Source organism: Legionella nigrisilvae, from assembly GCF_977063395.2.
The window spans coordinates 1-115,343 of record NZ_CDRUGZ020000045.1 but is presented as its reverse complement, the minus strand read 5'-3'; the positions used below and the strand labels follow the sequence as shown (position 1 = coordinate 115,343).

The following is a 115,343-nucleotide window of genomic DNA, read 5'->3' as shown; positions in this document are numbered from 1 at the left end:
CACCAAGAGGTCATTCAGTTTTTCCTGTTGTGATGCGCTTAAATTTTTAATCAACATTCGCCATAAGCGAGACTCCATCCTGGAGCGAATTTCTGCAACAAAACGCTCAAGAACTGTAATACCTGGTAACAATATTTTGTTGGTCGATAGCCAACCCACTGCATGATCAAAAAGCACTCCAGGTCTGTCAGTACCAGTCCAGCATAGTGCACATAATATGCGACCAAGACGATAACGACTACCTTTTTCAGCAAATTCTATATAGCCATAACGCGCTCGAATTTCAACAGCATGACGCCAACGCTGCTCACTTTTCATGTACATTGATATGCAACTTTCAGGATCATTAACCTTGATTTGAATAGCAACTCGCTCAATTACCACACGAGGAATCTGATTCAAGTCGGAAATAAAAGCTCCAATAAATCGAACTGTTGTCAGCTGTAATGCATAACCTAACCTGCTGAAGTCACCACGCTTGTTTGCAATCCACTCCATATCCTGATCATCGAGGAAAAAAAGGCTATCTACGATATCTGGTGGTAGGTCAGTAGGATATTTAGCGTAATTGTCACATTGTACTGGGGAGAGAAAACTAACAGGCATGTTTATCCAAAATCAATAGGTGTTGTTGCTAAACTTAGAAGTTTTGCAACGGAATTTGAATGCCTTTATTTAAAGGTTTAAATTCGTTGCAAAAATCAGATGCAAAAGTCTATTGTTTTGCGATATGATTTGCAAATAAAATATTAGGGATTAGTTATGAAAATTGGGTATGCTCGCGTTTCAACCACGGATCAAAATTTAGAGTTGCAATTAGTTGCACTAAAAGAAGCTGGTTGTAAACGTATCTATCAGGAAAAAATTTCTGGTGCAAAAAGAGATCGTCCAGAATTACAACGATTACTTGATCAGCTTCGACCTGAAGATGTAGTCGTTGTTTGGAAATTGGATAGATTGGCGCGTTCAACCCAGCATTTATTAGAATTAATAGACTGCATAAGAACAACAGAGGCTTCCTTTTGTTCGCTTTCCGAGCCTTGGGCAGATACCACTTCTCATGCCGGTAAAATGATCATGACCGTATTCGCAGGTATTGCAGAATTTGAGCGTGACTTAATTCGTGAACGTACTGGTGCGGGTCGCGCAGCTGCAAAGCAACGTGGAGTTCGTTTTGGACGACCTGAAAAAATGAATAAAGAACAAAAGTCATTGGCCAAGCGGCTTTTGCAAGAAGATAAATCGGTAAGTGAGATTGCAAAAACGTTTAATGTCCATAAAGCAACAATTTATCGTTTACAACAAGAATAATTCACTACAGATCCCCAATCCTATGGTATTCTTAATATTAAGAATTATTTATTAATGATAACATCTGGTATGGTTTGAGTTAATTTTTATGGATAAAGAATGATCAATATAAAATATGGATTTGGAAAAGAAGTATTGTATTCATTTGATGATGCAATTAAAAAAGTTACTGAAGAACTGCAAAAAGAGGGATTTGGAGTTCTTACAAATATAGATGTGTCAGCAACTTTGAAAAAAAAATTAAATAAAGATATGCCTCCCTATCAAATTCTTGGTGCATGCAATCCGCAATTTGCCCATCATGCTTTAGAAAAGGAGCCATCTATAGGTTTGCTTCTACCATGTAATGTGGTTGTACGCCAGGATGATATAGGCAAAGTGCATATTGAATTTATGGATCCAAAATCAGTATTAGAATTGGTCGGCAATCCTGAGATCAATCTGGTCGCTGGAGAAGTAAGACAAAAACTGGAGAGAGTATTAAGCGCATTGTAATGCGCTCATCTACAGTTAAGATTTTAACATGCGAAGACCACTTGCAATAACAATAAGCTCACTTATTTCATGGGCTAAAACTGCTATTGGCAACGTAAAATAGCCAGTTACCGCCCCGACAATAAGAGAGCTAATAACAATTATAGATAGTCCTAAATTTTGTAAAATTATATTCCAGGTTCGATGACTAAACTCGATGAGATAAGGTAATTTTAATAAATTATCACCCATTAATGCTACATCCGCAGTTTCTAATGCAACATCGGTTCCAGCGGCGCCCATTGCAACTCCTACATGTGCTGCTGCAAGTGCTGGAGCATCATTTACTCCATCGCCAACCATCATTACCTTACCGTAACGTCTTTCCAGTTCCTCAATTTTTCGTGTCTTATCTTCTGGTGATAAATCAGAGAATACTTCATCTACACCTGCTTGAACTCCAATTGACGCGGCAGTTATCGAGTTATCTCCAGTGAGCATAACAACACGCTCAATACCCATCAATTTTAGGGACGATACCATCTGCCTTGCTGTAGATCTTAGAGGATCAGTAATTGCAATTAAACCGAGAATTTCCTTATCTGTTCCTACTAATACGACAGTCTTTCCAACGGTCTGTAATTTATTTATTTCTTGAATTACAGTTTCTACCAATAGACCCATATCAATAAATAATTTTGGATTGCCAATATAAAATTGTTCTCCATTTATAAAACCCTGAACCCCTGAACCAGTCAATGACTTAAAATGTTCAACAGGTTTATATGCAACACTTTCTGCCTTTGCTTGTTGTAAAATGGCATGTGCCAGTGGATGCTGGGAACGCGATTCAAGGGTGGCAGCTACATTTAATATTTGGTTCTGAGTATAATTATTTAACGAAATGATATCGGTGACCTTGGGTTGTCCTTGTGTTAAGGTTCCTGTTTTATCAAGCGCAATAACCTTTATTTGAACCAATTTTTCTAAATATATCCCACCCTTAAGTAATATTCCGTTTCGACTGGCTGTACCAAGAGCAGCTACAAGGGTAATTGGGATAGAAATTACTAAAGCACATGGTGCAGCTGCAACAATAAACACCGTTGCACGTAGCACCCATTCTTGCCAATGCAGCCCAAATAGAGGAGGTAGGGTAGCTATTAGTACCCCTGCTAAAAGAACGAATGGACTGTAGAGATTGCCAAAACGCTCTATAAATCGTTGACTGCGACCTTTTTTATCCTGTGCTTTTTCAACAAGAAAAATAATACGAGATAACGTGTTCTCAGCAAATTTTTTGGTAGCGCGAATAGTAAGAGTCCCCTCGCCGTTAATAGTTGCAGAAAATACTTTATTTCCCACAAATTTCTCAACAGGAATTGATTCACCCGTGATAGGCGCTTGGTTTACACTAGAATGTCCAGATATGACCTCTCCATCTGTAGCGATGCTTTCACCAGGACGAACAATAAACTCATCTCCAATTTGAATGTCTTCTAAAGGTATTAGGAACTCGCTATTATTACGTCGGACTAATGCGGATTTTGGGGCAAGTTCCATCAATACTCTGATAGCATGTCGCGCCCTTTCACCAGCATAACCCTCTGCTGCTTCAGAAATAGAATATAAAAAAACCAGTGTTGCCGATTCTGCCCATTGTCCCATCACACCAGCAACAATAGCAGCGGTAGACATCAAAAACTCAATACCGATTTCATGTTCTTTGAAAAATTCTTCTATAGCTTCCCGTGCGAAATAATATCCACCAATTAACACCGCGCCTATGTAAAACCCGTTAGCAATTATCCTTGGTAGTGTCAAATATGAGCCTACAAAACCAATAGTTAATAATATACCGGCTATTGCTGCCGTAATGACTTTAGGATTATGCCACAGTTTGGGCATTGGTTCTTTGTGAGAAGGACAAGTGGAGCAGCCCATTTATTTATACCCCTTATTCATAGTTTTCTTCAGAGCCGTAATGTTAAAGCGTCATTGTTACCTAAAAATAAAGGTTTTTAAAGAATTCATCATAGATATTGAATAAAACAATAAAACTATTTGTTCTATTATAGGTAATTTGAAAACTTAATTACTAATGATGAAAAAAATTGGTTATCTATCTGTATTCAATGAAAATACTTGAACAACTTCACAGTTTACAATCCTATAAAATGAAACATACCGAATTATAGATATTAAAAGACCAATATAGTCCTTAAGTCGGTTGGCTGTTCCATTGCTCCCCAAACCCGTTGTGCCACAATCCACTTCAATATCGATGGGAATTTTCTTTTTAGATACCCCAAGCCCTGATTTGGCCAATTGAATGGCTTTGTTCATTTTGTCAATCAATGATGCTTCATAAGAAGTTTTGTACTCACTAAGCGTATCAGGAAAAGGAGGGCAGGTAATTAAAATATGAAGCTGTGCCTCGTTTTTAGAAGCTAATTTTAACGCCAGCTGTAAGGCTTCTGTTTCGTTCTTAATTCCATGGCTAACGAATAAAATGTTATGAAATCGGTGCATTACTTATTCCTCCTTGAAAGGGCTGGAGCAATGTTTCAAAATCGTATTTGAACCGCAATTGCTCCTTGCTTTTTACATGTATTGGCCGCCATTGACATCCAGATTAGCTCCAGTGATAAAACTCGATGCAGGGGATGCCAAAAAAGCAACGGCCTCTGCAACATCTTGCGGAAGTCCCAAGCGCCCTACCGGTATGACTGAAATTATAGTATTTAAAACGTCTTCTCGCATTTTGCGAATCATGGGCGTTTCAATATAGCCTGGCGAAATAGTATTCACCGTAATGCCTTTGCTGGCTACTTCAAGCGCCAGGCTTTTGGTAAAGCCAAACAATGCGGCCTTGGTTGCTGCGTAATTGCATTGCCCAAACTGACCCTTACGTCCATTAATTGAGGAAATAGAGATAATACGTCCATACCCTTTCTCAAGCATGGCAGGTAGTGTATTTCGCGTCATGTTAAATACACTGGTGAGGTTCGCATTCACTACACTTTTCCATTGCTCTGGCGACATCTTTTTTAAACTGGAATCCTGAGTCACACCTGCATTGTTAACCAATACGTCAATACGACCGTAGCGTTCCATAACCAGTGATACCAGCTGTTCACAATCATTAAACCGCGCAATATCCGCATACAGTATATCAATTTCAAATCCTGCTTGTTGTTGCTCTTTTTGCCATTGAATTGCTTCTTCATGATTGCCGTTTTTGAAGTAGCAGGCAATCACAGAATAGTCTGTTGCTAATCGTTGACAAATAGCGCTACCAATACCTCCTGTACCACCAGTAACAATTGCTATCTTTTTCTCCATGATTATTCTCCTTAATTAAATTGGTTTGTCCCTATAGAAAAATACTTTGTTATCGTTTGATTGAGGCCATTTTTAACATTAAAAATCCAGTGAGTCCTGATATAAACGAACCAAGCACTACGCCCATTTTAACCATGGGCATTAAGCTTGAATCATTGTTTTGGTAAGCCAAAGAACCAATAAACAAACTCATGGTAAAGCCAACGCCGCAAATAAGTGCAATGCCATAAACTTGAGCAAGATTCACCTTATCTGTCTTAAGAAGTTTTTTGAACTTAACAAAATAGCCCAAAGATAAGAAAATACCCAATTGTTTTCCAAGAAACAATCCTAGCCCAACGCCTAAAACCACTGGGTGGGTAAATATTGAGAAATCAAGCCCTATAAAAGTGATCCCTGCATTAGCAAAGGCAAACAAGGGAAGAATGAAAAAGACAACCCAATGATGCAAACCGTCTTCTAGGCGCGTCAGCATCGATTCCTTGCCTACATCAGGGATGGTCATGGCAATCACAATCCCGGCAAGGGTTGCATGAACGCCAGATTTTAATACGGCGATCCACAGAGCTACCCCAAAAAGCATGAATACTGAAATGCGGCGACATTTAAAATAATTTAAGCCAATCAAAATCAGGGTAAACAATAATGCCAGTGAAAAAGAAAAAAGCGATAACTTTGCAGTATAAAACAGCGCAATAATAACAATGGCTGCCATATCATCAAAAATGGCGATGGCAGTGAGTAAAATTTTGAGTGAAAAAGGTACACGTGAGCCTAAAAGAGAGACGATTCCTAGAGTAAATGCAATATCGGTAGCGGTAGGGATTGCCCATCCTTTTAGATAGACTGGATTATGAGCATTAAAGAAAGCAAAGATTAAAGCGGGAAAGAGCAAGCCACTTAATGCCGTAAGGGCTGGAGCCAGTAGATTGGTTTTATTACTCAAAATTCCCCGATTGATTTCCCGTTTAATTTCAAGGCCAATCAATAAGAAATATACAGCCATTAATCCATCATTGATCCATAGAATTAGCGGTTTTTTTATGGAAAGATTCCCAACAGAAACACTGCCATTAATATGCAAAAAATGCTCATAACCAATACGATAAGGGGAATTGGCAACGATTATCGCAAGCACTGCAGCAATAAATAATAGGATACCACCAAGAGTTTCCAGGTTATAAAAGGAATCCGATTTATTCATCAATTGATTGTATAAGTGACTAAAAACCAAGTGTACTTGGTGTTGTCGTTCGATACAATTCTGCAGAACATTTTCTTTAATCAGGATTCTGGTGATGCATGGTCATTCATATCCTCCGGAATTTTCATGATTTTTTATAAATAGAGTTCTGTGTTTTTCATAGCAACCAATCGATTGCCTCCTGTCCAAATAAAAAAATTTTATATTGGTGTTGCGTATTTATTTGTCAATGCTATGCTCATAAGGTAAATCATACGATTTACGTTTTTTGATGGGCAACAACACCGTGAGTGAACATAAAATATTGGGTCAATATGGGAATTGAATCAGTTAAAATGTTTAACCAATTGGCTGAAGATTATGATGGTTGGTTTGATAGTCATCCAGGTGTTTTTCAATCGGAACTTGAAGCCTTAAAGAAAGTCACCCCTCAATCAGGAGAAGGACTTGAGGTGGGCGTTGGTTCTGGACGATTTGCTGCCGCATTGGGTATAAAAACAGGCATCGATCCTTCTGTTCAATTAAGTCATTTCGCTAAATTAAGAGGTATTGATGTATTCGAAGGGGTTGCTGAATCATTGCCTTTCCAGGAACAGCAATTTGATTTTGTCTTATTCAATACGGCGTTATGTTATGTTGACTTGCCGTTAGTAGCACTTCTCGAAGCAAAACGAGTCTTAAAACCTAATGGGAAGATTATCATAGGCATGATTGATAAACATTCGATGCTTGGACAGCAGTACGAAGCCACAAAACAAGACAACCCATTTTCTCAATATGCTCACTTTTATTCAGTATCCGAGATTCTTGAATTGCTTCATGAAATTCATTTTACAGAAGAGGCAATTAATCAAACACTATTTGCTCCTATTGATACCATCATAACAGCAGAAGAGAGCAAACCAGGTTATGGAGAAGGCGGGTTCATTGCACTATCCGCCGGCATGTCTCCCTTTTCTTATTGAAGGTTTATTAGCAAGTCTTGCATCGACCAATCAGCAGATTGAGCGTGAAGACCCACTAAAAAAGTATTGAATCGCTTTGTAAAGACGCTACGCGGCTTGTTTTTCTTGTATTATCGCAACATCCCCTTGGACACACTATACTTTTTAATAGGATTTGAACAAAGAACAGAGGACTAATGAATTATTCTTTTCGTTTTCTTGTTGCAGAAGCATCTTTTCCTGCTCGCATTATTATCCGAAATCAATTAATGCAGCTTGGACAACACGTGGATATCGTTCCCTCAATTGAAGACACTCTGATGCAAATTACATCTAAAAGCTATGATATGCTTTTAATTGATAGCTACTTGTACTATTCACAAGGTGACTATGATTGGACTGCATTGATAAAAAAACACCACCCATTTACTACAGCTCCAGTGATTGCACTAATCTGCGAACATCCACCGATAAAAAATGAAATGGGAAGCCCTCACTTGTGTAGTTTTAGAAAACCATTCAGTGAAGAAAAAGCGATAATAATTATCCATTATCTGGAAAGCACATTAAGCTAAATTGAAAACCCCAAAGATAAATTGATACATTAATGTCCCCACGGTATCCGATGGTCATTAAAGAAGCCCTGCATCTTGAAAATCCACGCGCAACCATGCCAAATGGAGTTGATTTAAGTGACCCGGAAGGAACTTTTAAACCTAACGCTCTCCATTAAGTAATTCAATAAAACCAGTGGATTACCTATTTCCAAACGCGCACCCGGTTTCGTCCTTCGGACTTAGCCAAATACAATGCCTTGTCTGCATGTTCAATAGACTCCTCTATCGGTTTATTAGGCTCAAGCAGCGCCAGACCAAAAGAGGCAGTTACTTGAATCAAGTGCTCCTTGCCATCATCGATGGTAATGGCCTCAAGCACTTTCCGAAGACGTTCACTCATTGCGAACCCCATATCCAAATCGGTAAATGGCAAACACAGTAAAAATTCTTCACCACCATAACGAAAAACTTTATCATAGGCCCTTAGATTCTCAATAAACAGACGAACAGCTGTTGCCAAAACACGATCTCCCATCTGATGGCCGTGCCGATCATTAATCTCTTTAAAGTAATCTAAATCCACCATAACCAAGCAACAACTTTGCCCTTGGCGCTTAATAATTTCTTGTTGCTCTCGCAAAGTCGACAGCATCGTCACGCGAGACAGTGCCCCAGTCAACGCATCTCGGCTGTGAATCAGATATTCCAACTCATTTTAAGAGCGGAGAGCTCAAGTCGCATCTGCTCCAAGGCATTGGCAAAATGATTGTAGTCAATAGGGGCTATCCCTTCTGGCATACTTGCCTTTTGTAATAACTGCGCGGTTAATTGATGCATGCGTTGGTGTGACACGCCTATATTAATGATTCCAGGATGTTCTTGAATTTCTTTTGGGATGCCACTGTAATACCATTGCCCAAATCGGCAACGCGTATGAGCGTCAGGCTGCAAATCGTTGTTATCTCCAGGCAGTCGGCAAATCAAGGTTCTAATCAATGAATTGTGCCATTGTTGATGATTATAAATTGCTTGCTCTAGTTGTGAAATAATTTGCTGCAGTTCGTTTTGAGTAACACTAGTAAATGCTGCCATGACCTATCCCTTGTTTCCTTGTCACTAATACTCAGGTGAAATAAGAGTATTTCACCCATCACAGCCCAACTCAATGGAAAGGCGTATAAAACTTAAAATTATTTCTTCCTGTGGATTTCACTTGATATAAAGCGGCATCCGCATGTTGAATCAACGTATCCAAATCAGAACCATCTTGAGGATAAAGGCTCACACCGATACTCAACGAAATCGAAATGGTCTGTTCTTTTATAAGAATAGGCTGTTGGATAGCATGAAACAAATGATTAATCACGGTATGTACCTCTTCCTCATGAACAATATCTGAAAGAATAATTAAGAATTCGTCCCCACCTTGTCGTCCCACAATATCTGAAGAGCGCACCGATGCTGTTAGACGTGATGCAACCTCTATTAATAACAAATCACCGGCATCATGGCCAAACGTACCGTTAATCTTCTTAAAGTAATCCAAGTCCATAAACAGCACGGCGATACTGCATTGATGGCGCTTTGCATACGCCATAAATAATAGAAACGATTGCTCCAATTGCTTGCGGTTTGCCAATCCTGTCAATGCATCATGGTAGGCCATCCTAACCAACTCATGTTCAGCCTTTTTTTGAGCATCAATATTTTGAATTTGAGCAATAAAATACAGCGGGGCACTATGTGCATCCCTAATTAACGAACCACTCAATAAAATCCAAACGATGGCGCCATTTTTACAAATATAACGTTTTTCCATTTGGTAGGAGCTTATTGTGCCGTTCAATAATTGGCGCACATAATTTAAATCGGTTTGCAAATCATCAGGATAGGTTATCCGCTGAAAATCGATTTGTAATAGTTCTTCTTCTGTGTAACCTGTTATTTGGCACAGCGATTTATTCACCTTAAGCCAGCGTCCTTCCAATGAAACTAAAGCCATACCGATGTCTGCATAATCAAAAGCCGCACGAAATCGTTTTTCGCTTTCTTCAAAAGTTTCATTAACCCGATGAAGCGCTCGTGTTCGCTCATGAACTTTTTTCTCTAGCTTAAGATTTAAAGACTCTAAATACTCGGTTTGCGGCCAAAGAGCGAAACAAAGATTGACATCAGCAACTATTTTGCATTAAAATTTGAAATAATATGAAAAACCGTAAAACGTAGGTTTATAACGCCATGAAAATTACATCTTAAGTACGCCCATCTAATAGGGCGAATAGAGGAAATCATTGTTGATTTTCTATTTTTTATTGTCCTAAAAGACATGCTTAAGAGTAAATCATGCACCATAAACCGATTCAATTTAAAGACCTAGGTCTTATCTATTCGCATAAAATCTGTTTTCAAAACTTCAGTGGTGAAATCCATTTTGGTGAGCGTATTGCACTGATTGGCAGAAATGGCTCGGGAAAATCTACCTTACTTAAAATGCTTGCTGGTTTTTGTTCAGCCTCTGCTGGCGAAATTCAAATGCCACAGGATGTTCGTTTTGGTTACTTACCCCAATTGATTGAAGAATGTCCTGATTTAAGTGGTGGTCAACGATTAAACCAGGCGTTAACCAAAATATTGTCTGAAGATCCGAATGTTTTGTTGTTAGATGAACCCACAAATCATCTGGACAGACGCAATCGTCGTTCTTTAATGCGGATGCTCGAGCATTATCCGGGGACGTTGGTCATTGCTTCTCATGATACGGAGCTCATCAATACCGTCGCAGATACTCTATGGCATATTGATTTGGGTAGGCTCACTCTATTTAGAGGGGCTTATTTTGAGTATCAGCAGATGCTTGAAAACAAGAAAGCATCGATTGAACAGGAATTATCACGGATTGCACGTGAGAAGAAAGAATCACATCTTGCTCTAATGAGAGAACAAGAACGTAATAAACGTTCTCGTGTTTCAGGTGAAAAAAAGATAGCCCAACGCAAATGGCCAACGATTCGGTCTCATACAAAGCTCGCCAATGCAATGACAACAGGAAATAAACGATTAAGTCAGATTAATCATAAAAAAGAACACTTGCTTGAAGAGCTTTCTTCTCTAAACCTTCCGCAAACGATTAAGCCCAAATTTAAATTAAACGGTCTTGACCACCATAAGCCCTTAATCAGGATTCAAGACACTTCTATTGCCTATGAATCAGGAGCTGTGATTCTGGAAGACATTCATTTTCACTTAAATGGCTGCGAACGAGTGGCATTGTATGGGGACAACGCATCAGGGAAGTCCACCTTTGCCAAAGCGATTTTGGAGGATAGTCACATTAAGAGAACAGGTGAGTGGACTCTTCCTCAGTACAATACAGTTGGGTATCTCGATCAGCATTATCAACATCTGGATTGTGACGAAACAGTTCTGGATTTGATGAAAAGTCAGATGCCCCATGCTTCTCATGCTGAACTTCGTGCCCATTTAAATGACTTTTTATTTCGCAAAAATGAAGAGGTAGAAATAAAGGTCAAAGATCTTTCTGGTGGTGAAAAGGCAAGGCTTTCTTTAGCCTTGATTGCTGCCAATCCGCCTAAACTACTTGTTTTAGATGAGGTAACCAACAATGTAGATCTGGAAACACGCGATCATATCATCGGAGTATTACGTGAATTTCCAGGTGCGATACTGGTTATTTCTCACGATCATGATTTTTTAGAATCCATTCACATTGAAACCAGGTATCACATTCATCAAGGGAAGATACATCATTTCAATGGGGAACAAGCAGAGGGTGTTCATCATGACTAGTCGTTTGCCTAACCACATAAGCTCTTTTATGTGGCATTTTTTAAAACCGTATCGTCGCATGGTTTTTTTATTTATCCTGCTTGCTTTAATGGCTGGATTTTGGGGACCGTTTAATAGTTTATTGATTAAGTCCTTCATTAATACCTTAGTGGCAAAGACAAATACAGACCTCTCCGCTTTGTATTGGATCGCTGGATTATTGGTATTGAACTTTATTATCTTTGACAATATCACCTGGCGAACAATCGGGTACTTGAACTATAAATACGAAGCGGTGATTAAAAACCAAATTATTAGCCAAATGTTTGAGTATGTGTTGGGAAGTAGTACGCAATTTTTTCAGGATAACCTATCAGGGCGAATTGCCACACAAATTACGACTCTTGCTGATAATCTTGAGATTATTTTGCATCGCGTATCTGTCGATTTTCTACGTGGTGCTTCATTGTTGCTGGTTTCCTTTATTACAGCCTATTTTGTTAATGTCCTGTTCTTTTATATTTTATTCTTATGGTTCATTGCCTTTGCCTCATTTAGTATTTGGATGTCGGCGCGATTGGTTCAGTTATCGGATGACCATGCAAATTCTGAATCGCAGCTTTCTGGGCAATTAGTAGATAGCCTGGCGAATCAATCCAATATTCGTATTTTTTCACGTAAAGGCTTTGAAGTAGAGCGTATGAATACTTTTTTTCGCTCGGTACAACGGGCTTTCCAAAGAAAAGAGCTGTTTATTGTTTTGTTATGCTGCGCCCAAGGTGGAATGATTGCGGTAATGATGGGTTTGGCATCGATTACCTTAATTCACTTGTATGGCAAGGGACTGGTGAGCATTGGTGATTTTGCTTTGATTCTTGGGCTTTCCATGGAATTGGGGCATATGATGTGGTACACCATGTACCAAGTGGACCAATTTAACCAAGCCTTAGGCAAGGCAAGACAAAGTTTAAATGCATTGGTCATCCCCCATGAGATACAGGATAAAAAAAATGCATCCCAATTAATTGTTACGCAAGGGCAAATTGAATTTTCAAAGGTAAAATTTCATTACCAAGGTGGTTACTCCTTGTTCCAGAATAAGTCGGTAACCATTGAAGCAGGTCAAAAAGTGGGGTTAGTGGGCTATTCAGGCAGCGGCAAGTCCACTTTTGTTAATTTGATTTTGCGACTTTATGAGGTAGTGGATGGACAAATTCTAATCGATGATCAAAACCTATCTGAAGTGACTCAAGAGAGTTTAAGACAAGCCATTGCTATGATTCCTCAAGACCCTACACTTTTTCATCGAAGCTTAATGGATAATATTCGTTATGGTAGGACAAAAGCCTCGGATGAGGAAGTCATTTTAGCCTCCAAGAAGGCTCATGCGCATGAGTTTATCAGTCTTTTGCCAGAAGGCTATGAGACATTGGTCGGTGAGCGTGGTGTGAAGCTTTCAGGCGGGCAACGCCAGCGTATTGCCATTGCTCGTGCGATTTTAAAAAATGCACCCATTTTAATGTTGGACGAAGCCACGTCCCAGCTGGACTCCATTACAGAATCCAACATTCAAGACAGTCTTTGGGAGTTGATGCAGGGAAAAACAACCCTGGTCGTTGCGCATCGCTTATCGACTCTGCTGCATATGGACCGAATTTTAGTATTTGATAAAGGCCATATTGTTGAAGATGGCACACATACTGAACTGTTGAATCTTGGTGGTTTGTATAAAACCCTGTGGGACGCGCAAGTAGGTGGATTCTTGCCTGATGAGCGAAAAGAAGAATCTGAAGAGTCAGTTAATAACGGGGTATTAGATGAGTAAATTACATACAGAATTTTCGGAAGTGAATCATTTGCTTAATGACTTACTGTCCGGCTTGCAATCAATTTTAAAGGAACATTTGCTGGGCGTTTACGTGTATGGTTCATTCGTCTGGGGTGATTTTGATGAAACAACCAGCGACATTGATGTTCTTGTGGCATTAAACCAAGAAATGACATCAGAAGAATTCGCGGCTTTAGATTATTTGCATACCAATCTGGTTCAGCATTTTCCAGATTGGTATGACCGAATTGAAGTAGCTTATGCATCGTATAGAATGTTACAACATTTTAAGACAGAGCAAGGTCAAATTGCTGTCATTAGCCCAGGAGAACCGTTTCACCTCAAACAGGCGGGAACTGACTGGCTTATTAATTATTATTTATTGCAAACAAATAGCCTCATTCTATATGGTCCATCAGCAAAGTCGATTGTTGCTCCTGTATCAAGCAGTGAGTTTATAGAGCATGTCAAAAAGCAGAGCATTGAATGGCAAGATTGGGTTATTCATACCAGAAATTCTTTAGGGTACCAATATTATGCTGTATTAACACTGTGCAGGGCTTTGTACGTGCTCCACCATCAGGAACAAGGCTCTAAGTTAAAAGCTGGAGTGTGGGCTAAAAATCAATTCCCAAAATGGCGAGCTTTAATTCAACGAGCATTAACTAAAGCGGAACTAGATCATGCAAGCGATATCTTGACCGAAGAAACCTATCAAGAAGTCACCGCATTTGTGGATGAAATGGTTCAGCATATTCAAGAGAGAGAATAGATGATGGAAGTCAACCAACAACAACGGCTTATCGAAGTAGTTTCTTATGATGCTAATTGGCCTATGCAATTTGAACAGGAAGCAGAGCGAATTAAAAAAGCATTAGGTAGTAATTGCATTGAAATTCATCATATCGGTTCCACTTCAGTACCTGGTTTGGCTGCAAAACCAATCATCGATATGATTCCAGTTGTTTTGGAACTAAGCAAAGTAGATAGTGCCAATGCTGCCATGAAAGCCCTGGGCTATGAAGCAAAAGGAGAATACGGAATTCCATTTCGCCGCTATTTTCAAAAGGGAGATAACCAAAGAACTCATCATGCTCATATTTTTGAGTTTGGAAACCCAGAAATCGAGCGCCATTTAAAATTTAGGGACTGGATGAGAGCAAATCCAGAAGATAGAGTAGCCTATGCTCGTTTAAAACAAGAGTTAGCACATCAACATCCCTATGACATTACTGCCTATTGCGTGGGTAAAGAGGATTTTATCGCAGCTATTGATAGAAAAGCAGGATTTAATGGATTAAGAGTGGTTAAGGCATTAACACCTCGTGAATGGGATAAAGTACGCCATTTTAGACAATTCTATTTTTTTGATAAGGCAGGGCTTTCTGATCCATATACTTGGACTTTTGAGCATGAAGCTCATGTTCATTTTGTTTTATCTCAAGGAAGCGACATCATTGGTTATGCCCATCTGCAATTATGGCCTCACAAAAGAGCAGCTTTGCGCATCATTGTGATTGATGAGGAAAAAAGAAACCACCAATATGGTGGCCAATTCTTGGCGTTATGTGAAAAGTGGCTAAAAACACAAGGCTATCAAAGCTTGCACGTGGAGTCTTCACCGGATGCGCTAAGATTTTATAGAAATAATGATTACATCGACATGCCATTTGATGATCCAGATGGCTATGAAGGTGATGCGAGAGATACTGCAGTAGGGAAAATACTATGATTCAAATCGAAAAAATAACGGGAGATTTAGCTCAATCCTTATGTCGAACCATTACAAAGGATTTGCCAGAATACTTTGGTTTGCCAGAAGCGAACGAGCACTACGCAATAGGTGTGACCACACGCACTAATTTTGCGGCAAAAGATGGGGATAATACGTTTGGCCTTGTTTCAATTGATTTTCCCTATCCTGATAATGCTAATATTTACTGGATGGCTGTAAAACGTGATTATCATCGTCAAGGTGTAGGAAAGCAATTAATCAAAACGGCTTGCCATTTTGCTGCAACACAAGGTGCTAAAACTATAACCGTTGAAACCCTAAGCCCCTCTGAATTGGAAGAGAATTACCTTAAAACCTACCGATTCTATCAGTCCGTTGGTTTTAACCCTCTTTTGGATTTAAAACCAGCAGGATATGAGTGGAATATGGTGTACATGATGAAACAGCTTGAAGCTTTAGCAGAAAACCAATCGTCAATTGCCATTAAGCCACTAGAATTATGCGATATCCCCGTTTTGGTCGATGCGTTTCAAAAAGCAAATTGGCAAAAACCTTACGTTTTGTTTGAAGGGTACTATCAAGAACAAGAACAGTCTGAGCGAGTCGTTTGGGTGGCCTATGTTCAAGACCAAATCGCGGGCTATGTTACTCTAAAATGGACCTCACACTATAAACCTTTTTCTCATAAAGGAATCCCAGAAATTATGGACTTAAATGTATTGCCTGCTTTCCGCAAGCGTGGAATAGGCAGTGCTTTGCTCACTATTGCTGAAGAAAATGCAGCCAGTCAGTGTGATGTTGTAGGAATTGGTGTTGGATTATATGGTGGTCCTGATGGCGGATATGGACAAGCTCAACGACTTTATGCTAACCGAGGTTATATTCCTGATGGTTTAGGGGTAACTTATCATTATAAACCAACCATTCCTGGGGAAACATATCCCTTGGATGATGATTTAATTTTGTGGTTTACCAAAAAAGTAACCAAACATTTGCATGTAGAAAGAGATACTGTAACTAAAAAAACAACTGATAGCTGCGATGTATATGTACCAAACACAAAATATAAATTGGAGTTCAATGCCAAAGATTCATTTAAAATTATCGATCAAAAGTTGTTTGAGTTTAATAAATTGTGTGTCTCTGCAACACAACAACCGGAATTAATTGATATAAACGTTACGATTAAAAACGGTGATGAGGTAATAGCGGGTATTTGTTCGGAGGTTTATACATGGAATATCCTGTACATCAGTGTCTTTTTTGTTGAGGAAAAATATCGGAACCAAGGTTTGGGTACCCTTTTACTCAATAAAGTTGAGGAGAAAGCAAAAGAATTAGGAGTCAGTTTAATTCACCTCGATACCTTTGATTTTCAAGCAAAAGATTTTTATCTCAAACATGGTTATGAAGAGTTTGGGGTTCTGGATGACTGTCCAAAAGGTCATCAGCGTTATTATATGAAGAAGGTGCTATGAGTTTTATTAAAAAAGGAATATACCGTCATTATAAAGGCAATCTGTATGAAGTGATTGATATTGCCAGGCATTCGGAAAGCTTAGAAGATATGGTGGTTTACAGAGCGCTTTACGGCGATTTTGAACTATGGGTTCGACCTCTCAAAATGTTCCTTGAAAACATTGAGATAAATGGTGAGCTCCAAAAAAGATTTGAATTACATGAATAAATTAGAACAAGCAAATCGTTTTATCTTTACTGGCACCCCAGGCAGTGGAAAAACTTCTGTTATTTTGGCATTGAAAAGATTAGGGTATGTAGTGATTCCTGAGTCTGCAACAGATGTCATTGCAGAGGAACAGGCAAAGGGAATTATGCGTCCATGGGAAGAGACTGATTTTGTAGATAAGATTGTTTTAACACAAAAATTAAGGCAATTGAATGCTCAAGGTGCGTTGCAATTTTATGACCGATCGCCATTTTGTGCTTATGCATTGGGGCGTTATTCCGCTCATTGGCATAAAAATGATTTTACACCCTCACCTATCTTATTAGCTGAAGTTGACCACTGCCTAAAAGCTAGTATTTATCAACGCAAAGTATTCTTTTTTGAGAACTTGGGGTTTATTGAACCAACTTCAGCTCGCAAAATCAGTTATGAAGACGCCCTTATTTTTGAGCAAATTCACATAGATGTATATAAAGAGTTTGGTTTTGAAATCATGCTCATGCCTAAAAAAACGATTACAGAGCGCTGTGAATTTGTTCTTGAAACGTTAGGCATAAAAAAATAAATATCAATTTTATGAAAAAACCGCTTGACCCTATTGTTACTATATATCTTACCTTTGTTCTTAAGGAGGTAATACTATGACTCAATGGTTCGTAAAAGACTTAAGCAAATTAACTGGTGTTTCGGTGCAAACATTGCATCATTATGATCGCATTGGTTTACTTAAACCTTCATTACGACAGTCCAATGGGTATCGTATTTACTCCGAGAAGGATTTATTGAAATTACAACAGATTATTGCTTTAAAGTTTTTTGGTTTTGAGCTATCACAAATCAAAACCTTGCTCTCTGAAGAACGTCACGCGCTAAACCATTTTGAAGCCCAAGCTCAAGTGTTAGAACAAAAAGCATTGGCATGTACTTCCGGAGCTAAAACCTTAAGAAGCATTATAGACTCTGTTGATGTCAATCAATCCATTCCATGGGAAACCATTATACAACTGATTGAGGTATATAAAATGGCAGAGCATCTTGAACATGATTGGGTTAAGGAAATATTTACTCCTGATGAGCTCAAACAATACGTAGCATTTGAAAAGGAAATGAAAACAAATAACAAGGCTGAGTTTGAAAAACAATGGCATCAACTTTTAGATGAATTGAAACAAAGTATGAAACACGATCCTGATTCCACTATAGGTATCCAAACAGGGAAAAACTACATGGAATGGGTTAATAGCGTATACGGTAAAAAATATGCCCATCTGAGAACCAAAAAATGGGAAAAAGGATTTGGAGAAGGAAAAGGTCTTGATGAAATTGGTTTAACACCAGAGATTATGACATGGTTAGAGAAGGCTTTAGACGCTTATTGGAAGCATAGGCTTTATGGTATTCTTGAACAAGTAGGCAAAACGCCAGACTCCAACATATTAACGCTTTGGAATAAGGCATTAGATGATATGTATGGCGAAGAAACTTCACGAAAATATGCTGTTTGTGATATTGCTTTGAAGGATGAAAAGGTCAGTCCAGAAGCAAAGACTTGGCTCAAAAGTATCGTAGATGCTTACAACATGTAAAAAAATAGCTATAAATTTTGGATCGGTCTTGTTTTTACCGATCCAATCTCAACGGAATCCATTTTAGGTTCTTCTTTCCGTCTAGAAAACGGCTAATCTAAACATCCGACAATGTTAAAAATTTGTAAAAAAATACTGATTGAGAATAAATTTTACGGCATAGGGTATAATTAACTTACTTGTTTTTATTATGATCAATTGTATGTCTTATGCAAAAATGGCGGAATTACTTTTGCTGGATGTCATGTCTAAAGCACAAATTCCAGGAATTTCTATTGCCTTTATAAGCAGTGATGGAATCATATCTACTCAAGAAAAAGGGCTTACAGATGGTTGCGGCCTTTTTGCAATACCTGTTGATCCACTCAAATATCCCTTTCATAAGTTGGGATTAGGAACTAAAGATGCTGTAGTTCTATTTGACGACACACTTTATTATGTGAATCAAACAACACAAAGCGTTCATCAAATACAGTTAAATGAAAGTAATCAATCCTCATATCAAAAGTTACGAGAAAGTTGTACTGATACTTATAAATTGGCCAATTCTCAAGAATCTGAATTAATAACTACTCTAACAGGCCTTGCACCACCTACAAAAGTGCAACCAGAAACCGTTTTTGGAGCAGCCTCGCTAAGCAAACCCGTATTTGCCTATTTAGTACAAAAATTGATGCAGTCCAATGCGGCGAATCAAGCAAAGCGCGGGACAGGTAAATTTAATTTGGATAAATTCAACCTGAGTCAATTTGATTTAGATACTCCTCTTTTTCATATTCTACCATTAGAAGAATTTGAGATAGATGGAATGAAATTTGATATGTCTGACAAATCTGCTGTTGTCTGTGCTAAAGCACTCACTGCAAGGATGGTGTTATCACATACAACAGGCCTTGCTCATGGTGAAATGAAGTTTCAGTTCATTCCTAACCCTAAAGAAAAAGATTCTAAAGAAAAAATGCATGGATACTCAAATGTTGGTATCGTGTACTTACAACAAGTGATTGAAAAATTGACTGAAGCAAATCTAGAAACATTGGCCAAAAACCATGTATTTGATCGTTGTGACATGACTCATAGCACTTATGAGCCATTAAAGGCCTATCACTCGCTTTTGCATGCTGAAAAAGAACCCTTGTTTGATGAAATGAAACCTGGTCAGATTGTCATACTAAAAGAAGATGAGCAACTAACAGCATATTGGTTAGATAATGGAAAAATAGTCAATCGCTCCTTTCCGGAAAGAGTAGTTTCAAGCATTCTTGAACAGTTACCTGATAAAGGTAAACTTTCAAACAATCCGGAGCTGATTGGAGCTGTAGTCTCACAATATGGATGTAAAGAACCCAAACCATGTGCCGCCAATACACTAAGAACTACGGCATCAGATTATGCACAGTTTGTCAAACATCTAAGCCATGACAGCTCGATTGAAAATCCTTTTATTCCGCATGCCTTCATGACGCACGATAGAGGTTTGGCGGGAGCAATTGGAATTGCTAGAGACAAGATACGCGATTCCATTTTAAGCCATGTTGCATGGGGTTTAGGTTGGGGGTTACAAACCAATGAAAAAGAAGAGGTTGTTACCGCCTATCATTCGGGTGACATGAATGATTGCAGAGCGTGGGTTGCAATCAATTTAAAGGATAAGAGTGCCATGGTATTTTTCGCTAATTCACATAATGGACATATTCTTGCGGAACAAATTGTCCCTTCGACAATTCAAATAGAACTGGCTTCGAACTATTTTTTTCCAAAATGGGGTTTTGCTAGAACTATTGATGAGCTAGGGGGTAAAACTAATAATTGGGGCATCAATCCACTTCCAAGACCCAATCCATCTAAAGAACGGACAAGTTCTTTAAGTGAATTGCAAAAAAGAACTAGTATCCCAAGTATTGCCACAGCAATTATTTCTGACCGCGGAGTTGTTACTACAGAAGAGGTAGGTGTGACTAATGTCAGCAAACCTGAAGAAGTTACTAGTTCGACTGTTTTTGAAGCCGCTTCATTGAGTAAACCTGTATTTGCTTATATTGTATTGAAACTAGCGCAAAAAGATCTCATTGATTTAGACAAACCACTCCATGAATACGGCGATTTTGGTCCTCCACAGATGCGAACTGATAAAAATTATAAAAAATTAACTGCCCGTATGATCCTATCCCATCAAGCAGGCTTACCTAACGAATTTTCATCACCAGAATCTCTAAAGTATGTCTCTGAAGTAGGAAAACAATTTGATTATTCAGGAGTAGCTTATCAATTTCTAGGTGAAATTGTGGAACACATTACTGCAAAATCACTGGAAGCTTTAGCTCAAGAAGAGTTTGCTAAGATAGGTATGACTGATAGTAGTTTCATGCCACCAACGGGTTGCAGTCTTATTAAACTGCCAGATGAAGAGGAAGAACCAACTCCTGAACGCATTAAAAAATTATTAAAAGATACTTTAGATGTACATGGTCAATTAAGTATTATCCTACAAAAGGATAAATTATTTGTTGCTGAAAGGGCAGTAGACGGCAGCGTACAAATGACTGAAAAAAATTCCAACCAACTTGAAGAAAAAAGCCTACAAGAAATCAAAGCTCGCTTTGCTCAAATACCACCATTTTTTTGGTCAAAGCCAATACCTGTTGAAGCAAGGGAGTTACCCCTTGTGACTACAATTATTGGTCATCCTCCAGAACATGCTGCAACAATAGCAATTGGCCATGATCAAGATGGCTCAGTAAATCGTAAGCAAAAATTTTATATGGTTCACCCGGCAGGATCCTTGTATACAACGACTTCTGACTATGCAAAATTTCTAAAAGCCTGTATTAACGATCCCTATATTAGATGGGAAATGTTTAAACCGGTTGTTTCATCGTTGAAAGATAAAGATACTAAAGCAATGAAGCAAGGAGTCTCTACTGATACTTTAGATCAAATCTCTTGGGGTCTAGGAATTGGGATTCAGAAAAATACCGATGGAACCCGTATCGCTTTTCATTGGGGTGATAATGGAACTGGACGCAATTTAGCAGCGATCAACCTTACTACTGATGAAGCAGTTGTTTGTCTCACTAATAGCGAGAATGGACCCGCTGTTTTTCGAGAAATTGCAGAGCCTATCGTTGGTGATCTAAGTGCTATTGGGCAATGGTTATCAATACGAGAAGAATTGCCTCTTGATATGCGTTTAAAAGAAAATCCCACCCAAGAAATGAACCCACGTTTACAAGAGCAGACACAAATTAAAACGACAGGCGTTGCTACTAAAGGGCAACAAGAGGTAGAGCAAAAGCATTTTGACTTAGGGCTGTTCTAAGCACCGCAGCGTTTTGTACAAACCACCACAATTCAATAGTTCAGCATACGTTTAATTTGTCGATCATTAAGTAGGAGCTCTGGGGTTTGCACCCAGAGCCCCTATAAGATGTCTTAACTAAATAAAACTTCAACAAATTTATTTTCTTTCAAAACTATTTCAAGGCTACTATTTTTATAGTAGTATCTACTAAAAATATAGTAGATTATGTTTTACTTAGTTTCTGGAGAAAAAATGTCAATAAAAAGAGGGGAAAACACTTTTGCTCATGATCGCCTCCTTACAGAGGTAGAGCTTGAATTAATGAATATTATTTGGAGCCTTAATAAAGTAACCATTAAAGATATTGTTTCACATTTGCCCAAAGAAAGACCTTTAGCTTATACCACTGTGGCAACTGTAGTAAAAGTACTTGAACAAAAAGGATTTTTGGGATGCCAAAAAAATACTTATGCCCATGTTTTTCTCCCAATTGTTACCAAGGCTGAGTACGAAAGCACGTGCATTGAGCATATGGTCACTAATGTTTTTGATGGTGAACCTGTAGCACTGGTGCAAAGACTCTTGATGGCCAAAAAGCTACAACATGATGACATTCAAGCAATTGAGGAAGCACTAAAACAATTAGTAACCTCTGAACAAAAAATAGAGGCATGATTATGTTATTCCTGGAAATTTTATTGAGCATTCATTGCTTGCTTTTAGTCAGTTCATGGTTTATTGGCGGTCGTTGGCTCTCAAATCAGCCATCATTTAAACTCAAATTGGCTCGCTTTTTATTAATTAGCTGTGTGATTTCTCCATTAATGGTTCATTGTATTAAAACCAATCAAAAATTGGAGCGGCATCACTATGCATCCATTGATGCTTTGCAAGAGTATGTGAATCAACCTATTTTAAAGTCTAAACACTCCCAAGAGACTCCTGAATCAGCAACCTCTTTTTCAATAAGCAATACGAGTTATTTTCATATTTTTTATATCGTATTTTGTTTGCTCGTCTTATTTCGCAGTTATAAAGTATTGTTGAGTTTGGGCAGTTTAAGAGCACTATTAGCTGAAGCAATTCCATATCGAACTTCCGGTAAATTGGTCATTAAAGTTTCTCGACGTTGTCATATTCCTTTCTCCGTCGTTTTATTTAACAAAGCTTATATCGTATTACCCGTATCCCTATTTTCTTCCTCCAAAAATGTGAAGATTGCCATTGCTCATGAGGGCCAACATCATCGTAATGGTGATTGTCTATGGGCCTATTTTATTGAAGCCCTGCGCATTCTTTTCTGGGGTAATCCAGGTGTTATTCGATGGGGTCGTATTTTAAGCGAATTACAAGAATGTTCATGTGATGAAGTATTGGTTGGCCAGCCAAAAATTTCGGCACATGACTATGGCAGCTGTCTGTTTCATGTAGTGCAGACAGTGTCTCAATGTTCTCTGTCATCAGACCTAGAAATTGCATGCACGGTAGGTATGGCCTTGGGCAAAGACAATGAAGACTGTACTTTTATCATCAGGAGAATTTCAATGTTATCAGCTTATCCACTTAAACCATCTAAATCATTATGGTTAGCAGTTGGATTTATGGGGGTTTCTATTTTGGCACCAATCTGTGTCGCCTATTCAGCAGTCGGTTCATTGACCGGTTCTAAGGCACAAGAAATCGATACCTCTCATTTAGATCCTAAAATGCAACAAATTGCCGCGCAAGAAATTAAAATGGCGGTAAAAAACTATCATGCAAAATCGGGGGTTATTGCAATCGTCAATGCACAAACTGGTAATCTCATTGCCTTTGCTGAGTCCGGTAATGATGAAAATCAGAATAGCTGGAAATCACGTGTTTTTTCACCTGGCTCTACGATAAAACCGTTTATTGCGGCGGCAGCAATTGATGCTGGGAATAGTTCTGAAACCAAAAAATATGATTGTCGCTCACCTTACTCCGTAGAAGGTAAAACATTTACAGATTACTATGTAAGTCAAGGCCCTACTTCATTGACCCAAGCGGTTGCAAGATCAAGTAATGTATGCATGATTAAAGTCGCCCAAGAAACTGGACTACCTGTAATTCGTAAAAAACTCACTGAATTTGGTTTTGATATTAATACTTGGTGGCAAGCAAATCAAAGTGATGACTTGCAACTTGCAATGGTTTCTCTTGGGGAGAATATACCGGTCACAATTGATTCATTAACAAAATCCTACGCCATTCTTGCAAACTTTGGACGTCCATTCAAAGGAGAAGAGGCTCCTATCATTTCAGCAGCAACAACCAATTCAATAAATCATATCCTCGAGAACGTTGTTATAAATGGCACAGGAAAACTTGCTGCGATTCCTGGTGTTCATGTCGCGGGTAAAACAGGAACTGTTACAGAAAATATTAATGTTGCAGAAGGCGAGCATATTGCCTTGTTTGCAGGTTTTGTACCGGTTGATGCGCCACGTTATGCCATGGTGGTTGTAATAGAAGACGGTCATTCAAGAAAAAATGGTAAGACTTTAACCTCCGGTGGAGAATTGGCTGCTCCAGTATTTCGTAAGGTTGCTCTAAATAGCCTAAGTAATACCACGCTATAAATCACCTGTGGGTACAGCAGTGTAGCTCGTACCCATATCGATATAAATTCACATGATGTTGGAGTTGTTATGAAGAAACTAAGCGTACTTCTATGGTTGACACTATTTTATTGCGGAACTATTTGGGCCCAAAGTACTTGCTTTTTGGTACAGGAAAATCAAACTGTGCTAAAGCACGAGGGTAAAGATTGCAATAAGCGTTTTGCGCCAGAATCAACCTTTAAAATTGCTTTGAGTCTTATGGGTTTTGATTCAGGAATATTAAAAGACACACTCAATCCGGAATGGCCGTACAAAAAAGAATATGAACTTTATCTTAATGTTTGGAAATATCCTCATAATCCACGTACCTGGATAAGAGATTCCTGTGTTTGGTATTCACAAGTTCTAACACAACAATTAGGTATGACTCGATTTAAGAATTATGTTGATGCATTTCACTATGGCAATCAGGATATTTCCGGCGACAAAGGTCAGAATAATGGATTAACCCATTCCTGGCTATCAAGCTCGCTTGCCATCTCACCAAGTGAGCAAATTCAGTTTCTGCAAAAAATAGTCAATAAAAAACTATCCGTGAATCCCAAAGCTTTCACTATGACTAAAGACATTCTATATATTCAAGAATTAGCGGGTGGTTGGAAACTGTATGGAAAAACAGGGAATGGTCGACAGTTAACAAAAGACAAAAGCCAAAAACTATCACTACAACACGGATGGTTCATCGGCTGGATTGAGAAAGATGGTCGTGTGATTACCTTTACGAAACACATTGCAGATAGTAAAAAACATGTAACCTTCGCCAGTTTCAGAGCGAAAAATGAGACCCTGAATCAATTATTTTACTTAATTAATGAATTGGAAAAATAATACATGAAATCCAACATTTCTTTATTAATAGCACAAGCTCTATTCCTATTTTGCTATCAAGCTTTTGGTTACGCCAGTGAAATAGCAATTACTTTTGATGATTTACCTGCTTCAATCGAAGAATCTATAGAGGAACAAGCTCAAATAAATCAGCAAATAGTAAATGCGCTTATCAAATATAGAGTACCTGCAATTGGATTTGTGAATGAAGGGAAACTCTACCGCACTAATGAAACTCAAGAAAAAATAAATCTCCTAAAATTATGGGTGGATAACGGATTTGATTTGGGAAATCATACTTATTCGCATCTGTCCTTAAGTAGCATCACAACCAAGCAATTTAAAGCCGAAGTGACTAATGGCTCTAAAATATCCAAACAATTAATGCAAAGTGCAGGTAGAGAGTACCGTTACTTTAGGCACCCCTACCTTGATACAGGTGAAACATTCAAGATTCGCTCTCAATTTGAGTCGTTTTTAAAACATGAAGGATACCTAGTTGCTCCAGTTACTATAGACACTGACGATTGGAAATTTAACCAACAATTACATGAGTTTCCTCAAAATAAAGACAAAATCATTCAAAGTTACTTGAAACATACACGTGCTAAATTTGCCTTTTATGAAAGCGCATCTAAACAAATGTTTGGTAGAAATATTAATCAGATTTGGCTACTTCATGCCAATCTTGTTAATTCATTAGCCATTGAATCACTCTTAACTATAGCCCAAGAATACGGTTATCATTTTATCAGCCTAGATGATGCACTACAGGATAAAGCCTATCTATCCGCTGATTCTTACTATGCCCATTTTGGGGTTTCTTGGCTTTATAGATGGGATTTTACCCGCGGGAAAGTGGTTGATTGGTCTCAGGATCCAGAGCCTGATAACAATCCATTTATCTCAACTAAGACCATTAAATTTTATGATAAAGATCGCAAACGACTTATTCCAGTTAAAATTTATGTGAGTAATGAATCACAGGGGAAAGCAAATGCTGGTATTATTAAACTACCCGTTGCCATCATTAATCATGGATACACTGTACGCGATACTGAATATTCATTCTTAGCCAATGCACTTGCTGCAAACGGTTATTTTGTTGTAAGCATCCAGCATGATCTAAAATCAGATCCCCCATTAGCTCAAACTGGCAATTTATTTGAGCGACGCAAACCCTTATGGGAACGAGGAAGTACCAATATACTTTACGTAATCAAAGAGCTTAGCCGGATCAACCCCAGTTTAAACTTGTCTAAAGTGACATTAATTGGTCATTCGAATGGTGGTGATATTGCCATGTTGTTTGCAAGAAACCATCCTCAATTTGTGAAAAAAATTATATCATTGGATAGCTTGCGCATGCCTTTTCCACGTACCGGGCTAACACCTATTTTATCGCTGCGTGGAAATGATACTAAGGCAGATGAAGGCGTACTGCCTTCTCAAGAGTCGTTAAAACAATTAGCCATAACAATTATTCCACTACCTGAAGCCAAACATATTGATTTATGTGACCGTGGGCCTGAGGTAATTCAGAAACAAATGAATGCTCTTATTTTAAAGTCTTTGCGAGGCTAGTTTATGAAAAAAATGTTCACCTTGTTCATTTTAATATCTTCCTTAAGCCTTATGGCAGCAGCCAGCATATCGACGAAGATACAAAGTAATCCGCTAGAGGAAAAATACACGAATACATTTAGCTTACATCATACGTTAACCAAAGAGTTTCCTTCAAAGATCAATGGAATCAAATATAACTTATATATTAGTCTCCCCAAAGAATATGATTCTAACAAAAAAGACTATCCAACTATTTACTTATTAGATGCTGATTACAGCTTTGCATTAGCCAAACAAATTAGTGAGCATTTATCTGACCGAAATAGAATCAACGACTCCATTATTGTTGGGATAGCTTATGCAAATCCTAATGAGTATAAGAAAAATAGAACCAGAGATTACACACCAAGTTATGTTGGATCAGGAGGATATGGAGCTGAATATCAAAAATACTCGGGTGGTGCCGAATCATTTTATCGATTTATTCATTCAGAACTTATTCCATATCTTCACCAGACATATAGAGTTAATAAAACCGCTACTTTTGTCGGTCATTCTTACGGTGGATTATTTGGGGTATATTTATTAGTCCACCATCCTGGAATATTTAATCGTTACATTATCGTTAGCCCCTCTCTCTGGTATGATAATCATTTGGTGCTAAAAGCAGCTCAAAAAAAGCAAAATTTTAATCTTGAAGAAAATACTCGTGTTTGCTTTATTATCGGCGACCAAGAAAATAAAGGCGATTACCAAATGATAGATGATTTAAAGTTATTGAATGAAACCATCATGAGCAAGCCTCACAGGAATTTAAGCACTGCTTTTAATGTTCTAAATAATATGGATCATGATACTGTTTTTCCAGGAGCTTTAAGTTTAGGACTTCTAGAGTCTTCATCTGACTTCAAAAAGAATCGACTCTGAACTCAATCAATAAGTCTGTATACAAAGGATAAACGATTATGCTTGCTAAGTGTTCTGTTTTTATTGCTACAAGTCTTAATGGTTTTATTGCAAGAGATGATGGTTCTATTGATTGGCTAACCAAAGCAAATGAGCTTGTGCCATCTGGTGAGGATGGTGGTTATAAAGAGTTCATATCTACGGTCGATGGACTCATTATGGGTAGGCATTCTTTTGAGAAAGTATTATCATTTAATCCTTGGCCTTATGGTGAGCTTCCAGTTGTAGTGATGAGCAGCAAACCCATAAAAATTCCTGTTCATTTAAAACATGTTTCAACCTCCTCCGAAACACCTATTGAGCTCGTGAAGCGCTTAACTGATGAAGGGTTTAAACATCTTTATATTGATGGCGGTATAACTGTCCAGAATTTTATAGCCGCGCATTTAATACATGAATTAACAATAACCATTGCACCAGTGTTGCTCGGCTCTGGGCGTTCGTTATTTGGACCTTTGGCACAAGACATCGAACTGGAGCATATTGAAACTAAATGTATTGGCGGTGGCTTTGTTCAATTGAAATATCGAACTAATCCCTCAATCAAGAAAAGAAATAAAAACAACGTCTACCTTATTTATGATGAAATTTCTGAGTGGTTTGATAGTCACCGCAATAAAGAGCTCAAAATGGAGCAATTTTATTTGGAACTACTACAAAATCAGATTCCATCCAAAGGAACTATTTTAGATGTTGGCTGTGGCACGGGCGAACCCATAGCCCAATTTTTAATGAAACAAGGGTATAAAGTAACAGGCATTGATGCAAGTAAAAAAATGATTGAGCAATGCAAAAAAAGATTCCCAAATGCAAAATGGCTACTTGCTGATATGAGGGCTTTAGATTTGCAAGAGAAATTCGATGCAGTCATTGCCTGGCATAGTTTCTTTCACTTACCTCATGACGATCAACGAAAAACATTAAAATCCCTTGCCTCTTTAGTGGAGCAAAATGGTTTATTAATATTTACTTCCGGACCGGAGTATGGAGAAGTTTGGGGTGATAATGGAGGATATGATTTATATCATGCCTCCCTTTCTTCCGAAGAATATACTCAAATCCTTCTAGAGTGCCATTTTAAAATCCTTGTACATAACGTTAGGGGCCCAGAGTGTGGAGAAGCAACGGTTTGGGTTGCTCAAAAAAATCGACTTTGTCCAGGATAAAATGGAAAGAAACTTATCAAAGCGTCTTCAAATCTCATGCTCAATAATAAAAGGACATCTATATTGTATTCCAGGCCACTAATTTTACATCATACAGACGCTACTGGTAAAATCAGAAACCAAAACTTCATCTTCTAACACAATGACTATTGAACAGAATGAATTAGAGATCAAAAATAATGTCCACCAAAATGTCGGATGGGGACAACCTATTCCACTTTCTCCAATCTTAGCCCCTGACTGTCCTTATCCAGTTGAGGCACTTCCCCCAATTGTAAGAAAAGCCGTAATCGACTATCAACAATATGGACAGCAACCCCTGCCTTTGATTGCATGCAGCGCCTTGGCTAATATGTCACTATCATGCCAATCACTTGCTAATGTGGCGCGAGACAACTATTTAATTAGTCCAGTATCACTTTATTTTTTAATTGCCAGCGGCTCTGGCACCCGAAAAACTGCTGCAGATAATGTTTTTTCGAAAGCAGCGCGTCACTGGGAGACATTGATTCGTAAAAGGCGCGAGCCTGAAGTGTTATCAGCACTAACGCAACATCAAGTATGGCAAATGGAAAAAGATAGTTTATTCTCTCAAATCAAACGTGCAACTTATACGGGGGAAGATTCTGATTATGCCAAAGAAATGCTTGATGAATTAATTCATCAAGAGCCGGAAATTCCTTTGCAACCCACTCTTTATTTTGAAGATGCGACCCAAGAGGCACTGGCCATTCATTTGGCTCAAGGTTGGCCTTCCGCTTCCCTTTGGTCTGATGAGGCAGGCATCATCTTAGGTAGCCATAGCATGCAAGGTAATCCGACTCGTTTTGTAGCTTTGCTTAATCGTTTGTGGGACGGTAAGACATTCACCGCGCATCGTAAAACAACGCAAGGATTTACCATTGAAAATCGGCGCTTAACACTTAACTTGATGATGCAACCGCTTATCTTACAACAACTTACCAAGCAAGCTTCGGGTATCAGTCGACAAAGCGGTTTTTTAGCTCGTTGTCTCATGGCTTATCCTGCCAATAGTATGGGAAATCGATTTTACCAAGAACCGCCTGCTTCTTTGCATTCTCTAACCTATTATGACCAACGCGTCACTGCCTGCTTAAATCAGTCAGAACAATTAAGCCATCAAGGTTGTATTCAACTTCCATTGTTGAAAATGAGTATGGCCGCAAAACAACAATGGATTTTATTTTTTAATGCGGTAGAAGCAGGGTTAAAACCTCAAGGCCAGTGGGTCGATATCGTTGATTTCGCATCAAAAGCGGCTGAAAATACAGCGCGGCTTGCAGCACTTTTTCATCTCTTTGAAGGACGCGATGGGGATATTAGTGTAGAGCATACCGAAAATGCTATTGAAATAATTAATTGGCATTTGCAAGAAGCACGGCGAATTATGCCTACCGAAACCGTTTCTTTGCAGTTTTCCGATGCCCTAAAACTTATGGGCTGGTTTATTGAAAAGAATATTAGTTCAACAACGTTACGAACCATTCAACAATTAAGTCCGTTGCGAGATAAAATAAAACGCGACCATGCAGTTGAATTATTAGTGGAACACAATCAAATACGCATTGTAAAATCAGGTTCAAAAACGATGGTGGAAGTGAACCCTCGTGCATTCAAAGTATAAGTTCAACTTGATACATTAACCATAGTACACCAATTAACAGGAGAAATTTGTGCCCTTTGACATGCTAAAAGAATGGTTGAACAAGGAAAAAGAACGAGGGATTGAGGATCCTTTCTGTGCTGTTTTAAGCACTTGTAGCAGCTTAGGTGATCCTCATAGTCGAGTGGTGGCCATTCGCGAAATTGAAACCGAGAGTCTATTATTTTTTACTCAACAAAAAACACGCAAGGTTGCTGAATTATTAAATAACCCTAAATCCTGTTTAAATTTTTTATTTGCAATGCAGAGCCGACAAGTTATTTTAGAAGGAACAGCAATACCCATTTCCCAAGAAGAAAATGAAGCTTTTTGGAGAACTCTTCCTCGTGAACGCCAATTAAGATTTTCTGCTTATGCCCCTACTTCAGGTCTTGTCATTAAAGATTTAGGCCAATTGGAAACAAGGAAAAAAGAATTGAGTGATCAATTTGCAAGCCTTTCTATCCCTATGAGTGAGGATTATTTTGGCTTCCGCTTCATCCCAAAAACATGGATTTTTTACACAGTCGGCTCCATTTCTTTTTCTGAGGTAATTCGTTATACGAAGATAAGCAACTCTTGGAAAACAGAATTAATTTCCCCATAGGTGATATCATGTACATGCTTTGTTTTTGTGTTCCAGAAACACATTTAGAAATTGTTAAAAATGCTATTTTTGATACAGGGGCAGGAAGTGTGGATCATTATCAGCATTGTGCGTGGCAAACATTAGGCGAGGGGCAGTTTATGCCATTACCTGGCAGCCATGCTTTTATTGGAACAATCAATCAACTTGAGAGAGTGCCTGAATATAAAGTAGAAATTATCTGTACTGAAGAGCAAATCAAAGCTGCTGTTGCAGCCTTAAAGAAAGCTCATCCCTATGAATCACCCTCTTATCAAGCGTTTCGGGTTGAGATGATATAAACAATGATGAACGATTACTTACTAAAAAACTTCTATTTCTCTTTAGGTCTTTTTACAATTCGCTAGACTAGCCCCAAACCTGAGGTTTAACTATTGTTAAGAAATTTCCAACAGTAAACTTGAAAATGCTTTGCAATTGAAAAACCAAGGTTTTGATAGATACGAAGCGCGCTATTATTTTGTGTCGCAACAGTCCGATAACAGTTTTGGTAGTTTTTATCTGAAAAATAATTTAAGCTATAGGGAAGTAAGATCTTTCCAATACCCTGTCCTCTATAATGAGGTGAAACACCAAGTGTTCTGACTTCGCCACACCTACTACGTACATGATCGGTTAAAGTTGGGGTACGGCCCCGATCCTGGTAAAAAGTTATCAAATCTCAGTTTAATTAACCATGTCAGTATTAATATTAATAAAAATATTTTTTTCTCTCATCGGCGGTGGTAAGAATCTGCATTTTTCCATCACTTGCTTATAGTTTTTTCCTCATTAAATAATTAATAAACTTTACGCCGTTTATAGAGACAGTTTGTTCTTTTTCAGTGACATATCCTTTGAATTCCAAGAATTTCTTTGCCGTGATGCTCACATCCGCATATAGCTCTTTCATCCCTAACTCAATAGCTTTTTGTTCTAATGCTTTGAGAAGAGCAAGACCAACACCTCTTGCTTGATAATCTTTATTAACATATCCACGGTCAATATGTCCATTTTTCTCTAAATCAGCAAAGCCAACAATCACGTTTGTTTGTTCTTCTACAGCCACAAGAGTATAATTTCTTTCTAAAGACTCTCTCCATTTTTCCAAATCAGCTTCCTTCGGAGCCCATGTATTTAGCTGCACTTCATCATAATCTTTAGAGTTAATAGAATGAACTGCATCATGAAATAGTTTATAAATTTCTACTTCATCTCCAACAATAAAATTCCTAATTCTAAACGCCATTTTTGAATAACTCCCCATAACTACTAGTAATTACATCAATTTTTGTCATTTTTTAAAAATACATATTTATTATTGTAATGACATTTTGTTACTTCTTTTATGAAACATTAATTCAGTAACAAAAACGAGGGTTTATCTCCTTCGCATTTGATTCTCTCAGTAATTTTTTGAATTATATGTTCCATTTTTTCTGGAGAAATTACATGCGATAGAAGCCGTTTTTGCTGTGTTAATTCCATTAAATTATACCTTAATTACATTGCGATTTTTATTCTTCATTTCCCCACCTTTTAGCAGGAAGGAATCCAATATTTTTACATTCCATAAGGTTCTATAAACTATCAACTCTTATTGGTAAATCTCAATTTCTTGTACTGCATAATGCTATTTATTTTTCATACGATAGAATTTGCACATAACACCATGGCCATACCCATCTTTGTAATATTCCATACCACACTTTTCCATAACACGTTGTGACGCAATATGACCTTCTGGTGCAAAAGCAATAATATATTCTGAGTCGATATTTGTACTAGCCCATTTCAATAGTGCTTCCAAGGCCTCTGAAGCATATCCTTTCCCCCAAAATTTTTTATGCAACAGATAACCTACTTCTATTTCTCCGGTTTCAATTGGACCAAATCCACAACGTCCTATGAACTCTTTTAAAGAATTATCAAAAATAACAAAACAAGGAAGTCCTTTTTCTTTATAAAAACTAACGAATTCTTTTATTCTTTTCGCAGTTTGATCTGTGTCTTGGACTCCATCAGGAAAAAATTTCCTTACTTCTGGATCAGAATTAAGTTCAGCAACCTCTTTTAAATCATCTTCGTTAATTAAACGCAAAATCATTCGAGCTGTTTCAATCTTAGTTGACATGCTATTGACCATATAAATTTTAAGTTACATTCTGTTATCAGATAACTTTCATGTTCTATTAATGAATAGTATTTTCTTTTCTCAATACAATTATTAAGATGAATATATTTTTATTGTAACCTAAATAATTTATGTTTTTTCTCACTCATAATCCTGATATCAATAATTTTTCTTAGTTTATCAATGTCCCTTTTGATGGATACTCAATATTTAGCTGATCGCGCATCACCTCTGAGAGGTTTCCATATATCGCTACATTTGCTACATCTTATTGATGAAAGATCTATATTGCCTTGTAAGTTGCCTGTGTAAAAGGATTATATCACTATCCCTGCATCAAGATACCCCACAAATATGTAGCAATAACCATGCTACATAGACACTACTATTTGCTACATATTGCAACCAAAAATAAAATGCACGTGCTATTTCATTTTTTATCATTTTCCTTTTTTATATAAGAATATTTTAAATTAGGAACTCTTTACAAAAAATGGCGGCGTACAAAAATAAGCAACACCAGATAACTCAGACCACTCCTCATGACATCCTCTTTTGTATATTTCGGGATGTGTTTTTTCAGCATTTGAAATGTAGCATGGCGTAGCAATATAGTAGCAATTTTTTGCTACAAATAATTGATCGAATTTGTAACAGAAAAAATGCATTACTCTATGATTTCATAGATAATTTCATCTGGATGGTTTGAATGATTTGATGATCGTGTAGCAATGTAGCAGAATACCTGGAAATGACTGAATGAACCTTACTGAAATAATACTAATGGCAAATATAATCTCCTGCCCCGCTATCTAGGTTAGCCTTATTAAGGCGCAAGGATCTTTTAGATTTATTGATAACTTTTGATCGATAATTCTACTTAATATAAAATCAGCACAGGGTTTTACAAGCACATTAATATCATCCCAATATTCATCTTCCAAACCAATGCATATGTGTTTCGCTCTGTTCATCACGGGCTGATACATTTTAGGTAGACGATCAATCACCCAATCTGCTGCTATAGGTTTCGATCGAATCTCATTAGTTTCTAATGTACTCCAAATCCGTGCATAGGTTAGTAATACATTTCGAGTGTCCTGTTCAAGTTCCGCTGAAAGTCTATCAAGATCATGAAGCATCGCGTTTATAAAGTCGCTATATGGGACCGGGTCTAATAGTTGCTTAGGGCTTTCCCCCATCAATGTATGACTCTTCAATAAGACCTGCGTGATAATCAGCGCAAGATCCGGCATTGCACGATCAGACCATGGTTCAAAATTTCCCATTTCAAATGATGAGCGAAGCCATTCGCCATATTGGAAATCAAAAAGGGGTGGATAAATCCAAGGATTAATTGCGACCCTTTCCACAAGGGTCATTTCTATAGGTGGCTTCGTACTTTTCATGTAAATGCCTGATATTTGGAGTAGATGGTTAGTCAACTCCATCTTTTCTTTTGACGTTGTGGTACGATTTGTTACAACAAATAAATCAATGTCACTGTATTTTTGCAAACCACCTATAAGATAAGAACCATAAAGATAACTCCCAAAAGCTCTGCGCCTAAAATCTTTGTTAGTACCTCAAGACATTCATTGAGTTGTTGCTTTACATCACTGTTGTTTTCCATCATTAACACTCAGCCATTTTTTAAAATCCTTTAACAATGCTTCTGCTTGAGCAATACAAGTTATTACTGCACTCTCAGGAATAATATCGCCAGAATAATCTGCAATATTGCGTTGTTTACGCATAGCATCCAATATAATCACTGTTTTTTTATCAATACCTAAAGTCTGAGGCAATAACTGAATCATCGTTTGATGATGTCCTGGTTTAGAAGTCAAGGTTCGATATCCATGAGATTGAAGTGCTGCATTTGCTATTTGCATAATTGCTTTATAGGCAGCATCAAAGCGATTCTCCGCGCTAACCAAGTCAATTTTTGAATCCACAATATTACGTTCAGCAGCATGCAAAAGCCGATTTATGGTATCTGGGTGAGGTGGTATTTTTTCCAGGCTGATGCCAATTAAATTATCCAAGGTCATGTTCAGCTCCCATAATAAATAGCTTGGGATTATTTAAAACCTCCTGAATGAAAAGATCTTGTTTTTGTAAAGATGACTTCCATTGTTCCCTGGAATATATTTTGGGGTTAATTTCTCTCCCTAAACTCGCTTGGGCAGCATAAAGAGCTGCAACTGCTTCTGTAAAATCAACCTCACCAATAATAAGCACATCAATATCACTTCCAAGGTTTTCGGTTCCTTTGGCCACCGAGCCAAAAACAAAAGCTACTTCAATTTTTTCAGCTAATGGAGTTAAAAAATCAAACAACACATCCACCAAACCAGACGTTTTCTTTAAAATGCTTGAAAGCTCCGTATAAATAGGAAAATTTCGATTTGCTTGGTAATAAACTTGATTACCGCTCTGCTCGCGCAGAAGTACTTTGGATTTAGCAAGTTTGGATAGTTCTCGATGAAGTGTACCCGCTGTGGTATTCGTTAACCGCGCAATCTCTCGGACATGATAACGCTCATCAGGATGCAGCAATAAAAGTGCCAGCACACGCCGCCGATATTCAGAAAACAATATTGAAGTATCAAACATGATTTTTATGTTGAAGCCAACTAAGCTTCAATCATAGCCTAAAAAGCTACACCATTCAATCAGATAAATAAGAAAACCATAAAAAGAAATATCCGTTATAAATCAACTATCCACTGTATCAGTTTAACACGCAACCAATGACCTCAATGATCTTGTAGATATCGAAACTTAAGGGCTCAGTCTTGAGAAAGCATGAAATGGTATTTCCCAATTACGTAATTGTCTTATTGGAAATAAAATGGGGCCTTGAAATTAAAGTTCTTTTCAAAAATCAATAAACACCTACTTCTATTACCATGGCTTCATATTAAAAGGAGATGGGTTAAAAATTTCTTGTTCCCCATCCTCAGATGTATTATGTATCTCCTCATTAGCTTCTTGTTTGGAGAGTTGATTTTTATTAGACGGTCTTGGTTCTCTTGAAAGTGGACTTGCAGTAAGGCCTTGCTCTTTCGTTACCTCATCTCTTTCTTGTGCTTTCGGACTGGGTACGGGCACTAAATTATTTGCTAGCTGTTGAATAAATGCATCGTATAAAGCTAATGTGGGCATGGTAATGCGAAGAGAACATATGCTTCCCTCCTCATCTTGAAGGATTTGTATGCAATCATCAGAAAGATGATTTTCTTCTTTAAATTCATTGAATTCTTTTATAATCGCTTCCATGAATTTTTTTAATTCTTCTCTTTGTTCTTCAGTTAATTTACTAGGTTCACATTGTAATTTAATTGAAAGAGTCATTGATACGCGATCACTATCAACCAGCAATAATCCTTTGGCGATCAATTCCGCAATTATTTCTGGGTCAAAACCAGACTCTAAATCAAGTTCTTCTGAACCAAACACGCCTACCAATTCATCTTCAGACCCAACTGCTTTGCCAGGTTTAGTTAGGAATTTAACTTCACCAGGACTCGCTTTTTCCTCAGATGTCTTCTTATCAGAGGTGGCACTATCACCTCCGCTACCACCTGCGCCATGTCCGGAACAAAGGCGCTTAGGTGCGATTTCTTTAAAACAAGTCCCGCAGCGTACTTTTGCACCTTCCTCAGCAGCCTCTTTTTTTTCTGCTTCCTTTCTAAATTGTTGTAAAGCTAATGCTATAGAGGAGGTTTTGGGTTCATCTGCCGTTATGGATTCAAGGACAGGCTGATGTTGTTCTTTGTCTTTTTTCATGAGAATACTCCAGTGCAAGTTCATAATGGTTTCATCCGAATAAAGATTTACTTATCTGTTATTATACCGAGTTAAAAAAACCCAATTGTATATATAATGTACATTAATTGGGTTGCTCGTTTCTTCGACTTAAAACATCGAGTACATAATCCCAAATTTTACCTGCTACATTAATTCCTTTCCCATCAGATGGATTGAGATGTAATTCAATGTAAGGGAAGCTATTATTTTCAATAATTCCAAATTGTTGCTTATGCCATGGAAGAGAAATGTCCTGACAAATAAAATCAAGACCTGTAAGCGGTATATTGAGTATTTTATGTACTTTTTCCAATAACAGTTTATTCTCAGGATGTATCAGGTCGATAACAGTACTGATTTTTGCACCACTACTCATAGTAACTTTTTTGGCAATAAAGATTTGTTGTCCTTTGTTTATTACCGTATTAAGAGCAACTCCTTGGGCTGCCAAAATTTTCATTAAGTTGCTATTTCGAGTAATTTTGTAGGGATATTCACCATGTCCTTCTTTCCACGTAACTTTATTTTTTTTATCAATTAACTCTTGAAGTGTAGTTACACCATCGCCAACAATGCTCTCAGGTTGTCGTCTCACACAAGCGATTAATGAATCATTAATAATTAATGACCGATAAACATCACCAGGAATGTGTTTTTCAACCAGCACGCGAAAATCAACCTGCTTTACTATTTTTATCGCTTCTTTTAATTCATTTGGAGTTTGAATAGTACATGAAGTATGAATACTTAGAGATTCAGATAGTGGCTTAACCACAAGAGGAAATCCCAATGAGATACCATAGTTGTAGGCGTTTTTGCTGGAAATAAAAACCCTCCCTAAGGGGCAGGGAATTTGGCTATCTAATAATTTTTTCTTGAGGCTCCATTTATTATCATATTTAGTATCCTCATCAAAGCGTGTATTTTTTTGAGAAATAAGAGAGATTGGAGTCTGTATGAAATAATATTTTTTCCTATTGTAGACCAACTTAAAATACAGAGTATGCAAGTTAGATTCCTTAAAATTATACAGCTCTAGCCCTCTTTTTTGTGCTTCATCCCAAAATGCAAGGACACTGTTATTGAATTGTTTCCTATCAATGGTCTGAGTCTTGGTATATAGTTTTATTTTTTGGAAAATATTAATGACCAACTGATTTAATAGGTTATTGAATCGTAAAAAATCCTGCTCTGATAGGAGAAAGAGTTTAGATAAAAGATAGATAAATGGATTGAATATAAAATAATGGAATAAATTAAAAAATTTTCTTCGAAAATGAGAACGTTTTTCGGGATAGCAATGCTCACAATGTTTATTGTCCATATACGCTGTGGGAACAGGTTTTAATGATTTGCAAATGTCACGTGAAGATTTGATTTCTTTATGTTCATCAAAATTTTTAACATAAGCGCTCATAATTTATCTCCACAGATTCGCCCATTAGCTATCATTATATCGAGTTAAAACAGATCAATTGTATATAAAATGTACGGATGCGCCGTGTGTTTGCTTACCTACTGATATCTATGTAACACTGAACTTAAAAATCAATTCAGACTAAATTTGTTTAGAGAGTTTTCTTATTTAAAGAGGCTTAGACAGAACGAATGAAAGATAAATCAATATTGCTTGTAGAAGATAACGTTAAGTTAGCAAATTACCTCAAAGAAAGCTTACAAGAAGCAGGTTATGATGTTTCTATTGAAAAACGTGGTGATAGATCGGTCTATCGCATCATTCGTGAGCAACCTTGCCTAGTAATATTAGATATAATGCTTCCTGGCATGAATGGAGATCAAATATGCCATACCATTAGAGATGAGTATTTGGGGAAAATACTCATGCTAACAGCAATTAATGATATTGAAAGTGAAGTATCCTCTTTAAATTTAGGAGCAGATGACTACTTAACTAAACCTGTTGCAGACGAGGTTTTGAAAGCAAGAATAGAGGCATTGTTACGTCGACCCAATTTAGTTAATAATCAAAATCAATTTCACTTTGGCAATTTTTCTATCAATTTTAGTACTAAGAGTGTTCAGCTCTTTGATGAAGAAATTTCAATAAGTACCAGTGATTTTGAAATGCTTGCTTTGTTGGTTAAGAACCATGATAGGTTGCTGAGTCGAGATAGCATTATGTATGCTCTTTCTGGGCATGAATATGATGGGGTTGATAGAGGTATCGATTTAAAAATATCACGTTTAAGAAAGGCATTGAATGATAATAATAAAAAGCCCTATCGTATAAAAACAATTCATAAAAAAGGATATATATTTGTATCAGCGGCTTGGGAATAAATATAGATCTCAGCCACCAATCTTATGTAAGACTTATCAAAAATAGTGAAAAATTCTTTTGCCTCGACCTTGGGATTTTTCGTCCAGTTATGAAAGCTTCACCCAATATATCGCAAATCTATAATCATTTACCCTCGACAAAAGTATCATTTTAGAACGCTTGTACAATATATATACATATGAGCCGAGTGTTTTTGATAAAATCAACCTATTATTTTAAGTAATAGTCGAGATGAGCCATGAAAGACGCTGCAATAGAAATCTTAATATATAAACCAGATCCAGATCATCCACTGCCTGAAAATCAGAGGGGTGTGGTGATAAATCCTCACTTAAAACAACGGTTCAAGCAATTTGTTCCAATTGGCGTCTATTTAGAAGGCCCTGATTTGAAGTATTATTTTTTCGATCAGTGTGATAAATCCCCAAAAATCTATAGTAGTTTGGATGAACTCAAACGAGACTTACCGGAAGAACTAGACAATATATTTGAGAAAAACCCAAAATTATTTATTATGGGCCATGCTGGTGGTGGCGAATATGGTATGGGTAATTGCCATGGCCCAAGTGAGCAGTTATATGATGATAATTTTGATAATTTATTACATGGTTTTAAACGAGCATTGCCCGCACATCATGGTGAAGTTTTTGTGACTTTAGAAGGTTGTAATACAGACAATCAACTTAATGCTGCAGCAAACTCACAGGAAAAAACATTTTTAGAAAGAGTGTCAGTGAAACATCCAGAAATCACGTTTGGTGGAACTGGACCATGGGATGCGCAAGATGTACAGACCGGCTTCCGATCCCTTTCGCCGGCATCCCCTATCACATCGATGGCAGGAAATATTTGGAAGGCTGGAAACAGTGTTATTTTTCATCATGGTGAATATCAAGTTGCCGTTCGAAAATCTTTATTTGCCTCAACACAAACAGCTAAAGAATTAAAAGTTAACACCCTAGAATATGCCCGTGCAATTCTAGGTAAAGACGAAGCCGATGAACTGATAGCAAAAATCGCTTTAAATCGAGATATTCTAAGCATTCAAGATTTAAAGAAAATTGATAGTTTTCCAGAATTGCGATTTGAAGGAGAAGATGTTGCAAAGTTTGTTGAACAGGAAAACCAAATATTAGGTAAAGAACAAGAAAATTATTTAAACCGTGTCCGTGATATCTTAGGTCGGGCGGATCCTATAGAACAACTGACACATAGAGATGTACTAGAACTTCTCTTAGGTTTAAAAGAACCTTCTGTATTTAAAGGTCATGAAGACTTGCTCGAGTCAATTCTAGCTAATAAAGCTTTGTTAAACCTGGCAATGGTAAGTTGTGGAAAAGTCCTTATTGGTGGCCCAAGTAATGATGGCGTCATTGCTTTATTATTAAAACATGGCGCTGATATTAATAGTACTGATAAAAAAAGCATGACGGCTTTGCACTATGCGGTACAGAATTTTTATAATTATAGAAAAGAGCCCTTACATCTCATTAAAAAGTTAATAGAGTGTGGTGCTAGTCTTGAAGTGCGAAATGAAAAAGGACAGACTCCTATCGAGACAGCGCAAGAACATAGCAAAGATGGACGAGTGACTGCTAGTGATAAGCTTCTCGCATCTTTGAAATCTAGCAATTCGCCACCAACTCCCTTAGAACTAAAACAATCTGTTAGACAAATATTTCAGATGAGTCAACACAAGGCTGATGAACTACTTTCATTACCTATTGCGAAACGTGAATATAGCAAATGTAGTGAAGGCACTCTTTATATTCCTGGAGATGTAGTGGAAAAATTGCATGGAATCTTGCAATCTGCAAAGGGGAATAATGAACTATTATCGGCGTTTGAATCAGAGCTTAGTATGGTTATCAGTGCTCTTGAAAAAGGTATTGGAACTGGAGAAGTGGTTGATGGCGAGGAAGATGAATTCATCCCTAAACGTTTTGAAAATGCAAAACTCCAGTTAACAGCGGTTATGGACGCACTGGTTGAGATGAAACAAGAGATCGATACTTCAAAAGATGCTAAAGTTGGGGCCAACTTCCAAAACTAAAATCTTAATCGCTAAGAATATCTTGGAAGTACTATGGTGAATCGAGCACCTTTTAATATCGGTGATTGTGTAGCCATGACCTTTCCTCCGTGGAGATTAACAACTTTTTTAACAATAGCTAATCCTAACCCAATATGTTTATCTCCAATTCCGGAGTTTTCGGCAATTGTATATTCAGAAAAAATGTCATCCGCACCATCATCCGGCAAGCCTGAGCCATCATCGTCTACGTGAATTAAAATATGACTATTATCCAGCGAAATGGTTAAAGAAATAGTGTGCTCTGCAAATTTCATAGCATTTGTAATCAAATTGGTAACAGCATGTTTTAAATTATTTTCATCTATGTATGCTTTCAAAGAATTTAACTCATTAGTATGAAATGTAATTTCAAATGTCGATGAAGAATAAGACTCTAATAGCTTTCTTAACCATACTATTATATCGGTCTCAGACTGTTTTAATTTCAATTCGTTTGAATGCATTTTTGAGTAAATCAAAAAAGTGCTGACGAGGCGATTCATATCTGCAATATCTTCTTGTATGCTGTTTAGCTGTTTATTGAGTAATACATCTTCAGCATTTTTCCTTTTGATACTATCCGTCGCCATTTGTATGGTTGACAAAGGGGTCCTAATTTCATGCGCGACAAACCGGCACAATTGTTTATGTGATTCAATCAGTTCTTTTAATTGCTCACCCATGTGGATGATATTTACATACAGCCCATACAAAATAGAGGTGGTACCTATTTTCCGATGAAAATCAAAGTTCCCTTGACTGAAATTTTTAGTTATCTGATACACCTTTTTCATATTTCTAACAAAAAGCAATGAAAAAAAGGCAATAAGACAAAGGGATAAAAAAAAGAAAGTCCCTATAAAATAATACATAACATCACTGATTCTTGCCATAACGGGCAGATAGCTTAGTGGGCCAATTTTGAGTATTCCACCACTAAAACTATAATAGAGAATAACAATTTGTGACGAGTTTTTATTGGTTTCAAATACTAAACGCTTTGTTGATAAAGAATTAATTATATTACCTGGTAAGTGTTTACTTTTAGTTTTATAAACATGAAGAGGAAAACCATATATTTTTTCTAACTGTAATAGTTCATTACTCCATGTATTTTTTGATTTTGATAATAAATGTTGAACGATTTGTATTAAAACAGGATTCATATAATTAAAAATAATTTCGCCAGGATCTGAAAAATTGTAAGCTAATGCATACGGGGTATTACCAATTTTTTTATACGCAGTATGTTCTACAATTACCTCGTTTAGAAATTGATAGGTTGTACCTGATAAAAAAATGATTTCACCATTATTTAATTGATTATTCTGCTTCAGGGTGAGTTTTAGACTGTCGATTACTATAAGATGAATAAGATTATCTGTTTTTTTCTTTATTATTGCATCCCAGTTTGATTTCGGATTATTAATTAACTCTTTTTCTAAACTAATTAAAAGTCCTTGTGACATCGTTTGTCCTGCATTAACAATTATCTTTGTCTCAACTGACTTTAAATATTTAAAAAATGCCAAAACAAGAATTAAAAAAATCACGAAGAACGCAGTCAAAATTTTAATATAAATATTAAATTTCATTACTATGCACTCTAAATAAGAATAATAGATGCCTTTTCACAAGAAATACTCTGGATTATCTTTGATAATTTCAATATCTAATTCTGGCATAATTATCCTACGTTTTGTCACTCTTTATAACTCTTGTAATTAGCCTATTTAAGGCATTCAAATTATCGATATTCGTTATGGCCTCATCAAATAATGATAAAGTCTCTGGATCGTGTGTTTCTAAATACTTGAATGCTTTTTTTGGACCTTGATAACGCAATTCTTTGAATACAAAATAATCCTCTAGAATTGTGAAGATTGACCAAATATGGCGATATTTCCCTTCTAAATCTCTAGTATACGCCCTTGCCAGCATTTTTTGATACCACACTCTACGTGCTGTAATTTCATCAGGAGGGAGGGACTCAGGCAATATTAAAAAAGCAGAGAGTTTTTTTAATAACTCTGTGCCAAAATAAGCTTTTTCAACAACAACGATGCCATCTGACATACATAAATGTTCATCAGAAATTGAATCAAAAGCATTCTCTGGATAAACAAAAATATCATGATAAACTTGATGTGCTTCATCAAAGCGTGCAATTCGTTGCTTATCTCCTTTTTCCCTAATCCCTGCAACATCATAATCACTGGTTACTGTGAAGTCTCCTCGTGCGCGCGAGCCATATAAAATAATTGTATGGCAATGATGTAAAGATATTAATTCATCAACAATGAATTGCAGAACAGCATCATTTTCTAATGATATTTTCTTTTGTGTCATTTCCTTACCTTCTTACTTTGTAACCATAATACCAACGGCTCCCTGTGGTGGAACTGGTTTGAACCGTATGATCTACTCCTGCTGGAATCAATACTTCTTCTCCAATAGCAGGTTTTAACGTTTTATTGCCCATGGTTAAAATCCTTCCAAATTTGACCTGGGGGATCTTCCCAAAGCTCAAAACTAAAGCCACGAGAGCGCCAATTGCTCTCAATTATTGTTGTATCCAGCATTTAGGCTCATTATTTAAAATCATTCTTTAAATTTTACACCACTGGAGAGCATCAACACCACAACCAATGACTTCAATGATCTTGTGTCGAGACTGAAGGCCTCTCTTTATTTAAATTTGACTTTTAGGGACTTTGAATAAGACAGACAGGTATCGCACTAATTCCATGTTGGCTTTATCTTCAATAGAAGGTGCCGCGATTTTTATCTTGAGTTCCCCTCCAACAGCACCTACTACTTGATTGCATTTGGCGCCGGGTTGAATAAGCAAACTAAGAATTAATCCATTATCCTTTTGTTTATACCCCGGATATAGGTAAATCATCTTGCTGTTCCATTATTTTATCCTGCTTTTACTATTCTATTGAGACTCGCTTTTTTATGTATAATATTCTCTGGGTAACTATTTAAAGGGAAGTTTTTTATGTTAAGTAAGACTTATATTTTTCTCGTCATTTTTTATGCATTTTAACTTCCAAAAATGAATAATCTACTACCACTTTTCAAATGGGGAACCGATTACCTGGTTTCTAATGGCTACTCAATAGAGCGCTCGCCAGAAATTGTATTGTCAACACCGTGGTCTCATGTGATCCGATTTGCAACATCAACAGAGAATTTTTATTTAAAACAAACACCACCATCTTTTTTTCTATCTAATGAGCCCAAAATCATTCGAGTATTGTCATCCCAATTCCATGCCAATGTGCCCGATATAATTGAAATTAATGAGGATTTACATTGTTTTCTAATGAGGGATGCGGGTATTTCTTTGCGTCAAACGCTTAAAACCAACTTCAAGCCAGAGCTATTATGCCAAGCAATAAAACAATATGCCACAATTCAACGCAGATCTGAAGAGTGTATCGCTACGTTTCTCAAACTTGGTGTACCCGATTGGCGATTAAATCAATTACCCTTTCTTTATGATCACATCTTAAAGCAAACTACTTTTTTAAAAGCAGAGGGACTCACCGATAAAGAATTACAAACACTACACGCCCTAAGCCCGAAATTTTCAGCACAGTGCAAATTATTAGCAAGCTTTAAGATTCCTGAAACCATTGGTTATCACGATTTTCATGATAAAAATGTTCTTCTTGATCCAATTACTAAAAGAATGACTTTTGTTGATTGGGGCGAGACCGCTATCCTTCATCCATTTTTTTCGTTACAGACCTGTTTAGAACAATCGATTACTCACCATGGAGTAACAGAAGGTGATTCAACCTACCTGAAATTTCAAGATGCTTGCTTCGAAAATTGGCTAGGATTAGCGACAGAAAAACAACTGTTAAATGCATTCATTGTTGCCAAACAGATCCGGCTATTTTGGAATATACTCGCATCTAACCAGTTTATGCTCAGTGTGGATCGCCAGGCCTACAAGGCCTATTATCCCAATCAACCTAGTCCGATAGCAGGTGGTTTTAAAGCACTTCTTGAAGGCATCCATTAGTCCCAAAAATTAAGTTACTATTAGAAATAATCATAATAAGCAGCTTATTAGTTCTATAAGTATTCATGATATACTACTGGCATAATTTGGCAGCAGTATCTTGTCCCGAACTGAACGTTTGTTTGATTTAATTCAATTATTACGACGTCACCGATTACCCGTGAGTGGCAAAAAACTTTCAGAAGAATTAGGCGTAAGCCTACGCACTCTGTACCGAGATATAATAACCTTACAATCCTTAGGCGCGCCCATTGAAGGTGAGCCCGGTGTTGGTTATGTGCTTAAATCTGGTTTTATGTTGCCTCCTTTGATGTTTTCAGATGATGAAATTGAGGCAATGGTGCTAGGGTCAAGTTGGGTTGCACAACGAGCGGATACTCAACTTAAAATCGCAGCTCAAAATGTGCTTGCAAAAATTTCAGCAGTCCTTCCTACTGAATTAAAACACCAACTAGAAACTTCAGGACTCTTAGTTCCCCCAGGAAAATGTGCCGAAAGTAAAGATAGTGATCTTATTCTCATTCGCAAAGCGATACGTTTAGAACGAAAAATCGAATTAGAATATCAAGATCTCCAAAACAATCATTCGACACGAATACTCTGGCCTATCGCGCTCGGCTTTTTTGATGAAGTGCATCTCATGGTGGGTTGGTGTGAACTAAGGCAGGACTTCCGTCACTTCAGAACCGATAGAATTATTCAATTATCCATTAAAGAACAAAAATATTCCGAACGCCGACAATCCCTTTTAAAGAAGTGGCGCACCCTACATAACATTCCCCAATCCTATTGAATGATGCTGACAAAAACTGTCATCCGTATGTTTTATATTCTCCAATGAATTTAGCGAAATAAAAAACAGGAAAAATCATGACATTCGACCCCAATTTAGTTCTATTTTATGTGAGCAATATAGAAAACAGTACTCATTTTTACTCAGAATTGCTCAATGCTCAGCCTATCCACACTGAGCCTGATTACGCCATGTTTTTATTAAAATCCGGTTTGCGATTGGGATTATGGTCTCAAAATTCTGCGTTACCTGCACCAACTGCATTAGGTGGCGGTAGCGAACTCGCTATTTTGGTTCCCGATGAGCAAGCCGTTGATGAACTTTTTAGAAATTATCAAACTAAGAATTTTAAAATGATACAAGAACCAACACCGATGGATTTTGGTTATACGTTTGTAACCTGCGACCCAGATGGTCATCGAATTCGCTTTTTTTCAAAGAACGGATCATGAACCAAAACTGGCTGGCTGTCGCCTGCGCGTCCCACGTGCAAATTGGAGTGGAAGGAGGGTTTATGCAAGTTTGCTACGGTAAACTTGCACCTCTAAAGAGAATAAAAGCGGACGATTGCATCATTTATTACTCGCCGACGCTGCACTTTAAAGGCATTGAAAAACTGCAAGCATTTACGGCAATTAGAATCGTTCTACCAGGTGAGCCCTATCAAGTGGATATGGGTAATGGTTTTCATCCATTTCGACGAAATGTACTTTGGGCCAATAAAAAGATTGATGTTTCGATACACACGCTTATTGAATCGCTCGAATTGACAAAAAATACCAAGAATTGGGGATACCCATTTCGTTTTGGCCTATTAAAAATCAGTGAAGCGGATAAACGCATCATTGCCAATGCCATGCAGGCTTATATTAATTAAAAACTTCTACTTTGGAGCCTTATATGACTGTTATTATACCCCAATTGACCCAGATTCAAGAATTTAAAGTAACTGGAATGAGTGTAAGAACAAAAAATGAAGAGGATTTTAATCCCAAAACTGCACGAATACCTCATCTTTGGGAGCAATTTCTTGATTCAAAAATCAAAACACAACAAGATAGCCCCGTTTATGGCGTGTATCACCATTATGAGTCCGACTCATCAGGGTACTATACAGTTACTGCTGGGATAGGAATTGTGAATGAATCCAAAGCTACGCACTTGGATAGAGTCACTATAAACGCGGGCAACTATCTGGTTTTTAAAGCAATTGGGCCTAATCCCTCAGCAATCATTAATGCCTGGCAAACTATTTGGAGCTATTTTAATGAAAAGCCAAAATACGAAAGAATCTACCTCACTGATTTTGAGCTCTATAAAACGCCTCATGAAAGTGCAGTATACATAGGCATAAAATAACTAACATAAGATATTAACTATGACAACAACTCTAAATAAAACCGAAATGATGGAGTCACTCAAAACACTTAGAAGCGAGCTCGAGTTACTTAAAAAGCCTTATTCGCAGCCAAAAACAATCTATTATAAAACGGGGCCGGGAGATTATGCAGAGCATGACCAATTTATAGGTGTAAGCGTCCCTGAATTAAGAAAAGTCGCCAAACGTTATCAAACCGTATTACCCTTTTCTTTGTTACAAGAGTTGTTGTATTCATCTATTAATGAAGAACGCTTATTAGCGCTATTAATGTTAGTAACTCATTATCAAAAAGGAGATATAGACCTCAAGCAAACGATTTTTCAATTTTATTTAACTCATATCAATCAGATTAATAACTGGAATTTGGTTGACGCTTCAGCCCATTGGATTGTTGGGGCGCATTTATTAGATAAGGACAAAACACTCCTCTTCACCCTTGCAGAAAGCACTAACCTTTGGGAAAAACGTATCGCCATTGTCGCCACTTGGTATTTTATTCGAAATAATCATTTTGATTGCACTCTTAAACTTGCAGAAAAACTGCTATGCGACGATCATGATTTAATTCATAAGGCCGTAGGCTGGATGTTACGAGAAGTAGGAAAACGTAACCAAGCTATCCTCATCGAATTTTTAGATAGCCATGCTTATCGAATGCCAAGAACCATGCTGCGCTACGCCATTGAACGATTGATGCCAATAACGCGAAAAAGTTATTTATTAGCTAAGCCAATCGAATGCATTTAGAATCATGGTTGTTCATGAAATAAAGCAATTAGTTCTTTACTGGAAGAACATCCTAAGGACTCCATCAATTTAGCAATCATTCCTTCAACTGTTCTGTAAGAAACATGAGTTTCACGCGCAATTTCTTTAGCTGTTTTTCCTTGTGCCAACAACTTCAGGTATATGGCTTGTTGTTCAGTTAGCTCAACTTTCGTGTGAAATTCCTTATGGTATAAAGTAAAATCTTTTTTCTCCAAAATTGATGTTAGGTTTTTTTGGGGTAACATTTCTTCATTCCCCACCACAGCCGTCACAATACAACGTGTATGCTCCTCTAATTTCCCATCATCACCATGCATAGTGAGTGTAGCAACCTCTTTATATAAATTATCTCGCTCATCATGTAGTTGCTCAAAAAAATCGCTCAAACTTGGTATAGGCAATAAACTTGTAGTATTGCGTGCAGTACGATCGATTTGGACCGGAGTACTCACATCCAAAAATACAGTCATTTCATCGTGCAATAACTGACGATTTTTTAATGACAAAACAACGCTGGAATCCGTTGTCACAATGATATGCTCTTGGGTGCAAAGGGAAGTTAATATATCAAACTGACATTCATAAAAAGCATCACTCCCAGGGCCTCCAAGTATTTCCCACACATGTCGTCCAACATGGAACTCTAACCCCAAATCCGCATCGACAAATCGCCACCCTAATGATTGAGACACAGACTTTGCTAATAATCCTTTACCCGCACCATGATGACCAACAATAAAAATTCGTTGAGGTTGATTCATTCTTACTATCTCCTAAAACTAAATGATGTAATAATTATACAAATAGACCATAAGATGCATCAATACGTAGAACTACGTGAGTATTGAGTATAGGATTATTATTCTAATCTAACAGAAAAATTAATTTTGGGAAAAATAGCAGTATTTTTTTCTTCCAAGCATTCACTTGAGAGTACACTGATTGATAAGATAACAAGCAAAACATTGCTAACAATTTCTATGAGTAAATATTCTATGCCCAACTATCTGCATCTCGCCCTGAAATCCGAACGACTTCAGTTAATCCCTATTTCACTAAACTATGCCGAAGAGTTGTGCAAAGAATTTACCGCTGAAATTACAGAACATATGTGGCCAAGTGCTCCGAAAACTCAAGAAGAAATTAACCAGCATATTTCTGAACAACAAATCAAAATGCAGGAAGGCACTGAAATCGCATTAGTCATTTTAAACGAAGAAAACCAAGCTTTTTTAGGATATGCCTGCCTGCACCAAGCGAATACGAAAACACCCGAATTAGGTATTTGGTTAAAGAAAAGTGCTCATGGATTTCACTATGGTTTTGAAACAATTAATTTATTAAAAACATGGGCTGAAACTAATCTTGTTTATGATTATCTAAAATATCCAGTTGTAAGACATAATATCCCAAGTCGCAAACTTGCCGAAAAAATGGGTGGCATCATTCAAGATGAATACATCAAAACAAGTGAATCAGGCAAGTTGCTTGATGAAGTAGAATATCGATTTTATGGTGTACCAATGACAAATACACAACCCATGAATATTACTGAAAGCTTAGTGCGCGAGCTCATTGCTCAGCAATTTCCACAGTGGAGTCATCTGCCTATTCAAGCTGTAAACAATAGCGGTTGGGACAATAGAACCTTTCACCTAGGTACAGAAATGCTCATTCGTATGCCAAGCAGCGCCGAATACGCAGGACAAGTGGAAAAAGAGCAAGCATGGTTACCCCAATTGGCCCCACATCTTCCTCTTCCGATACCCGCACCGCTTGCGATGGGAAAACCCAGTACCCTGTATCCTTGGAAGTGGTCCATTAATCATTGGCTTCCTGGAGAAACAGCAGCGGTTACTCCCATTAATGATTTACCTGAATTTGCACATGATTTAGCTCTATTTCTTAAAGCGCTCCAGAGCATCAATTCAATAGGCGGTCCTCTTGCTGGGCCCCAGAGTTTTTATCGTGGTGGTGATTTAGCAGTTTATGATTCAGAGACACACAAAGCCATCGAAAATTTGAAGGACAATATAGATTTTCATTCTGCAACACAAGTTTGGGAAAAAGCACTCTCCACCTCATGGCAAAATCCACCAGTATGGGTCCATGGTGATGTGAGTGTTGGCAATTTATTGCTTTCTCAAGGAAAATTAAGTGCGGTTATCGATTTTGGCCAACTCGCAATCGGCGATCCTGCTTGCGATCTTGCTATTGCCTGGACACTATTTGAAGGAAAAAGTCGGAGCATTTTTTTAGAAACACTAGAACTTGACTCAAAGACTTGGGAACGAGGACGTGCCTGGGCTTTATGGAAATCAATGATGTACCTTGTGAATCAACAAACAGAGATGAATTTTGAAGCAAAAAGAGCATTGCGCACAATTCATGAAGTGATCGAGGATCATAGGAAACTATCATGAAGAATCCTCACATAGAATGGGCACTTAGTGCCTTAAACAATTTAGGATTTCAAATTGAACCCACCAAGCCCGAAATAATTCTCGATACAGCTTGGTCAGAAGTGTGTCGCTTTCAAACGAACTTTGGATTGGTTTATTTGAAGAAGGTTCCTTCTGCATTGTCATTAGAAACCAACGTCATTCAGCTATTGCAGCAACAATTCAATGCTCCTGTTCCGCAAATCTTGGCTCATAATCAGGAACTAAACTGTTTTTTAATGCAAGATGCTGGCATTCCTTTACATGATGTCTTTAAACAGGAATTTAGACCTAACCTTTTAATTGATGCCATTCATCATTACACAAAGCTGCAGATAGACTCAGCAGATAAAATAAACCTCCTTCTTGATTTAGGCGTCCCTGATTGGCGCCTGCAACAATTGCCAAGACTTTATAACCAATTAATGAATGAAGAAGAGTTATTAATTGGCGATGGATTAACTCAAAAAGAATTAAAACAATTAAAAAATTTAGAGAGTAAATTACAAATTCTTTGTGACCAATTAGCCAGTTTCAAAGTGCCTGATACTTTTGGCCATGCCGATTTTCATGATAAAAATATCTTAGTGAATCTCAATACTCATCAAACCACGCTGATTGATTTAGGGGAAGTTGTTATTACTCATCCTTTTTTCTCATTCGTTAATTGTTTGTATCGTGCAACAGAACATTTAAAACTACCAAGCAGTCAATATAAGAAATTACAGGAGGATTGTTTTAAAAACTGGCTCTCGATAGAGTCCTCTGCGCATTTGCTTGAGATCATTGCAATTATTGAACAATGTTGGGCTATACATGCGGTGTTGGGCGAGTATCGCCTAATTAAAAGCATCGACCCCATCGCATCAATAACACTGTGTCGACAAGGCCGATTTGCTGGAAAATTAAGAGCTTGGATAGAACAATAAAGCGCTATTATTGACGGACCAACCGGATATTTTCTCTACCAAAAGGACTATTTTCTGTGGAGCGATAGGGGTTAATATCCAATCCTCCTCGCCGAGTATAACGTCCATAGATTGATAATATTTCCGGTTTGCAACAGTTCATAATATCCACAAAAATCCGTTCAATACATTGTTCATGAAACTCGTTATGATTTCTAAAGGAAACAAGGTATTTTAATAAGCCTTCTTGATTAATCTTTTTTCCTTTATACGCAATTTGTATGCTTCCCCAATCGGGTTGATTAGTCACCAAGCAATTTGATTTTAATAGGTTAGAATACAATCTTTCTTCCACTAACTCGTTTTGAACACTAAGAAATGATGGCTCAACCAAATAGACAGAGCATTCAACATCGAGATGGTCAATGCACTCACCTTTCGGTATTTGTGATACAGCGTAGTGTTTTGCTTGTTCCAAAAGATAAATTTTAACTGAAACTGGAGCTTCTATACGTGCTTCTAAATCATTTTTTATTGTATTTTCTAACTCACTAATACTTTTTATTTTGGTATTATTGAATGAATTAAAATAAAGTTTTAATGACTTGGATTCGATGAGTTTGGGCGAGTTACAATCATAAAAAATTTCACCAATCCCAACCATCGGTTTACCTTTTTCGTTGAGCCAAGAGACTTCATAATGATTCCAGCAGTCAAAACCCACAAAAGGAGGATGGGGGCAGGATCAATGCCAATTTCTTGTCGCTTACCTGCTCTGGGAATAGGATAGAGTCGATTGGGATTATAGGTGGAATCATAGTCTGATTTTTTACCTAACTCTGATTCATTAACGGATTGATATTTTTTTAATACAGCATCGCTCATAGTATTTAACTCCAATATTTCAATAATTTTTGCACTACTTTGCCAATTGATTGGCTGGTTTATTTCCAGTTGACTGGCAATATACGTTAACAAAGAGGCTGCTTCATTTATTTTATTAGCCTTTTCACTCAATTCGCGGGCTTGAAGGCTCATTGATGCGGCCAGATTAAAGTTTGGATTCGCAAGGATTTCTTTAATAGTAGATAAAGAGAATCCAAGGAATTTTAAGGTGATAATTTGTTGTAAAATAAGTAAATCAGTTTCAGAATACAAACGATAGCCAGAATCAGAGCGCTTTGTTGGTTTTAACAAACCTACTTCATCATAGTATTGCAATGACCGAATTGAAAGAGAGGTCATTTGGCTGATTTCTTTAATTTGATAATATTTCATAAGCATCATCTCCTTAATTGATGATTCTAAGCTATCACGCAACGTGAGGGTCAATAGTCATTTTATTCAAGAGAATAAAAAAATTGTTTGTTTCATGTTAAGATGTGCCGCTTCATAGTTATATTTACTGCATAGTGGTTATTATGAGCCCAAATACTATTCAATTAAATCAAAATCATGGGGGACCACTCCACTACCTCGGAAATAGGTACCTCACTCTTCCAGATTTAACAGGACATATGTCCCCTGATACCAGCTGGTTGAATGAACATTTCTCTGTATTATTGGCGAATAATAAAGGCCAAAAATACAAGAAAGCTATTGAGCCTTTTTCAGGTTCTGCTTCTTGGAGCTTGGCTGCAATGGAGGTTGGCCTTGCAGAAGAATATATTGTCAATGACAGCAATAAAGTTCTGATTAATATACTTCAATTAATTAGAGACAATCCTACGCTTGTTAAAACCTCTTATGCTGCGTTAATAGAAAAATATGATGTTTCCCTATCGAAGAAAGATTTTTTCCTTAAAGTGATTGAGAATTACAACCAGACAACTGATGAGGAAAAACCATTATTGCTCCCCTTTATCATCAATCATTCATGGGGAGGAATTCTTTTTTATGATAAAGAACTGAATATTATCTATCGCGAAGGTGAATTATTTGAAGGAAAAAACGCCAATCGATTTCTTGAACATGCAAATTTGTCGTTGGAAATGTTCTTGTGTGAGATTGACCGAGTATCTAACCTTCTTAATGTAAATCAAGTTTCATTCAGAAGTGGTGATTTTATGGACGTGATTTCGATCGCGACACCTGGTGATTTTGTGGCGCTGAATCCTCCTTATCCAGAGAATGAGCACTCAACGTTTGAAAAAGCTGGGATGTATACTGAACTTTATTCACCTGAAAAACTGCACCAAAATTTGGTTCACATCGTTCACTATCTTGAAAGCCAAGGTATTCATTATTACATGACTTATGGGTTTTATAATCCCAAATTCAGAAACTACGTCTTAGCTAATAAGAACCAGCAACCAATTAATTACTTTCGTGTTCTCGGTTATAAGCATTGTGCTTTTGGAATAGGCCTTGATCAGATGTACTTTACTTCCCAGTTTTCAATTCCCAAAAGGATAAACATATTCAAAGCAGAAGAGGTTTTAGGGAACCAAGATTTAACACCTGAAGAAGCACTAGAACAATTTAAACGACTTTCAAAAAAATGTTTTGCTGTTATTTACCGAGCCTTTATTAAGCCTGGGCTTGAGATGGAGTATCAAAAGGCCTGGCATCAGGTCGCTTCCTATTTTGTGCAATATCGCGGAGCGTTAGGTTCTTGCCTGCATAAAACTAACGATGGTATGTGGCTTGCCTATTCTCGTTGGCCAGATAAAGCGACTCGAGATGCTTCTTGGCCAGGCGACAATGCACCATCTGAGATGTTACCTGATGACATTAAAAAAGCGCTTATAACCATTCAAGAGAGTATTGATCAAACGCAAAAACTACCCGAAATTACTATGGAAGTTATCGATGATTTATTGTATTCAAACTAATTTTAGAAGATATAACTCATGAATCAAGCCGCAAATTACCAACTAGAGCTTGTTATAGACCCCAAGCTACTAGAACAGCAAGATAAAATTATTCGTGATGGGATAGTAAATTTTAATGCTCCTTTTACGGGAACCAAACCAGAGCGTTACTCAATCTATGTGAAAGATAACGAAGGTACTATTATTGGCGGTGCTATTGTATATGCTCATAAAAGCTCAATATACGTTGATGTCCTCTGGGTTAATGAAGAATACCGTGGTCTTGGTATTGGTGCTGAGATATTACGCAACGTTGAAGTCGAAGCAATTAAACGAGGGATTCCAGCATCAACATTAGATACTTTTTCTTTTCAGGCAGAAGGGTTTTATTTAAAACAAGGCTATCAGCATTTAGGAACAATTAACAAATACCTAGAAGGACATGATCGGATCTATTTGAGAAAACAATTGAAGAAAGAGTAAAGGCATATCCCCCATAAAAGAAATATACCTTGAAAAAGAACAGAACAAACGAAGCATCTATTTTCCGAAGTTGATCTTTTATTGGAACTGATCGTAAAAATTCATAAATGAATTAGAAAGGAAAGGGAGGTAGCTGACTCTTATCTCTAAGCCAGAATGGATGATGCCATTCTTCATAGATAGAAACTGGCATATTGCTTTGCTTAAATTCATCAAAAGATAAGCCGCAAAGAATCCATTTAAGGAATTCCCCGCAAGTTTCTGGACTTATTAAGTGACCGGACTGATAAGCCTCATCAAACATTTTATGCAAATGAAATGAAGTTGTTTCTCTTAAAATTTTTTGAATTCTTGTATCCACTTCCCCTGGAATAACACAAAACACACCGATATTTTTCTCGGCTAACTCTTTTCTCACAATAGCCGTTACTTCATCCAAACCTGCTTTACTGGCACAGTATGTTGAACTTTCTTTAAGTTTCAAAGTGGCTGCCCTTGATGTAACAAATAAAATCCGAGACTTCTCAGGCATCCCTACCGCGAGAAGTGCTGTTAGTTTCATGGGAGCTAATAAATTAACCTGGAACACTGCGTCAATACTGTCACAATCATATTCAGTTAACGGACGTGGAGGGCTTTTCATTCCTGCATTATGAACTAAAAGATGAAGCGGTATATCAGATTCATTAATAATTTTTGCAACCTGTTCAATATCACTATTGCGGGTAAAATCCGATTGAATGGGAACAAAACGAGGAAATAGCGCTTTAGTATTCATCATGAAGCATTCCTTGAAACTTAAGTTAATTTCGTGCGATATGGTAATCAAAGTTGAATAAAGTTAACAGTTTATTCTTAATTCACGTGTTACTAATTGAGTTAATTCTGTAATACTCGCCTTGACTTGAATAATAGTAGGCAAAACCTGAAGAACCTGTTCAACACCAATATTCTGCTGCTCGCTATCAGAGCTAAAAGAACGCTCTATATTATACACCAGCCAATTGATCCAATTACCAAGAACACCATAAAAGGCGGCCTCTAAATGATCCTGATTTATAGTTAATCCAGATGATGCATATATTTTTAGCATTTTTATAAATAAAGATTTATGAAAAAATGGGGTAGTAATTCCACTCCAATCAAGAGCACAATTGACTATTTCATAGGTAGGATTAAGTTTTCGCGCAGACTCCCAATCGATGAGAAATGGAGTATCATTTTTATCCCATAAAACATTTTTTTGATCCAGATCGCCATGGGTTACTACACTACTACTTTGTAAAATAGGTATTACTTTTTGATAGAGCTCATTAAGCTCAATTATAATTCGTTGATTACTTTTTAATTGCTCTTTAAACACCAAATTTTGGCTTGCTGACTGGTCTATTAACACACTAATTTTTTCATTGGTATGAATATCAAATTCTTGAGTGCTTAGTTCAGGGACATTAAGATTAATACAATGAATTTTTGCCAAAAAGGCAGCTATTTTAAGTGCATGCACCTCAGATATAGCGTCTTTATTTAATGCTTTTGCTGCTATCCAAGGATAAACAAGAAAAGCTTCATCTTCCGAAAGGATTAAATAATTATTTTCTATTTTTAGAGCATGGATTGCAGGTATCGTATGCTTGGAAAATAGGAAGGCTATCTCTTCTGTCAATTCATATTGGGATTTAACTTCTTCAGTCAATTGGATCCTGCTATTGAGTTGTTTTACAGCAAACTGCGAGCCATTGCACTCCAGATACCACATTTTATGTAAAAGACCGCCATAGACTCTTTGAGGCAAGTCACAAGGTTGGTTTATCTTTAATTTTTTACAGATTGTTTCTAGCTGACTTCTATTCACTATGAACCGCCTTAAGAATGCCTTGTGTTTCTAACTCTTCATTAAAAAATTTAACAAAAAATGTTTTGCTTAACTTGGGATTTTTTTTATTGATTCTCGTAAATTCTGCTGTAAAACCGCATTTCTTATAAAATTCTGGCGCTTGAAATGCACTAGTCACTAAATTGATATTATTAAAGCCCTGACCTTTGAAATGATGTTCTAGAGCAAGCAATAACTGCTTACCATACCCTTTACCACGATAAGCGCTATCTACCCAAATATCATCCACATAAATTTCAGAAAATGCTGTATAGGCATTAATCACCCCAAAAACTTCTCCTTGGGCAGAAGAAATAGTCACTGAAAAACATCGATAATTGACGTCGATACCATGCTGAGCCTCATAGGCAACAAATCCCTTTGTCATTCGGTTTTCTGTTGTCTCATCAAGCTCATCAACAAATTGGATTTGATATTCTTTCTTGCTTTCTAAAGGTTCCCCTACATTCTGTACATTACTATCAAAACGAAAAATAACTCGCTGAGGCTGATGTGGATCATAATTGACTGTTTTAATTTCTTCCTGGAAATTACCCATTGTAATTTTTGCAATAGTTTTGCGCCAAAAGTTAAGCGCTGGCTTATTTTCCGGAATCACAGAAATTTCCCATAAGCCTGGATGCATGTTCCAAAGTTCAGAGGAAACCAAAAAACCTAAACCTTTGCCTTGAAACTTTGCAGTAATGAAAAACTCGCCCATATTCCACATAGTATCTGGGTAAATTCCTTCTTGATTTAATAGGGCAAAACCTGCTAATTCATTACCTACTTTAATCAGAAAGGCTTTTCTTGTCGGCTCTTCAAAGTATTTTTTAAAATCGAAGCTTTCATAAAGGCCATCGGGAGGCAAAGCCCAATCCTCTGAAATAAAACCGCAGTCACGAGAGAGTTCATATACATAAAATCGTGCCATATTTTGGATGATAGGATAATCATCTAATGTTGCTGTCTCAATTTTTAAAGCAGATTGTAATTCTTTGATGTTCACAGCACTTTCCTTAAATACAGTTTTGCCATATGACCTTCATTCTGATAACCAAGCGATTTGTAAAAATCATGAGAGCCCTCTTTGGCTCGCCTAAGTCCCGATGTCAAATCAATGATACAGGGACTAAACTGCCTGGCAAATTCCTCAACAGTAATCATAAGCTTTTTACCTATTCCTTGATTACGATATCCTTGGTCGACCACAAGGCCTTCAATATGAAATCTTGTTGTTTCTGAAACAAAAAGATAGCTCTTAGACCAAGCAATCCAACCAACAACTTTTCCAGCAATTTCCGCAAGAAGAACACCGTAATGCAGTTCATTAGTAAATAGCTCAAGTCTTCTTTGCAACTCATCAGGCGATTGCGGATAGCCCAATTGCTCCATTAAAGGGTGAAGATGTTGAGCATCATCAATTACTGCTTTGCGGATAATCAATTCAACAGACATTTTAGGACTCCAGATTCACTCTATCCCCGGATAGATTAGGAGATGAAATCACCAAAAAAGAAACCAAATTTCCGGAACTGTTTTTCACTTTATGAGCTGCCCATGCTTTAATAGTTATTCCTTCCTGTTCCTGCAACACCTGTTCATAATTTTCAAACTCAATAACCAATTGTCCTTGTAAACAATAAAAAAATTGTTCTGTTTTCTGATGATAATGCTTTATCTCACAACTTCCAGCAGGCATCGTTTCATAAATAACACTAAACTGCCCCTCATTTTTTAACCACCATCCATCGCAACCTTGTCCCCATTTAAAATGGAGTGCATTGTTTATTGAGACAGCCTCTTCTCTCACTACAGATTCTAATACATGCGATTTTAGGCTTTGACTTAAGCCGGAGACTGAATCACCATTTAAGAGCCCGATGTCTGTTGTTTCTTGAAATTCTTTACGCAAAAAATAAAAAATAGAATTTTTTTGAAATCCATGCCGCTCAAATTCAAGTTTGAACCCTAATTTTTTATAAAATTCTATTGCCTCCCAATCCATAGTGTTAACTGTTGCAAAAGCGCAGCCTTTCTCACTACCATACTTCAATGCCTTTTGCATGAGTTTTGTTCCCCATCCTTGATGTCTGATGGATTCACTCACCCAAAGATTATCGACATGAAGACCTCCATAGAGTGTTCCGCCACTACAACCACCCACAATGCTATTGTCTGCATCACGAATAAAGCATGCAAAGAAATCTAAAGATTCGAAGCCTCTTTGTTGTTTGGCATACGCCTTAATCCCATTTGTTAATATTTGAACATCATCAGGGTTTGGATTTTCTAAAAACGATAACTTTAAAGTCATTTAATTTATCCCACTGTAGGAGACCAGGCACCATGCTCCACATAACTTGCCTCATCACTGCCTGACCAAGGTGGCATAGTAACGCAAATAAACACTAAATCTGCTGCATCACTTCGATATTGAAAATGTGTTCCCAAGGGAATATCGATGCTGACTCCAGGTGTTAAAGGCGTAATACTCTCTTCATCGTTCAATTTACGCCAAATTGCACCGTCACCAGAAAGGACATGCCAAAATTCAGATACAGTTTTATGACGAACTGCTTTGGAAATTGTTCCTGCTTTCAAAGTACAGTGAGCCATTCCACCTAAATGATTATTCATCAGCAATCGAACTTCAGCACCTGCTGGAGAGATATGTTGATACTCTTTGGGTATTTCTTGTGTATTCATTTATGCCTCTATTAAAACAATGTTCTCATCAGTAGTGGTTATTTCTTTTTTTAAATTTGAATTGTAACGCAAGCATTATCTGCATCTAAAGTAACCACTTTGCCAATTGGAAGAATGCAATTTTGCTTACCGTGCCCATAGGGAAACTCTTTAATGCAAGGTACTTTTAATTTTGAAGCCCATTCATTGATTACATCTTCTACCGTACCATCATGCTGATGCGAGTTCTTACTTTTACAGTGTTCAAATGTACCAAAAATAACGCCAGAAACTTCATCAAAAATTCCTGCTAAATCTAGTTGGGAGAGCATGCCATCAATATTATAGGGCTCGACACCAACGTCTTCTACCAACAAAATACTTTCTTTAAAACTAGGCAGATAAGGTGTGCCCATTAAATTAGTCATCAGAGTTAAATTTCCACCAAGTAAAGGGCCTCGACTAACACCTGCATGAACCTTTATTCCTTTGGAAATTATGTATTCTTGGCCTAATAAAGAAGAAAGTAATGTTTTTTTAACCTGGGTACTCAAATGAATAGTCAAAGTAAATCCTGTATAACTTACTAAGCCACTGTTTTTAAATAGGCCTAATTGCAACGCGGTGGTATCACTAAACCCGAATAATTGTTTTGGGTTTCTCTTAATTAATTCATAGTCTAAAAAAGGTAAAATACGTTGTGAACCTTGTCCGCCTCGGGTTGCAATAATTGCTTTCACTTCAGAATCTTTAAAGAAATCCATCACATCATTGGCACGTTCACTGTCTTTTCCCGCTAAAAATCGTTCTGATGCAAACATATGCTTTGCATACTTTACCTTAAATCCATTCAACTTTAATAAATGAACTCCCGCTTCTATATCCTGTTCCATAATAGGGCTCGACGGTGAAATAAGCCCTACGATATCTCCTTTTTGCAGTGGTGCTGGACATAGAATCTTCATTTATTACCTCAATTATTTTCTGCATTCAAAAACAATACTTTCGTCTTTTTCATCAGGTGGCGCGTTTCGGTCAAATCCTTTAACCATCCGTACATTGCTAAAACCAACCTCAGTAAGCAAATTGTGCAAGAAAGAAGAGTTTTGATAAATGCGAATTTTATATTCCTCTACCTCTGTTTGAATCACACGGTTGTTTTCAATCAACTCGTATTTGCCGATAGAGTAACAAACCTCTTCATTGAGCATGGCTAATTGACTTAATACGATGAGAGTTCCATCTTCTTTGGGCCATCTTGAGCCTCTCCATATACCTAATTCATTAGGAACTGCATAGCGTGTTTCTACTTCAAATACAAAAAGTCCTTTATCTTCTAGGTGCTCATAAATGATTTTTAAGGCTTTTTGGATATCCGCCTTTTCAGTAATGAGACAAAATGAACCACTGGGTATAAAAATCAAAGAGTACTTCTCAGATTGATTTAAATCTTCAATAAAACCATACCAGACTTTTGGATTAAGATTTTTGCTCCTTGCTTTTGCATGCAGTCGCTCAAGCATCGGTTGACTTGCATCAAAGCCCTGAACATCAAATCCTTCTTCAGCCAAAGGCAATAAAAATCGACCCGTACCACACATAGGCTCTAAAATGGTGCCTTTAGCCTCTACAGCATAGCTTCGGTAAAAAGAGTACGCATCTTGTGGCACATTGGGTTTACTTAAATCATATACTTCAGTACACAGGCTCTGATAGGTATCTAGTTTTTTCATGGGTTCCTCTTTAAAATCCAATACCATTAAATATTCATCATAGAAGGTATCATTAATTTTAAGTGCTTTAGGTTCAGTACCATAAATTCGAAACCCTTGCTTTTGATAAAAAGCGCGGGCCACAAAATTGCTCGTAACACAGGTTAAGTGCAATTGAGTAACGCAGGTTTTTGCATGTTGTATCAGGGTCTGAATTAATGCTGTTGCAATACCTTTCCCTCTGTATTCAAGACGAGTATACATACCCCAAAGTACACCACGGTGTTTGGTTTTAAGTGAATTAAGCTTATAGAATCCAGCACAAGACACTAATAAATCATCAACAAAGGCACCTAATACGTATCCTTTACTTAATCCATTTTGAAAATCAGTATCGGACATTAACGCTTCCTCGTCATAAGAAGAGCCAAAGCTTTCTGGTGAGTTGGCCAGAGCCTCTAAACGTATTTCTTTCCATATATTCCAATCCGCATCAAACAATTGTCTAATCTTCACAATATTATCTCCATGACGGTGACAGGATGTCCTTTAAATTCATCCATGCCAATCGTGCGCCAACCAAGACGACTGTAATATTCTGGAATGGTAGGATCAAAAGCAAAAAGATAAAGATTTTTAAACCCTAATGTTTGGGCTTCTTCTTTTACTCGAAGAATAAGCTGTCTTGCAATACCTTGTTTTTGATGGCCTGGCGCTACCACTAACGAGCCTAGCCAGGGAGTTAGTTCAGGACGGATCCCATCATTCACGCGTAAAGAGCACATCCCAACAGGTTTATCTTCATCAAAAGCAACAACAGTGAGCGGTAACTGCTCGATGTTTAAATGATTTCGTAAATTTTCTTCTACACGCGAAGTGGGCACATCAGGAACCCAAATTTTTCCTAATACTTCATGCCAAATCTTAGCAAGCTCTGGAATGCAATCGGAGTGATGTTTTAGATAGGCTATCGTTATCATCTTAATACCTGTAAAAATGAATTATTCCTCTTGGCAAGGCGTGCCTTGATGAAACACCATTTGCCAACGGTTGTGTTTGTATTGCCAGAGCGAAGAACGTAAGGAACTTTTTGAGGCAACAGTAACCTTATAAGTTGCCAACATGACTTCGGGCGACACCTCTAATACTGAAAAGTCATTAACCATATAACTTCGTGACTCTTCTTCTGGAAGAGAATCAAGTAGGTCGTTCTTATTGTAAATTGAACCAGAGGCCCCATACTCGATAAATTTATCAGCAATCAGTAGCTTCAGTTGGGTAATCGATTTTCTCGTTTTCGGATTTAAAAGAGAAGTCTCTAGCTCATAAATCAGTTGGTGTTCTTGTTTCATAGCGATATCCTCATCAAATATCTGGGCTTGTGTTATTCACCATCGAGAAACAGAGCCAGTCCAAAAAAACAAAACGCGGTTTTGAGTAATGCTCTTTACTTAATTTTTGAATTGCTTATTGAGGTAAATAACGCATTAAGTCAACTTTCTTGAGATCGCAATCGATCTAGATGATGAATAATCAATGAATTCACCACTTGTTTATTAAAATCAGGACAAAAACGTGGATAATCACGTTCAAGACCATAAGACCATTTTTCCAAACGTTCATGATCATATTCGATCATGTCTTCAAACAAGTAATCTTCTCCATAAGTTTCTTCACAATGAAGGCCAACTCCTCCATCATAAAGTTCTCCTGAAGGCATGCGCAATGCAATGTGCCAGCACTCTTCATGGGATTTCATCATCACAAAAACAATATGCACTTTATCCTGAAAGCGGTCATTCCAAGCATCAAAAAATAATTTAGCAAACGCGCCACAAGGACCATAATTAATCCTTGGTGTTTCTTCATGAAATCCCAGCAATTGATTTATATCGTTTTTTAAATCATTTAAAACTGTAATTTCTTCTGCATTCACTCATAACTCCCGTAGTATTAAGCTACTTTTTTGATTAAGACACTTTATGTTTAAGCTGAATTTATTGTACCAGATAAATTTCAATTCGTTCTTTACCTTTACCCACATTCGACCTTTTTAACGTAATATAACCCACTTCAGCGGTTGATTTTACATGTGTTCCACCACAAGAAACCTTAGAAAATCCTTCGATTTCCCAATAACGCATTTGACTCTTCTCATCAGAAAATCCAGTGTGAATAAGCATATCTTTTGCAATAATTTGATTGTATTCAAACAAAAGAGAGTCAAAGATATCCGAAATATTGTGCTGATAGCTAAAATCAATTCTAGCCTTATGCTCAGCAATATGAGCACCTATTTTTTCAACGGGCAGCATTCTTTGGACAAGCTCTAAGATTAATTCAGCAGCAAAATGAAGGCGCATCAATTTATAACGACGAACAAAGTCAATTTCCATAAGGACAACATCGCCTTTAGAAAGTCCATGCTCCGCAGGTAATGTATAATAAATCAAGTGATCTTCTATTTCAGAATGAGTGACTATCAGGCCGTTCACGCGGACTGTATCACTTTCCTGACCACCGGAAAACGAAAAACCAATAGTCTCTGCAAAAAGTAGTCGATTCTCATTGACTGACACCACTTTAGTCATTAATTGGCGTTGATAGGGATTATCCCAGAATATTTTTTGCATGACTTACTCTCTAATCTTTACCACCATCCCATTTGTTAGCTGTTTCAATGTTTCAGGAGATAATGAAAACACTGCATTGGGCGTTCCTGCTGCAGCCCAAAGAACTTCATGGCATAACAAATCTTCATCAATAAGAACCGTATCAATAACGTTTTTATGGCCAACGGGAGGAACTCCACCAATCGCAAAACCAGTGATTTCTCGTGTAAAATCTGCATCAGCTTTCCCAATAGGTTCATTGATGAGACTAACAATCAAGCTCTCATTCACACGATTAACACCACTTGCTAATACTAATACTGGCTTGTTGGTTTTTTCTGTGCAAAATAGTAATGACTTCACAATTTGAGCAACACCACATCTTAAAGTATCAGCAGCATCTTTTGCCGTGCGAGTGCTCGAATCAAGTTCTTTGACCTCACACGATATCCCTTTTTGAGATAAAAAATCTTGTATGATTTGCGCGCGTTTACTTAACTTTTTCTCTTTATTCATCGCTTATCACCATCCCATCATCGCCACAAAGAACACTTTCTAGTGAGCTCTGTCACTACGTCCCAATCCCCAAACAAGACAATGCCATAATAAATCAGATCGTTCTCTTTAACCTGTGCCGTTCTTTCAATTTGCTCTTGATAGGACCCAACAGTCATCGTATCGGTAAAATCATTAAAGAGAACATTTTTTGCTAAAGCATTCTGGCGTAATGTTCTAATTTTGTTGGAATTCTCACAAAGAATTATAAAAGGGATTTCTGAAATATACGGGTGAGAGCCTCCGTCTGCATCTCGATAATCGGTTAAACGCAGTTCTTCTGTACCAATCACAGCGCCTAAACCAATACACATATGAGCAAGTGCATTCATTACTTTGCCAGGCTCGATACGTTTGTTAAGCACTGCAACCAGTTTGTTTTTAAAAGGGTGTTCAACCATACAATCCTCCACAATCTACTTCACAATTCGTGCGTTATAACGCATAATAAACCAGTATATACTTGTGCGCTAAAACGCACAAGCTTTTTTTAATAAGGGACATAATGCAAGAAATTTCAAACCGCATTGCAAAAATACTAAAATCATTAAGACAAGATCGAGGTTGGAGCTTAGATAAAACAGCGCTTGAAACGGGCGTTTCTAAAGCGATGCTTGGGCAAATTGAACGCGAAGAGTCAAGCCCAACGATTTCTACCCTATGGAAAATTGCGAGCGGCTTTCAAACCTCCTTTTCATCGTTTATTGAAGACAGTCTGGATGATTCAACCAATCCTATTTATAGAACAGGGCATGCTGAAACTTTGCATCCAGATGATGAAAAAATACGAGTACTTCCTCTGTTTCCTTTTGATGAACAGCTACATTTTGAATTGTTTGTTATTGAGTTATTGCCCGGATGCGAACATCTTTCACCTCCTCATAAACATGGAGTCATTGAGCATGTCATTGTTGTGGATGGAACCATTGAAATTTTGTTAGGTAGGTTCTGGAAATCACTTTCCAAAGGAGAAGGACTGCGTTTTAATGCCAATCAACCGCATGGCTACCGAAATCCAACCAATGAGCTATCGCGCATCCATGATATTATTCATTACCCACCTCAATAGGAGTTCCCTTAATCGGTTATGGCACATAAAACAAAGGGGTTAATGCCATAGTTTTTAAGTCATGAAGCCATTCATCCCCTGGCTTTCCTCCTGGAGCTGTTTCTTCAAACCAGTTGTATTTACACCAGAGGTAGATATCTAAGCTTTTCATTTGCGAAAAATGATTCACTTCTTTTAATTCTTCTGAGCTCAATGGCCGGATTTGCCTATATCCTTCTATAAACCATTCAAACAGTGGTTGCCAGAGAGGCCATGGTTTATTGCATAAGTCCAAAAAAGGTTTGGCAATATCGGCAAGATACCAATGATATACTGGCTCATCAAAATCAATCAGATGAACGCTCTCACCATCATAAAGCACATTTCCAGGACGATGGTCCCCATGGGTTAGGCCAAAATTAGATGAGTCGATTGAAAAAGTTTTGAAGCGTGTCGTAATCGTTTCATATAAATCCTGAATCAAGGACTCTTCTTGACGCGCATAATCCAAAGTCTCACGCCACAAATCTTCCCAAGTTAAAAAGTGATGTTTCTCTGCAACATAACTTTGCGAGGCTTGATGCAATAGCCCTAGAGCCCTTCCCCATGTTAGATAAGCTTTTTTATCTGAATAATCAAAATGCATGATTTGCCCTGGTACCTCCCGGCAAACATGAACAAAAAATTCCAAATCCTCTTGGTGCACAGTTTCAACATCATTTCCTTCTTGAGATACCACCGGTTCACAAATAGGCGTACCACACAAAAATAAATACTTCTGAAAATCAATGGCACTCAAAAGTTCGCGAGCTTTTCGTATTTTTTCATGCGTCATGCGTAGGTAAAATCCTTGTCCATTAGATTCAAATCGATAAACACAGTTAATTTGATTATTGATAAGCTTAAGATGGGTAGGGTTTTTTACCCATTTTTGCGCCGCATGGTTCGCTGTTGTATCCGTAATTTTTTTTAACGTGATCTCCCAAATCATGCTTGAATACCTTTGTTGTTTAGATAATCAGCCCTGGATAATCGATAAAGCACATGTCGTCTCAAGGGACTATTAGGCTCCAATTTGGGATGGTCAAAATCATCCTTGGTATTGTGATGTAAACCAATTTTTTCCATAACACGTCTTGAAGCTAGATTATTCACTGTTGTAAATGAAACTACTTCGGGAATATTTAAAGAGGTAAAGGCATAATGCAAAACTGCTTTTGCTCCTTCCGTAGCATAACCCTGATTCCAATGTGTTGAGGAAAGTCTCCAGCCGATTTCAACAGAGGGAGTAAAGTCCGCTTCAAAAGAAGGGGTCATTAACCCTAAAAATCCTATCATTTCCCCTGTACTTTTCAGTTCAACAGCATACAAAGAAAATCCCTTCTCTTTATAATGTGCAATAATCCGCTCAATGCCTGCTTTTGTAGCACTCTTACTCCCTATTCCTGGTAAAAATTGGCATACTTTTTTGTCTTGATCAATAAGTGCCATAGGATCAAGATCAGCTTCCTGCCATGTTCGTAAAATCAGACGGGGAGTTTCAAGAATATTCATGGGACCCTCTATAAGTAAGCATGTTTATCATGAGTAGGTAATTGGGATCTTCACTGTATTGCGTGGGAACAAAACCAGCCTTTTGATAGCACGCTATGGCTTGTTCGTTTCCAATTTGAGGATCAACGACAACGGCTTTAAATCTGTAGAGTTGTTTTGCAATAAAATGCCTTATAATTTGTCTACCCAACCCTACTCCACGACACGATGGCTCTGCAATAAAAAGGTCGATACCAGCCAATTGTTCAGGTGTAGCCTTGTCAAACAAGGAAGCATTATGTCCTGAAATTCCTTCGGGTAAATGGTCGGCAAGACAGTAATATTGAATAAAACCAATTGGTTTTTGATCCAAATAAATAATAAAACTCGGGACTGGATCCATGCCTTCAATGCGGGGTAAGTACTTTGCCCTAATATCTTCCAAAGAAAACTGTTGATTTCGTGCATACCCTTGTTTCACTGTAGGCTCTGCAAACCATTGGGTCATTAAGTTCAAATCTTTTTGACTCAATGGTTTAAATTCCAGATTCTGATTTTTACTCCCATAAACTAAGGAAGTCCAATCCAAAATACAACGCGCTGACTCCTCTGCTGAAAGGAGGCTCACATCTAGAGTCATTTCATACGGCTCTTTGCTAAAATAAACGTCTTCTTCAAACAATCTTTTTGTAATAAGCGCCTCATCTTGTGTTTTAAAATAGCCTTTTCTATCTGAGTCTTTTAAGCGTTTAACAAGCTCTGCACCATTACAAATCAGTCGGATAGGAACAAACACAGCTCCCCGTTTTTGAGCAACGGTTTGTACTTGATTAAAAAATTCCTGATGCCAAGAATTATTCGCTAAGAGCTCATAGGTAATAACAAAGCTCGCTTCTTTAGAGCAAACCGCAGTCATCGTATCAAAAATCACATCACGAGCTTTGTTAAGCGCTGCCCATCCTTTATCATCAAGAGACCAAAATACTTGAGCATCGTTACCTAAAAGTTTTAGAACCGGATCGATCCAAGCATGGTGATGCGCTAATCGAAACTGAGGGGCCAGCGTTGTAATTGCCTCGCCTATGGTTTTTTTACCGGTACCTGCAATACCCATCAAGAGTATTATCATATTCGTCGGCATCATTTATTAAAATCCTGTCACAATACTTTACTCTTCTTTATGTTTAAGCACACGCATCAAGTGCGCCACATCATATGGGCTACGGAGTTCAATGAATTTCACTTTTGGATATTGGTTCTTTAAGACATTTAATAAAGGGTTAATCCGTTGTTCATAGTTCCACATATAACTTAATAGCGACCATCGGACCGTTTCATTGCAACCAGCGGCTCTATCATCAATTTCTGAAGCCTTATAAAACAAGCGCTTAAATACCCGCCAATAACATAGCCACTTGGGTAAATTAAAGTACAAGCACATATCGGCTTCGCGATAACGTATCTCAAATGATTTGCTGGAATTACCATCAATAATCCAGCAAGGCTTAGCAGCTAATTCTTTTTGGAGTGACAAAAAATTCTCATATTCTCGTGGCACCCAATCGGCAATAAAAAAATATTTATCTAAATGGAACAATGGAATATTTAGACTCTTTTGCAACATAACAGAAAAAGTGGACTTGCCACTTCCTGGTCTACCAATAATCATGATACGTTGTAACTTTATCATTTCATTCAGAGTTTAATTTACAGTTTTCTTTTCTTATAGATGCAAATGATTGTTGTATTCATCCGCTACACTATCTAAAACGTTAAGTAGTCTGTTCTTCACTTAACTGTTTAAGTACAGTTTTTATCGTGGCATGAGAAAAACCTCGACCACTTAAGAAACGAGCCAATTTTGTATTTATTGCCTCATCTGTCTCATTCTTAAATCCACGCATTTTTTTCCGAGCTTCATCCAGGGCGCGAACATCTTCCAGTTCAATATGTTCTAAGACTTGCTCAATCACTTCTTCTTTAACGCCCTTCTGTTTTAATATTTCTTGAATAAAACGGTTTCCTTTATGGATATAACGGGCACTTAATGATTCAGCCAAACGATTATCATTAATTAAATGTAATTCCCGAAGGCGAGCTAGGGTTGCATGAATCTGAGCATCTAACTCGGGCACATGCGAAAAATCCCTCTCCAATTGCCTTATGAGTTCTATTTCACTGCAATAATGATTCGAAAGATATTTTATTGCTGCATCGATGAGTGTATTCATACTAAAGTTCTACTATAAACCACAATTTTATTTTTGCTTTTGCCAAGACAGCCTGATTTATTTAGAATACCATTATAACAGGAAAATATTGAGTCTTTTATGCCAAAAGAAGGAAAGGCCAGAGTCTTAAGTGAAGCGGAGTTTAAGCGACTGCTTATTGTTGCCAAAGATGGGCAATTCGCTATAAGAAATAGCGCCCTTGTGTATTGTTCTTTTGGTCTTGGATTGCGAGTGAAAGAAATCGCCTCTCTCACTATTGCAGATGTAGCCGATTACAACTATCAATTACTTGAAGAGATTTGTTTGAAGCGCTCAATGACCAAAGGTGAAAAGCAACGTTACGCTTATCTTGCCAATGAAAAAATCCGCAAAGCACTCCAAGCACATCTCGATACCCTAAAACATGTTGCACGAGACAAACCCTTATTTCAGACCCAACGTAAAAGTCGCTTTACACCCAATAGTTTGCAAAAATGGTTCAAGTCACTTTATGATAAAGCAGGAATCATTGGGGCAAGCTCCCATTCTGGTCGACGTACTTTCATTACCCGATTAATTGAACAAGGCGCGGATATTAAAGCAGTCTCACGTCTTGCAGGTCATGCTAACATTGTGACTACCGCAATTTATGTTGAAGACAATCCTGATCGCCTAAAACGCATTGCTAATTTGGCTATTTTCTAAATGACGCTCTGGTTTATTACTTTACCCTGGTTACACTATTTGGATTTTACCTACAAAGAAGTCTACCATGAGGCACGCTTTGAGAAAGACAAACGCTATTATGTGCTTCGTCTAGAGAAAGATTTACTGGATGATTGGACAATCACCGCCATTAATGGAAGAATAAAATCTAAGTTGGGACAAAGAAGAACATTAGCTTTTTCAACGTACACAAATGCGTTTGCTCAATTCTTAAGCATGATAAAAATCCGTTATCAGCATAATTATCGACTTAAAACTTTGTATAGTGAAAATATTTTTTCCCTTCACAATATGCTGTTTCTTTTAATATCACAAAAATATACTAATAAAACCAATACCAAAAGGAAGAAAAAACCAAGGTCCGAATTGAGTCAAAATAATTGCTCCACGACTGTTCACAACAACTTATCTCATACAACAGCATTCCAACTTGACTTACTTTTTAATTTCTAAAAGAAAAGTGGTTATTAAATAATCAGATCGATTTAAGCACGCTTTAATAGTGATTAGAAAGAAGATGATCTTTTGCCACACTTTACCATTCGACGTAGTCCAATCGTCTCTTGAAAGTAAAATTTGGAGGTCGTTTTTTTCCGGTATACCAGTAAAATTATAACTACAGGCTCAAGGCAAACAACTTCCAATTTTTCCACATAGTTATCCACTAATTTTGTGAATAAAAAATAGCCCTACCCTTCCACCTTAAGATGGGCCATTAACCAATCTGCTTCCTCTAAAGAGTCAAAACTTATCACCACCCTACCTTTTCCTCCATCATTAAAATGCATGTTAACTTTTGATGAAAGTTTTTTCGACAATTGTGCCATCCAATCTTTCGTTTTTTGTTCAAATTGATGATTTAGAAAAAACTCCTGTTTATCTTCTGGCCTATTTAAGCGCTGAACCAATTTTTCAGTTTCCCTAACAGATAAAGACTTACTAGTAATTATTTTTGCTGTTTCTACTTGTTGTACATTCGACAAACTTAATAAAGCTCTAGCATGTCCCATTTCTAATAATCCCGTTTTTAACATTTCTTTTACTTCATCTGTGAGAGTAAGCAATCTAAGAAGATTAGTAACCGTTGTTCGAGATCTACCTAAAGTTTCAGCAACTTCACCATGCGTCATGTAACACTCTTCTATTAATCGCTGTATAGCTTGCGCTTCTTCCAATGGGTTTAAATCTTCTCTTTGAATATTTTCAATTAAAGATACTGCCATCCCATTTGCTTTATTGTATTTTCTAATGATTGCAGGGATTTTTTCTAATCCAACTATTTTAGCTGCGCGCCAACGCCGTTCACCTGCAATAATTTGATATTCATTCCTATTATGATCTATTTCTTTGACAAGAATAGGCTGTATAATCCCATGCTGCCGAATTGATGAAGCCAATTCTTCTAGTGAAGCATCGCTAAAAAACTTTCTAGCCTGATTTTGATCTGGATAAATTTTTGATAAACACAGATCAATTGCTTCCAAGGACTGGAGCTCATTCTTTAGATTGATTGGTTCAAAGGCCGGAAATTTCATATTAAACCGCCTCCATTTTAATTGGCTTCTCTAAATAATGTTGCTTTAATTTTTCTTGGGCTTCTAGAACAAATTTCTGCATGTTTTTAACATGCTCTTGGTTATCTCCAGCTTTAGTATATCCTGATAGTTTTTCCCAATGATTGAGTTCTGCCTGTAAAGCGAATAATTTCTTTTCCCACTCAGCTTCATCATTAGATGCTTTTTCTTGAGAAACTTCTGGCTTAGGTTCTTCCTTAAATTTATAATCGTGTTTTAAGGCGCTAATAAAATATGGGATAGGATAAAAACCTGTCCGCTCTTTTTTTGCATATTTCTTGGTATAGTTAATCTTCTCTTGAATATACTCTTCTGAGTAGTTATTTATAATATTTTCTAATATTGACTCATTTAATATGCCAAAAGTTGATTTTATTTCTTTATGTATCTGCTCATTTTCACGATCAATACAGCTGACTTCTGATATTATTGTATTTTTTTTGTTCTTAACTAGAACCTCAAATCCAGTAATTTTTCTACCAACTCTTATTGGATCCAAGCTAACAGCAAAATTAGCTCGATCATTAACCTCTTCTAATGAGGGCGAAATGACATTTCTTGTAAGTTCCCGCATACTTGGATATTTATCTTCAGGAACTCCTAAAATTTTTCTAAATGTATCTAATGAAATAATTTTATTTTTTTGTAAGTTAATAAACCGTGTACTATTTTCATAAAGAGCATGACCATATTTCGATTCAAATTCAGATTGCAGATCAACGTCGATTGTACCGTATATAGATGGATTAACTAGTAAATCAAGCATGATTTTATGAAAAGAAAAATTGATGGTATTATCTTGATAGAACGTAGGCGCACCATGTAAAACTCGTAAATTTAAAAACGAGATATCTGTAGGTACCTTATCTTTCAATAAATTCCATTCTATTTTTAATGATGCCAACCCATCAATGGACTCTTTTAGATATTGGGTATTATTACTATTAAACTTGACTGCTTTTAACAGCTTAGAAAAAGGCATATTACATTCGACAGCGACCGAATTTTGATGGTTATTTATGCGACCATCTCCTTTTATTGCTTCATACAAAAGCACATTGACAATTTTCCGTTGCAATACACTCATTAAAGAGTATGCATGAATAATTGTTACATGTTTACGTATTGTTTTTTCAGCGAACATTACCCATTCCGTTTGGCCTTTTTTCTTATTTTTTCCTCATCATTCTACTCAAAATAGCAGCGCGTATTATGGCAGTTTGAGGGCCTCTTATATCAGGATATTCCTTTACAACTTCATTTCTCATATCAGAAAAAAAACATCGTTGCTTAAATGTCATATAAATTTTATCAAATACGAAATTTTCACTATTCCCTTCTGCATTGAGTACCATTTCTTTGTAATCAGGATTTTCCTTTAACATTATGATGGCTTCGTTTACCCAATCAGTTTTCTTTTTTAAATTATATTTTTCAGAATTTAACAGAATTTCTCTGAGTGACTCTTTAATTTCTTTATTAATAGTAAATGTAATAATTTTCTTATCGTCTTCATTATTATTGAGTTTCAGCTTATTCATTTTAATCACACTTCCTGAGCAATTAGAGGAATTATTTTTTTAAAGCACTCCTCAACTGACTTACCATTATTCCATTGGACATTATTGCTTAACATATTCATTTGCTCGACGATGCTCTCGTGTAGAATGTTGCTTGAAACTAAGGCATCAAAGATAATTTTGGCAATATTGGGTTTTACCTTACCTAAACTAACATTTAATTGTTTACGTCCTCTTATTTCTTTTTTTGTAACTAACGAAAATTCAAGTTCTTTTTTTAGCTTTACAATTGCATCAAAGGATAGATTTTCTATGGCTGCCTTTAAGAGAACTTGTTGATGTTCTGCGTTTTCAACTGAAATAATTAATTCAATTAATTTTACATTCTCTATTTTTCCTTCAGCAATCGCCTGCTTTATCTCTGGACTAGCTTGCAAAATCAGAATATATCTTCGAGATTGTGTTATAGACATTCCCGTTAAATCACTTAATACTTTTGATGTTATTTTCTCGCTATCACTTTTTTCTTTATTTTCGTTTAAATACTCTTTAACAATAGCCTCAATACTCGCAACTCTTTCAGCCAGAGATAAGTCTACACGCTCATTATTCTCAATCCACTGTAGAACTCTTAACTTTGAACCAACAGGTCGTTGACTTGCAATTCTTGCTATAATTTCCTTTTTACCGGCAATCGCTGAGGCCAAGGTTCTACGTTCACCAGCGATTAAACGACATTTGTTCCCAAATCTGTATACAAATATGGGGTTAATTAACTGATCATCTAGTATAGTTTTTGCTAATGACTCAAGCGATTTCCAATCATTTTTCTTTTTTGTATATTCAGGATCAGAGGGATCTATTCCATTTATTGCATCATGAAGTGTTAGTGCTAGTTCACGATTGTTTTCCGGATCAAGTTCTATTTTATCTAAGGACAATACTTCTATTGACAGTTCCCCAGCATAATCATTGGCAATTGCCAGTGTTCTTGATATGGCATCCTTTGTCTCTCCAGTTTTAACTGAATTCAGTTTGAATTTACTAACCATAGGAAGCCTCCTTTTCTTCTATTTTGTTGTATACATTATGAAATACCCTGTCATATACATAAGAGCACCATTTCTCACTTTCAATTCTAGCGAGATGTGTTTGTGGTAAGTTAAATACACAATTAGGTTTTGCATCCTCTACTACCAATTCTGAATAAATGGTTCTTTGGGCTATAGGAGGTAATAACCATTCTTCTGATTTTTCTATTGAACGCAAATCATTAAGGAACTTAGTATGTACTGCTGTTTTACGAACTTGGTTAGGTAAAATTCCCGCTATTTTAATAGTATCGTCTTTCACTCTTCTAAGTTGCTCTTGTGAAATTGCTTGGATCATGCCTATGGTTCCATTAATACCATATTGTTCAAGTTCAGTTGGCAATAGTCCATGAGTTGCTGCTCGCAACCCTGCCATTGTTAGTGGGCCAAACTGTGGATTCGTATCAATAATAACAAATTGGTAATCACTGTGGGTTGATAGCATTTCGGTAAATTCTTTAAGACGATTTATAACCTTTTCTTTTACATCAACTTTTAGAACACGTTGTGCATCTTCCAATAATGAAGCAAAAGAAGGAAAACAATGTAAATTGTCAACCCATGTTGGATATGGATAAATAGATTTACCTATGAATATATCTGCAATACTACTAACTCCATCCCAATGAGGATCATCTTCTGGTAAGTTGTTTGGATCCCACTCTGGATGTGCTTTAGGCATGTAACCAGTTGGGTGAGCTGGATCTCTTGTAGTCGGAATTAAGCTAGATGAAGAGTTGCCTTGTGGGTCTAAATCGATAAAGGCCCCTTTCATGTTTTTACATTTAGCTAGATATTGTGCAAGAGTGAGAGCAATAGTTGATTTGCCAATCCCTCCTTTGTTTCCGGCTGTTGTAATTACTTTCATCCATCCCCCTTTGCAATAAGGTGCTTTGTACTATTTTTTTAGACTAACTTTATTGAAACAAATTTGCAAGCGGTAATTTGTACTATTCATCTTAATTCTAAAAAAAGGAAAATATATATCTTTTTTCTTCTATTCATAAGTTCATCAAATAAAAACATCATAACCATATGATTTTAAATGATTTATATAAGAGCTATTGTGTATTTATTTGGGATTGATAGTGTAGGTTTATGAGTTTTTGTGTGTAGTAATATGGGGATTAATGGGACTTAAAATTTCATGTGTGGCTTTATGGGAGGTCATGGTGTAGGTATATGGTAATGGTGTAGCTTTATGGGGTGTTTTTAGCTTTTATCCACATTTTCTAATGTCGGAAACTTCTGACAGATACTGGATTTTTACTCTAGTACCTTTAAAATTTTGATTAGTATCTCGCATTGTGAATTTTTGTAAAATAATTATTCCAGCGTTTTGTGCGCGTTTATACTAACCGCCCAACTATCAAATAGATGTGTTTATCTTGAAGACAGAGTAATATTGCAAAAGTTACATTAAATTATACTTTTTGCATTTTTACGAGTAAGTTATTGACTTATTTTGATAATATCCTAAATTCGAGAATGGATATAAGATAATGTTATTTTCATGTTTTAGATATCATTTTTAATTGTAATAAATTACTTTCTATAAATAGAGCATCTCATTATCTGATGAATGACGGCTCCTTTAGTAAGCTAAATGTCAAAAATAAAAGAACTGTTTTCCCATCTGCGCCAGTGTATATGATTAATTCATATTTAGAATATTGATTGTTAAGCAATATATGTTGGTAATATTAGTCTTCGTATAGAGTTATCTGTTTTATCTATCTTTACCCATGGCGAAGAATATATTGTTTGGCTGAGATTTGTGTTTTTGATTAAGTGGACAAATCTTTTTTATAGCTATGCGCTTATTATCAAGATAAATGGTTGTGTCGTTTGTTATTTTTCAATAACCTATTTAACAATAGTCCTATATCTCTCAGGGCATTATATTAAATCTTTTATTTTGATGGAATAGATGGATTTCTCTACTAAATTTATTCTCCTAATTTAATCAGGCTTTTTAATGTTGAAGCAATGGCTATTACATTAATCCTAGAAAAAGCAGTTCAATCGTAACGTGAGGCTTTAGTGTGCTAAATTTTAAAGGGTTTGTGATGCTCTTAATTGTCTTTGATATTTTTTTGTTTTGGGCCGTTTGAATTTTATTAAATTTAATCCTGGATCTGTTTTAATGGCACTTTAAATTTCACGGGACCACTGTTATGGATTATCGATTTAATAAATTGTCCCCGGGGGATAATATCGTTAACTCATTGATTATAAATAATAAAAATATAATTAATTCTTTAATTAACGGTTGTGGAATGGTGTAGATTTATGAGAAAGAAAATTCTAGAGTAAATTGAAGAAGATTAACAAGAAAGGATTCTAACTTAATCGGAAAAACATAAATCTCAATAACTTAAGTGATTAAATATAAAATTTGGGAGGAAAAAACTTGAAGAATCATTTATTATACAGGGCGACATCCATGTTAATTATTTTTTCTTAACAGCAATACATTATAATTAAAGGTCTGAAATATTGGCAACTTATCATGGGTGATGCAATTGTGGCTGTAACGTAGAGGAATTACTATATGACTATTATTGATGCAAGACCTACCTGTTTTTATCATCCGATAAAAGTCATTTTTTTAGATGATAACAGAGCATTTTTGGATGCGTTAGATTTAGAATTTGGCCAAAAGTTTAATATACTAACACTTACAAGCTCAGATATGGCTTTTCATCTTATTGATAACGATTGTCAAGATATCACCCAATCAATTTTCAAATTAATGAATGATGTGAATTTAGATACTACTAATGATCGAGTTATTGGCTTTGATGTTAGTAACATGTTAAATCAGCTTTATCATAAAGCAAGGTTTGAGAATGCACCATTGTTAGTTGTGGACTATCAAATGCCCGGTATTAACGGAATTGAATTTTGCAAAAAAATTAAAGAGAAAAAAATCTTTAAAATTATGCTAACGGCTGAAGCAGATAAAGATACTGCGATAAAAGCTTTCAATCACGGTTTAATTGATAAATTTATACTCAAGACAAGTGAAAATCTATATCCAGAAATTACATTAGCTGTGGATGACCTAACTCAGCGCTATTTCAGAGAGTTAACAAAAAATATAGTTAATGCGTATGAAAACTCCATTAATAATTTATTTGATAATGAATTATATCAAAAATTATTTGCTAGTGTTCTAATACAAGCACAGGCTGTTGAGTATTATCTAGTTGATAACTCAGGTAGTTTTTTATTTCTTGACAAAGACGCCAAACCTACATGGCTTATCCTTAGACACGTAAAAGAGCTGTCAGATCAATTAGATTTAATGCGGGGATATGAGCTACCCGAACAGACCATGGCCGCTGTTACAAAAAAAGAGAAAATATTATTCTTGTTATCAGAAAAAGAATATAAAAAACCAATAGCTGAGTGGATTAACTATTTATTTGATGCGCAAAAGCTAGATAACAATTACTACTACAGTATTACCAAAGATCATTTAACTGATTCTATAGATTGGGGAAGGGTGGTTTCATATTCCTCATATCTAGCAGAGAGATAATTTGTCACAATTATTCATTAAAAAGAGATAAAAAATAATTTTCAATCTTTGAAGTTTGCTCACGTATAGCGCTCATAGAATATAAAAATTTTTCCATCTGCTTTTGGTTAATATCGACGGTATCCATTGACTGTGAAATTGTATTCATGAAACTCGAAGCAGATTTTGTCATGCTGTTGATGATAACAATTGAGTTTAAAAAATCGTGTTTTAATTTATCTTTATCCGTAGAGTTCATGTTGAATTCCCGTGTGCAAATTGAAAAGGTGGCTCTTTACCAACAATTGTTTTAATCCATGGCACTTGGCGAAATCGATCTCGCGAATGGCCAGTGGCAAGATGAACGTCAATAAACCCCTTATCAAAAAGGAGTTTTGCGCAATCCTCGCCTCTAACATTGTTTCCTAGATCTGAGTCAATATAAATAAGAGTATTCTTACAATAATTATTTATTTCATTTACGAACTCATCAAATGACGAATAGGTTGAAATACTTTGTCCAGCCTCTTCAGCCGCAAAGATCCAAGTCATTCGCATCATTTCATCATCATCAATAAAAACCACCGTATTTATAAGTTCTTTCTCTGGAGTCTCAATAATTTTAATATAAGGTACATAAGATTTTGGTATGATTTTAACGCCAATATTTTCACATCGATTTCGTATAGCAATATCTTCAAAGCAACTGGTAACTAAAATAGCTTTACCATTTAAATTAAGCTCTTCAATCACATCTAAACCATTTTTAATATCAGCGAGCAACTCATAATCCACTAAATATAATATTGGAGTTTTTGGATCAACTTTATACTGAACTAAGTCGATCGCGTTATAAAAATGAAACATTTTAACGTGTGAAATATTTGAAAACCGTTCATTCCATGCGTCATGGATGGATATATCGTCATCTAATACGACAATATTAGTACCATACCTAATATTCATTGAGTCACAGAACCAACTAGGGGGGTTAGACCTAATTAGAGTGATATGAATTTTTGTCCCAACTTTTTCTTCAGAGTGAATATGCATTGAACCATTGATCTGCTCTAAATATTGTTTAGCATAAGATAAACCAAAACCAGCACCAGTTTTCTTATTAAAGCTAAATCCTTGCTCTGTAACCTTTGGCAAGATATCGGGAGGAATGCCGCAGCCATTATCTTCAATAATAATTTCGACATGCGTAGTATTGCATGTTAGAGAGATAATAATAGAGCCATTAGAATTAACTGCCTCAATACCATTATTAATGAGATTAGATAGAACGCGCTTAAAAGAATCAGGGTGTATCTTAGAAAAACAATTATATGAGTGGTCGGACCCAAGTAAGTTGATTTGGATTTTGGTTGCGTAATATTCATATCTTTTTTCTGCAACGATATTATCTAAAACTACAAATATTAATTCTGGAGAATTATTCATATATATTTCACTACTTTTACAGTCAAGCAAATTATTTTTAGATTGTAAGAGTAGGTTATTAGCAATATCATTGATTCTTTTAGCTGCATTTCTGATCATAATGCGTTTATTTTCAGGAATCGATGTTACATCTGATAGTGCGGTGTTTATTGCCGCTAATGGTGATCGGATATCGTGAGCAACAAGCTCAGCAATATTTTTTCTTACCTCGTAATAGGCTTTTTCTTTCTGTAAATTGATTATTTCTCGATGTTCATCAATAAATTTATTAGCAATTTGTCTATATTCATTAATTTCAACTTTTGCAAAATCAACAGCATTATTACTTTGATGTGATGAAATAAAATCAAGCAAGTATTCGGTATTGTTTGCTATTTTTTTTCTCATAGAAAGGAATAGAAATAAGAAATTAAAAAGAAATATTCCAAGTACGATCAATAAAATTAACAAAAGCCCATAGGACACTGGCAAAGTATAGATAGAATTATATTGCTTACTTGCAACCACCGAGCCCAATATCTTTTCATCATTTTTAATTAATGTTATACCGGAAATTTGCCCATTATCTTTTTTGCATAGAAGGTAATTATTTTTGCTGTTTTCTTCGCAAGTACCTACATCTTCAATTTTATTTTTTAAAGGAACAAATTTTATTGAGTCTAGTTTGCGTTCATTACCTAAATTGTATAGGACTAAATCAAGAGCATCCTTATTATTAAGAAGCTGATATCTACCAATTTCATCAGTGGTAAATGAGTCATTAATAATTAAATTTCTGGAAAAGACACTCATCTGATTATGAAAATAATCTTTTGCAAGCATGAGTATAAATCCAAAAATAATAAATTGGATTAGAGCAGAATATGCCATTTTCTTGATAAAAATTGCTTTGATTGAAGAGCTTTTATTTTTCATAAGCATATCCATTGCTATTAACTGATAAAATAACGTAATTGGTCGATCGATAAAATTGACCATTATTTAAATAAGCCCCGGTAATGCCAATATAATCAGTACTTAATATGCTGTTTGTATTGACGATACCGGTTCTATTCAATGCTTTCAAAATAATCTTCATCGAATCATAAGTGTATGCTGCCAATACAGTGGGTTTTTCATGGAATTTTTGAATATAAATATTTTCAAATTTAGTTAAAGCATCATAGGGCTGTATAAAATCTAAATTGCGGATAAAATGAGAGTGAATTACTTTATCATTTAGTCGCATAAAAAATGTTTGACTAACTGAAGAACCAAAGTTTTCTGTGCCAATAAAAACAGTGCTATGGTTATTCATAATATTGGCAATTTTTGCTGATGCTATTGCACCTGACAATAAAAAAACATATTGATATTTTCGTTCATTCAAAAAAATGCTCAATTTTCCCTCTATATCGCTGTCATTTTCTAGAAAATCAAATGTAGAATATTGTACGTGTTCCTTTTTTAGAATGCTGGAATACACTTCCTTATACTTTAGCATCTCATCACGGTTAATTTCCGTTATAAGCAACACGTTGTTTATATTTTTATAGCGCTCATGTAAGTAGCTCATCATTTTTTCAGCTTGGTAATTATAGCTTGGCATAAAGATAAAAATATTCTTAGGTAATTGATCAGAGTTGGTGGTGCTAGCGTAGGAAGTAAAAATAGGAATGGTGTCATTTTTCTGTTCTTTTACAGCTAATAACAAGTCTGATAGATATTCAAACCCAATAATTGCAGAGCAAGAGTCATTTACCATTTGATTATAAATATGCATTGGCTCCAATGGTCTGTTATTATAAAAATAACTCTTAATCACAACTTTGTTAGAGAGATCATTTTCTTCTTTGGCAAGATATGCTGCATTTAAAAAAGACTGACCATATGATTTTAAATTTTCTACAATCCTACCGGTCAAACATATTTTAATTTTAGATTGTGCGTGAACAACAGGGGATATTAGTATAGAAAACAATAAGATGATTGCCTTAGAGCTATTTAATAAATTCATTTAAAAGCTCACTAAAACGATCATTCTCTTCTAGATGTGGGTAGTGAGACGATTTATTGAAAGTTATAATTTCATGAATGTTCGACAATGCTATTTGGTGTCCGTTCATGACAAAATCGTGAAAACCATTTATCCATAATTTACGTATTTTAAGCTCATTAATATTAACAGAAAAATTGGCTTCTTTTGAATAAAGATCTTTTCTTACACTGATAAACGTGTTCATATCCAATGGTAGATTGATCTTTTTCTGTGCATTTTGAACCAAATTATAATATTCTAAATTGGCCCAATATAAATAAGGTCTGTCTTTATTTTCTTGGAAAACTGGAGTTAATTGTTCTGATAGTTCCCAGATTTTATTAAGGTCAAGATTATTAATTTCATTTAATATTTTGTTATATAACTCTAAATTACTTTTTTTCAGATAGGATAGGTCTAGCATTAAATTATTCAAACGAGGTGTTAGTATTGATTGAGCGGTAGAAACAAAAACACCAGGGATGGTCGACTCATAATTTTTGTAGTAATCAAAAAGAAGTTTTGCACCATAACTATGTCCAATCAAAGCATGGATGTTAAGATTAAAATGGTCATCAAGGTATAGAATTATTTTTTGCAAATCATTTATATTATCTTGCTGTAATACTAACTTTTTAATTTTATTAGATTTACCGCAATTTCGTTGATCATACAGAATAATATTGCACTGGAGAGAATTAAATAAATTATGATGATCAATAAGATACTCTATGGTTCCACAATTGAGACCAGGGCCACCATGAATGAAAAGAGCATAAGGTAGACTCGAGCTTTTAGTAAATCTGATTATATAAAATTCTTGATGTGGCAAAATATCTTTTTTGTAAGCTTTCATTAGTAATTATTTTCTCGAAATATTCTGCGGATCCATACAATTGGGGCTGCAAATTTAATGGCGGTATTTTTTATTTCTTTTTTCACTAATGTAGTTTTTTCATTTAAACAAACTAAGTCATAGCGAGCTGGTTCTTGTCCATGCCTTAAGATCCTGACAAATACTTCATCATTGTCCGCAATAATAATACAATCTTTGCCAATGGCACTCTCAATGTTGTTGACTATTATACCGCCAACATAATTCCCAGGGTATAAGAGAGGGATCATGCCATCATCTTTTATAACGGTGTCAATAGAGTGTTGTAGTTCTCTGAATAGTAGTAATTCTTTAGCTATGTGGCTTTCGTCACCCTCTTGGATATCTAAATCTTTTGTGATTTTTGTGGCATTTTTACCAATGCCATGCATTAACCATGATTCTGTGCAATAAATATTTAACTCTTTAGCTCGTTTAACGATTTTTACAGCCCCCTGCTGGGATAAACCTCCTCCCCATGCTAATTCCCATCCTTTTAATGATTGAGCAGTAAAATTAGAATCGCGACAAAAATCTTCTCGTGTAAAAGACAGGAGATGCTCGCGTATGAATCTTATTCTCTTGCCCCGAGACTCGGGGGATGAAACATTGTCTATTACAGGATTGCTCATATTTAAATAATTCAGTCAGGTGCATGTTTATTCTATGATATACCAAAATGGTTAATAAATCTTCGTAAGAATTTACCAAAAAAATAGTATAAAAAACATCAAAATACAATGCGTTATAGCATATTAGGTATGACAAATCATTATAAATTTACCTTAATGGTAAAAAAATTATTGTAATTTTTACCATTGGCTGATAGTCTTATCTAATAAATTAGATAAATAAAAGGATTTGTTGATGAAGTTTGATGTTGAGTTATACATTAATGCTAGGAAACAAATAGAAAAAAAGTTTCAATTATTACCCTATGGTCCTAGATTAATTATTTATGAACTATTAAATCTTGCAAATCCTCTTACGGGAATTGTATCTGACATTAGTTATCGTGATCTATCAAGATCCTTAGAGATTAAAACCGCTCCAGGTCGAATCAACAGTGGTGTTCCATCTAAGCAAACCATCAGAAATTTCATAAAGTCTATAGAACATGAGTGTAGCGAATACTTTCAAGTTATAACTGAAGGGCAAAATTTAAAATTTATATTCCCAGAGGTCCCTAAGATCTATAATCAATTGATTATAAAGAAAGAAGTTAACACAGATCTTAATTCACCTAAATCCCTTATAGATTCTGATAGAGAAGGAGATTCAGAGGGAAAATCTAACATAGAAGTTAACAGAGAAGCTAACACACTAAAGAGCTCTGCAAAGAATATTAATATATTTAATATAACTAACTCAAACAAACAAACTGAAATTGCGAGCAATGATTTTTGTTGCAGCAAAAAACCAATTTGCGATGACTTTTACCCAAACACAAAAACCATCGAAATGGCATTTTCCATGGGACTAACCAAAGTAACTGACAAAGAAGAAATTCAGGCGTTTATCAAGCACAACAAAAAACAAAACACTCTATGGGCTGACTTTAATCCAGTATTCATTAACTGGCTTGAGCGAGATGCCCAATACATGCAAAAACAACTACAAAAGGCACAAGGACAATTAAGGAGTCATCACAATGAGCGTGGTACAAATCAAAGCACTCTTAACCAAACAGCACTTGAGCGAGTCAGCGAACATCATGGCATTTCAATCGACTCACTCTGGGACACCTCAGGCAATGAACTCAACTCCGGTTCATTTATCGAAGGAACACTTGTCCAGCCTCTGGATGAAGCTGACTGCAATATACGGGCAACTTTTTATCAGTAAGCATGGAGTGAATGATACAGGAGTTTGGTTTGCTGCACTTAAAGATTTAACTCCAAAAGCATTAGACAGTGGTGTGGAGCGATTAATGACATTGAGTAAAGGCGACAAGTTTTGTGAATTTCCACCCAATTGCCTGCAGTTTCGAGCTTTGTGTCTTGGCTTTTATAGTGATTTGCGCCTGCCTTCTGCTGCCGAGGCGCATAGGGAGGTTTTAAACAGCGCTTATTCAACGAACCCAAACTGGAGTCATGCAGTGGTTAAATTTACTGCCAAAAGACTGGGGCTTAAATTTCTGGAAATTGATAATGAAGGCCATTCTTTTGCAGTATTTAAAGAGGCATATGAACGGGTATGTCATTTAATGAGACAAGGACACCAGATCCCGGAAATTAAAGAGAAGGTGCTGTGCACTTTGCCTCAATCAAAAGACATTGCAACAACACACCTTGCGAAAATTCGCCAGTTATTGGGAGTTGCATGATGAAACAAATTCCATGTTTAAAACTGTTTACAAAGGAAGAGCTGTACTGTCTTTTAAACGCCTGCTCTGAGTCATTAGCTCTGGCCTATCAGGAAATCCCTGAATGCGATTTCTGGCACATTGCAATGGAGGCACGATTGGCATGCGAAGCGCTTCGATTCGAGATTGATTCACAAAAAAAAGAATATTCAATTCACTAACCAATAAAAGGAACACAGCATGTTAATACTTACACGTAGAATAGGCGAAACCGTACTAATCAATGATGACATTTATATCACCGTGCTCGGTGTTAAGGGTAATCAAGTCCGCTTAGGGTTCGATGCACCACAAGATGTAATTATTCATCGTCAGGAAATACATCAAAAAATTAAAAAAGAACAATCTCTGTTTTTAAATAAGCCTGGTCAGTGGAAGGAAGCACGGGGCGTACAGACTCATTAACCATTCAAATCACCATACTAACGAGTTAAGGGAATAATATGAAACCATGCATTAACCAGATACAAAAGGCAATTACCACTTTAGCTTTAACTGGATCTTTTGCCCTGTTGGTGAGCTGTGCTGCAACATCAACAGTGATCGAACATCGTAACTTAGAAACAGATACAAAACTCAGCCAAACGATTTTTCTTGATCCTGTGGCTCAAAGTCAAAAAACGATTTACATCACAATTAAGAATACTTCTCAAGAGTCATTATCCATTGATAAGTCACTAAAGCAGGCATTAGAAGAACATGGCTATAAAGTGGTTGGAAATCCATCCAAAGCCCATTACCTGCTGCAGGCCAATATTCTTAAGGTGGGAAAAATGAGCGCGTCTGCAAGCCAATCCGCGCTAGGTGGCGGGTATGGCAGTGCATTGGCAGGGGCAGCAACAGGAACTGCACTGGGTGCATTAAGCGGTCATTCAAGCACCATGATTGGTGCAGGTATTGGTGGGGGAATTATTGGTTTGGCTGCAGATTCTCTAGTCAAGGCAGTGAATTACACGATGATTACCGATGTACAAATTTCTGAGCGCGTTGGAAAAGGTACTGTTCATGAGCAGTTTAATTCCAACCTTCAAAATGGCACTGCATCTGGAACCACACAGACATTGAGCAAACACAGTGATTACCAACGCTATAGAACGCGGGTGGTATCCAATGCCGATAAAGTCAATCTGAGTTTTGCAGAAGCACGACCCGCATTGGAACAAGGTCTGGTAAAAACATTAGCGGGCATTTTTTGATGCAGCCTGATTAGAGCTTCATGAAAAAAGTGCATAGGATTTAAAAAACAATAATGAGTTAAAGAGGGAATAGTAATGAGAATCAATGTAATAGCAGGACTTATCATCACCGCACTGGGTTCACCCTGTGCTGTTGCAACCAGTTCGAATCACTACGATTTAGAAAGACCAATTTTTGATACGTCTTATCAACTCAACCAGATTGCCAAAGAAAACAATTCCGATTTATGTTCTGGAGATGTCGCAATTGCTGCAGCCTACCTGGAATCAGCAGGAGCCCAATTGCAGCATCATAAAAAAGACAGTGCAGTTGTTTCTATGGCTTATGGATACAATGAATTAAAAGCAATCAGCAATGTAAGAAGCTACTGTACACATTTATCACCGAAGGTAAAACCCTATCTTGCACGAGTTATTGTGATGAAAAGTGAACTTGAGAACATCAACATACCAGAAACAGACCAAACATCGGACTAATTTTAAAAGCTTAAGTTCATAACAAAAATAAAAGGAGCGCTCAATGAACCCAATTAAAACACTCATGCTGTCGATGACCCTCATCGTTGTGAGTGGAGTTATTCATGCAGAGCCCACAACACTGCCTGAAAACAATTTTAAGATTAATCAGAATCTGACTGCCGTTTCAACTGAAAATGATGAACAGGATGTCGAATATTTTAAACACATTCTTTCCAGTGGAGCGCTTTTTACGCTTTTGCTAGCAATGGATAAGGAGGTTCCTGACATAGCAAAAGCAGTTGAGTATGTGGCTTTGTTCAAAAAACTGGATTCTGCAAATCACCTACTGACGCAAATTTTAGTTGAACTTAAAAAGAACAACCACCTATTAAGTCAAAGCATGCTTGATAAAGGAGTAACCATGGATGGATAAGCGCTCTTTATAAAACCACAAAAACACGATTCATTAAATAAAAAGAATAAAAAATGAGCACAAATTGGGGCTCAGGGGGATTTTTTTAACCAAAAAAGGAGAATGTGATGAACTATAGAACAGCAATGAACGATTTGAGCATTAAAGGATATCTGTATGCCAGGCAGCTGCTCCCTTTTTTAATGATTGGTTTGGCACTGTTGTGTTTGATGCCAGACTCCTGTTTTGCTGCTGAGAATCGGCTTTCTGGATTAAAAGAGGAAGTAAAGGCAACCTTTGGAGCGGATTCAGATCTCCCTTATTTTCTTTTGTTAGCAGAAGGGCTTGCAGGGGCTTATGCCTACATCAAAACCAAAAATATCGCAGTCCTTGCGGGTGTTCCTGTATTGATGGTGTTTACTCACTGGGCATTGAAATAATGGCTCGCAACTACCAAACCTTTATGCTCTCTGATGAGCCTAAAATTGCGGGTATTCCTGTTACCACAGGCCTGCCCATTTTTTTACTCACGGGAATTGGGCTTTTAACAGGACTTGCCTATCAGCTTTTTATGATAGGCGCAGCCCTAAGCGTTGCGATGCATATCAAGTATGGAGGACTGCCTCTGCGGAGTCTGTTTGCCATCGTATACTGGTCGCTGCCTCACAGGTTAACGTCCCTTGTATTTCGAGCTTTTCCCGATTCTGCCAACCGAATTTATATCAGGTGATTTAATGGATACTTCATTTCGTGATAATGCGATTGCAAAAAACAGACTGTTATTCAAGCTGACACTGATTTGGGCGCTATCGAGTACGTTTGCAATTATTGTCCTTTGCGCCTTAAATTTTTATACCTTACTGCATAAGCAGGTTCACTGGCTTCCAGTGTGTACTGGTCTAGAGTTTAGCATTGGTGATAAAGGCTATTCACCCGAATACCTGAAAGAAATGACGCAGAAAGCTGCTGACTTACGCCTGACCTACAATCCTGAGACCATTGATGCACGCTACACCATGCTGTCTCATCTGATTCCAGCGAAATACCAGGAATCGTTTTCCAAACTATTGGATGCCGAGCGAAAAACAGTACATGAAAAAAATGTAAGCTCAGTTTTTTATGTTGAAAAAGTATCCGTGGATGTCTCTAAAAATCAAGGTCAAATCGAAGGGCAATTGTATCGCACAAGCCATGGGCTTCAATTAAAGCCACAACACAAAATGTATCGAGTGCAGTTTTCACATCAATCAGGCCTTTTAAATCTTGTGTCCATTCAGGAGATACACCATGACTAACTCAATTTATGATCAAGTTAAAAAAAACATTCTTCTTATAAGTTGTTTGTGCTCAGGAATTGTTTGTGCAAGCACAGCTCCTTCGGTCATCGCTTTTGAAGAAGGAGAGCAGTTTAATCTGACCTTATCGAGTATTAACTTTAATCGTGTGTTTGTTGAAGGGGAATCGATCACTAAATTAAGTTACCCAGAGCATGCTATTACAGTAGATAAAAGTGAGATGGATAACCCTGAAAGCACGGATTCTTCGGTGTATATAAAGCCCAATTTTCAAGTTCCCATTACCCTGTTCCTAACTACAGATAAAGGACATCACGTATCACTTACCCTGACACCTGATGAATCGGTTGGAAAAACCTTAAGGCTTGTGCCGCGCGCTCAAACAAAATTGAAATTTGTGAAACTGGATACCCCTGATGCCAGTGAAGTAGATGAGGCAATCGCTGCCATGAAAGCAGGGGAGACCCCCAAAGAATTTAATGAGAAACGAATTACTCCACGTTCTTTTTACATTAAAAAAAACATTAAGGTAACTCTTGAAAAACAATATCAGGGGAAGCGTTTCACCGGCTTTATCTATCGGTTAGAAAATACATCAAATCATGAGCTGGCGCTTACAACCGCCTTATTTGCCCATAAGGACGCAGAATCCCTGTCATTAAGTGATGAGGCGCTCCCACCTAAAAAAATCGCTTATTTATATGGGTTATACAGCAATCAGGGATAAACCAGAAGCTGCTTAAAATGAGTTGGAAGGAGAGTAGGTAATGTTTAAAAAAATAAAACAATGGTTGACGCTAAAACCTCAAAACGCCAATAAACTGGCCAAAAAGGAACAATTGAAGCACGCAGCCATTTTATTACTGGTGGGTGGGGCATCCTATGGATTTTATTGTTACTCATCAGCTGAGAAAAAAAAACCAGTCCACCAGGAAGAAGCTCCGTTCGAGAGTATTTTTGAAAGTACTTTTAATCAGGGCAGTGACGAAGCACTCCTTCTGCAACAGCAGCAACAAATTGATTCTTTAAAAGAGTTAGTGGCAGAACATCATAAAAAACAGCAGGAAGCAGCACCTGTGAAAACAGAAAATTCGGAAACAAAAGCTTTGATCCAGGCCATGAAAGAACAGCTTTCACACCTTGAAGAAGAAAATAAAAAAATGAACGAACAATTACAGGTTGCACTGGTTTCTACCCGTCAGGCAAGCCTGGTCACCGTTAGGCCGCCAACTCGTGAAGAAATGGAAGCACAGCAAAAGAAAAAGCATCAGGCAGAGCGCGAACTGCTCGCAAAATCAGGACTGGAAACAGTGCAATTTAACAACCGGAAGAAAAAAAACAAGGAAGTGCGAACCTCTAAAAATTATGTTTGGGCGGGAACCTTTGTTGAAGGGGTGTTGCTGACTGGGGTTTTAGGTGATGCAGGAATAAACGGCTCAAAAAACATGGGAACTGCTTTAATCCGCCTTACCAGCGGAGGAATCATGCCCAACAATCAGCGTTCTCATCTGGAAGACTGTGTCGCCCTGGTATCCACTTATGGTGATTTATCAGGAAGTTCCGTGGTGATGCATTTAGAAACACTGTCTTGCGCAGGAAACAACATCAATTTTGAACAAAAGGCCTACGGCTCTGTATTTGATTTGGATGCCATGCAGGATTTACGCGGAACATCCATTCTAAAAACAAAGCCGCTCTTAACCTATTCGGCAGCGGCAGGCATGCTGGCAGGATTTGGTGATGGCTTAAAGAATTTAAATACCGCTCAAACAATCAATCCGGGGGCTGGCACCATTACGACCTACGGGCAGGCATCAACCCTTGCTCAATCGGCTGCTGGTGGTGCGCTTAGTAATCCTGCCAATCGTATTTCAGACTATGTAATGCGCATTGCTGATATTTATCATCCACTGGTTGTGGCACGTGCTGGTCGTCGTGTGTCCGTTTTATTTACTAAAGGCTTTTGGATAGACAAAGAACATCAGGTGTACGAGTCAGGACGCGCTATCAATGAAGGACATGCCCAAAACGAGTCTGGGGTTACAACCACTGTAAGCCGTGCCTATGAATTAAATACACACCCTGTGAATGGCGCTTCATTGATGCAGTCCAATAATCAAGAGCCCATGGTTCAAACCGTTAATCCTGTTGAGAATCCCCTCTTAAATCAACCAGGACAACCCTCTACCCCATTATTTTCAACCGTACAAAATGAGGAGCCACTTCATGACTAAACCTCTATTTTTATTGAGTACCCTTTTCTTAGTGTCGCAGTTATGTGCCTGCTCGAAATCCATCCTCGACAATCAGGATGCAAGATGTCCTTTTTCTGACAGGGGTGGTTGTCAAAGTATGGAAATGGTGAATCGTATGGTGCAGGAAAAACGCTATACACCCGATGGTCAATTCGTGCAGCAGGCAAGAATTCAAGATCTGTATTCAGATTATAAATAGGCGCTGGCACGAATACAGGAGAGAAGCAATGCTTACAAACGCTATAGAATGGGTTCAAGATACTTATCAGTTGCTAAAGGAGACCTGGAATGACAAAGGGCTAGCCGATAACGGAGCCGCTTTTGACCTCAAGGCGCATCAATATCCTTCTTTTACTGAGGAGCTATTACCTTATCAATATTTTGATGAGGAATCGAAGCTGTTTTTTAATGAACACAATGCGGGTTTAATTTATCGCATTGTCCCTTTAACGGGTGCGAATGAACACATAGCAGAGCAGCTGGATGCGCTGCTTCAATCTAAAGTGTCTCATGAGTTCACCTTGCAGTTGATTTGCGTCAAACACAATCAGGTAGGGAAAGATATTGAGGCATTTACTTCGCAGTTCACAAAAAGCGAATTTGAAAATTTAAGCCTGTTAGGAGAGAACCTTAAGGCATTTTATCAAAAAGCCGCCATACACGGTTTTAAAACCAACACGATGCTTGCACCTCGATTAACGCATACGGATTGCTATATCGTCATTGATAAAATCAAAAAAGAATCTGAGAACGATTTAAAAGCCTGTTTTGGCCAGTTTCGCGTTTCATTTGAAGCATCCTTAAGTGCTGCAAAAATTGGATTTAAGCAAGCAGATGCGACTGATTTTTTGCATTTGCTTCAGTTTTATCTGGATAATTGCCCTGATGCAATTACCCCACGCCCTGTTATATACGACAAAACCAAATTACTTAAAGAGCAGGCACTGTCTCATGACTTTGATATTGAAATTAAAAACAATGAAGTAGTAATTCAAGGGGCTAATGAAACTGGACATGCTTATGAAACAGCTGTATCTGTTCTGACCATTGATCGCCTCCCTCGTCAGTATTGTTTATGGGAGAACATCAATAATACCAGCAACATTTTTCATCCTGATAAAAGAATATCCTGTAATCACATCATCTCGGTCATCTATCTGGTTGAAGAGCAGGGACGTGCTCAGGGTAGAGCGAACCGCAAGACCCGTGATTTGGATAAAAAATCTAAAAGTGATTATGCCTTGAATGTAGCGGGAACTGAGGAGCAGGCAAGAGTATGGCGTACTTTTCGAGATGATTTATCCTCACAGAAGACTCGTTCTGTAAAGATGCTTTATAACGTGGTTCTTTTTTCAAGACCTCATGAAAAAGAGCGTGATGTGGAGGCTGCTCGCACGGTATTTGCGTTCAATGACATTAAATTGGCATTGTGTAAACGTATGCAATGTCCGTATTTTTTAGTCTCGATGCCGTTTTTTTTCACAGGAAATCTGGCTAAGGATTTTTCTCTTCCAACCATGATGTGGCCAATTTCTTCATGGAATGCAACCCAATACATGCCAATTCTTTCTGACTGGCGCGGGGTGGGCAAGGGTATTTTGTTGCCCACCATGCGCGATCAGTTTGCCTGCATCGATCCTTTCTCGGGTGCATTTGGCAGCAATTACAATATGGCTGTAACCGGAACATCGGGCGGTGGTAAAAGTTTTTTCATTCAGATGCTGATGCTCAATATTTTATTTAATGGCGGGGATATTTTTATTATTGATGTAGGTGGAAGCTACAGAAAACTGTGTGAGGCGCTTGGTGGGACTTATCTTGAATACAGCAATTTGGCGATGAATCCCTTTACCCATGTTACGGACATTTTACGAGAGATTGATGACATTATTGCCTTGTTTGAATTATTAACTTGCCCGACCAGCGGTGCTACAGATGACGACAGAGGCACTTTAAGAGAAGCCATTTTAACCGCTTTTGGAACAACTCAGAATCAAACGCGCATTGATGAGGTTGCAGGAGTCTTATTGTCATTGTACGAGCACGACCGCGAAACCTATCCTACAGCGCGCATTTTGTCTAAAAACCTTCAGCGTTACTGTTCTGCCTCAGAGCATGGAAAGGCGTTTAATGAACCATCCCAGTTATCGCCTGATGCCCGCATAATTGTAGTTGATTTGAAGGAAATTGAAGACAATCAAAGCATTCGCGCACCGGTTCTCCTGTCCGTTATTTCTCAGTTTCAAAGACGTATGTTCAACTCGGACAGGAACAAACAAAAGATGTGCATCATTGATGAAGCCTGGTCTTTTTTTACAGGGGATTTAATTGCAGTGAACTTTATTACCAAAGGCTTTCGTACTGGTCGGCGGCATAAAGCATCATTTGTCACGATTACTCAGGGGATTGAGGATTATTTTGAATTTTCAGAAGCTCGTGCCGCATGGGAGAACTCCGCTTTAAAGCTTGTTTTTTTACAAGAAGAATCACCGCTTTTAGAGCATCAAAAAAAGCATGAGACTTTTTCGGACTACGAGATGACTATTCTGAAATCATTCCCAATAGCGAAAGAAGCTGGTTTTTCGCAAGTTTTGTTGCGCGCCAACGGTATTTCCTCCTTTCATCGCTTGTTCGTTGATCCATTTACTCGCGTGCTTTTATCTTCTGATGGAGATGATTATCAGGCGGTCATTAATTATGTGGCACAAGGGATTGCATTTCTTGATGCGGTATCGCATGTCGCAGAACTGCATTATGGGAGGGGTTATGCCATTTAATCGCTTAAACACCACATATTGGGTCATTGCAGGAGTTTGTGGGTTCATTGGAGTCCTGGCGGGTATGTTTATGATGTGGCCTAAGCCGTTACCTCTTTTGGTGGTTGATATGAATCGTGCCATAGAGGCACCTTCGGTGCTGCTTGCCCGTTCTAAACTGACTCATGAAGAACAATTAAACATTATGGATCGCTTTTCACGAGCCCTTCCAGAAGTCATCAAGGACTATGGAAGGTCTCACCGGGTAACCTTAGTCAGTGCACCTGTATTGACTGGTTACAAACCCTCCCAAGTGGATGTAACAGACGAGCTCATTGCTTTGACCATAGCAAGGATAAAGCATGAAGCGCACTAACAAACGGTTTTTAGCCCTGATTCTTGGTCTGGCCTTCTTATTAGAGCCTGTAAGTCATGCAAAAAATATTGGTCAGTATGGCCAGACATTCCCTGTTAGAGAAGAGGATATAAGAAAAGTCATTATGAACAAACTCAATGCATTACAGCAAAGTGGTGATTTAGAGCATGTTCAGCGTGATTTAGAGCAGAAAGCAGCGCGTCAGGCGATGAGACCACACCCTTTGGCATTGAGCACGACTCGCACGCCTAAGACGTTTCGCATCTCACCGGCAGTGACTGTATCTCATGATATCTGGACTCCTGATGGGTATTTAATTGCAAAAGCAGGAACGCGGATAAACCCATTTGAGCGCGTTCACTTCCTCAAAACCCTGATTTTCTTTAATGCGGATGATGCAAGACAGGTTGCCTGGGTTAAGAACCATTACACCGATTTTAAGCACGTTAAGTTCATTTTAACCGGTGGTGATGTTCGAGTTGCTGCAGAGCTTTTTGGTCGAATTTATTTTGATGTGAACGGCATCATTTCATCTCGGCTGCAGCTTCAACACGTTCCAAGCATAGTCAGTCAGGTAGGTCTTGATTGGCAAATTAAAGAAATTGGAGTGAATGATGAATAAACGACTTTTCTGTTCAATTGCTGCAGGCTTATTCTTCATCTGTTCATTGCACGCATCGCAGTGTAAAGGGCATTTTGTCAATCCTATTACCGACATTTGCTGGGATTGTTTGTTCCCTTTAACCATTGGTTCCTCCGAAGTAGTAAAAAGCCAGTATCCTGATACTAAAAATCCTGGGAACCCTATCTGTTCCTGCCCAAACAAATTACAACTTTTAGGAGTTACTATAGGTTATTGGGAACCCTTTGCGTTAGTCGATGTGACACGAAAGCCATATTGCATGGTGAATCTTGGGGTGCAACTACATATTAAAGACCAGGGTCTTGGTGGTTCACAAATGCCCGATACGGATGGGCGAGGCGCATTTTATTACGTGCATTGGTACAAATACCCTCTGATGTATTGGCTGCAGGTACTTACATCCATCGGCTGTATGGAGACAGAAGATTTTGATGTGATGTATTTGAGTGAACTTGATCCAACATGGAATGACTCTGAGTTTGCTTTTGTTCTTAATCCAGAGGCCACCTTATTTACCACATCGCCAGTACGGGCGTCTTGTGCAGCAGATGCAACCAAAGCATTGGCAGGAACGGCCATGGATTCTCTATTCTGGTGCCAGGGCGCTCAAGGATCTACCTATCCGCTCAATGGTTTTGTGGCAAATCAGGCAAGTCCCATCAGTGCCGCAACGCTCCTGGCAGAACGCACCGACTTTAAGCTTCATCGCCTTGGAGCAATTAAAGATTCGGTCGGTAAAGATTGGCCTGCACTTTGTCGCACCTATCACTCTTCCATTTTGCCTAAAAGCCGGTATCGCTACCAGTTAGTCAATACATTACCTGATGCGAAACGCTGCCAGCCCTTTGGCCGTTCAGTCATTACCTGGGAGGCCGGACATACCTACCCTGGAGATGGGGATAATTTTGGCTTCATGATTTGGCGCAAGAGAAATTGTTGTTTTTTATAAGGAGGCCTTTAATGGCGCACTACATTAAAATCATTATCCTGTTTCTGACCGGGATTGGCGGATGTTTTGCAAACACTAATGATGAATTAAGGCAGTATCAAGAGGAGGGGGCTCACCAAGTATCAACCATTTCGAGTAAGACAATCGAAATGCTAAATCGTACGTCCTCACGGAATCAATCAGAGCACCAATCATTGATTGATACACTCATGCAACGCAGCGCGGACGGTTTACAAAGCAATCAAAAACCGCAGAGAGTAGAAGGTGCCATTTTATTTGTATCCTTTTCCATGCCCGACTCACTTCTATTTGCATTGAGCGATGAAGCAGCACGGTTTCATATTCCCGTGGTCATTAATGGCTTAGTGGATGGTGATTTTAAACAAACCATAGAAACATTTAAACGCCTTAATAGCGAAGCTCAAAAGCAGCATTTAAACTTTAAGGGAATTTCTATTGATCCGGTCTGGTTTAGTCAATTCCACATTACAACGGTTCCAGCGCTTGTAGTCACAGAGCCCTCCAAGTCTTGCGGTTCAGGGCAGTTCTGTGCCAATCAACCCTTTGATGTAGTCTATGGCAATGCAAGCATAAAAAAAGGACTGGAGCTCATCGCCCAGAAAGGAGATGCAGGAGCCACATTAGCGGCCACCATATTGGAGAAAGGCCATGTTTAGATGCATGTTGGCCATCGTCTGTATTTTTGGATTTGGCACGTTCTCAGCTGCCAATACAACAGCGCAGGACTTTCAGAAATTAAAAGAATACGCAAAATCTTTGGGGAATCAGCCACTGAGCGCCATGAATGAATTTAAGCCCCAGAATACCTTCAAAGACTATACGGAAAATCCCTCGCAATCGCTTCATTATCAGGGGGTTGAAACTGAAAAAACGGATTTAAGTACCTTGGCTGCGAATGCCTTAAAAAATGATGCCGGTGGACATACTGTGACCGAGCATTTTGGTCAGCGCCAGTTTGAAATCAATACTAAAAATGAAGCGATTAAAAACGCCAAATTAATTGAAGAAGAAAGTTATGCGATTACCCATGGACAATCTAATGAGCGGATTAAATGCGATGAAAAGCCACAGGCTTGTGAGATTAAGTCGCATGAGGAAATCTGTCATACATCAAGGCAATTACCAGAACAACAGTGTTTAAAAAAACGCAAAGTAACCGTGAACACAGAACGATGGAGTCAAAGAGCTGACTTTGAGGTATGGGTTCATAAAAAATGGACTGGACTCATAGCGGTTAATCTTATAACGGGTGCGATGACCAATAGCGCAGGAGGACATTTAACCAATCCTGTTAAATTAAATCATCCCTGCGAGGAGATGAAAGCCACAGTACACTCCATTCTAAATAATGGTGGTTCTGCTCATTGGGTGCGTGTTGTGGGACTTCCAACCTGCCAGAATGGAGGAGTAATCACCCTGTATATTTCAGATAAGTTCAGTCGCTATTACCCAATTCAAGTGGCATTGACGATTAATGCTCATTCTAAATCCTATGTGGAAGAAGAGCACTGGGATAATGAATGCGCTGCTCTTGAGACAAACAACCTATGTCAAAAAACACAAGAGCAGTGTACTGATTCCAATCCAACCCGTGTCATTAATGGCCTGCCCGTCACCCGCGATTGCTGGGAGCTTAATGCACGATATCAATGCGCATCCGCTGCAGCTGATGAATGTAAAACGCAACGTGAAAAAGGATGCTTACAGGCAAGCTCGCGCTGTACATTAATGAACAATAATGCCTGTTCACTCTATGAGCAGGTATATCGTTGCGATGAGACAGTCTGCCCACAGCCTGTGGCTTGTGTGCGTGATCTCTTTTGTGCCGATGGAGACTGCACGGAACATGCTGCGACTCAGAATGATGGTTTTGGAGAGGCCATGGCACCCATGGCCGTTGCAGGAGCTGCTGGCGCTGAGTTTGGTAAAACGCAGGCCACCTTATTTTCAGGCCATCCCGTTCAGTGCAAAATCTGGGTTTGGGACATTATTGATTGTTGTTCGAATGAAGGCTGGGCTGACAAACTCCATATCGATTTGTGTCGTGAAGAAGATAAGGCTTTAGGCAAAGCCAAACTCAATTATCTGGCTCATTACGTAGGCGAATTCTGCAGTCAGAAAGATCCCATTTTTGGCACCTGTCTGGAGCACAAACGCACCTATTGTGTCTTTGACAGCAAAATGGCGCGCATTATCCAGGCCGAAGGACGTTTAAGACAATTAAATCCCAATGCTTTAGGAGATGCGGAGCATACACGCTGCGCGGGGCTCAGTGTGAATGAATTACAAAGCCTTGACATGGGGCGCATCGATTTTTTAAACCCTGTCTATCCATTTCCCCAAGGACAACCAACAAAAGAAGCAGGAATTGTAGGCGATGTCGTTTTAAATAGCCCCGACGCTTCAAAAGCAATGGATGAAATCAAACGGCGAGTCCAGAAAAAGGCAGAACAAAAATGAGATTATTTACTATTATTTTAATGTTACTTTCCATGCCGGCCATGGCTGATTTAGTAAGTCCACCTGCTCATGGGTTTCATTGGTACAGTACAGAAAACAAAGAACCTCAGATGAAACCTGTTCAAATTCCAAAGGTGTCAAAGCCTGCGCTGACTCCATATGAAGAGCTCATGGAAGTCCGCAAAGCCACCATGAATAAGCTCGCAACGGCATTAATTGCCCCATCATTTGATGCAACCTATGAGTACATGAAAGCCCAGCAGGTGTATGCCAAAAACAATCAGAAATTTGTCCAGTACTGGCAACAGGTGCTGTTGTCTCATCCTGAGCTGGATCATTCCTTAAATTTTCCAACTGACAATACGGCTGTGGCCATTCGCAATGATTCAATGAATCTTTTAATGGAGAGGGTAGTCCGAGAAGGGGCTAAACGTTATGGATTAATCCTTTTTTACAAAGGGAACAGTTCCATTTCGCAAAAATTCATCACTCATCTTGTGCCATTCGTCAATCAGACCCACTTTTCAATGATTTCGGTCACAACAGATGGACAACCCATTGAAGGTTTGCCTAATCCTAAAAACATACCTCTTCATGAAATACAAAAAACAATGAATTTACAGTCACGCTACATGCCCGCACTGTTTCTTGTTGATTTAAAAACACAAAAAATGTCGCCTTTATCTTATGGTTTCGTCTCCACAACCGAGTTAAAAGAACGCCTGCTGGATGTGGCGACTCATTACAAACGATACAGCTATGAGGGGTTTGAAGCATGATTGTCCGCATCATTTTTTTACTGCTTTGTTCTGTAATTAATCCATTGCACGCCAATGTGGCAGTTGAAGAACTCAATGCACTGTTATTGAAAAAGCAAGCCCCTAAAGCTTTTGCACAGAAGGAATCAGCTGAAGCTAAAGATTTATCCCAAAATTATTATTTTGCATTTATTTATCGAAGCACCTGCCCACATTGTAAAAAATTCTCCCCTGTTTTAAAGGATTTTTCAGAAACATTCCATATTAAGGTTCGTGCTTTTAGCCTGGATGGAGAGTCCCTGGATGGACTCGATACCACACCATTAACACCTGAGCTTTTTCAAACATTCTATGTATCAGGAGGGTATAAGCCTACGGTTCCCGCCTTGTTTTTAGTCAATCGACATACCCTGGAGGCCTACGCTGTCTTGTTTGGAGAAGCAACTCCTTATCAGCTGGCACAAAGAGTACATGAATTAAAGCAACACATTGAGGAGAAATTTAATGATTAGAGCTCTTGTGCTAACCGTTGTTGCGTCTTTTACTTGCGTGACAGGAAATGGTGTTCATGCATCAGCCAGTGCCGATTTAAATCATTTTTTTAATAATCTTGGTTATTCTGCGAATGTCACGGGTAGCCATTCCTATGAATCACAGGCAGCAGGATTTGCATCATTAGGCTCTGTCTATGCCAGAAATCAGGTGCGTTCCATTCAGATAGCTCACGTTGATGTACCTGGGTTTCGCTCAGGATGTGGCGGAATTGATATTTTTGCAGGTGGTTTTTCCTTTATTAAATCAGAGCAGATTGTTTCCTTCATGCAGAATATTTTAAGTAACGGGGCAGGCTATGCAATGAACCTTGCACTGGAGACCGAGCTGCCTGAAATTGCTCATGCCATGCAATACATGCAAAAGCTGGCAAATGACATTAATGGGACAAATTTTAATTCGTGTGAGATGGGAGAAAACCTGACTGCAGCGCTTTATCCCAAAAATAGAGCGGCACATCAGCGTTTGTGTGAGGACATCGGGCGTAATCGTAATGTATACACCGATTGGGCAGAAGCCCGACATAAATGTTCGACAGGAGGGGAGATTGAAAAGCGATTGGAACAGGCAAAAAACGATTCAGAATATAAAGACAGGGCTCTTTTGAATACCAACGTAGTTTGGGATGCATTACAACTGAATGAATTCATCAAATCAGATACAGAAATTTCAGAAGTCTATATGTCGATTTCAGGAACACTGGTATTTGATGCCAAAGGAGGGATGCAAACGTATCCCTCTTTAGCGACTAATCAGGATTTTGTAAAAGCCTTGCTCTATGGAGGCAAATTACCCAGCTATAAGTGCACTGATTCAAACAAACCCATAAAATGTGTTGCCATCAATGTGAAAGGAAGCCAGGAGATCAGCAGCAAAGATGCTCTGGTTTCTCAGGTACAAGCCATCCTGCAGGGAGTTTATGAGAATATCAAATCAGGGACGGCCTTAACGCCACAACAAAAAGGGTTAATTGAACTAACCCAGCCGTCTGTATTTCAGCTCATTTCAGCCAGTGCACAACAGAATATCGGCATACAAAGCAGTTATGAACTTGCTCAGAGTGTAGCAACGGATTTGCTTGCCCAGTATCTTGCAAATTCACTTGAAGTGATTCGAGCATCCCTTGCAGGGCGTGATTTAGGTAGTGATCATGAAGAGAAATTATTTAAAAACCTGCAGGTAGCCCAACAATTTGTAGATAATTTTAATAGCGAATCACGAGCACGTTTTAATGCCGCACTGACCACCAATCAATTGGTTCAAAACAACGTGAAGCAGGCGCTTAATGCCCTTAATCCCATCTTAAGAAAATCATATACCGGAGGGGCACAATGAGCCCATTATTAATCTACACCCCACAAAATGGGATTTATTTAAAAGAGTTGCTTGATGGTATGGCCGCTTTGCTTACTGAATCTACCTTTAGTACGGCGTGTGACATTATCATGATTCTATCCGTTGGTATGGTCGGTTATCAGTACGTGATGGGGAAAAAGCTCGAATCATTAACTCGCTTTGTGCTGACCACCTTTTTAGTCATGTATTGCGTGCTAGGCATTAAAGTGCCTGTGGCTATAATTGACATGCAGACAGCCGAAGGAGCAGGAGAGGCCTTAACAGTTGATCATGTGCCTTTAGGTGTTGCATTACCTGCAGCAGTCATTAGTGGCATGGGGTACGGAATAACAACTGCTTTTAGTGATGTATTTCACATGCCAGATAGCCTGGAGTACAACAAAACCGGAATGATTTTTGGTGCAAGAACCTGGCTTGCGGCAACCCAGACAAGGCTCTCCATGTCGCCTGATTTGGCACAAGACCTATCGTCCTATATCCGTCAATGCGTGTTTACGGCAAAACTTTTGGCAAGTCACCAATTAAGCCCTCAGGAGCTTACCCAAAGTGCTCATCTATCTAAAACCTATTTTGAGAGCCCATCGCCTATTTATCGGGTGATTCTGCACAATGGAGACAATTTAAGTTGTGCTGATGCAGCAGCCAATTTAAAAACTCGATTGCCCGTTGCAGCCAAATTAGAGTTGGAGCGTCTTAATCATCTGGTAACCACAGGTGCTTTAGGATCACGCAACACGGACAGCAGTTCTTTACCAGGCGAAAAGACTTTTGGTGACCGGCTGCAAGCTGCTCACAAATATTACATGAACATTACCGAAGATGCGGCTGAAACACTTACGCAGAATATCTTAATTAATGCGACCCGAGATGCTGCTGCCGATGCTTTTGCTTTTTCAGGAGCTGATGCGGCACTCATGAATTACACCAATACGGACAGCACTCAAAAAATGCACATTGCCGAAGCCAATAGCTTTTGGCTTGCAGGATTTCGCCTGCCTTACTATATGACCGTGATGTGGATGCTAACGCTGTGTATTTTTCCATTAGTTGTTTTAATTTCATTTTTCCCGACCCTGAGTAACGCTTATTTCTTGTGGGTACAATCTCAAATCTACCTTTGGTCATGGCCGCCGATGTTTATTATTTTTCATTGGTTTGTTTCTATGGCCTCAAGTACTACCATTACTTTGTTTGGTCAAAAAACCGGAGGTGTGACCTTCTCTAATATCGATTCATTAGCGAGCATGCACAGTAATTTCGCCTATACGGCAGGCGCATTGGCGGCAAGTGTTCCTGTTATTGCCCTGTACATCACGAAAGGATTGGGACAGATTTTAAGTACCTCCTCCCAGCATTTTGGTGGTATGGCACAATCTTTGTCAGTCAGTGAAGCACAATCTGCAGCTGCAGGTAACATCTCAATGGCAAGTTACAGCGGTTGGAATATGAACTATGAAAATACCAGCGCCAATAATGTTTCGGCTAACAAGCACGATACCAATTGGACGAACATGCATGGGATGCACACGGAACAATTGGGAAGTGGAGTGCTTAAGACGACCACAGGCCATGGAGATGCTGTTTTTGATGTAAGTCCTGGGATGTCACGAGGACCCGTACACATTTCAGATACAAAGGCCTTAAGTGGCTCTTTAAATCAGGCTTTTGAGGAATCCAGGCAGGCTGCAGCCAATGAAAGCCAGCATTATCAAACGTCCTTATCCAGTTTTGCGCACAGTGCCGTACAATTATCGAAAATGCAGGGACATGATATGCGTTTAGGCGATGGAGTATCTGAAAGCGAATCCGGTCAATACAGCCAGGCCTTATCGACCATGACGCATATTGCCTCGGATGTAGCTAAGCGCGAAGGGATAAGCCAAGAGGATGCGCTGGCTCATATGACCTCAGCTGGATTAAATGCCCACGTCGGAGTCGCAAGTGAAAAAAGTATGCTGGGAAGTATTGGGCGATTTGCTTTTGGAGCAACAGGAGGTGCTGATAGTCATGCCAAGTTCGATAGGTCATCAACGAGTAGTGATCGTTACCATGAGGGTACGGACAGCAGCATGTCAGCGAAGGAAGCAGAAGACTTTAATCAGGCGCTTAATTACGTGAGCCAGTTTGCACAAAACCATCATTTTGATAACAGCCATTCGGAAGGGGCAAGCCTTTCGAATCAAATGGGTACTGACTTGCGGGAAGCACAAACGGCAAGTCAAAACTACGATGCCTCGATGTCTAAAGCCGCTCGCATTAGCACGGCCAGGAGTTATGTGGAATCAAACTCCGATCAGATTACAACCGATCTTAATCAGGCATTTCCTGGCTTTGTGGCACACCGCATTGGAGAAAAGGCACGAGATGAATTGTATTCTAATCCTTCAGATCTGGCTTCATTAAAACAATTACAAATGCTAGCTAATGAGTTTATCAGTGAACAACGAGAAGGTTTAATCGCACGATACGGCAATGCTTCTAAAAATGCTCGGATTGACTCCTTTTATCAGGATGCAGCAAATCCATTAAGTACCAAAGAGTCACAAATGAGAGCGGACTACCACAAAAACAGTAATGCATTGGAGGATTCTGGAAGGACTCTGGGAGTTGGCATGGATGCATCAAGAGCCGAAAGCATGCAGCAAAAAATTAATAATCAGGTCGATGCGGCGGTAAATAAAACAAGCAGTGGAGGAGGGCGTTTAAAGAGTCAATACCAGCAAGCGGTTGAAACAACGAACAACGATGTAGGCGAGGGGAAAAAACTGGGGCAAAGTAACGTCAACGCAGTTATACCTCGCCTATTTTACTAAATGGGTTGATCATCATGATAAATCAGCCCCAAAGAAGGAGCTTATCCATGAATAATGAAGAAATGAATTCACAAGAATTAAAAGAGGCCATCGCCTTGGATATAGAAACATTAAAAACATTGGACGTGGATATTATGCCGGCCAAGGAGTATTACCAGGCGAACAGGCGTTTGTTTTTGCATGTTTTTTTTAAACTATATGGAACAATACTTCTAGGATTTTTACTTCCACTCCCTTTTTATTGGAACGTATTGATGGTGGAGATTTCAACGCACGAGCTCATCTACATGTTTTTCTGGCTGCCATTAATGGCTCTAGGACTATGCCTTTTTGTTTTTCTATTCATTTACAGCACATTAAATCAATACATTTTGATTGACTATCAATTGAAACACAAACTAAGAACAGGCTCATTGATTGTAAAACAAATAAGAAGGGCTGGAACTATAGCCTATCGAATATTTGCGGGGATTGTTTTGATTCCTTCACTGTTCTTGTTTCCCAGTGCTGCCTTCTTCATATCCTTTGGCGCGTTTTTCATCAGCGGGATTTTAACGAGCATCCTTGTTGAAATGGAGCTCAATAGGATAGGCATCAGCGTGCTGTTTACTCTCATAAAGAATTATTTTGATAAGGACAAAAATGCCAGTGCGGCAATACCCTTAAAATAAACAAAACACATCAAAAAGAATAATTTTTAACCACAAATACAAGCAGTGGAAGCCGCTGCTTTGCCCAAAACAAGCTGGAGGAAGATATAATGCGCCATGAATCCAATTACAAACATTATACACGGGGCGGCCAGATCTCATTCCATAATCTGCGGATGTGGTTTCAGATTAACAAAGCGCTCTTTCATGTTTACTTATTCATTTGGGCAGGGTTAAGCATTGTAATGACCTGTATCTTTGCGCCACATGGAATGATAAGACAGACTGTGTCCTATCATGCGGCTCATTTTTATCACCTGGCAGGGGTGCCACATGTATTTTCTATCCCTGTTAAAGGGGGGTATGCATCACAAACTGTCGAACAGCTTCTCCACAATCACTATTTTTCTGCTACCTCCGATCGTTTACTGACACTCCTGTTACAGTCAACTCTATGGAGTTTTCCCCTATCGTTGATTGTGGCACTTTTGGTGAGCCGATATTTCATTTATCGAGGAAAGGTACAAACACAAAACCAATTTATACGAGGGGCTAGTTTAGTCCCATCAGAAACACTTAAAAAACAGATCATAAAGCAAAGAAAAGCATCTGATTTACATCTTGATGGATTTCCCCTGTTGCAAGGTGCAGAGGTGCAGCATTTATTGGTTCATGGCACGGTTGGGATGGGGAAAAGTCAGTTCATTATGAAATTGATGGATTGTTTACGTGCACGAGGCGACCGAGTCATTGTCTATGACAAGGGATGCACGTTTACTCAGGCTTATTTTCAGGAAGATCATGATGTTTTACTTAATCCTTTTGATGCACGCTGTGCTAATTGGGATTTATGGCTGGAAGCCCCAAAAGATGAATTACTGGAAAACATGGCAGAAAGCCTCATCCCCATGCATGGAGAAAACGATCCATTTTGGGTTAATGCAGCACGCACCGTGTTTGCCTGTCTTGCAAGTCAAATGCGTGAGGATAAGGAACGTTCCCTATCCAAGCTGTTAGGGTTACTGGTAACGGGCGAGTTTAGTGAGTTGGAACCTTATCTCAACGGCACGGCTGCAGCGACTTTGGTCAGTAATAAAATAGAAAAAACAGCCATCTCCATTCGCTCCGTCATCACAACCTACCTTAAATCAATGCAGTCGTTAAGTGGGCTTGATGAATCTGGTAAGCCTTCCTTTTCCATTCGTGATTATCTGTTAAATAAAGATTTGGAGGGCTGGCTTTTTATATCAAGCAATGGGGAACAGCATAAATCTTTAAAACCATTGATTTCGATGTGGATTGCCATGGCATCCCTGACACTTTTGAGCTTGCCAGAAGATGCGAACAGGCGAATTTGGTTTATTTGTGATGAATTACCAAGCCTGCACAAATTACCCTTATTGGGTGAAACCATTGCTGAAGTCAGGAAATTTGGCGGCTGTTTTCTGCTGGGAATGCAGAGCTTTAGTCAATTGGAGAAGGTATATGGGCGTAGTGGGGCGGCTGAAATTTTTGACTTGCTGAATACCCGAGCCTTTTTTGCAAGTCCAAGTCATGAAATGGCGCAACTTGTCAGTAAGGAACTTGGGGATGAGGAAATTGATGATACCCGAGAAAATTATTCTTATGGAGCTAACTCCATTCGTGATGGGATTTCCTTAGGAAAAAACCGTATTACACGACCCTTGGTGACTTATCCTGAAATTATGGGGCTTGATCCGCTTACTTGTTATCTGCGATTGCCAGGTCAATATCCTATAACAAAATTGGAGCTTCATTATCAAAAAAGAAGCGCGAAGGCTTCAGGTTTTCTACCTCGTGCCATACCGTCTCTTCCTGTTTCTAATACCAGCATTAAACATGTGCCTGTTGTTAATGAGTCCTCAGACAGTCGCTTTAATGCGCAAGAGTCGACTAATTCCAAGCGTTTCCAAGGTGAATACGAGATTGAATCTATTTTTTGATAGAGGAATAAATTATGTTAAGTCTGCGAGTTAAACCGATTAAAATGCCAGGTTATTATTTTGATAAGGAAAATTATTACTTTTCAAATCAATTGACCACCGAATGGGTGGGGTTAAGTGCTGAGCGACAAAACCTTTCTGGAGAGGTTAACGTACTATCCCTTGAGGCCGTTGTTCGTGGTGCATTACCGAGCGGCGATGTCATTGGCCTCAAAACCCAATCCGGCGAAATCAAGCATCGTGGCGGATATGATCTGACCTTCTCCGCGCCTAAATCGGTGTCCTATCTTGGTTTGGTTTGTGGCCATAAAGAGTTTATTGATTTGCATTTAAATGCCGTAAAAACGGTATTAAAACTCATTGAGAAGGAAGCTGCCGAAGCACGCAAATCAGGAAAAGAGGGTATGGAGTATGAAAAGACTGGCAATCTGTGTTTTGCGACCATCCTCCATGACACCTCCCGAGAGCTTGATCCTCAGCTCCATGTGCATGCACTTTTGATGAATTTTACTGAACGTCTTGATGGCAAGTGGCGTGCTTTAGCCTCTGATATCAGTCGTAATCACGGCACTATGGAATGGATTATGGACAACCAAATCTTTTTAGGGCTTGTGTACCGGTCTGAAATTGCTCTTGGTTTAAAAGAAATGGGGCTCGAAATAGAACATACAGGCGATGCCCATGGTTTATTTGAAATCAAACATTTTGATAAGACATTGCTGGAACGAATGTCTAAACGCCGTACCCAGGTTGAAGAACACATTAAAGGGATGCACTCAAATTCGTTAAAAGCATATGACAGAGCAACTCTGGATTCAAGAAAGTCAAAGGAAGTGGTTTCCCCAGAGGAATTACGCATGCGATGGAAAGCAGAAAGTGAAGCGCTGGGAGTAAATCCTGCCACCTATCTGGCCACTTTAAAGGATAAAACCAAAGAATCGCATACGCCTAAAGAAGCCATGTCCAATAATCAAGAACTCGATAGAAGTGTTCTTGATGCAATTGCGCATTTAGAAGAGAAAAAACTTACATTTACCTATCAGGAAGTGTTACAGACAAGTCTCTATTTTTCCTTAGGTGAACAGGGCTTTGAAGCGCTGATGTCACGGATTGATCAAGAAATTGATGCACAAAATCTGATTGCTCTTAATGCAGAAAACTCCTCTTTTACAACGAGTAAGCTCATTAACAAAGAACAAGAGCTCATAAAAAAAATCGTGAACTTCACACACCAAAAAAAAGGCATCGAACGAAATATGGATAAAGTGTGCAAACTCACCGATAATGAGTCCATTCAAAAGGCAGTAACTCAAGCCTTATTTAATAAAGATGGAGTTGTACGCATCAAGCAGCAAAGCGCTACCTCGCGTGAGCTTTTAAGTACTTTAATTGATTATTCACAGGATTCCAAAATAATTCGTATCCTTTGTCCCTCTGCTTTTTCTGCCAATACAATCAATAAGGATATGGCCAAATCAGCGCCTACACTGTGGCAATGGATTTTATCTATTGGGAAACAGGATTTGTGTGAAACAGTAGCAGGCTTTAATTATCGTCATGGTTCAGAACATAAATTGCCCTTTTTTCATAGTAAAAAGGAGCGCGAAGTACTGATTGTGGATGAAGCACAGCGCCTGGCTCCTGACGAGATGAATACTTTATTATCTATTGCCGATAAGCGATGTGCCAAGGTCATTTTTCTGGAAAAATCACAATCTCTGTCTGGCTTTAAATCCGATATTCCCGACTTGCTTGATAAAGCCTGTATAAAATCATTTGAGGTTGATGACAGAAAGGTGCCGGCCACCAGCATCAATCTTATAGAAGCCCAAACCGTTGAGGGACGTATTCTTAAAACAGCGCAAATGTACTGTAACTTGCCAGTAATCCAGAGGCAAAATACAAAAGTCTTTACTGTCTCAAAGCTCGAAGCTAAAGAAGTCAATGAAGCAATCCGTACTCAGTTAAAAGAGCAGGGAGAGATTTCATCAGATGAAAAGACTATAAATACATTAACCCGTATTCCCTTGACCCTCAGTGAAAAAAAACTGGCTAAAAGTTATCAGTCCAATTGGATATTAATCCATAACACCCGTACGGAATCAAAAAAATTCACGGTACTCGGTATTAATGAAAAAGACAATCAATTGATTGTTCGTAATTCCAATGGGGCAAGATCACTACTTGCTGCTAAAAATATTACAGATTCCATGCAGATTTATGAACAAACACCTTTATCGGTAGGAATCGGGGATCAATTAGTGGCCACTGCCAGTTTATCCTTTGAAGGATTAAAAATAGGAAACCAATATGAGGTTACTGCATTTACCCGACATGGAATAAAAATAAGAGATGGGAAAAGAAGCATTCATCTTATCACGAGTAACGAAAAGCATTTCCCATTGAGCCATGCCTATGCCAAAACCATGTATTCCGATGATCTTAAACCCGTGAAACAAACCATTATGACACTGCCAGCCTATGCGCTCAAACAAAATACCATGTCGCTTTTATGCGAATCCAGTAAAGAAAACGTAATGATTATTACGGATAATGTGGACAAGGCAAATCGATTTGCCATGAAAAGTGCGACAAAATCCTCCGCGATATCGCTGACTTTGGATGCCGCCAAAACAAATCATGGTGCACAGATTATTGACCATAGAACCACGAGTGATCTACTCAGTTCACTAGAGCAGGCCTTAACCCTATTAACCGCTAAAAAACCCCAAAAAAGTGATGCGGAAAAAGCGCTGCACTTTGCAATTGCTCACCTTTCAGAACGAGAGGCAGCCTTTACTCGATCAGATTTACTTGAAGTGGCCGTTCATCAGGCTATTGGAAAAGCAGGTCTTAATGAAATAGATAACGTCCTGGGTAATGCCATAAACAGTGGCGACTTAATATCTGGAGGGAACGAGTTTTTGACCACCAAAGAAGCGGTGGCATTTGAAGAATCGATTATAAAGAATGTTAAAGCGGGTATTAACATTCTTAAGCCATTGATGAGCAGTGATGAAGCGCAAAAACAACTAGAACTGACAGATCTTACCAAAGGCCAAAAAGAAGCTTGTGAGTTAATCACGACTACATCCGATCAGTTTATTATGATTCAGGGGTATGCAGGAACTGGAAAAACAACCATGACTCGCAGTGCTATTGATACCATCAAGCATGCCCAATCAATGACTCATGAAGAGGTTGAACTAATTGCGGTTGCGCCCACTCACCAGGCTGTAAAAGAAATGAGGGCTCTGGGAATTGAAGCCCAAACATTAAAGAGTTTCCTTATTGAACAAGAACAGGAATCGACATTAAGCAAAAAAACACTTGTTCTTATCGATGAATCATCCATGGTCTCTAATCGAGATTGCGCAAACCTCATGCAAAAAATTCATCATTCTGGCGCTCGTTGTGCAATGCTTGGCGATATTAGCCAACATCAAAGTATTGAAAGCGGTAAGCCAAGTAAGATATTAATTCAAGAGGGAAGCATCAGGGTGGCCTGTATGGATGATTTGGTAAGACAACAAGTTATCGAATACAAAAAAGCAATCGAAACATTAATCGCCGGTGATATTGACAAGGCCTTAGCTCAGTTAGCCAATCAACCCTTAGACTCAATCACCCGCACTAAAGCGGATAGTCCTTACCATAGCATTACCTCTTCAATTATTGAAACAGGCGATTCGACCAAAGACTACCTGCAACTGGAAAACACACAACAGCAATCAATAGATCCATTCCAGGAAGAATTAAAGCAAAAGAACCCCATCGAAATGGCTGTAGGAGATTATTTATCTCGTACACCATCATGCCGTGATAACACGATTGTTATCATTCATGAAAATAAAAAACGGGAAGTTGCAAATGGTTTGATAAGAGATGCCCTTATGAAAGAATCTACTTTAGGCTCCGAAAACAAAGAATTTCCGAGACTGTTAAGCACTAATTACACTACTGCAGAGCTTTATTATTGCGAAACATATCGGGATTGCTTAAAAAAGCAAGAGGAGTATTTTTTAAAGAAAGCGGAGCACTATTTCAAAGTGGTTTCAGTAGATGAATCAGCGAAAGTGGTAGTATTAAACGATGCGAAAGGAAATAAATGCCTCTTTGTTCCTGAAAAAGAAAATAAAGACTGGAAAATTGAATTGTTTCAATCGATGCCAGGAAGGGTTTCAGTTGGTGAAAAAATTCATTTTAAAAAATCCGATAAGACTCTAGGTCGATTCGCTAATGAAAGGGTACAGGTGACGGCGGTAAATAATGAGTCATTTACCGTAAAAGACAGTAGTGGTGTGGAACACGTGCTGCAAAAAAAATTGATGAGCGACTCCCATTGGGATTATAGTTATACGGCTACCAGCTATTCAATTCAAGGAGCTTCATCCCCATTTGTTATTGGGGTTGCTGAGACTAAAAATGCGCAAGTAAATCACCTGCGGTCGTTTTATATTATGGTAACGCGAGGCTCCTTGCAGGCAATGATTTATACAGACGATCATAAAAAGCTGCAAAAACAACTTCGCGTTACTCCTGAGAAAACTTCTGCATTGGAATCACTTAACCATCTGAATGTCCAAACAAAGCCCCCAATACCCAATGCACCATCAACATCACTCAAAGCAGCGCAAAGAATGCCCATAATGAAGAACCAGGAGCCTCGTTATGATGCGAATATGCTGTCACAACACTTATCCGAGCAGGCAGAGCTGGTAATAGAATCATTGCTAGGGCAGCCTAATCAAGCGCTTTCTTCCAAAACAGAATATCGATATGGTACTCACGGCAGCTTAAGCCTCTGTTTAAGCGGAGAAAAAAGAGGAGTTTGGCATAACTTTGAAACACAAGAAAAAGGAAACATGCTTCATTTGATCCAAAAAACATTGAATCTAAATTTTAAAGAAAGCCTTGAATATGCCGCCAAATTAACAGGTGATGACCTAAAGGAACGTATTAAAATAGCAAACAAAAACCCCAATAATTTTCAAGTGAAAGACACTGATAAGAAAAGAAAAACATCAGATTATGGTTTGCAATTGGTGCGAGAATCCAAACCTATATCAGGCACTATAGCAGAAAGGTATTTAAAAGAAATTAGAAAGATACATAATGTATCTGGGGAAAATATTCGATTTCATCCTAATGTCTATACCAAAGATACTGAGGAAGTACGCTACAGGCCAGCACTGTTAAATATTGCACGAGACAAAGACAATAAAGTGGCCTGCGTTGAAGTGGTATACCTGGATAATGAAACAGCAAATAAAGCAATAATGAAGATAAAACCCAAGAAATCTTATGGCTCAAAAGCAGGCGTTGGCGTCGTTTTAAGCGAGGGTAAAGGACATGAAAGTGTCACCTACATTACAGAAGGGGTGGAAACCGGATTAAGCGTTAGAGATGCAGTTCAAAATGAACGGGTTATAGCGACTCTTGGGAAAGAAAATTTTGTAAATATCGATATGGCATTACTTACAGATAAAATAGTCATTTGTATGGATAATGATGGCAAATCAATTAAAGAAGATAAGGTAATCATTCAAACCATTGAACGATTAAAACAGCATGGAAAAACTGTAGAAATTGCCATTCCGTTACATCAAAAAGACTTTAATGATGTGAATAAAAGCAGTGGGGTTCAAGGAGTGGTAGATATATTAAATAAAGCAACGAATGTCGATAAATTTATTGGCTGCCCTAATAAAATAGATATGAATCAAGATCAAATTAAGAAGTGTCTTGAGAGCATTTCTCGACAAATGAATCTCGAACTTCCTGAAAATAAAAATAATCCAATTGAGAAACTGAAAACCCTGCAGCGAGGAGAAATGGAAATATATTAATTACTTGAACGCAGTGCATCTAGGAATTTTATATGAAAAAAATGTTTGGAGTAATTTCTCTTTTATTGATAAATGGATCATCGGTCTACCTCATTTATCTCTATGTTTCAATAGCGTGCTCCACCAAAGTGAATAACCTGCTTCAGGTTGCTTATGAGCCATCTGGAATGCAAATGATTTTTTACTTTATATCGTTTCCAATTTTTATGGTTTTAGCAATATTAAGTCGTATTCATTGCTATTATTTTAATGTAAAAAATGGATTGACTTTATGTTTATTTTTAATCTGGTTCTTGTATTTTATGTTTATCATATACATTGATCGAATAGTTCATTTTCCTAAAGGGAATGAACTATTTTATTATGGTAGTTTGGCTATTTCATTAGTGGCATTTGCTTTAATTGGATTGACAACATATTTCCAGATGAAACAATTAATGACTTATTCAGAGTAAAATTTGAAGCTTAAAATAAGCCATATTATTTTTAAATTTAACTGGTAAATACCATTAATACTAACTTAATTATTGATATATCCTTCAATGAAATTATCTACTTTCTTCTTAAGTTCTGCGATATGTTCTTCGGCATTATTTGATTCACCTGAAAGTTTATTTTTATCATAAACACAGCGAAAAATATCAGCACTTATTCCCAGTAATCTTAAAAGATGAGTCGTGTGTTGACGATTCAATTCCTCCTCTTTTTCTAAGCGTCTTTTTTCATCTTCGCTGATTACTGGATTATCTTTATTGTGTAGGTATACCTTAATTCCTAATTCGATCATTTCTTTCATGGTTTGGGATGATGAATCATGTCCTTCATCTTTTTTAATTGTTTCGAGCTGATCAATGATTCTTTGATTTAGATAACAATAAGCCTTGGGCATACAATCCTCTTTTAAATTTATAATGCAGGTTCTGTGCATTGTTTTTACCTGGTTTAGAATAATTGTATCATTTAATAATGGGTGTCGAATAGGTGTGTATATTCGTTCAATAGATATTTTTTACTCATTCAATAGGTGTGGATTAGGTGTTGATATTTTATAACTTATTGATTATTATTAAAGAGTGGATGCACACCTATATAAAATAGGGGTGTTAGCAGATCTTAAAATGCCAATCCGCACGTAAGCTACTGAATAATAATAAAATGTTTTAAGCAATAAACATTGCGAGGGGTGTGTTCTTTTTTATTTGGTTTTGCTTTTTTTGTGTGTGTTTCACTGGCCATTTTAGTATAGTTTATTTAAATTAATATTTTGGGAAGCGCATAATAATTGCGTACTTGTGATTCACGGATTCTCTTATCTATAATCGTGTCACTGAACAGGGATATTTATATCATGGGCATATTAAAAAAAATTCTGAAAAAAATTGCTAAAATCATTCATTTTCGACCATATAGCGAATGGACTGAAAATGAAAAAGCAAAGTATGCTAAACAGAATTCTTTTCGTTCTTGCTCCAAATCAAATAATACAGAAATTAATCCTGCTACAGGATTACCAATGATTGGAGCTTTAGACAGCATGGGAAATTCTTTTGGTTCCAGTGCATCCGATAGAGACAATTATTGGAATAATGATTATCATCATTATTCAACGTACAATAGCAGCAATTATGATCCATTTAACAATCGTTATTAAAAGACACTAATTTTTATATTAAATTGAGGATTTATTATGGCTTTAATCAGCGCAAGAAAAGCACCTGAAACTGAAAAAATTAAGATCGAAATCAGTAAAGATATTTACTCAGAAATAAAAGAATACTGCTTATGGGCTGGTATTGATAACATTAGCCATTTTTTTGAAGAATCATCTACGATGATTTTCTCTAAAGACAAAGAATGGAAGCAATACAGAAAAGAGAAAAAATTAACTTTAGCATAATCAATTTAAAAAAGGATATTCAAGTGAAAAACAGTATTAAAAAAACGTGTAAATACATAGTACCCATAGCTATTATTAGCATATTTGTTTTTCACTCTTATTCAGTCCAATCAAAACTAGAGCAGAAAGAAAAACAAACCTATATTACTATAAAAGAGTTATCCGAACTTGCCGCGAAAAATCGAGGTGTTGAGCCAACTTTTCTGGATAAGGCAGTAATTGCTATTATGGATTGGCTCATCCCTGTCGCTTTTATTAATAAGAATGAATATCTCAAATTACTGTCTGAACATAAAAAAGAAATTACCTCAGAATCAAAAAAAATTTATGTGCCATCAAGCAAGATGGGGGAAGTTGTAGTCATCAAAAAATTTAAATTTTCAACACCGGAGATTAAGGAATCAAAATCCATACCTATGGGCAAAATTTTTAGTGCATTTGTCATCGCTCCCTTTCATGATTCTGATAGTCCTAATCAATTACAGTTTAAAATAAATATCAACCCCATTTCGTGCACCGCAATCTCTGATTCCATTTTAAAAACTGATTATAAATCAGGGAAAATAGTCGCAAAAATTAGCGAGATAAAGTGTGCTGATGATGAGTCGAAAATCATACCTTTAGAAGCAGTCGCACTTGTGTCAGGTAGGGTATTATCCTAAAAATGAATATTCGATCTCTTCAAATAAAAGCACATTCTATAGTCTTATGTTTTTCTTTAATTAAACGGAAGTTGGCGTTTCTTTTATTCATTGTTTTTCTGATAAATAGTAAAGCTATTTTTTCTTACATAAAGAGCTCTTTAACTGTAATCATTAACAAATTGGATGTTCTTATTTTAGATCACCAAATTTTTTATTATTTGGTGATCTTATCAATCAACATTCTATTAATTATCAAAGCATATTCAAGGTATAAAACTAACAAGATGAGGCATAAAGACTAGCAAAAAACACCTCTTGCAATTCAAAGTAATTCCCAATCTCCAAAGTATCCCTCTTTGGTTTTGATTAAATCCTCATAAACGCACATTTCTAAACCATTCCCTAATTCATCCCACCCCGTTAAATCCATGGCCTCCTTCAATGCGCTCTCAGTAACAAAAAAGATCCTTGGTACTCCATAAGTCCATATAATCACATCAACATCATTAAGGGTTGCGCCTTCAAATCCCCAATCATCCATTTCTTGTTCTGGGGTATTGCGTCCATGATATAATCTTAATTTCATAATTGTCCTTTAAAATTGATTGATTTGCTTGTCATCCGTAGAATGATGAACAAAGGAATACTCCTTTGCTCATCAATGCCTGCTTATCTTTTTATTTCCATCATTTTTTCAGTAAGAGTCCATAACGCACGATTTAATTTCACATTTTGATCAATGGCTTTTACTTCTCTGGTTTTGGTTCGAGTGGTGTAACCGTATTTATTTAAACGATGGCCACGGATCCCACCTTTAATTAAGTTTTCTTGCAGGACATTAAACACGGTAAACAAATCATTATCTTTTTGATCTACATAACGCCTTGGTTGCAATAAACTCTTAGGATTAACGATAATACCCCCCTCTGTATCAGAGAATTTTAGTGAGTGAGCAGCTTCTGCAAAAATCATTTTTTCATCGTCATTCAAGTGAATGGAAGCCATATCATCGGATACATCAAGCATGTTATTTGCTGTCTCAATCACTTTGTAGGTGCCTTCAATGACATTCCCAAGAACATCCCCCTGATGTTTAATTCTAATTTCGTTATACGCTTGTCCAGCGATCATTCCATTACTGCACACAACCCGAAAAAGACCCGCCATTAAGCGATAAGAAGACAAACCATCATGAGAGTTAATAAGAACCAATTCGGGATAAAGCCCCTGATTATTTTGCAGGACATCATGGCGTTGAAAACGGAGCATGTGTTTTGCAAATACTTTCGCTTCTTGGTTCTGGCTTTTGGTCTGGGTTGCCCAAGTGGGGAAAAAACCTTCTGACATTAATTTATCAATGATTTGCTCGGTTGAAATGGGCGAGTACTTGGTACTCGTTTTATAAGAGCTGGCTTGTGTGAATATGGATGGCGCTAATTTGAATAATTTATCTTTTGATAATACTGGTAACATGTTGTTCTCCTATGTTTTTACTATTG

At 37.7% G+C, this 115,343-nt stretch carries 122 protein-coding genes and 3 pseudogenes (1 of these 125 running past the window's edge); 69 read left to right on the top strand and 56 right to left on the bottom strand.

Annotation, left to right across the window (positions count from 1 at the left end):
- Positions 1-606, bottom strand: partial view of a Tn3 family transposase gene (locus ACWTE2_RS34370; RefSeq protein ID WP_012187537.1) — the beginning only. It extends 2,652 nt beyond the left edge of the window; the window shows 606 of its 3,258 coding nt (coding positions 1-606); it begins with the start codon at positions 604-606; the stop codon falls past the left edge of the window.
- A 156-nt stretch (positions 607-762) separates the two neighbouring features.
- On the opposite strand from ACWTE2_RS34370, the gene ACWTE2_RS34365 reads away from it, so the two are divergent.
- Positions 763-1,311 (top strand): recombinase family protein, encoded by a 549-nt coding sequence (locus tag ACWTE2_RS34365; RefSeq protein WP_012187538.1) that lies wholly within the window; start codon positions 763-765, stop codon positions 1,309-1,311.
- 99 nt (positions 1,312-1,410) lie between these two features.
- Entirely contained in the window at positions 1,411-1,806 is a 396-nt protein-coding gene (locus ACWTE2_RS34360) for a DUF302 domain-containing protein (protein ID WP_012187539.1), read from the top strand.
- 15 nt (positions 1,807-1,821) lie between these two features.
- Here the strand turns inward: ACWTE2_RS34360 and ACWTE2_RS34355 are convergent, their stop codons facing one another.
- The 4 genes from ACWTE2_RS34355 to nhaA form a co-directional block, all read right to left on the bottom strand.
- Positions 1,822-3,729: a heavy metal translocating P-type ATPase gene (locus ACWTE2_RS34355; protein WP_012187540.1), complete on the bottom strand. Its 1,908-nt coding sequence runs from the start codon at positions 3,727-3,729 to the stop codon at positions 1,822-1,824.
- A 174-nt stretch (positions 3,730-3,903) separates the two neighbouring features.
- The gene (locus tag ACWTE2_RS34350; RefSeq protein WP_014845095.1) at positions 3,904-4,317 is read right to left on the bottom strand and encodes a hypothetical protein; all 414 of its coding nucleotides are present in this window, start codon (positions 4,315-4,317) and stop codon (positions 3,904-3,906) included.
- Between the two features lie 72 nt (positions 4,318-4,389).
- A complete protein-coding gene (gene phbB / locus ACWTE2_RS34345) occupies positions 4,390-5,130 on the bottom strand; it encodes an acetoacetyl-CoA reductase (protein WP_014845094.1) in 741 nt (246 codons plus the stop codon).
- Between the two features lie 49 nt (positions 5,131-5,179).
- A complete protein-coding gene (gene nhaA / locus ACWTE2_RS34340; RefSeq protein ID WP_014845093.1) occupies positions 5,180-6,334 on the bottom strand; it encodes a Na+/H+ antiporter NhaA in 1,155 nt (384 codons plus the stop codon).
- Between the two features lie 314 nt (positions 6,335-6,648).
- Here nhaA and ACWTE2_RS34335 point away from each other — a divergent pair, with 314 nt between their 5' ends.
- The 3 genes from ACWTE2_RS34335 (at position 6,649) to ACWTE2_RS34325 (ending at position 8,011) form a co-directional block, all read left to right on the top strand.
- Positions 6,649-7,299: a class I SAM-dependent methyltransferase gene (locus ACWTE2_RS34335; RefSeq protein ID WP_014845092.1), complete on the top strand. Its 651-nt coding sequence runs from the start codon at positions 6,649-6,651 to the stop codon at positions 7,297-7,299.
- Between the two features lie 176 nt (positions 7,300-7,475).
- Complete coding sequence (locus ACWTE2_RS34330) at positions 7,476-7,853, top strand: response regulator (RefSeq protein ID WP_014845091.1); 378 nt, start codon at positions 7,476-7,478, stop codon at positions 7,851-7,853.
- A gap of 32 nt (positions 7,854-7,885) precedes the next feature.
- On the top strand, positions 7,886-8,011 hold the full coding sequence (locus tag ACWTE2_RS34325; protein ID WP_019350452.1) for a hypothetical protein: 126 nt from the start codon (positions 7,886-7,888) through the stop codon (positions 8,009-8,011).
- Positions 8,012-8,037: 26 nt separating this feature from the next.
- On the opposite strand, the gene ACWTE2_RS34320 is transcribed toward ACWTE2_RS34325, so the two are convergent.
- The 3 genes from ACWTE2_RS34320 to ACWTE2_RS34310 all read right to left on the bottom strand — a co-directional run bounded on the left by ACWTE2_RS34320 (position 8,038) and on the right by ACWTE2_RS34310 (position 9,837).
- A complete protein-coding gene (locus ACWTE2_RS34320; protein WP_129556956.1) occupies positions 8,038-8,514 on the bottom strand; it encodes a GGDEF domain-containing protein in 477 nt (158 codons plus the stop codon).
- 17 nt (positions 8,515-8,531) lie between these two features.
- The gene (locus ACWTE2_RS34315; RefSeq protein WP_014845089.1) at positions 8,532-8,927 is read right to left on the bottom strand and encodes a CZB domain-containing protein; all 396 of its coding nucleotides are present in this window, start codon (positions 8,925-8,927) and stop codon (positions 8,532-8,534) included.
- A 70-nt stretch (positions 8,928-8,997) separates the two neighbouring features.
- A complete protein-coding gene (locus ACWTE2_RS34310) occupies positions 8,998-9,837 on the bottom strand; it encodes a GGDEF domain-containing protein (RefSeq protein ID WP_014845088.1) in 840 nt (279 codons plus the stop codon).
- 341 nt (positions 9,838-10,178) lie between these two features.
- On the opposite strand from ACWTE2_RS34310, the gene ACWTE2_RS34305 reads away from it, so the two are divergent.
- The 18 genes from ACWTE2_RS34305 (at position 10,179) to ACWTE2_RS34220 (ending at position 31,516) form a co-directional block, all read left to right on the top strand.
- The gene (locus tag ACWTE2_RS34305; RefSeq protein WP_014845087.1) at positions 10,179-11,642 is read left to right on the top strand and encodes an ABC-F family ATP-binding cassette domain-containing protein; all 1,464 of its coding nucleotides are present in this window, start codon (positions 10,179-10,181) and stop codon (positions 11,640-11,642) included.
- Positions 11,635-13,446, top strand: a complete 1,812-nt coding sequence (locus ACWTE2_RS34300) for an ABC transporter ATP-binding protein (RefSeq protein ID WP_014845086.1) — start codon at positions 11,635-11,637, stop codon at positions 13,444-13,446. Before ACWTE2_RS34305 ends, ACWTE2_RS34300 begins: the two co-directional genes overlap by 8 nt.
- On the top strand, positions 13,439-14,221 hold the full coding sequence (locus tag ACWTE2_RS34295) for a nucleotidyltransferase domain-containing protein (RefSeq protein ID WP_014845085.1): 783 nt from the start codon (positions 13,439-13,441) through the stop codon (positions 14,219-14,221). Before ACWTE2_RS34300 ends, ACWTE2_RS34295 begins: the two co-directional genes overlap by 8 nt.
- 3 nt (positions 14,222-14,224) lie before the next feature.
- Entirely contained in the window at positions 14,225-15,181 is a 957-nt protein-coding gene (locus tag ACWTE2_RS34290) for a bifunctional GrpB family protein/GNAT family N-acetyltransferase (protein WP_029489092.1), read from the top strand.
- Positions 15,178-16,662: a GNAT family N-acetyltransferase gene (locus ACWTE2_RS34285; protein WP_014845083.1), complete on the top strand. Its 1,485-nt coding sequence runs from the start codon at positions 15,178-15,180 to the stop codon at positions 16,660-16,662. Before ACWTE2_RS34290 ends, ACWTE2_RS34285 begins: the two co-directional genes overlap by 4 nt.
- Complete coding sequence (locus tag ACWTE2_RS34280) at positions 16,659-16,871, top strand: DUF1653 domain-containing protein (protein ID WP_014845082.1); 213 nt, start codon at positions 16,659-16,661, stop codon at positions 16,869-16,871. Before ACWTE2_RS34285 ends, ACWTE2_RS34280 begins: the two co-directional genes overlap by 4 nt.
- Positions 16,864-17,436, top strand: coding sequence for an AAA family ATPase (locus ACWTE2_RS34275; protein ID WP_014845081.1), 573 nt, complete (start codon positions 16,864-16,866; stop codon positions 17,434-17,436). The genes ACWTE2_RS34280 and ACWTE2_RS34275 overlap by 8 nt, the downstream gene beginning before the upstream one ends.
- A 76-nt stretch (positions 17,437-17,512) precedes the next feature.
- The gene (locus ACWTE2_RS34270) at positions 17,513-18,457 is read left to right on the top strand and encodes a MerR family transcriptional regulator (protein WP_014845080.1); all 945 of its coding nucleotides are present in this window, start codon (positions 17,513-17,515) and stop codon (positions 18,455-18,457) included.
- Between the two features lie 202 nt (positions 18,458-18,659).
- On the top strand, positions 18,660-21,776 hold the full coding sequence (locus ACWTE2_RS34265; protein WP_014845079.1) for a serine hydrolase domain-containing protein: 3,117 nt from the start codon (positions 18,660-18,662) through the stop codon (positions 21,774-21,776).
- 234 nt (positions 21,777-22,010) lie between these two features.
- Positions 22,011-22,433: a BlaI/MecI/CopY family transcriptional regulator gene (locus tag ACWTE2_RS34260; protein ID WP_014845078.1), complete on the top strand. Its 423-nt coding sequence runs from the start codon at positions 22,011-22,013 to the stop codon at positions 22,431-22,433.
- Between the two features lie 2 nt (positions 22,434-22,435).
- Entirely contained in the window at positions 22,436-24,358 is a 1,923-nt protein-coding gene (locus tag ACWTE2_RS34255) for a M56 family metallopeptidase (protein WP_019350454.1), read from the top strand.
- A 69-nt stretch (positions 24,359-24,427) separates the two neighbouring features.
- Positions 24,428-25,228: an oxacillin-hydrolyzing class D beta-lactamase OXA-29 gene (locus tag ACWTE2_RS34250; protein WP_014845076.1), complete on the top strand. Its 801-nt coding sequence runs from the start codon at positions 24,428-24,430 to the stop codon at positions 25,226-25,228.
- Positions 25,229-25,231: 3 nt separating this feature from the next.
- Positions 25,232-26,812 (top strand): alpha/beta fold hydrolase, encoded by a 1,581-nt coding sequence (locus tag ACWTE2_RS34245; protein WP_014845075.1) that lies wholly within the window; start codon positions 25,232-25,234, stop codon positions 26,810-26,812.
- A 3-nt stretch (positions 26,813-26,815) separates the two neighbouring features.
- The gene (locus tag ACWTE2_RS34240) at positions 26,816-27,721 is read left to right on the top strand and encodes an alpha/beta hydrolase (RefSeq protein WP_014845074.1); all 906 of its coding nucleotides are present in this window, start codon (positions 26,816-26,818) and stop codon (positions 27,719-27,721) included.
- Positions 27,722-27,759: 38 nt separating this feature from the next.
- Positions 27,760-28,926 (top strand): methyltransferase domain-containing protein, encoded by a 1,167-nt coding sequence (locus ACWTE2_RS34235; RefSeq protein ID WP_014845073.1) that lies wholly within the window; start codon positions 27,760-27,762, stop codon positions 28,924-28,926.
- Between the two features lie 142 nt (positions 28,927-29,068).
- Positions 29,069-30,571, top strand: a complete 1,503-nt coding sequence (locus tag ACWTE2_RS34230; protein WP_014845072.1) for a YfjI family protein — start codon at positions 29,069-29,071, stop codon at positions 30,569-30,571.
- A gap of 49 nt (positions 30,572-30,620) precedes the next feature.
- On the top strand, positions 30,621-31,196 hold the full coding sequence (locus ACWTE2_RS34225) for a pyridoxamine 5'-phosphate oxidase family protein (RefSeq protein WP_014845071.1): 576 nt from the start codon (positions 30,621-30,623) through the stop codon (positions 31,194-31,196).
- An 8-nt stretch (positions 31,197-31,204) separates the two neighbouring features.
- Positions 31,205-31,516: a YqfO family protein gene (locus tag ACWTE2_RS34220; protein ID WP_019350456.1), complete on the top strand. Its 312-nt coding sequence runs from the start codon at positions 31,205-31,207 to the stop codon at positions 31,514-31,516.
- An 86-nt stretch (positions 31,517-31,602) separates the two neighbouring features.
- On the opposite strand, the gene ACWTE2_RS34215 is transcribed toward ACWTE2_RS34220, so the two are convergent.
- The 8 genes from ACWTE2_RS34215 to ACWTE2_RS34180 form a co-directional block, all read right to left on the bottom strand.
- Positions 31,603-31,893 carry a GNAT family N-acetyltransferase gene (locus ACWTE2_RS34215; protein ID WP_076547508.1) on the bottom strand — a complete coding sequence of 97 codons (291 nt, stop codon included), beginning with the start codon at positions 31,891-31,893 and terminating at the stop codon, positions 31,603-31,605.
- A 96-nt stretch (positions 31,894-31,989) separates the two neighbouring features.
- Positions 31,990-32,463 carry a GNAT family N-acetyltransferase gene (locus tag ACWTE2_RS34210; protein WP_014845069.1) on the bottom strand — a complete coding sequence of 158 codons (474 nt, stop codon included), beginning with the start codon at positions 32,461-32,463 and terminating at the stop codon, positions 31,990-31,992.
- A gap of 384 nt (positions 32,464-32,847) precedes the next feature.
- Positions 32,848-33,348: a GNAT family N-acetyltransferase gene (locus ACWTE2_RS34205; protein ID WP_014845068.1), complete on the bottom strand. Its 501-nt coding sequence runs from the start codon at positions 33,346-33,348 to the stop codon at positions 32,848-32,850.
- An 812-nt stretch (positions 33,349-34,160) separates the two neighbouring features.
- Positions 34,161-34,757 (bottom strand): aminoglycoside adenylyltransferase domain-containing protein, encoded by a 597-nt coding sequence (locus ACWTE2_RS34200; RefSeq protein ID WP_019350459.1) that lies wholly within the window; start codon positions 34,755-34,757, stop codon positions 34,161-34,163.
- A 207-nt stretch (positions 34,758-34,964) separates the two neighbouring features.
- On the bottom strand, positions 34,965-35,402 hold the full coding sequence (locus tag ACWTE2_RS34195; RefSeq protein WP_019350461.1) for a DNA-binding protein: 438 nt from the start codon (positions 35,400-35,402) through the stop codon (positions 34,965-34,967).
- A complete protein-coding gene (locus ACWTE2_RS34190) occupies positions 35,389-35,967 on the bottom strand; it encodes a nucleotidyltransferase domain-containing protein (protein ID WP_014845064.1) in 579 nt (192 codons plus the stop codon). The genes ACWTE2_RS34195 and ACWTE2_RS34190 overlap by 14 nt, the downstream gene beginning before the upstream one ends.
- A gap of 291 nt (positions 35,968-36,258) precedes the next feature.
- Complete coding sequence (locus ACWTE2_RS34185; RefSeq protein WP_014845063.1) at positions 36,259-37,143, bottom strand: hypothetical protein; 885 nt, start codon at positions 37,141-37,143, stop codon at positions 36,259-36,261.
- A gap of 103 nt (positions 37,144-37,246) precedes the next feature.
- Complete coding sequence (locus ACWTE2_RS34180; RefSeq protein WP_014845062.1) at positions 37,247-38,581, bottom strand: hypothetical protein; 1,335 nt, start codon at positions 38,579-38,581, stop codon at positions 37,247-37,249.
- Positions 38,582-38,772: 191 nt separating this feature from the next.
- Between ACWTE2_RS34180 and ACWTE2_RS34175 the strand changes: the two genes are divergently transcribed.
- Entirely contained in the window at positions 38,773-39,465 is a 693-nt protein-coding gene (locus tag ACWTE2_RS34175) for a response regulator (protein ID WP_014845061.1), read from the top strand.
- Between the two features lie 239 nt (positions 39,466-39,704).
- Positions 39,705-41,519: an ankyrin repeat domain-containing protein gene (locus ACWTE2_RS34170; protein WP_014845060.1), complete on the top strand. Its 1,815-nt coding sequence runs from the start codon at positions 39,705-39,707 to the stop codon at positions 41,517-41,519.
- Between the two features lie 11 nt (positions 41,520-41,530).
- Here the strand turns inward: ACWTE2_RS34170 and ACWTE2_RS34165 are convergent, their stop codons facing one another.
- From ACWTE2_RS34165 to ACWTE2_RS34150, 4 genes are all read right to left on the bottom strand, one after another.
- Complete coding sequence (locus ACWTE2_RS34165) at positions 41,531-43,093, bottom strand: sensor histidine kinase (RefSeq protein ID WP_243753453.1); 1,563 nt, start codon at positions 43,091-43,093, stop codon at positions 41,531-41,533.
- 139 nt (positions 43,094-43,232) lie between these two features.
- Positions 43,233-43,889: a nucleotidyltransferase domain-containing protein gene (locus ACWTE2_RS34160; protein WP_014845058.1), complete on the bottom strand. Its 657-nt coding sequence runs from the start codon at positions 43,887-43,889 to the stop codon at positions 43,233-43,235.
- A gap of 4 nt (positions 43,890-43,893) precedes the next feature.
- Entirely contained in the window at positions 43,894-44,022 is a 129-nt protein-coding gene (locus ACWTE2_RS34155) for a hypothetical protein (RefSeq protein WP_255464427.1), read from the bottom strand.
- 210 nt (positions 44,023-44,232) lie between these two features.
- Positions 44,233-44,445: a DUF167 domain-containing protein gene (locus ACWTE2_RS34150; RefSeq protein WP_014845057.1), complete on the bottom strand. Its 213-nt coding sequence runs from the start codon at positions 44,443-44,445 to the stop codon at positions 44,233-44,235.
- Positions 44,446-44,601: 156 nt separating this feature from the next.
- On the opposite strand from ACWTE2_RS34150, the gene ACWTE2_RS34145 reads away from it, so the two are divergent.
- The 6 genes from ACWTE2_RS34145 (at position 44,602) to ACWTE2_RS34120 (ending at position 48,500) form a co-directional block, all read left to right on the top strand.
- Complete coding sequence (locus ACWTE2_RS34145; RefSeq protein WP_014845056.1) at positions 44,602-45,579, top strand: aminoglycoside phosphotransferase family protein; 978 nt, start codon at positions 44,602-44,604, stop codon at positions 45,577-45,579.
- 100 nt (positions 45,580-45,679) lie between these two features.
- Complete coding sequence (locus tag ACWTE2_RS34140) at positions 45,680-46,372, top strand: helix-turn-helix transcriptional regulator (protein ID WP_014845055.1); 693 nt, start codon at positions 45,680-45,682, stop codon at positions 46,370-46,372.
- 77 nt (positions 46,373-46,449) lie between these two features.
- Positions 46,450-46,824, top strand: a complete 375-nt coding sequence (locus ACWTE2_RS34135) for a VOC family protein (RefSeq protein WP_014845054.1) — start codon at positions 46,450-46,452, stop codon at positions 46,822-46,824.
- Entirely contained in the window at positions 46,821-47,249 is a 429-nt protein-coding gene (locus ACWTE2_RS34130) for an EVE domain-containing protein (RefSeq protein WP_014845053.1), read from the top strand. Before ACWTE2_RS34135 ends, ACWTE2_RS34130 begins: the two co-directional genes overlap by 4 nt.
- A 23-nt stretch (positions 47,250-47,272) precedes the next feature.
- Positions 47,273-47,731, top strand: coding sequence for a GyrI-like domain-containing protein (locus tag ACWTE2_RS34125; protein WP_014845052.1), 459 nt, complete (start codon positions 47,273-47,275; stop codon positions 47,729-47,731).
- Between the two features lie 19 nt (positions 47,732-47,750).
- Positions 47,751-48,500: a DNA alkylation repair protein gene (locus ACWTE2_RS34120; protein WP_014845051.1), complete on the top strand. Its 750-nt coding sequence runs from the start codon at positions 47,751-47,753 to the stop codon at positions 48,498-48,500.
- Positions 48,501-48,502: 2 nt separating this feature from the next.
- On the opposite strand, the gene ACWTE2_RS34115 is transcribed toward ACWTE2_RS34120, so the two are convergent.
- Entirely contained in the window at positions 48,503-49,282 is a 780-nt protein-coding gene (locus tag ACWTE2_RS34115; RefSeq protein WP_014845050.1) for a shikimate kinase, read from the bottom strand.
- Positions 49,283-49,516: 234 nt separating this feature from the next.
- On the opposite strand from ACWTE2_RS34115, the gene ACWTE2_RS34110 reads away from it, so the two are divergent.
- Positions 49,517-50,944 (top strand): GNAT family N-acetyltransferase, encoded by a 1,428-nt coding sequence (locus ACWTE2_RS34110; RefSeq protein WP_019350464.1) that lies wholly within the window; start codon positions 49,517-49,519, stop codon positions 50,942-50,944.
- Positions 50,941-51,891, top strand: a complete 951-nt coding sequence (locus ACWTE2_RS34105) for an aminoglycoside phosphotransferase family protein (protein ID WP_014845048.1) — start codon at positions 50,941-50,943, stop codon at positions 51,889-51,891. Before ACWTE2_RS34110 ends, ACWTE2_RS34105 begins: the two co-directional genes overlap by 4 nt.
- Positions 51,892-51,898: 7 nt before the next feature.
- On the opposite strand, the pseudogene queF reads toward ACWTE2_RS34105, so the two are convergent.
- Both queF and ACWTE2_RS34095 read right to left on the bottom strand, forming a co-directional pair.
- A pseudogene (gene queF / locus ACWTE2_RS34100) lies at positions 51,899-52,755 on the bottom strand (NADPH-dependent 7-cyano-7-deazaguanine reductase QueF).
- A 240-nt stretch (positions 52,756-52,995) separates the two neighbouring features.
- Positions 52,996-53,115, bottom strand: a pseudogene (locus tag ACWTE2_RS34095) (MerR family DNA-binding transcriptional regulator); the annotation flags it as partial.
- A gap of 176 nt (positions 53,116-53,291) precedes the next feature.
- On the opposite strand from ACWTE2_RS34095, the gene ACWTE2_RS34090 reads away from it, so the two are divergent.
- Positions 53,292-54,704, top strand: coding sequence for a DNA adenine methylase (locus ACWTE2_RS34090; RefSeq protein ID WP_019350465.1), 1,413 nt, complete (start codon positions 53,292-53,294; stop codon positions 54,702-54,704).
- Positions 54,705-54,722: 18 nt separating this feature from the next.
- The gene (locus tag ACWTE2_RS34085) at positions 54,723-55,166 is read left to right on the top strand and encodes a GNAT family N-acetyltransferase (protein ID WP_014845044.1); all 444 of its coding nucleotides are present in this window, start codon (positions 54,723-54,725) and stop codon (positions 55,164-55,166) included.
- Between the two features lie 112 nt (positions 55,167-55,278).
- On the opposite strand, the gene ACWTE2_RS34080 is transcribed toward ACWTE2_RS34085, so the two are convergent.
- The 15 genes and pseudogenes from ACWTE2_RS34080 to ACWTE2_RS34010 form a co-directional block, all read right to left on the bottom strand.
- Complete coding sequence (locus tag ACWTE2_RS34080) at positions 55,279-55,947, bottom strand: SDR family oxidoreductase (protein ID WP_014845043.1); 669 nt, start codon at positions 55,945-55,947, stop codon at positions 55,279-55,281.
- 60 nt (positions 55,948-56,007) lie between these two features.
- Positions 56,008-57,021 carry an aminoglycoside phosphotransferase family protein gene (locus tag ACWTE2_RS34075; RefSeq protein WP_014845042.1) on the bottom strand — a complete coding sequence of 338 codons (1,014 nt, stop codon included), beginning with the start codon at positions 57,019-57,021 and terminating at the stop codon, positions 56,008-56,010.
- On the bottom strand, positions 57,014-58,051 hold the full coding sequence (locus ACWTE2_RS34070) for a GNAT family N-acetyltransferase (protein WP_014845041.1): 1,038 nt from the start codon (positions 58,049-58,051) through the stop codon (positions 57,014-57,016). Before ACWTE2_RS34070 ends, ACWTE2_RS34075 begins: the two co-directional genes overlap by 8 nt.
- Complete coding sequence (locus ACWTE2_RS34065) at positions 58,048-58,500, bottom strand: GNAT family N-acetyltransferase (protein ID WP_014845040.1); 453 nt, start codon at positions 58,498-58,500, stop codon at positions 58,048-58,050. Before ACWTE2_RS34065 ends, ACWTE2_RS34070 begins: the two co-directional genes overlap by 4 nt.
- A 1-nt stretch (position 58,501) precedes the next feature.
- Complete coding sequence (locus ACWTE2_RS34060) at positions 58,502-59,359, bottom strand: GNAT family N-acetyltransferase (RefSeq protein ID WP_014845039.1); 858 nt, start codon at positions 59,357-59,359, stop codon at positions 58,502-58,504.
- A 5-nt stretch (positions 59,360-59,364) separates the two neighbouring features.
- A complete protein-coding gene (locus tag ACWTE2_RS34055; protein WP_014845038.1) occupies positions 59,365-59,751 on the bottom strand; it encodes a cupin domain-containing protein in 387 nt (128 codons plus the stop codon).
- A 50-nt stretch (positions 59,752-59,801) separates the two neighbouring features.
- Positions 59,802-60,695, bottom strand: coding sequence for a S66 peptidase family protein (locus ACWTE2_RS34050; protein WP_014845037.1), 894 nt, complete (start codon positions 60,693-60,695; stop codon positions 59,802-59,804).
- Between the two features lie 12 nt (positions 60,696-60,707).
- Entirely contained in the window at positions 60,708-61,463 is a 756-nt protein-coding gene (locus ACWTE2_RS34045) for a class I SAM-dependent DNA methyltransferase (protein WP_029489094.1), read from the bottom strand.
- Positions 61,464-61,505: 42 nt separating this feature from the next.
- Positions 61,506-61,958: pseudogene (locus ACWTE2_RS34040) on the bottom strand (GNAT family N-acetyltransferase); the annotation flags it as partial.
- Complete coding sequence (locus tag ACWTE2_RS34035; protein WP_014845035.1) at positions 61,955-62,422, bottom strand: GNAT family N-acetyltransferase; 468 nt, start codon at positions 62,420-62,422, stop codon at positions 61,955-61,957. The pseudogene ACWTE2_RS34040 and the gene ACWTE2_RS34035, both read right to left, overlap by 4 nt.
- 21 nt (positions 62,423-62,443) lie before the next feature.
- Positions 62,444-62,794 carry a nuclear transport factor 2 family protein gene (locus tag ACWTE2_RS34030; protein ID WP_014845034.1) on the bottom strand — a complete coding sequence of 117 codons (351 nt, stop codon included), beginning with the start codon at positions 62,792-62,794 and terminating at the stop codon, positions 62,444-62,446.
- A gap of 140 nt (positions 62,795-62,934) precedes the next feature.
- Positions 62,935-63,378 (bottom strand): hypothetical protein, encoded by a 444-nt coding sequence (locus tag ACWTE2_RS34025; RefSeq protein ID WP_014845033.1) that lies wholly within the window; start codon positions 63,376-63,378, stop codon positions 62,935-62,937.
- Positions 63,379-63,439: 61 nt separating this feature from the next.
- Positions 63,440-64,075 carry an alanyl-tRNA editing protein gene (locus ACWTE2_RS34020; protein WP_014845032.1) on the bottom strand — a complete coding sequence of 212 codons (636 nt, stop codon included), beginning with the start codon at positions 64,073-64,075 and terminating at the stop codon, positions 63,440-63,442.
- Positions 64,076-64,078: 3 nt separating this feature from the next.
- On the bottom strand, positions 64,079-64,570 hold the full coding sequence (locus tag ACWTE2_RS34015; RefSeq protein ID WP_014845031.1) for a YbaK/EbsC family protein: 492 nt from the start codon (positions 64,568-64,570) through the stop codon (positions 64,079-64,081).
- 17 nt (positions 64,571-64,587) lie between these two features.
- Positions 64,588-65,010: a DUF2000 domain-containing protein gene (locus ACWTE2_RS34010; RefSeq protein ID WP_014845030.1), complete on the bottom strand. Its 423-nt coding sequence runs from the start codon at positions 65,008-65,010 to the stop codon at positions 64,588-64,590.
- 104 nt (positions 65,011-65,114) lie between these two features.
- On the opposite strand from ACWTE2_RS34010, the gene ACWTE2_RS34005 reads away from it, so the two are divergent.
- Positions 65,115-65,678, top strand: coding sequence for a helix-turn-helix domain-containing protein (locus ACWTE2_RS34005; protein WP_014845029.1), 564 nt, complete (start codon positions 65,115-65,117; stop codon positions 65,676-65,678).
- A 16-nt stretch (positions 65,679-65,694) separates the two neighbouring features.
- Here the strand turns inward: ACWTE2_RS34005 and ACWTE2_RS34000 are convergent, their stop codons facing one another.
- The 5 genes from ACWTE2_RS34000 to ACWTE2_RS33980 all read right to left on the bottom strand — a co-directional run bounded on the left by ACWTE2_RS34000 (position 65,695) and on the right by ACWTE2_RS33980 (position 69,421).
- Positions 65,695-66,648 (bottom strand): phosphotransferase enzyme family protein, encoded by a 954-nt coding sequence (locus ACWTE2_RS34000; protein WP_014845028.1) that lies wholly within the window; start codon positions 66,646-66,648, stop codon positions 65,695-65,697.
- The gene (locus tag ACWTE2_RS33995; protein WP_014845027.1) at positions 66,645-67,211 is read right to left on the bottom strand and encodes a GNAT family N-acetyltransferase; all 567 of its coding nucleotides are present in this window, start codon (positions 67,209-67,211) and stop codon (positions 66,645-66,647) included. The genes ACWTE2_RS34000 and ACWTE2_RS33995 overlap by 4 nt, the downstream gene beginning before the upstream one ends.
- On the bottom strand, positions 67,198-68,334 hold the full coding sequence (locus tag ACWTE2_RS33990; RefSeq protein WP_014845026.1) for a GNAT family N-acetyltransferase: 1,137 nt from the start codon (positions 68,332-68,334) through the stop codon (positions 67,198-67,200). The genes ACWTE2_RS33995 and ACWTE2_RS33990 overlap by 14 nt, the downstream gene beginning before the upstream one ends.
- A 24-nt stretch (positions 68,335-68,358) precedes the next feature.
- Positions 68,359-68,880, bottom strand: a complete 522-nt coding sequence (locus ACWTE2_RS33985; protein WP_014845025.1) for a P-loop NTPase family protein — start codon at positions 68,878-68,880, stop codon at positions 68,359-68,361.
- A gap of 82 nt (positions 68,881-68,962) precedes the next feature.
- Positions 68,963-69,421, bottom strand: a complete 459-nt coding sequence (locus tag ACWTE2_RS33980; protein ID WP_014845024.1) for a regulatory protein RecX — start codon at positions 69,419-69,421, stop codon at positions 68,963-68,965.
- Positions 69,422-69,520: 99 nt separating this feature from the next.
- Between ACWTE2_RS33980 and ACWTE2_RS33975 the strand changes: the two genes are divergently transcribed.
- Together ACWTE2_RS33975 and ACWTE2_RS33970 are read left to right on the top strand one after the other, a co-directional pair.
- Positions 69,521-70,105: a tyrosine-type recombinase/integrase gene (locus tag ACWTE2_RS33975; protein WP_014845023.1), complete on the top strand. Its 585-nt coding sequence runs from the start codon at positions 69,521-69,523 to the stop codon at positions 70,103-70,105.
- The gene (locus tag ACWTE2_RS33970) at positions 70,106-70,579 is read left to right on the top strand and encodes a hypothetical protein (RefSeq protein WP_014845022.1); all 474 of its coding nucleotides are present in this window, start codon (positions 70,106-70,108) and stop codon (positions 70,577-70,579) included.
- A gap of 236 nt (positions 70,580-70,815) precedes the next feature.
- On the opposite strand, the gene ACWTE2_RS33965 is transcribed toward ACWTE2_RS33970, so the two are convergent.
- Genes ACWTE2_RS33965 through ACWTE2_RS33945 form a run of 5 tightly spaced genes read right to left on the bottom strand, consistent with a single transcriptional unit; the run spans position 70,816 to position 75,179 of the window.
- Positions 70,816-71,610 carry a ParB/RepB/Spo0J family partition protein gene (locus tag ACWTE2_RS33965; RefSeq protein ID WP_225316559.1) on the bottom strand — a complete coding sequence of 265 codons (795 nt, stop codon included), beginning with the start codon at positions 71,608-71,610 and terminating at the stop codon, positions 70,816-70,818.
- A gap of 52 nt (positions 71,611-71,662) precedes the next feature.
- A complete protein-coding gene (locus ACWTE2_RS33960; protein WP_014845020.1) occupies positions 71,663-72,844 on the bottom strand; it encodes a replication initiation protein in 1,182 nt (393 codons plus the stop codon).
- A gap of 25 nt (positions 72,845-72,869) precedes the next feature.
- Positions 72,870-73,241, bottom strand: a complete 372-nt coding sequence (locus ACWTE2_RS33955) for a hypothetical protein (protein WP_010655311.1) — start codon at positions 73,239-73,241, stop codon at positions 72,870-72,872.
- Positions 73,242-73,246: 5 nt separating this feature from the next.
- The gene (locus ACWTE2_RS33950) at positions 73,247-74,272 is read right to left on the bottom strand and encodes a ParB/RepB/Spo0J family partition protein (RefSeq protein WP_014845018.1); all 1,026 of its coding nucleotides are present in this window, start codon (positions 74,270-74,272) and stop codon (positions 73,247-73,249) included.
- A complete protein-coding gene (locus ACWTE2_RS33945; protein WP_010655313.1) occupies positions 74,265-75,179 on the bottom strand; it encodes a ParA family protein in 915 nt (304 codons plus the stop codon). The genes ACWTE2_RS33950 and ACWTE2_RS33945 overlap by 8 nt, the downstream gene beginning before the upstream one ends.
- Before the next feature lie 1,686 nt (positions 75,180-76,865).
- Here ACWTE2_RS33945 and ACWTE2_RS33940 point away from each other — a divergent pair.
- Positions 76,866-77,858, top strand: coding sequence for a response regulator (locus tag ACWTE2_RS33940; RefSeq protein ID WP_014845164.1), 993 nt, complete (start codon positions 76,866-76,868; stop codon positions 77,856-77,858).
- A 10-nt stretch (positions 77,859-77,868) separates the two neighbouring features.
- Here ACWTE2_RS33940 and ACWTE2_RS33935 read toward each other — a convergent pair whose 3' ends face one another.
- Genes ACWTE2_RS33935 through ACWTE2_RS33915 form a run of 5 tightly spaced genes read right to left on the bottom strand, consistent with a single transcriptional unit; the run spans position 77,869 to position 82,806 of the window.
- Positions 77,869-78,096: a hypothetical protein gene (locus tag ACWTE2_RS33935; protein WP_019350432.1), complete on the bottom strand. Its 228-nt coding sequence runs from the start codon at positions 78,094-78,096 to the stop codon at positions 77,869-77,871.
- A complete protein-coding gene (locus ACWTE2_RS33930) occupies positions 78,093-80,198 on the bottom strand; it encodes a sensor histidine kinase (RefSeq protein WP_041174156.1) in 2,106 nt (701 codons plus the stop codon). The genes ACWTE2_RS33935 and ACWTE2_RS33930 overlap by 4 nt, the downstream gene beginning before the upstream one ends.
- Positions 80,188-81,279: an ABC transporter substrate-binding protein gene (locus ACWTE2_RS33925; RefSeq protein WP_014845162.1), complete on the bottom strand. Its 1,092-nt coding sequence runs from the start codon at positions 81,277-81,279 to the stop codon at positions 80,188-80,190. Before ACWTE2_RS33925 ends, ACWTE2_RS33930 begins: the two co-directional genes overlap by 11 nt.
- Positions 81,263-82,156 carry an alpha/beta fold hydrolase gene (locus ACWTE2_RS33920; protein ID WP_014845161.1) on the bottom strand — a complete coding sequence of 298 codons (894 nt, stop codon included), beginning with the start codon at positions 82,154-82,156 and terminating at the stop codon, positions 81,263-81,265. The genes ACWTE2_RS33925 and ACWTE2_RS33920 overlap by 17 nt, the downstream gene beginning before the upstream one ends.
- The gene (locus tag ACWTE2_RS33915) at positions 82,156-82,806 is read right to left on the bottom strand and encodes a helix-turn-helix domain-containing protein (RefSeq protein WP_014845160.1); all 651 of its coding nucleotides are present in this window, start codon (positions 82,804-82,806) and stop codon (positions 82,156-82,158) included. The genes ACWTE2_RS33920 and ACWTE2_RS33915 overlap by 1 nt, the downstream gene beginning before the upstream one ends.
- A 235-nt stretch (positions 82,807-83,041) precedes the next feature.
- Here ACWTE2_RS33915 and ACWTE2_RS33910 point away from each other — a divergent pair, with 235 nt between their 5' ends.
- From ACWTE2_RS33910 to ACWTE2_RS33780, 27 genes are all read left to right on the top strand, one after another.
- On the top strand, positions 83,042-84,019 hold the full coding sequence (locus ACWTE2_RS33910; protein WP_014845159.1) for a hypothetical protein: 978 nt from the start codon (positions 83,042-83,044) through the stop codon (positions 84,017-84,019).
- Positions 83,979-84,500: a hypothetical protein gene (locus ACWTE2_RS33905; RefSeq protein WP_014845158.1), complete on the top strand. Its 522-nt coding sequence runs from the start codon at positions 83,979-83,981 to the stop codon at positions 84,498-84,500. The genes ACWTE2_RS33910 and ACWTE2_RS33905 overlap by 41 nt, the downstream gene beginning before the upstream one ends.
- Positions 84,497-84,700 carry a hypothetical protein gene (locus ACWTE2_RS33900; RefSeq protein ID WP_014845157.1) on the top strand — a complete coding sequence of 68 codons (204 nt, stop codon included), beginning with the start codon at positions 84,497-84,499 and terminating at the stop codon, positions 84,698-84,700. The genes ACWTE2_RS33905 and ACWTE2_RS33900 overlap by 4 nt, the downstream gene beginning before the upstream one ends.
- Positions 84,701-84,719: 19 nt before the next feature.
- Positions 84,720-84,944: a carbon storage regulator CsrA gene (csrA, locus tag ACWTE2_RS33895; RefSeq protein WP_014845156.1), complete on the top strand. Its 225-nt coding sequence runs from the start codon at positions 84,720-84,722 to the stop codon at positions 84,942-84,944.
- A 38-nt stretch (positions 84,945-84,982) separates the two neighbouring features.
- Positions 84,983-85,735, top strand: a complete 753-nt coding sequence (locus ACWTE2_RS33890; RefSeq protein ID WP_014845155.1) for a complement resistance protein TraT — start codon at positions 84,983-84,985, stop codon at positions 85,733-85,735.
- A 75-nt stretch (positions 85,736-85,810) separates the two neighbouring features.
- Positions 85,811-86,212, top strand: a complete 402-nt coding sequence (locus ACWTE2_RS33885; RefSeq protein ID WP_014845154.1) for a hypothetical protein — start codon at positions 85,811-85,813, stop codon at positions 86,210-86,212.
- A 43-nt stretch (positions 86,213-86,255) separates the two neighbouring features.
- Entirely contained in the window at positions 86,256-86,627 is a 372-nt protein-coding gene (locus ACWTE2_RS33880; RefSeq protein ID WP_014845153.1) for a hypothetical protein, read from the top strand.
- A 107-nt stretch (positions 86,628-86,734) separates the two neighbouring features.
- Positions 86,735-87,046, top strand: a complete 312-nt coding sequence (locus ACWTE2_RS33875; RefSeq protein ID WP_014845152.1) for a type IV conjugative transfer system pilin TraA — start codon at positions 86,735-86,737, stop codon at positions 87,044-87,046.
- Positions 87,046-87,336 (top strand): type IV conjugative transfer system protein TraL, encoded by a 291-nt coding sequence (gene traL, locus ACWTE2_RS33870; RefSeq protein WP_014845151.1) that lies wholly within the window; start codon positions 87,046-87,048, stop codon positions 87,334-87,336. Before ACWTE2_RS33875 ends, traL begins: the two co-directional genes overlap by 1 nt.
- A gap of 4 nt (positions 87,337-87,340) precedes the next feature.
- Positions 87,341-87,901, top strand: coding sequence for a TraE/TraK family type IV conjugative transfer system protein (locus tag ACWTE2_RS33865; RefSeq protein WP_041174155.1), 561 nt, complete (start codon positions 87,341-87,343; stop codon positions 87,899-87,901).
- Complete coding sequence (gene traK / locus ACWTE2_RS33860) at positions 87,894-88,628, top strand: type-F conjugative transfer system secretin TraK (RefSeq protein WP_014845149.1); 735 nt, start codon at positions 87,894-87,896, stop codon at positions 88,626-88,628. Before ACWTE2_RS33865 ends, traK begins: the two co-directional genes overlap by 8 nt.
- Before the next feature lie 40 nt (positions 88,629-88,668).
- Positions 88,669-90,135, top strand: coding sequence for a TraB/VirB10 family protein (locus tag ACWTE2_RS33855; protein WP_014845148.1), 1,467 nt, complete (start codon positions 88,669-88,671; stop codon positions 90,133-90,135).
- A complete protein-coding gene (locus tag ACWTE2_RS33850) occupies positions 90,128-90,355 on the top strand; it encodes a hypothetical protein (protein ID WP_014845147.1) in 228 nt (75 codons plus the stop codon). Before ACWTE2_RS33855 ends, ACWTE2_RS33850 begins: the two co-directional genes overlap by 8 nt.
- Positions 90,356-90,383: 28 nt before the next feature.
- Positions 90,384-92,933, top strand: coding sequence for a type IV secretion system protein TraC (gene traC / locus ACWTE2_RS33845; protein ID WP_014845146.1), 2,550 nt, complete (start codon positions 90,384-90,386; stop codon positions 92,931-92,933).
- Positions 92,923-93,288, top strand: a complete 366-nt coding sequence (locus ACWTE2_RS33840) for a TrbI F-type domain-containing protein (RefSeq protein WP_014845145.1) — start codon at positions 92,923-92,925, stop codon at positions 93,286-93,288. The genes traC and ACWTE2_RS33840 overlap by 11 nt, the downstream gene beginning before the upstream one ends.
- Positions 93,275-93,910, top strand: a complete 636-nt coding sequence (gene traW, locus ACWTE2_RS33835; protein ID WP_014845144.1) for a type-F conjugative transfer system protein TraW — start codon at positions 93,275-93,277, stop codon at positions 93,908-93,910. Before ACWTE2_RS33840 ends, traW begins: the two co-directional genes overlap by 14 nt.
- Positions 93,903-94,880, top strand: coding sequence for a conjugal transfer pilus assembly protein TraU (traU, locus tag ACWTE2_RS33830; RefSeq protein ID WP_014845143.1), 978 nt, complete (start codon positions 93,903-93,905; stop codon positions 94,878-94,880). Before traW ends, traU begins: the two co-directional genes overlap by 8 nt.
- Before the next feature lie 11 nt (positions 94,881-94,891).
- On the top strand, positions 94,892-95,557 hold the full coding sequence (gene trbC / locus ACWTE2_RS33825) for a type-F conjugative transfer system pilin assembly protein TrbC (RefSeq protein WP_101901819.1): 666 nt from the start codon (positions 94,892-94,894) through the stop codon (positions 95,555-95,557).
- A complete protein-coding gene (gene traN / locus ACWTE2_RS33820) occupies positions 95,550-97,361 on the top strand; it encodes a type-F conjugative transfer system mating-pair stabilization protein TraN (protein ID WP_014845141.1) in 1,812 nt (603 codons plus the stop codon). Before trbC ends, traN begins: the two co-directional genes overlap by 8 nt.
- Positions 97,358-98,140, top strand: coding sequence for a type-F conjugative transfer system pilin assembly protein TraF (gene traF / locus ACWTE2_RS33815; protein ID WP_014845140.1), 783 nt, complete (start codon positions 97,358-97,360; stop codon positions 98,138-98,140). Before traN ends, traF begins: the two co-directional genes overlap by 4 nt.
- A complete protein-coding gene (gene trbB / locus ACWTE2_RS33810) occupies positions 98,137-98,631 on the top strand; it encodes a type-F conjugative transfer system pilin assembly thiol-disulfide isomerase TrbB (RefSeq protein WP_014845139.1) in 495 nt (164 codons plus the stop codon). Before traF ends, trbB begins: the two co-directional genes overlap by 4 nt.
- Entirely contained in the window at positions 98,624-100,006 is a 1,383-nt protein-coding gene (locus tag ACWTE2_RS33805; RefSeq protein WP_014845138.1) for a conjugal transfer protein TraH, read from the top strand. Before trbB ends, ACWTE2_RS33805 begins: the two co-directional genes overlap by 8 nt.
- Positions 100,003-102,840 carry a conjugal transfer protein TraG N-terminal domain-containing protein gene (locus ACWTE2_RS33800; protein WP_014845137.1) on the top strand — a complete coding sequence of 946 codons (2,838 nt, stop codon included), beginning with the start codon at positions 100,003-100,005 and terminating at the stop codon, positions 102,838-102,840. Before ACWTE2_RS33805 ends, ACWTE2_RS33800 begins: the two co-directional genes overlap by 4 nt.
- 47 nt (positions 102,841-102,887) lie before the next feature.
- Positions 102,888-103,511, top strand: a complete 624-nt coding sequence (locus ACWTE2_RS33795; protein ID WP_014845136.1) for a hypothetical protein — start codon at positions 102,888-102,890, stop codon at positions 103,509-103,511.
- 89 nt (positions 103,512-103,600) lie between these two features.
- A complete protein-coding gene (traD, locus tag ACWTE2_RS33790; protein WP_014845135.1) occupies positions 103,601-105,454 on the top strand; it encodes a type IV conjugative transfer system coupling protein TraD in 1,854 nt (617 codons plus the stop codon).
- A 14-nt stretch (positions 105,455-105,468) separates the two neighbouring features.
- Positions 105,469-111,303, top strand: coding sequence for a conjugative transfer relaxase/helicase TraI (gene traI / locus ACWTE2_RS33785; RefSeq protein ID WP_014845134.1), 5,835 nt, complete (start codon positions 105,469-105,471; stop codon positions 111,301-111,303).
- A gap of 32 nt (positions 111,304-111,335) precedes the next feature.
- On the top strand, positions 111,336-111,758 hold the full coding sequence (locus tag ACWTE2_RS33780) for a hypothetical protein (protein WP_019350439.1): 423 nt from the start codon (positions 111,336-111,338) through the stop codon (positions 111,756-111,758).
- A gap of 65 nt (positions 111,759-111,823) precedes the next feature.
- Here the strand turns inward: ACWTE2_RS33780 and ACWTE2_RS33775 are convergent, their stop codons facing one another.
- Positions 111,824-112,192: a hypothetical protein gene (locus ACWTE2_RS33775; RefSeq protein WP_014845133.1), complete on the bottom strand. Its 369-nt coding sequence runs from the start codon at positions 112,190-112,192 to the stop codon at positions 111,824-111,826.
- A gap of 393 nt (positions 112,193-112,585) precedes the next feature.
- On the opposite strand from ACWTE2_RS33775, the gene ACWTE2_RS33770 reads away from it, so the two are divergent.
- Genes ACWTE2_RS33770 through ACWTE2_RS33760 form a run of 3 tightly spaced genes read left to right on the top strand, consistent with a single transcriptional unit; the run spans position 112,586 to position 113,862 of the window.
- Positions 112,586-112,954, top strand: coding sequence for a hypothetical protein (locus ACWTE2_RS33770; protein WP_255464430.1), 369 nt, complete (start codon positions 112,586-112,588; stop codon positions 112,952-112,954).
- Between the two features lie 36 nt (positions 112,955-112,990).
- Complete coding sequence (locus ACWTE2_RS33765) at positions 112,991-113,200, top strand: hypothetical protein (RefSeq protein WP_014845131.1); 210 nt, start codon at positions 112,991-112,993, stop codon at positions 113,198-113,200.
- A gap of 23 nt (positions 113,201-113,223) precedes the next feature.
- Positions 113,224-113,862, top strand: a complete 639-nt coding sequence (locus ACWTE2_RS33760; RefSeq protein WP_014845130.1) for a hypothetical protein — start codon at positions 113,224-113,226, stop codon at positions 113,860-113,862.
- A gap of 304 nt (positions 113,863-114,166) precedes the next feature.
- Here the strand turns inward: ACWTE2_RS33760 and ACWTE2_RS33755 are convergent, their stop codons facing one another.
- Positions 114,167-114,430 carry a hypothetical protein gene (locus ACWTE2_RS33755; protein WP_014845129.1) on the bottom strand — a complete coding sequence of 88 codons (264 nt, stop codon included), beginning with the start codon at positions 114,428-114,430 and terminating at the stop codon, positions 114,167-114,169.
- A gap of 83 nt (positions 114,431-114,513) precedes the next feature.
- Positions 114,514-115,317, bottom strand: a complete 804-nt coding sequence (locus tag ACWTE2_RS33750) for a DUF932 domain-containing protein (protein WP_014845128.1) — start codon at positions 115,315-115,317, stop codon at positions 114,514-114,516.
- Between the last annotated feature and the right edge of the window lie 26 nt (positions 115,318-115,343).

What these genes read in the sequence shown, in the direction of transcription:
- ACWTE2_RS34365 (WP_012187538.1), top strand. Translation starts at nt 763, where the DNA reads ATGAAAATTGGGTATGCTCGCGTTTCAACCACGGATCAAAATTTAGAG.
- ACWTE2_RS34360 (WP_012187539.1), top strand. Translation starts at nt 1,411, where the DNA reads ATGATCAATATAAAATATGGATTTGGAAAAGAAGTATTGTATTCATTT.
- ACWTE2_RS34355 (WP_012187540.1), bottom strand. Translation starts at nt 3,729, where the DNA reads ATGGGCTGCTCCACTTGTCCTTCTCACAAAGAACCAATGCCCAAACTG.
- ACWTE2_RS34350 (WP_014845095.1), bottom strand. Translation starts at nt 4,317, where the DNA reads ATGCACCGATTTCATAACATTTTATTCGTTAGCCATGGAATTAAGAAC.
- phbB (WP_014845094.1), bottom strand. Translation starts at nt 5,130, where the DNA reads ATGGAGAAAAAGATAGCAATTGTTACTGGTGGTACAGGAGGTATTGGT.
- nhaA (WP_014845093.1), bottom strand. Translation starts at nt 6,334, where the DNA reads ATGAATAAATCGGATTCCTTTTATAACCTGGAAACTCTTGGTGGTATC.
- ACWTE2_RS34335 (WP_014845092.1), top strand. Translation starts at nt 6,649, where the DNA reads ATGGGAATTGAATCAGTTAAAATGTTTAACCAATTGGCTGAAGATTAT.
- ACWTE2_RS34330 (WP_014845091.1), top strand. Translation starts at nt 7,476, where the DNA reads ATGAATTATTCTTTTCGTTTTCTTGTTGCAGAAGCATCTTTTCCTGCT.
- ACWTE2_RS34325 (WP_019350452.1), top strand. Translation starts at nt 7,886, where the DNA reads ATGTCCCCACGGTATCCGATGGTCATTAAAGAAGCCCTGCATCTTGAA.
- ACWTE2_RS34315 (WP_014845089.1), bottom strand. Translation starts at nt 8,927, where the DNA reads ATGGCAGCATTTACTAGTGTTACTCAAAACGAACTGCAGCAAATTATT.
- ACWTE2_RS34310 (WP_014845088.1), bottom strand. Translation starts at nt 9,837, where the DNA reads ATGGCTTTAGTTTCATTGGAAGGACGCTGGCTTAAGGTGAATAAATCG.
- ACWTE2_RS34305 (WP_014845087.1), top strand. Translation starts at nt 10,179, where the DNA reads ATGCACCATAAACCGATTCAATTTAAAGACCTAGGTCTTATCTATTCG.
- ACWTE2_RS34300 (WP_014845086.1), top strand. Translation starts at nt 11,635, where the DNA reads ATGACTAGTCGTTTGCCTAACCACATAAGCTCTTTTATGTGGCATTTT.
- ACWTE2_RS34295 (WP_014845085.1), top strand. Translation starts at nt 13,439, where the DNA reads ATGAGTAAATTACATACAGAATTTTCGGAAGTGAATCATTTGCTTAAT.
- ACWTE2_RS34290 (WP_029489092.1), top strand. Translation starts at nt 14,225, where the DNA reads ATGGAAGTCAACCAACAACAACGGCTTATCGAAGTAGTTTCTTATGAT.
- ACWTE2_RS34285 (WP_014845083.1), top strand. Translation starts at nt 15,178, where the DNA reads ATGATTCAAATCGAAAAAATAACGGGAGATTTAGCTCAATCCTTATGT.
- ACWTE2_RS34280 (WP_014845082.1), top strand. Translation starts at nt 16,659, where the DNA reads ATGAGTTTTATTAAAAAAGGAATATACCGTCATTATAAAGGCAATCTG.
- ACWTE2_RS34275 (WP_014845081.1), top strand. Translation starts at nt 16,864, where the DNA reads ATGAATAAATTAGAACAAGCAAATCGTTTTATCTTTACTGGCACCCCA.
- ACWTE2_RS34270 (WP_014845080.1), top strand. Translation starts at nt 17,513, where the DNA reads ATGACTCAATGGTTCGTAAAAGACTTAAGCAAATTAACTGGTGTTTCG.
- ACWTE2_RS34265 (WP_014845079.1), top strand. Translation starts at nt 18,660, where the DNA reads ATGTCTTATGCAAAAATGGCGGAATTACTTTTGCTGGATGTCATGTCT.
- ACWTE2_RS34260 (WP_014845078.1), top strand. Translation starts at nt 22,011, where the DNA reads ATGTCAATAAAAAGAGGGGAAAACACTTTTGCTCATGATCGCCTCCTT.
- ACWTE2_RS34255 (WP_019350454.1), top strand. Translation starts at nt 22,436, where the DNA reads ATGTTATTCCTGGAAATTTTATTGAGCATTCATTGCTTGCTTTTAGTC.
- ACWTE2_RS34250 (WP_014845076.1), top strand. Translation starts at nt 24,428, where the DNA reads ATGAAGAAACTAAGCGTACTTCTATGGTTGACACTATTTTATTGCGGA.
- ACWTE2_RS34245 (WP_014845075.1), top strand. Translation starts at nt 25,232, where the DNA reads ATGAAATCCAACATTTCTTTATTAATAGCACAAGCTCTATTCCTATTT.
- ACWTE2_RS34240 (WP_014845074.1), top strand. Translation starts at nt 26,816, where the DNA reads ATGAAAAAAATGTTCACCTTGTTCATTTTAATATCTTCCTTAAGCCTT.
- ACWTE2_RS34235 (WP_014845073.1), top strand. Translation starts at nt 27,760, where the DNA reads ATGCTTGCTAAGTGTTCTGTTTTTATTGCTACAAGTCTTAATGGTTTT.
- ACWTE2_RS34230 (WP_014845072.1), top strand. Translation starts at nt 29,069, where the DNA reads ATGACTATTGAACAGAATGAATTAGAGATCAAAAATAATGTCCACCAA.
- ACWTE2_RS34220 (WP_019350456.1), top strand. Translation starts at nt 31,205, where the DNA reads ATGTACATGCTTTGTTTTTGTGTTCCAGAAACACATTTAGAAATTGTT.
- ACWTE2_RS34210 (WP_014845069.1), bottom strand. Translation starts at nt 32,463, where the DNA reads ATGGCGTTTAGAATTAGGAATTTTATTGTTGGAGATGAAGTAGAAATT.
- ACWTE2_RS34205 (WP_014845068.1), bottom strand. Translation starts at nt 33,348, where the DNA reads ATGTCAACTAAGATTGAAACAGCTCGAATGATTTTGCGTTTAATTAAC.
- ACWTE2_RS34200 (WP_019350459.1), bottom strand. Translation starts at nt 34,757, where the DNA reads ATGAAAAGTACGAAGCCACCTATAGAAATGACCCTTGTGGAAAGGGTC.
- ACWTE2_RS34195 (WP_019350461.1), bottom strand. Translation starts at nt 35,402, where the DNA reads ATGACCTTGGATAATTTAATTGGCATCAGCCTGGAAAAAATACCACCT.
- ACWTE2_RS34190 (WP_014845064.1), bottom strand. Translation starts at nt 35,967, where the DNA reads ATGTTTGATACTTCAATATTGTTTTCTGAATATCGGCGGCGTGTGCTG.
- ACWTE2_RS34185 (WP_014845063.1), bottom strand. Translation starts at nt 37,143, where the DNA reads ATGAAAAAAGACAAAGAACAACATCAGCCTGTCCTTGAATCCATAACG.
- ACWTE2_RS34180 (WP_014845062.1), bottom strand. Translation starts at nt 38,581, where the DNA reads ATGAGCGCTTATGTTAAAAATTTTGATGAACATAAAGAAATCAAATCT.
- ACWTE2_RS34175 (WP_014845061.1), top strand. Translation starts at nt 38,773, where the DNA reads ATGAAAGATAAATCAATATTGCTTGTAGAAGATAACGTTAAGTTAGCA.
- ACWTE2_RS34170 (WP_014845060.1), top strand. Translation starts at nt 39,705, where the DNA reads ATGAAAGACGCTGCAATAGAAATCTTAATATATAAACCAGATCCAGAT.
- ACWTE2_RS34160 (WP_014845058.1), bottom strand. Translation starts at nt 43,889, where the DNA reads ATGACACAAAAGAAAATATCATTAGAAAATGATGCTGTTCTGCAATTC.
- ACWTE2_RS34155 (WP_255464427.1), bottom strand. Translation starts at nt 44,022, where the DNA reads ATGGGCAATAAAACGTTAAAACCTGCTATTGGAGAAGAAGTATTGATT.
- ACWTE2_RS34150 (WP_014845057.1), bottom strand. Translation starts at nt 44,445, where the DNA reads ATGATTTACCTATATCCGGGGTATAAACAAAAGGATAATGGATTAATT.
- ACWTE2_RS34145 (WP_014845056.1), top strand. Translation starts at nt 44,602, where the DNA reads ATGAATAATCTACTACCACTTTTCAAATGGGGAACCGATTACCTGGTT.
- ACWTE2_RS34135 (WP_014845054.1), top strand. Translation starts at nt 46,450, where the DNA reads ATGACATTCGACCCCAATTTAGTTCTATTTTATGTGAGCAATATAGAA.
- ACWTE2_RS34130 (WP_014845053.1), top strand. Translation starts at nt 46,821, where the DNA reads ATGAACCAAAACTGGCTGGCTGTCGCCTGCGCGTCCCACGTGCAAATT.
- ACWTE2_RS34125 (WP_014845052.1), top strand. Translation starts at nt 47,273, where the DNA reads ATGACTGTTATTATACCCCAATTGACCCAGATTCAAGAATTTAAAGTA.
- ACWTE2_RS34120 (WP_014845051.1), top strand. Translation starts at nt 47,751, where the DNA reads ATGACAACAACTCTAAATAAAACCGAAATGATGGAGTCACTCAAAACA.
- ACWTE2_RS34115 (WP_014845050.1), bottom strand. Translation starts at nt 49,282, where the DNA reads ATGAATCAACCTCAACGAATTTTTATTGTTGGTCATCATGGTGCGGGT.
- ACWTE2_RS34110 (WP_019350464.1), top strand. Translation starts at nt 49,517, where the DNA reads ATGCCCAACTATCTGCATCTCGCCCTGAAATCCGAACGACTTCAGTTA.
- ACWTE2_RS34105 (WP_014845048.1), top strand. Translation starts at nt 50,941, where the DNA reads ATGAAGAATCCTCACATAGAATGGGCACTTAGTGCCTTAAACAATTTA.
- ACWTE2_RS34090 (WP_019350465.1), top strand. Translation starts at nt 53,292, where the DNA reads ATGAGCCCAAATACTATTCAATTAAATCAAAATCATGGGGGACCACTC.
- ACWTE2_RS34085 (WP_014845044.1), top strand. Translation starts at nt 54,723, where the DNA reads ATGAATCAAGCCGCAAATTACCAACTAGAGCTTGTTATAGACCCCAAG.
- ACWTE2_RS34080 (WP_014845043.1), bottom strand. Translation starts at nt 55,947, where the DNA reads ATGATGAATACTAAAGCGCTATTTCCTCGTTTTGTTCCCATTCAATCG.
- ACWTE2_RS34065 (WP_014845040.1), bottom strand. Translation starts at nt 58,500, where the DNA reads ATGTCTGTTGAATTGATTATCCGCAAAGCAGTAATTGATGATGCTCAA.
- ACWTE2_RS34060 (WP_014845039.1), bottom strand. Translation starts at nt 59,359, where the DNA reads ATGACTTTAAAGTTATCGTTTTTAGAAAATCCAAACCCTGATGATGTT.
- ACWTE2_RS34055 (WP_014845038.1), bottom strand. Translation starts at nt 59,751, where the DNA reads ATGAATACACAAGAAATACCCAAAGAGTATCAACATATCTCTCCAGCA.
- ACWTE2_RS34050 (WP_014845037.1), bottom strand. Translation starts at nt 60,695, where the DNA reads ATGAAGATTCTATGTCCAGCACCACTGCAAAAAGGAGATATCGTAGGG.
- ACWTE2_RS34045 (WP_029489094.1), bottom strand. Translation starts at nt 61,463, where the DNA reads ATGAAAAAACTAGATACCTATCAGAGCCTGTGTACTGAAGTATATGAT.
- ACWTE2_RS34035 (WP_014845035.1), bottom strand. Translation starts at nt 62,422, where the DNA reads ATGATAACGATAGCCTATCTAAAACATCACTCCGATTGCATTCCAGAG.
- ACWTE2_RS34030 (WP_014845034.1), bottom strand. Translation starts at nt 62,794, where the DNA reads ATGAAACAAGAACACCAACTGATTTATGAGCTAGAGACTTCTCTTTTA.
- ACWTE2_RS34020 (WP_014845032.1), bottom strand. Translation starts at nt 64,075, where the DNA reads ATGCAAAAAATATTCTGGGATAATCCCTATCAACGCCAATTAATGACT.
- ACWTE2_RS34015 (WP_014845031.1), bottom strand. Translation starts at nt 64,570, where the DNA reads ATGAATAAAGAGAAAAAGTTAAGTAAACGCGCGCAAATCATACAAGAT.
- ACWTE2_RS34010 (WP_014845030.1), bottom strand. Translation starts at nt 65,010, where the DNA reads ATGGTTGAACACCCTTTTAAAAACAAACTGGTTGCAGTGCTTAACAAA.
- ACWTE2_RS34005 (WP_014845029.1), top strand. Translation starts at nt 65,115, where the DNA reads ATGCAAGAAATTTCAAACCGCATTGCAAAAATACTAAAATCATTAAGA.
- ACWTE2_RS34000 (WP_014845028.1), bottom strand. Translation starts at nt 66,648, where the DNA reads ATGATTTGGGAGATCACGTTAAAAAAAATTACGGATACAACAGCGAAC.
- ACWTE2_RS33995 (WP_014845027.1), bottom strand. Translation starts at nt 67,211, where the DNA reads ATGAATATTCTTGAAACTCCCCGTCTGATTTTACGAACATGGCAGGAA.
- ACWTE2_RS33990 (WP_014845026.1), bottom strand. Translation starts at nt 68,334, where the DNA reads ATGATGCCGACGAATATGATAATACTCTTGATGGGTATTGCAGGTACC.
- ACWTE2_RS33985 (WP_014845025.1), bottom strand. Translation starts at nt 68,880, where the DNA reads ATGATAAAGTTACAACGTATCATGATTATTGGTAGACCAGGAAGTGGC.
- ACWTE2_RS33980 (WP_014845024.1), bottom strand. Translation starts at nt 69,421, where the DNA reads ATGAATACACTCATCGATGCAGCAATAAAATATCTTTCGAATCATTAT.
- ACWTE2_RS33975 (WP_014845023.1), top strand. Translation starts at nt 69,521, where the DNA reads ATGCCAAAAGAAGGAAAGGCCAGAGTCTTAAGTGAAGCGGAGTTTAAG.
- ACWTE2_RS33970 (WP_014845022.1), top strand. Translation starts at nt 70,106, where the DNA reads ATGACGCTCTGGTTTATTACTTTACCCTGGTTACACTATTTGGATTTT.
- ACWTE2_RS33960 (WP_014845020.1), bottom strand. Translation starts at nt 72,844, where the DNA reads ATGTTCGCTGAAAAAACAATACGTAAACATGTAACAATTATTCATGCA.
- ACWTE2_RS33955 (WP_010655311.1), bottom strand. Translation starts at nt 73,241, where the DNA reads ATGAATAAGCTGAAACTCAATAATAATGAAGACGATAAGAAAATTATT.
- ACWTE2_RS33950 (WP_014845018.1), bottom strand. Translation starts at nt 74,272, where the DNA reads ATGGTTAGTAAATTCAAACTGAATTCAGTTAAAACTGGAGAGACAAAG.
- ACWTE2_RS33945 (WP_010655313.1), bottom strand. Translation starts at nt 75,179, where the DNA reads ATGAAAGTAATTACAACAGCCGGAAACAAAGGAGGGATTGGCAAATCA.
- ACWTE2_RS33940 (WP_014845164.1), top strand. Translation starts at nt 76,866, where the DNA reads ATGACTATTATTGATGCAAGACCTACCTGTTTTTATCATCCGATAAAA.
- ACWTE2_RS33935 (WP_019350432.1), bottom strand. Translation starts at nt 78,096, where the DNA reads ATGAACTCTACGGATAAAGATAAATTAAAACACGATTTTTTAAACTCA.
- ACWTE2_RS33930 (WP_041174156.1), bottom strand. Translation starts at nt 80,198, where the DNA reads ATGAAAAATAAAAGCTCTTCAATCAAAGCAATTTTTATCAAGAAAATG.
- ACWTE2_RS33925 (WP_014845162.1), bottom strand. Translation starts at nt 81,279, where the DNA reads ATGAATTTATTAAATAGCTCTAAGGCAATCATCTTATTGTTTTCTATA.
- ACWTE2_RS33920 (WP_014845161.1), bottom strand. Translation starts at nt 82,156, where the DNA reads ATGAAAGCTTACAAAAAAGATATTTTGCCACATCAAGAATTTTATATA.
- ACWTE2_RS33915 (WP_014845160.1), bottom strand. Translation starts at nt 82,806, where the DNA reads ATGAGCAATCCTGTAATAGACAATGTTTCATCCCCCGAGTCTCGGGGC.
- ACWTE2_RS33910 (WP_014845159.1), top strand. Translation starts at nt 83,042, where the DNA reads ATGAAGTTTGATGTTGAGTTATACATTAATGCTAGGAAACAAATAGAA.
- ACWTE2_RS33905 (WP_014845158.1), top strand. Translation starts at nt 83,979, where the DNA reads ATGAAGCTGACTGCAATATACGGGCAACTTTTTATCAGTAAGCATGGA.
- ACWTE2_RS33900 (WP_014845157.1), top strand. Translation starts at nt 84,497, where the DNA reads ATGATGAAACAAATTCCATGTTTAAAACTGTTTACAAAGGAAGAGCTG.
- csrA (WP_014845156.1), top strand. Translation starts at nt 84,720, where the DNA reads ATGTTAATACTTACACGTAGAATAGGCGAAACCGTACTAATCAATGAT.
- ACWTE2_RS33890 (WP_014845155.1), top strand. Translation starts at nt 84,983, where the DNA reads ATGAAACCATGCATTAACCAGATACAAAAGGCAATTACCACTTTAGCT.
- ACWTE2_RS33885 (WP_014845154.1), top strand. Translation starts at nt 85,811, where the DNA reads ATGAGAATCAATGTAATAGCAGGACTTATCATCACCGCACTGGGTTCA.
- ACWTE2_RS33880 (WP_014845153.1), top strand. Translation starts at nt 86,256, where the DNA reads ATGAACCCAATTAAAACACTCATGCTGTCGATGACCCTCATCGTTGTG.
- ACWTE2_RS33875 (WP_014845152.1), top strand. Translation starts at nt 86,735, where the DNA reads ATGAACTATAGAACAGCAATGAACGATTTGAGCATTAAAGGATATCTG.
- traL (WP_014845151.1), top strand. Translation starts at nt 87,046, where the DNA reads ATGGCTCGCAACTACCAAACCTTTATGCTCTCTGATGAGCCTAAAATT.
- ACWTE2_RS33865 (WP_041174155.1), top strand. Translation starts at nt 87,341, where the DNA reads ATGGATACTTCATTTCGTGATAATGCGATTGCAAAAAACAGACTGTTA.
- traK (WP_014845149.1), top strand. Translation starts at nt 87,894, where the DNA reads ATGACTAACTCAATTTATGATCAAGTTAAAAAAAACATTCTTCTTATA.
- ACWTE2_RS33855 (WP_014845148.1), top strand. Translation starts at nt 88,669, where the DNA reads ATGTTTAAAAAAATAAAACAATGGTTGACGCTAAAACCTCAAAACGCC.
- ACWTE2_RS33850 (WP_014845147.1), top strand. Translation starts at nt 90,128, where the DNA reads ATGACTAAACCTCTATTTTTATTGAGTACCCTTTTCTTAGTGTCGCAG.
- traC (WP_014845146.1), top strand. Translation starts at nt 90,384, where the DNA reads ATGCTTACAAACGCTATAGAATGGGTTCAAGATACTTATCAGTTGCTA.
- ACWTE2_RS33840 (WP_014845145.1), top strand. Translation starts at nt 92,923, where the DNA reads ATGCCATTTAATCGCTTAAACACCACATATTGGGTCATTGCAGGAGTT.
- traW (WP_014845144.1), top strand. Translation starts at nt 93,275, where the DNA reads ATGAAGCGCACTAACAAACGGTTTTTAGCCCTGATTCTTGGTCTGGCC.
- traU (WP_014845143.1), top strand. Translation starts at nt 93,903, where the DNA reads ATGAATAAACGACTTTTCTGTTCAATTGCTGCAGGCTTATTCTTCATC.
- trbC (WP_101901819.1), top strand. Translation starts at nt 94,892, where the DNA reads ATGGCGCACTACATTAAAATCATTATCCTGTTTCTGACCGGGATTGGC.
- traN (WP_014845141.1), top strand. Translation starts at nt 95,550, where the DNA reads ATGTTTAGATGCATGTTGGCCATCGTCTGTATTTTTGGATTTGGCACG.
- traF (WP_014845140.1), top strand. Translation starts at nt 97,358, where the DNA reads ATGAGATTATTTACTATTATTTTAATGTTACTTTCCATGCCGGCCATG.
- trbB (WP_014845139.1), top strand. Translation starts at nt 98,137, where the DNA reads ATGATTGTCCGCATCATTTTTTTACTGCTTTGTTCTGTAATTAATCCA.
- ACWTE2_RS33805 (WP_014845138.1), top strand. Translation starts at nt 98,624, where the DNA reads ATGATTAGAGCTCTTGTGCTAACCGTTGTTGCGTCTTTTACTTGCGTG.
- ACWTE2_RS33800 (WP_014845137.1), top strand. Translation starts at nt 100,003, where the DNA reads ATGAGCCCATTATTAATCTACACCCCACAAAATGGGATTTATTTAAAA.
- ACWTE2_RS33795 (WP_014845136.1), top strand. Translation starts at nt 102,888, where the DNA reads ATGAATAATGAAGAAATGAATTCACAAGAATTAAAAGAGGCCATCGCC.
- traD (WP_014845135.1), top strand. Translation starts at nt 103,601, where the DNA reads ATGCGCCATGAATCCAATTACAAACATTATACACGGGGCGGCCAGATC.
- traI (WP_014845134.1), top strand. Translation starts at nt 105,469, where the DNA reads ATGTTAAGTCTGCGAGTTAAACCGATTAAAATGCCAGGTTATTATTTT.
- ACWTE2_RS33780 (WP_019350439.1), top strand. Translation starts at nt 111,336, where the DNA reads ATGAAAAAAATGTTTGGAGTAATTTCTCTTTTATTGATAAATGGATCA.
- ACWTE2_RS33775 (WP_014845133.1), bottom strand. Translation starts at nt 112,192, where the DNA reads ATGCCCAAGGCTTATTGTTATCTAAATCAAAGAATCATTGATCAGCTC.
- ACWTE2_RS33765 (WP_014845131.1), top strand. Translation starts at nt 112,991, where the DNA reads ATGGCTTTAATCAGCGCAAGAAAAGCACCTGAAACTGAAAAAATTAAG.
- ACWTE2_RS33755 (WP_014845129.1), bottom strand. Translation starts at nt 114,430, where the DNA reads ATGAAATTAAGATTATATCATGGACGCAATACCCCAGAACAAGAAATG.
- ACWTE2_RS33750 (WP_014845128.1), bottom strand. Translation starts at nt 115,317, where the DNA reads ATGTTACCAGTATTATCAAAAGATAAATTATTCAAATTAGCGCCATCC.